Here is a 115,343-nt window from a genome sequence, read left to right on the forward strand (position 1 = left end):
AAGTGATGACAACCGATTTAGGGTGGTTATTGCAGCGGGGCTCACCTCTTCCCATTTCGAACAGAGAAGTTAAGCCCGCTTGCGCAGATGGTACTGCTAACCAGTGGGAGAGTATGACACCGCCCTTCTTTTTTAAGAATCCTCAACAGAAATGTTGGGGATTTTTTTTTGGCTTAAACTTTTTCTGTTTATTTTAATTCCCTTGCTACTTTAGTAATTCAAAAGAGTTCTATACTTGGGCTTTGGTAATTTGTAAACTCAAGTTTAAGATAATTGTTTTACTATTTTATTCTATTTTGTCCATGTGATATTTCTAGAAGTGTAACGGACTTTTTTTAATAGATGTACTATTGGTATTTTTGTTAGTTATACTTTTGATTAACAAAAAAAACCGACATAAGCCGGTTTTAATAAGGATGATCGAGTGTAAGCTGTAAATTATTTAAGCTTATCTATTTGAAGATGTTGTATGCGTACAGAGTTTAGTATTGCTATTATTGATACGCCTACATCGGCAAAAATAGCTTCCCAAAGATTTGCTTGGCCAAAGGCCCCAAGGATCAGTACTATTAATTTTACTCCAATGGCAAGTGTGATATTTTGAATAACGATAGCTCGTGTTTTTCTGGCAATTTTAATGCTTAGTGCTATTTTACTTGGTTGATCGTTTTGAATTACAATATCAGCAGTTTCTATAGCGGCGTCACTTCCTAGACCTCCCATTGCAATGCCAGCATCAGATATGGCAATAACAGGGGCATCGTTTATGCCATCCCCGGTAAAGGCCACTTTCTTTCCTAGCTTTTTTAAATTCTCTACATGCTTTACTTTATCATCAGGTAAAAGGTCTCCATATGCTTTATCTATGCCAAGTTGTTGTGCAACTTTTTGTACAATAGAGGATTTATCACCACTTAACATGATAGTTTGTATACCCATGGCTTTGAGTTTTGCAACAGCTTGTGGAGCGTCTGGCTTTATTTGATCAGCTATGGTTATAAATCCTATATAGTTTTGATCTGCTGCTAGTACAACTGTAGTTTCTACTATTTGCTCCAGTTCTTTAGGATAAGAGATTTGGTATTTACTAAGTAGTTTTAAGTTACCTGCTAGAATTTGTTTGTTGTTTATAATAGCCTTTAAACCATATCCGGGTATTTCTTCAACTTGGTTGGCTTGGGCAATAATTAATTCTGTGTTTTGTTGGGCATATTTGGTTATTGCTGTTGCAATTGGATGCGTAGAGTGCTGCTCAATGCTGGCTGCCAAGGCTAGTAGTTCCTGATTAGTGATGTGCAAGGCTTGGATTTTTTGGACACTAAAAACACCTTTGGTTAATGTTCCTGTCTTATCCATTACCACTGTGTCTACTTCGGTCATCACATCTAGATAGTTACTACCTTTAAAAAGAATACCATTTCTTGAAGCCAAGCCAATTCCGCCAAAATATCCTAGTGGTACGGAAATTACTAAGGCACATGGACAGGAGATAACCAAAAAGATTAATCCACGATATAACCAATCATTGAAGATATAATCAGTTACAAATATTTTAGGGACAAGAACTATACAAACGGCAAGTAGAACTACTATAGGTGTATAAATTTTTGCAAATCGTGTAATGAATAGTTGTGTTTTGGACTTTTTAGCCGTAGCATCTTGAATCATGTATAGGATTTGTGACAGTTTTGTGTTTTCATAACTAGCAGTTACTTGTAACTCACAAACTGTGTTTAAATTTATCATCCCGGCTAATACTTGTTGTCCTTCTTTAATGGTATCGGGTTTACTTTCCCCTGTTAAGGCAGAGGTATTAAATGAAGCACTAGGGGTTAGTAGTATACCATCAAGAGCTACTTTTTCTCCCGGTTTAATGCGTATGATTTCTCCTATTTGAACTTGTTTGGGATCTAGTGTAATGGCTTTGTTATCTCTGATTACAGTGGTTAAATCTGCTCGTACATCAAGTAAGGATTGTATACTTTTTTTGGCTCTATTAGCAGCAGCTTCTTGAAAAAGTTCGCCTACATAGTAAAATAACATTACGGCTACTCCTTCTGAATATTGTTCAATAAAGAAGGCGCCTATGGTAGCTATACTCATTAAGAAGAATTCATTGAATATTTCTCCTTTCAAAATAGAATAAAAAGCATTTTTTAATACTCCATAACCTACTATTAAATAGGCTACAATATACCACGACAAGCTCAAGTAACCTTTAAAGAAGGGTAATTGTAAGTGGGTCATGACTCCGCCAGCTATTACCATTAGTAAACAAACAATGGCAACGGTAAAATCACTCCAAGTTAGTTGGTGTGTTTTCTCTTGTGAGAAGTCTATGGTATCGTGACTATGATCATGGCTATGATTAGAACCATCAGCTGCGTGATTTTTATGAATGTTATTATCTGCTTGGCACATAATGTTTTGAATTTTAATATTATATGACCAAAGTTAGTGAAGTAATTATATATAATAAACTAAGTGAGAATCTTTGCAATACTGTTGCATGTTATCTATCTACGTAATTTTTTTTAAATACATAGATAACTGGAAAGCTTCGAAGACACATCCAAACTGCAAAGGCTAACCAAATTCCATACATTTGTAAACCAAGGTAGTCTGCTATTAGTAAAGTAGGGATGTAACCAAGGAAGGTAGCGAAAAGTAGATTATTTCTTAGAAATTTTGCATCTCCCATACCTTTGTAAACCCCGTCAAAAATATAGGCTAAAGCATTTATAGGTTGCATTATTAGTACAATCCAAAAAACCGATGTGAATATATTATTCACATTGGGATCACTGTTAAAAATCAGGCCAATTTTATTGTACAGCAGTAAGCAGATGGCAATTAAAATAAGTGAAATAATTACAGAGTATAAACTTATTTTTTTAATCATTTGCCACATGAGTTTAAAATTTTTCTCCCCCAGTAGCCGCCCAGAAAGTGCATTGCCCGCACTTGCATACCCGTCTATAAAAAAGGAAAAAAACAACCAAATGTTCATTAATATACTTTGTGCTGCTATAAAGTCTTTACCATAGCCTGTTGCATATTTACTAGCCATATATAAAGTGATATTCAAAGTGGCTGTGCGTATAATAAAGTTAAAGCTCATTATAATTAAAGGCTTTAAAGAAGGGTTGATTTTTTTTCTAATTTTTAAACTAAATGGTGTATACTTAAGATAATAGTACATTGCCATACACAGCATTACCCCTTGTGCAAATACACTAGCATAGGCTGCGCCCATAACTCCCAAGGGTTGGATATAGTCTTGAATTCCAAAGACTAATAGATAGTCTAAAACCACATTTATTATAGCACCGGTTATGCTACATTTCATGGCCCAAATAGTATTTTGTAAGCCTCTAAATACGCCAAATATGGCAAAGGATATTAATGTTAATGGAAATCCCCAAGCTCGTATTAAATAGTATTGTTTTGCGTATTGTAAAATTAGACCGCTTGCTTGATAGGCAACAAATATTTCATGAACAAACCATGTGGTGGTTACAAATAGTATAACACTAAGGGCAAAATTAAATAGAATTGCCTGAGGAATAAGTGTTTTAACCGCAAAGAGTCTACCACTACCTAAATGTTGGGAAACCGTAGCAGATATAGAAGTTTTAGTTTGTGCAACAACCCAAATTATAGCTGATAAAAAAGACCCAACTAAGCCAACAGCTGCCAAGGCTTCCACTGAATTATGCTTTAAATTTCCTACCATGGCAATATCGGTTAAGGAAAGGATAGATTCAGAGATACCTGCAAAAATTGCAGGTATGGCTAATTTATTGATGTCTTTAAAGCTAATTGAACTTGTCATGAATATTTTTTTAACAAGTGCAAAGGTCGTATAAATTGTATATAAAACAAACCAGCTTATAAGCACGGAGCTTTAAGCTGGTTTTGTAAAATATTATATTTTAAATTCTCTTATTTTAAAATCTCATTCCTATACCTAATCCTATTAACATAGGATCTAGTTTTACTTTAGCTGGGATTTCTAATTGACTACCAGCAGGGGCTGATGATGGTAATAGATTTGTGGCATCTACAGTAACATCGGTTTTCAAGAATAGCTTTTTAAAGTCTACGTTGATAAAGAATTTATCGGTTAAATCAATATCGAATCCTAATTGGAAGCCCCAACCAAATTTATCCTGGTATTTTATTTTTTCCGCAACACCGTTTTTTACATCTAAGAACATGGTATAATTTACACCTGCACCAACGTAAGGTTTAAAAACATCTCCGAATTTATGGTGGTATTGTAACATTAAAGTTGGCGGTAACAGTAAACTACTACCTAAGTTTACATTGGCAGAACTAGGTCCTTCAATTGCCGTAAGATCTGAGCCTAGTGTTCGTACAGAGTGTCTTGATACCCCTAGGATTAACTCAGCAGCAAAATTTTCTGTAAAGAAATAGGTGAAATCTAGTTCTGGAATAAAGTTGTTATCAACATCAATTTCTCCTCCTATGGTTGAAACTGTCCCTTTATTGTGTGGAAATACTCCTACTCCACGTAATCTCATCTGCCATTTATAATCTTGTTTATTAGATTTAACAGGCTCTTGGGCAAATACAAAACTTGTAGAAAGTAATGTTAATGCAAAAAAGAAAAGTAGATTTTTTTTCATGATAACTTTGTTTTATGTTTAACATAAAAGTACGTTATATATAGTTGTATTAGCAATAATTAACGAATAATTATTATAATATACCTAAAAGTTATAAGAATTTAGTAGTTTTTGGAATAATATTTTAAAACTAGTATATTTAAGTATTATTATAAAAGAAGAGTTTATGAAAGTTTTAGTTATTGGAGCCTCTTTAAAGCCTGAGCGTTATTCAAATCAAGCCATTTGTTTATTAAAGCAAATGGATTATCAGGTTTACGGCTATGGTTTAAAACCGGGTCAGATTTGTTCTGTTGATATTGACACTGAATTAAAGCAATACAAGAACGTGGATACGGTGAGTTTGTATATAAATGCTAAAAGGCAAGAAGATTTCTATGCGTATATTGTTTCTTTACATCCTAGAAGGGTGATTTTTAATCCGGGAACTGAAAACCCTGAGTTTTATGAAATTTTGCAAGAAAACAAAATACATTATGAAATAGCCTGTACTTTGGTATTACTTCGTACAGGGCAATTCTAGGAATTAAGTGAAGTATTTTTCTTGCTAATAAGTAGTAACAGACAAAGGGTGATAAGTGCATTTACAATTATAAGTTCCACATCAAAGACATAACCATAAAACAGCCAAGTGGAGTTTGAGGCAATCCACCAAGTCAAAATTGGGGTTACCAAGCAAATAAAGGGTACTAGCTTATCTTTTATAGTTCTTTGTTTAAAGCAAATAGCATAAATAAATAATCCTAATAATGGGCCATAAGTATAAGAGGCTATTTTAAATATTGCACTTACAATTGAGGCATTATTTATTTGATCAAAAATGACAATCACCAAAAACATTAATAATGAGAATCCTAGGTGTACAAATTTTCGATGATTTTCTAATTTTTTACTTGCTTGTTTTTTTTCCATTTGCAAAAAATCTATGCAAAAAGAGGTTGTTAAGGCCGTTAGAGCTGAGTCTGTGGTAGCAAAAGTAGCAGCTGTTAAACCCAGTAAGAAGATCAAAGCAGGAATCAATGTAAAATGCTCAAAGGCGATAACAGGAAACAGTAAATCGGTTCTAACTTGCCCTGTTTGTGAATCTAGTGGCAAGGCAATATGGTTTTTACTTGCATAAATATACAATAGTGCACCAACGCTTAAAAATAACAAGTTAACAATTACAAAGATTCCAGTAAAACTGTACATGTTTTTTTGTGCTTCTTTGATATTGGGACAACTTAGATTTTTTTGCATTAAATCTTGGTCTAAACCAACCATAGCAATAGTTACAAATATTCCTCCTAAGAACTGTTTATAGAAATGAAATCTGTTGCCAAAGAAATCCTCCCAGAAGAATATTTTAGAATAACTACTTTGTTTTACACTTTGAAAGGCTTCTATTATATTGTAATCAAGTTCTTTACAAATAAAATAGATAGTAAATATAACGGAAGTCACTAAAAAGAAAGTTTGTAGGGTATCGGTGATAATAATAGTTTTTAATCCTCCTTTGTAGGTATAGGCATAGATTAATAAAAGTGCAATTAGTACAGTTATAAAAAAGGGAACATGAAAGTGATCAAAAACGAATTTCTGTAGTACTATTACCACTAAATATAATCGAAAAGCAGATCCAATAGTCCTACTGATTAGAAAAATCATGGAAGCGCTTTTATAGCTATAAAAACCGAGTTTATCTTGGATAAAGGTGTAGATGGAAATTAAGTTATATTTATAATATAAGGGGAGTAATACTTTGGCTACAATTAAAAATCCAACGGCATTACCCAAAATAAATTGGAAGTATTTGAATTGTTCGCCATTTGCAGAGCCAACTTCTCCAGGTACTGAAATAAAGGTTACTCCTGATAAGGCGGTACCTATCATACCAAAGGCAACTAAGTACCACTTTGAGTCTTTATTGGCTATGAAGAATGCTTGATTACTACTGTTATTTTTACTTACATAAAAAGAAATGAGTATTAAAATTCCAAAGTAAATTACAATCATAGTTAATATGGTGATCGGACTCATAATGACGGGTTAAGATATTGTTTCTCAAATGTAGGGTAATTTTTATTTGTGTGAAAAATACTTGTATATAATTTCTTATTGTCTTTAAGAGTCATTTTTACAAAGGCTCTTTTTTTGTATATTTGCGCCATGGAATTTCCTTCAAAATTATTAGAAAAAGCGGTAGATGAAATGGCTTTGCTTCCTGGTATAGGAAAGCGAACAGCTCTGCGTTTAATGTTACATTTATTAAAACAACCTGAGAGTCAATCTTTGTCCTTAGCCCAGAGTCTAATTAAAATGCGCACGGATCTTGTTTTTTGTAACAGTTGTCATAATATTTCCGATACCCACCTATGTGATATATGTGCCAATCCATCTCGTGACCACGCTACAATTTGTGTGGTTGAAGATGTAAGGGATGTTATGGCATTAGAAAATACCCAGAGTTACAAAGGGATTTATCATGTTTTAGGCGGTAAAATATCCCCTATTGATGGTATTGGTCCTAGTCAATTAAAGATAACTAGTTTAATTGATAAGGTAAGGAACAACCAAGTCAAAGAGATTATTTTTGCTTTAAGCTCCACCATGGAAGGAGATACTACCAATTTTTATATTTATAAACAAATAAAAGACTTCACGATAATAACCAGTACTATTGCAAGAGGAATTTCAGTGGGTGATGAGTTACAGTATGCCGACGAAGTAACCCTTGGACGTAGTTTAATTCATCGTGTACCGTTTGAATCAGCCTTTAAAACTCTTTAAGAGATAATAGATAATAATAGAAAATAAAAAAGACTCATAAAAAAAATTATGAGTCTTTTTTTATGTATCTAATTTACAGGTATTTATTTGTATTAATAATTAGTAAATATTTTACACTAAATTTATTGTTAGACGAGTCTAATTTTGTAATTTTGTATATCTAAACAATAGTGTAATGAATTTATTAGAATTAAAGAAAGATCAGGTTGCTCAGGTAGTGGGTATTGACCAGGATTGCTCACAAGAGTCCTTTCAAAGATTCTTGGATTTAGGATTTGTTAAGGGAGCAGAAATTACAATTCATAATATTTCTCCTTTAGGTGATCCAATAGCTTATCGTATATACAACACTATTATTTCTATACGAAATCAGGATGCAAAGAAAATATACATTCAAATAAGCTAATTAAGTTTTACTAATTAAAAAAGAAAAAAGTATGGCTAAATCAGCCTGTGACATATGTGATTTAAATACTAGTTCAAGTTTACAAAAGCTAGGAGTTAGTAATTTAAAACAAGACTTTGTTATTGCCTTAGCAGGGAATCCTAATACGGGGAAAAGTACGGTGTTTAATGCCTTAACCGGTTTAAAGCAACATACGGGAAATTGGCCTGGAAAGACTGTTACAAGTCAAAGTGGAAGTTTTAAATACTCTGAGGATTTATATACTATTGTAGACTTGCCTGGAACTTATTCACTGTTATCAACCTCTGAAGATGAACAGGTTGCTCGTGATTTTATTTTATTTGACCAGCCTGATGTAACAGTAGTAGTGGTGGATGCTGGTAGATTAGAAAGACACTTATCTTTAGCGGTACAAATAATGGATATTACCTCTAGAGTTGTTATATGTGTTAATTTAATGGACGAGGCACAACGACATGGTATTACCATAGATTTGCGTGGTTTAAGTAAAGATTTAGGTGTTCCGGTTGTGGCAACCTCGGCAAGAAGTAAAAAGGGAATTCCTGAATTGTTAATGGCCATCTCTAAGGTAGCTCATCAACAAGATAATAGCCCCAAGAGTACTGCAGTGAAAAATTTAACAGCGAGCTCTAGGTTATTAATTCAAGGAATATCTAAATCTTTACTCAGTATTGATCCACAATTACCCAATGCAAGCTGGATAGCGATGCGTTTGGTACAAAAAGATAGTAGTATAGAAAATGCGCTTTTAACCGGTAAGTTATCCCCTAATATTAAGCAAGAGAATTTAGAACCTATTTTACTTAATGCAGAGCAGGTAAGTCTGGAGTTAGGTAAAAATTATGCTAGAGATCTCGCGCAAGGAATATTTGATTATGTTTCAAAAATTGTGAAGAATCGTGTGGATAGTAAGAACAATCCACGTGCTTTTAAAATAGATCGTGCTATAGATAATATTGTCACAAGTAAAACATTTGGGTTTCCAATAATGTTATTACTTTTAGGAGCAATTCTTTGGCTTACTATCATTGGATCGAATTACCCCTCTAGTGCGCTTTCCTATTTATTGTTAGATCAGGTTTATCCCTTATTGAAACAAGGAGCACTTTATATACATATGCCTTGGTGGTTAAGTGGATTTTTAATCGATGGTGTTTACTTGGCTACTGCTTGGGTGATTGCCGTTATGCTGCCTCCGATGGCTATATTTTTTCCATTGTTTACTCTATTAGAGGACTTTGGTTATTTGCCAAGGGTAGCCTTTAATTTGGATCGGGTCTTTAAAGCGGCAGGAGCCCATGGTAAACAGGCCCTAACAATGAGCATGGGGTTTGGGTGTAATGCGGCAGGTGTTGTTTCCACTAGAATTATTAATTCTCCAAGAGAAAAGCTAATAGCGATTATAACAAATAACTTTTCATTGTGTAATGGTAGGTGGCCAACTCAAATATTAATAGCAACGATTTTCGTTGGTGCATTAGTACCAACTTACATGGCTGGTTTTATATCTACTTTAGCAGTAGTTTTCATTGTAGTTTTAGGTATAGGATTTACTTTCTTTAGTTCGTGGTTACTTTCAAAAACACTTTTAAAGGGAGAGTCTTCTTTTTTTACTTTAGAATTACCACCTTATCGTCCACCTCAATTCTTTCAAACGTTATACACCTCGTTAATTGATCGTACTTTAATTGTACTGGGTAGAGCAGTGGTTTTTGCGGCTCCTGCAGGTGCGTTAATTTGGTTGGTTTCCAATATAAGTGTTTCGCAAGAGAACCTGGCTTTATTAATAATTGATGGTTTAAATCCTGTAGCGGTATTAATTGGTTTAAATGGCGTTATTCTATTGGCTTATATTATTGCTATTCCAGCCAATGAAATTGTTATTCCAACTATTTTAATGTTAACAGCCATGGTACTTAAAGACCCAACTATTGGACAAGGAGCCGGGGTGCTTTTTGAGTTGGGAGATTCACAAATTGCCGATATTCTTTTACAAGCCGGTTGGACAACTCTAACGGGTATAAACCTGATGCTTTTTAGTTTACTCCACAATCCGTGTAGTACCACCATATATACTATTTATAAAGAAACAAATAGTTTTAAATGGACTTTTGTAGCAACGGTATTGCCTATTGTTTTTGGAATACTGGTTTGTTTGTTAACCACGCAGATATATAATTTTTTTGTAGGTTAAACTTATTTTACAAACAAGGATTTAAATTGTTTTCTTAACCAAAGTAAATTTTTATAAAAGGCTTTTAAAAGGGAGAATTTATTAAAGCATTAAAAAATTAGCTTAACTGTATTATAAATATAATTAAGCTAATTTTCTAAAACTTATTGGTCTAAGGTATAGCCACGGGATTACCTAAATGTTTGGGTTTTTTATTAAATAGTTGATCTATTATCACTTTTACTCGAGCTAATTTTTCCCGTAACATTGTTTTGTAACCAAATCTACTATTAACATCTTTGGCGTTATATCCTATGGCATTAATACCTAGGTAGTTTGCAATATAGATGGCTCTTTGATTATGAAATTCCTGGGATATAATGGTAATGGAACTTTGTCCAAAAATTGCCTTGGCGCGATAAACAGAATCTAAAGTTCTTAATCCTGCATAATCCAAATAAATATGCTGGGCAGCAACTCCATTATCCATTAAAGCTTGTTTCATATCCAATGGCTCATTATAGTTTTTAAATCGGTTATCTCCACTTACAATTATATAGGTGATTTTTGCGCTGTGATACAGCTCACTTGCAGCCTGGATTCGTTTTGTAAAATATGGGTTATCCATTCCGTTTTGTAAAGTTTTCGAGGTACCCAAAACAAGTCCTGTTTTATTATAAGGGATTTTTTCCAAATCACTATATATAAAGTCAAATGAATTGGAAACTACGCGAAAATTAGCTAACCATATTATTAAAAATATCAATGCTCCAAAAGAAATGGTAAAACGCAAAGTTTGAAATATTCTTTTTTTGGTATGTTTAGTTAAAGACATGTTTTATTACGGTATTAATTTTATAACTATTAAAATCTTTTGTAGACTTGATTACGGATTTAATACCAACGTTTTTTATTTTTTTTTGCATTAGCTGACTTTCTAGATTTACCAGAGGTTTCAGATTGTTTTTTATCTATTGTTTTAGAAGTAGTCTTTTTTTGCGATTTATTTTTATCTTCTTGCCAAGGGTAAGGATGATTTAAAATTTGTTTGGGTTGGCTACGGGTAAACTTAACAATCTCCTGCCAATATTTTTTCTCTGTCTTGTCACAAAAAGATATTGCTAATCCTTGTTGATTGGCTCTACCTGTACGGCCAATTCTATGTACAAATGTTTCTGGAACATTGGGAAGATCATAATTAATTACAACGGGAAGAGAATCAATATCAATACCTCTTGCGGCAACATCAGTGGCAATTAATACTTTTGTCTTTTTACTTTTAAATTCATCTAAGGCTTGTTGTCTTAGATTTTGAGATTTATCTCCATGAAAACAAACCGCCTCTATGGATTGTTTGTTCAAGTATAGGGTTAGTTGATCTGCTGTGGCTTTAGTTCTTGTAAAAACAAGGACATCTGAGAGATCTTGACTTTTTATTATATGAACAAGGAGTTTTTTCTTATCGCTTTTTTCCACAAAATAAACTTGTTGTTTAACCGTTTTTGCGGTAGAAGAAATTGGGTCTACAGCGATATACTGAGGGTCTTTTAAAAAATTATGAGCCAACTCTCTAACTGAAATAGGCATTGTGGCGGAGAATAGTAAAGTTTGTTTGTTATCAGGAGTAAAGGAGATTATTTTTTTGATATCTTCCAAAAATCCCATATCCAGCATTAAATCCGCTTCATCTAGAACTAAAAAATGAAGATGATCTAAGTCTAAATGCTTTTGTTTATGTAGATCAAGTATCCGTCCTGGAGTTCCAATAATTACATCAGCTCCTTTATTTAATTGTTGAATTTGAGGCTCCAAAGAAACTCCCCCATATATGGTTAAGTGAGTAATATTGGTATATTTTGCATAATCCTGGAAGTTATCTGCTATTTGTTGGGATAGTTCTCTTGTTGGAGTTACAATTAAAACTTTAGCTTTCTTCGTTCTTTTAGTATTACCTAAACGATGTAGGTAATGGATAATAGGCATGGTAAAGGCAGCTGTTTTTCCTGTACCGGTTTGCGCACAAGCTATTATATCTTTTTCCTGTAAGATTACAGGTATAGCCTTTTGTTGTATAGCAGTTGGTTGACTATAGCCTAGATCGTGAATTGCTTTTAAAATACTCTGGTTTAATTGTAAGTCTTCAAATCCCATAATGATATGCATTTTATACAAAGGTATGGCTTTTCATAGAATTACTTGAAGCTGATTTATAATCTTTAGGTAATAAACAAAAACAGACATGCCCAAAAAAGATCTGTTTTTTGGGCATGCTTATAAATTAATATTTATTTATCCAGTAATATTTCTAACATCAAACTTGCAGCTTCGCTAATTTTGGTTCCTGGTCCAAAAACCGCCAATGCTCCAGCGTCAAATAAGAATTGATAATCTTGGGCTGGAATAACTCCACCAACAATTACCATGATGTCTTCTCTTCCGTATTTTTTTAATTCTTCAATAACTTGAGGCACCAGAGTCTTATGACCAGCTGCTAGGGAAGAAACTCCTAGGGCATGCACATCATTCTCGACGGCTTGTTTAGCTGCTTCGGCCGGGGTTTGAAACAACGGACCTATGTCAACATCAAAGCCAACATCTGCATAACCAGTGGCTACAACCTTAGCACCACGATCATGCCCGTCTTGTCCCATTTTTGCAATCATTATACGAGGTCTTCTACCTTCTTTTTCAGCAAATTCATTTGCAAGAGCTCGCGCTTTCTCAAAGCTCGGGTCATTTTTGATTTCCTTACTATACACTCCACTAATAGATTGAATTTGTGCTTTAAATCTACCAAAAACGCTTTCTAAAGCATCACTGATTTCACCTAAAGTTGCTCTGTTTTTGGCAGCTTGTACCGCTAGTTCTAGTAAATTACCTTTTCCGGTTTTTGCACAATTGGTTAATGCTTGTAGATCAAGAGCTACTTGTTTATTATCTCGATTGGCTTTAATGTTTTGTAGGGAGTCGATTTGTTGTTTTCTAACGGTTTGATTATCTACCTCTAGAATATGAAGAGGATCTTCTTTTTCTAATCGATATTTATTAACCCCTACAATTATATCTTGTCCACTATCAATACGGGCTTGCTTTCTAGCGGCGGCTTCCTCGATGCGTAACTTTGGTATACCAGTTTCAATTGCTTTGGTCATTCCTCCAAGAGATTCCACTTCTTGAATTAACTTCCATGCTTTATCTGCGATATCTTGGGTTAAGGATTCCACATAATAGCTTCCTGCCCATGGATCTACAGTTTTACAAATTTTAGTTTCTTCTTGTAAGAAAATTTGTGTATTTCTAGCAATACGTGCCGAGAAATCAGTTGGTAAAGCAATAGCTTCATCTAAGGCATTGGTGTGTAAGGACTGTGTCCCACCAAAGGCAGCAGCAGCAGCTTCAATAGCTGTTCTAGCTACGTTATTAAAAGGATCTTGCTCGGTAAGACTCCAACCCGATGTTTGACAATGGGTACGTAAAGCAAGAGATTTTTCACTTTTTGGATTAAACTCTTTAATTAGTTTGGCCCAGAGCATTCTGGCTGCTCTCATTTTTGCTATTTCCATAAAGTGATTCATTCCAATGGCCCAGAAAAAGGATAATCTTGGAGCAAAGTCATCAATTTGCATTCCTGCATTTAGTCCGGTTCTAATATATTCTAGACCATCTGCAAGGGTGTAGGCTAATTCGATGTCCGCTGTAGCACCTGCTTCTTGCATATGGTAACCACTAATGGAGATAGAGTTAAATTTGGGCATTTTTTTACTGGTATATTCAAATATATCAGCTATTATTTTCATAGAAGGAGTAGGTGGATAGATATAAGTGTTTCTAACCATAAACTCCTTTAAAATATCATTTTGAATTGTACCCGAGAGGTCTTTTAAGTCTACGCCTTGTTCCATAGCAGCTACAATGTAAAAAGCCATAATAGGTAAAACGGCTCCGTTCATTGTCATAGATACCGACATTTCTCCCAAAGGAATTTGGTTAAATAAAACCTTCATATCCTCTACACTATCAATAGCTACTCCAGCCTTTCCTACATCACCAACTACTCTGGGGTGATCCGAGTCATATCCGCGGTGAGTGGCAAGATCAAAAGCAACCGATAGTCCTTTTTGTCCGGCTGCAAGGTTTCTTCTGTAAAAAGCGTTACTTTCCTGTGCTGTAGAGAAACCTGCGTATTGACGTATTGTCCAAGGACGTCTAACATACATAGTGGAGTAAGGGCCTCTTAAGTTTGGCGCAAATCCTGCCGCAAAACCAATATGCTCAATCGAATCTAAATCTTGTTGAGAATATGTTTTTTTTATATTTATTCCTTCTGCAGTAGTAAAATCGGAATCTTGAGATTTTGAACTAAGAGTGGAAGAATCGATTTTTAATTGTTGTAGGTCTTTTCTTTTCATTTCCTAGTCATTATTTAGTTTTTCCTTTTCTAACCTTTGTTTTTCATATTCCTGAGCTAGTCGTTTTGCTAGAATTGGAATAATTAGAGTTTTTCTAGGATTATGTTTAATAAAAGGATATAATTCCAAGTCATCACTCATATGATCTTGAGCATTAGGATATTTATTGCTACCTAATAAAACCTCTTTTCCTTGATCAAATAAGTCTTGTTCTTTTTGAGCACTTTGCGAGATTTTTCGTTGAATTACACCTTGAATTAATTGGGTAATTAAACCGTCTGCTTTTTCAATAAGTTTGAAAACCTCTAAGGCTTTTTCCGCTAATTGTATAGTTAGGTATTCAATATAATAAGCTCCTTCGGTAGGATTATTAACCGCATTGAAGTAGCTTTCTTGCTTTAGGATTAGAAGTTGATTTCTTGCAATTCGATCTGAAAATTCATTTTCTTTATGATAAATAGCATCATAGGGTAAATTACTTACAAAATCGGCTCCTCCCAAAATAGCACTCATACTCTCGGTTGTGGTTCGCAACATATTTACATTATAATCGTAAAGAGTTTTGTTGCGTTTACTTGGCAAAGAGATTATTTTATAATTAATCTGAGTATTAAAGGCTTGAATAACTAAATCTAATACTAGCCTTAAGGCTCTAAGCTTTGCAATTTCAAAGAAGTAATTCGAACCAGTAGAGTTTTGGATATAAATGGTATTGTTAGAGGATGGAATTCTATTTAAATACTCACTAACCTTTGCAAGTGTATAGGCAATTTGCTGAACCATATTAGCCCCTGCGTTTTGATAAATACCTGTGTCAATGCCAATGTGGATATTTGAATTGTTTTCCAATAAGGTTTTTACCCTAGCAAAATCGGAATCCAAATTAACGAACCAGTTTCCTTGATTTTCTAGTTGATCAATTGGGCAAACCAAAAGGTTAACCTTAAAATCATTGTCTTTAGCCCAGGTAGCTAAATCTTGTAAGTAGCCTTGATCTAAAAAGGTAAATGTAAAGAAATAGGTGATTTGCTTTGGCAATTTAGCTAAAAGTTCTTTGGCGTTTAGCTCTAGATTATCAATTGTAAAATAAATTGATTCTGCTCCTTTTTTTAAAACATCAAGAGTTTTTTCGATGCTTTTTTGCACATCAAAAACATAGATTCTTTGTAGAATACTAAACTCGGTTGTTTTTGTTTTAATAGCAAGTGGGTTGTTATCTATATCACCTTGATAAAAAGGACGAACCTTTATTCCTTCTAGGGATTCCCATAGTAGTGTTTGGTTATAATCAGCTCCTTTTAAATCAAATTGAATTAGATTTTTCCACTCCTTTGAAGATACTTTGGCAAAATCTTCAAAAAGTTGATTATTCATAGTTTTTTGGTTGATGGTTTATTGTTTTAAGGTAACGAATCAAATTCTATTATAAATATATCTTCGTTATCTCTTTTCATATAATATTTTTCTCGAGCGTATTTTTCTGTTGCATCTCCACTCTTTAATCCTTTAATAGCTTTTTTGTCTCTTTCTATTTCTCCTTGAAAATACTCTTTTTGATCTTGTAATTTATCGATTTCTTTATCAATATTACGATGTTCTAGGTAAGAATAAGTATCAAAGAACAAAATCCAGGATAGGAATACTAAAAACGAAACAACCAATAGGAGGTTCCACTTGCTTTTTAAAAAATGTAAATTATTCCAAAAACCTTTACTTTGCATTTGTCTAAGTGAGTTATGTTAACCTATTTTTTCGCTAATTACCGTACGTACAATATCTATTGCTACTGTATTATAGGTATCATTAGGTATGATAATATCTGCATAAGCTTTTGAGGGCTCAATGAATTGGTCGTGCATTGGTTTTAAAGTATTTTGATAGCGGTCTAAAACCTCTGTCATGTCTCTGCCTCTCTCAGCAATATCTCTTTTTAATCTACGGATTAAACGCTCATCTGAGTCGGCGTGTACAAATATTTTTATATCACACATTTCTCTTAATTGAGGATTTGTAAGAATTAAGATTCCCTCGACAATCATTACTTTTCTAGGATGCGTTAAAATGTAATCATCAGTACGATTGTGTTTAACAAACGAATACACAGGTTGATTTACACTGTTTCCTTTTTTTAACTCTTCTAAATGCTGGACTAAAAGATCAAAATCAATAGATCTAGGGTGGTCAAAATTAATAAGTTGTCTTTCCTCTAAAGTTAAGTTGTCTGTAGCTTTATAGTAAGAGTCTTGTGAAATAATTCCAACCTCTGTCTCTGGTAATTCTGTCATTATTTGGTGAACTACGGTTGTCTTTCCACTCCCGGTTCCTCCTGCGATTCCGATAATTAGCATATTGTAATTTATTTTTAGCAAAAATAGAGATTAATCAAGCAGGTATACCTATTTTTTTCTTAAAAAACTCTATAAGCTTGATAAAGGAATTTTTTTTAAACTTATCGCATGGCTTATAACTACAAAGCTTGTGAATCTATTTTAATAAAACAAGTTAATTTGCGTTTTTGGTGGTTATATTTTTAACGATTTTTTAATTCTCTGTAGTTTGATTCTTAATCTTTTGACAAGCAAAAAAGTAAAGTTAGAGCATATTTTTTAGGATTGTTTATAAGGATTAAAAAAAAATCAAATCAAATGCTGGTTTGAAGTAGTAAAGTTGTGCTTTACTAAAGATAGAATTTGGTTAAATTGTTAAATGCTAACTTTTTGTTGTTTATAATAAGTCTAAATAACTATAATTAAGTATATTTGTATTCCTAATTAAATAGTAGGAAATAATATTAATTTAATTTATATGAAGCCAAACGTAAAAAGAAAAGTTTTTACTCTTGTTAAAAGACAATACATAACTCCACATTATATTCGTTTAACCTTGACTCATCCACAAACCAGTGATTACGTTAATACCACTGTAGGGGTAAACAATAAGATTTTTATTGCACCTAAGGGGGTTGATCAAGTACATTTTCCAACTATAGATCCTAAAAGTAATCAACCAATCGAGGTTGAAAAACATCTTACCCCGATAATGAGGACTTATACCCATCGAGGAATTGATTTACAAAATAATCTAATATGGATAGATTTTGTGGCTCATGGTCAAGATTCACCTGCATCGGATTTTGCTATTAACGCACCTATTGGAGCGGAACTAGGTGTTGCTATGGGAGTTTTACCCAAGGAATTATACCCCGATGTAGATTGGTACTTACTTGCTGGGGATGCAACAGCTATTCCTGTGTTAGGGGCTATTTTAGAGTCTTTGGATTCCAGTAAAACTGCCCAGGTTATAATAGAGGTGGAGAGTTATCAGGATGTTCAAGATTTAACATATAGTTGTAAGGCTCAAATTACTTGGCTTATAAATCCTACCCCAGGTAGAAATTCTCAATTAGCAGATAAAGTCAAAGAAATAGTGGACCAACAACCTTGGGGGGAACAAACCAAGTTTGGTTATTTGGCCAGCGAAATGCAAAGCATAAAAGAATTAAGGACTTATTTACGCAAACAAAAGCAATGGAGTGCACAGGATTTGTATGCTTATTCTTATTGGAAATATGGTAATGCCGAAACGGATTCTTTAGCGGATCGTAGACAAGAAAAAGACAGTGCTGATTAGTTTTTTAGCCTATTTGATACAAACTGGATGCATACAAGGAAACTAACTTGAATTTGCATCCTGTTTTTTTTTGATTATTTTTCAATTTTGTATACAGTCGGGCGAAGGTTTTGTTTCCAAGACTCGCTAAAGTAATGATAAACATAGGTTTGTTTATCGGCTACACTTACTTTGGTTTTATAATCAATTGGACTAAAGTAGTTTTTTGGGTAAATAGTTACTTTATTGGGTAGGTTTTGATATTGGTTGTTTAATAACAGACCTTGTTTTTTTAAAATATTTGTGATGATAATTGTATTTGGAGTAATCGAATATTTTTTAAAAAGATGCTTTCTAAAAAAAGATTTGTTGTTGTAGTAATCTAAAAATAAATCCAAAGTAGGATGGTTTTTACAACTTGCTATAATTGCCGTGGAAAGTAAGTTATCGGACTCAAAGCCCATAAAAAAATCATTTTCTAAGAATATATCTAAATTCTGTACTATCTCGGTGTCTGTATCCAGATAAATCCCCCCATGATGTTTTAAAACATGTAACCTACATACATCTGATACAAAAGCATATTTAGCCACACTGTATGCTTGTTTAGCAAAAGGATATGACTCTATATTAAAGTTATCTTCATTCCAAATGGTAATTTGATAATCGGGTGCAAATTTCTGTAAAGAATCTAAACAGTTTTGCATAATTTTAGGGTATGGATTTTTACCAAACCAGCACAAGTGAATATGCTTATTGATCATATTTGTTTTTTTGTGAAAAATCAGAAATAAAAATTACATATCATGTAGCTTAAAGTTATGTTTGTGTTAAGTAAATGTTATTATTACGCACTTGTATTGTATAATTGTTATTTCAAAAGTGATTTTTATTAACTAATATAATACCCTACAAAGAACTTATTTAAGGTTAGACCGATTGCGAAATAAAAAAAAACAAAGGCTACTTTTTTACATGAATTGAGAGTAAAAAAAATAATTTTTTCAATAAAAATACTTGATTATAAAAATAAGTATCTATATTTGTGGCTGATAACAAAATAAAAACATCATGTTTATATCTATTATAAAGAAGGGGAAAAAGGTAAACTTACGTCAAAGGTCGTGAGCAGTTTCTCTATAGATATAAGCAAAGTAATATAGTAAGGGACTTGTCACAGTGACAAGTCCCTTTTTTTATGGACTATCAAAAAAGGAAAATACGTTAGAAAATCAATTAACAACAAAAATAGATTTATGAAAGTTTTAAAATTTGGAGGAACCTCAGTGGGAAGTCCCCAGCGAATGCAACAATTATTAAGTATTATTAACTCACAACCAAGTGATTCTCATCTTGTGGTTTTATCAGCTGTATCGGGTACCACGAATGATTTAGTTAAAATTTCCGATCTTTATATAAATGCACAGGCAAAACAAGCCCAAGAACATATAAAGGTTTTATACTCCAAATACCAAGATTTCATAAAAGAGTTATTTTCCAGTCCAACAGCATTAAAGCAAGCCCAGGATTTAATCGAGCGTCATTTTAATCTTTTATATGAATTAGGAAATGATTTATTTACTAAAGTAGAAGAGAGGATAGCCCTGGCTCAAGGTGAACTTTTATCCACAACCCTATTTCATTATTACCTTCAAGAGCAAAAAATTGATTCGGTTTTACTTCCAGCTTTAGACTTTATGAAGATGGATAAAGAGAACGAACCAGATATTGATTTTATCCAAACCCAGGTAAAAGCATCGTTAGAAAAACATCCGCAGGCAAAACTATTTATCACCCAAGGGTATATTTGTAGAAATGCTTTTGGTGAGATTGATAATCTGCGAAGAGGAGGTTCAGACTATACAGCCTCACTAATAGGAGCGGTATTAAAAGCAGAGGAAATTCAAATCTGGACAGATATTGATGGATTCCATAACAATGATCCTAGATTTGTGCAAAATACCAAACCTATTTCTAATTTAAGTTTCGATGAAGCTGCAGAGCTGGCTTATTTTGGTGCTAAGATTTTACATCCTCAAAGTGTGTTTCCTGCTAAAAGATTTAATGTTCCAGTACGTTTGTTAGATACCATGGAGCTTAGTGCTGCGGGAACTTTGATTTCTGCCCATACTCAAAGTGATGATCAGATTGTTGCCATCGCTGCTAAAGACGGGATTACTGCTATTCGCATTAACTCATCAAGAATGCTACTTGCTTATGGATTTTTGCGTCGCGTATTTGAGGTGTTTGAGCGCTATAAAACTCCAATAGATATGATTACTACCTCCGAGGTTGCCGTTTCTTTAACCATTGATGATACTACTAATTTAGACAAGATTGTTAAAGAATTGGAACACTTTGGTAATGTTGAATTAGATCACAATCAAGCTATTGTTTGTATAGTGGGAGATTTTAAAAGAAATACCCATGGACATGCCACTATTGTTTCCGAGGCTGTCAAACACATTCCAGTACGCATGATATCTTATGGTGGAAGCGAGCATAATATTTCTATGTTAGTTCCAGCCAATTATAAAGTAGAGGCATTAAGATCCCTACATAATCGTTTATTTTAAATGTCCAATATGCAGAATATAGTAGAAAATTTACAAAAAGAGTCTACCCCATTATATTATTATGATTTACCTTTATTAAGGCAAACGGTTTTAAGTGCTAAACAAAAAGCTAGCCAATATGGCTATCATATTCATTATGCAATTAAGGCCAATAATAATCCCGTATTATTAAAAGAAATAAGTAAATTAGGATTAGGTGCTGATTGTGTAAGTGGAAAGGAAATTGAACTTGCAATAGCCAATGGTTTTGCTGCCGATCAGATTGTATTTGCAGGAGTTGGTAAAACCGACAAAGAGATTACCACGGCATTAAAGGCTGGTATATTGGCCTTTAATGTGGAGAGTGTTCAAGAATTACAAGTCATTGGTCAGATTGCACAACAATTAAATACTTGCGCTAATATAGCCTTGCGTATTAACCCCAATGTAGATGCAAAAACACATCATTATATTACCACTGGTCTTGAAGAAAATAAGTTTGGAATAATGGTTCATCAATTGGATAATTGCTTGTCTATTTTTGCCAATAATCCCCAACATTTAAACCTTATAGGACTTCATTTTCATGTAGGGTCTCAAATTACTGATTTGGAAGTATTTAAAAACCTATGTGTTAAGGTAAATCAGTGGAATGAGTTTTTTATTGATAAAGGAATTACCGTTCCAATTTTAAATCTTGGTGGAGGTTTAGGAATTAATTACACCGATCCCGATAAGCAGCCCATGGTTGACTTTGGTGATTTCTTTGATTTATTTAATGAGTTTTTAGAACCAGCAAAAAACCAACAAGTGCATTTTGAGTTAGGACGATCTATTGTTGGAAACTGTGGAAGTTTAATTTCAAGGGTCTTGTATATTAAAAATGGTATAAATAAGAACTTTGCTATTTTGGATGCTGGAATGACCGAATTACTTCGACCAGCATTGTACCAAGCTGTGCATAAACTGCAGAAATTAAATACAAATGGGGAATTACCACAGCTTCGTTATGATGTGGTTGGACCAATTTGTGAGAGTAGTGATTGTTTTGGCAAAGATGTAATATTGGAGGAATTACACCGAGGAGATTTAATAGCAATTCGTTCGGCTGGAGCTTATGGAGAGGTAATGTCATCGCGATATAATCTGCGAGAGGAATTAAATTTCTATTATAAGCAATAAATAACCTAGAGTTAAGTTTGTATTTAAAATAGTTTATTATTTTTACCCTAGCTAATTAAAATAAAATTAGAGTAAGTAACAAAAAAGTATATACAATGAAATTAGGAGACATCGACGTAGCTGGTGAGATTATTGATTTAAATTTCCAGTTATTAAGAACACAAATTCTTTTGGAGGAAGTTTTAAAACACAATGCAGAGACTTTAAAATTACCTTCACAAGAGGCAATGGCTGAGATTAATGAATTTGCATTGAAGTCTATTCAAAAGAAATTTCCAAATATGAATATAGCCCGTAAAGAAGACGAGATTACTTCTTCACAATCCGAGCAAGATTCAGTTGATAATTAAAAAAAAATGCTAGAGTTTCGCTCTAGCATTTTTTTTATAAAATGATTCCATTTAAATACAAAGTTCGGCTCCCCATTCTTGTTGGCCTCTGTTTTCACGGCACTGATAACTTTCTTTAATCTTAGTGACTTTAAAGTTCTCGCCATCTTTTGTTAAATCCATGATAACTTTCTTGGCTTTGATAGCCGGGTTATTAATTTGATCTTCTAATAAAGAAATCGTGATATTAACTGGATCTGGGCCTATTTTTTTTCTTAAAACATACAAGTAATTATCCTTTGGAGATCTATCCTCTGGTGAATATTCTTGCATGATGTCTGCCTCGTTACGCAAACTTTTTTCTTTAATAGCTTTATTTAAGGTGGCAATTCGATTAGAACTTATAATTCTAAATTCTTTATCTTCGGCCGTTTGGTCTGTGTCTAAAATAACATGATAATCTAATTTATTATCGTTTTTTGTTCCACAAGAGTTCAAAAGACTAGCGAAGGCTATAAATAGCACCACTAATATATTTCTCATAATAAACCGTTTTCTAATTCCACTTGCAAAGATACCAAAGCAAATCTTTCTATTTTTAGATAATTAGTGAAAGTATTATTAAATCATAGTTAATTGGCTTTGTAAAATCTAAAAAAGTAAATTTTCTATGACTTTTTTAAATACCAATTTCAACTTGCATTCGGAAATACCAATTGTTTTTAGTTGGACCAACAAGGTAATTTAACCTATCATAAGTAACTTCAGCTTGAACTTTAAAGGCGTGTTCCCATAAATACTTAGTAGCTGCTAAAGAATATTGGGTTGTATTGTTAACATTAAATGCTTCTCGTAGATCATGTTGCATATTTTGTGTAGAAATACGACCAGCTATTTCATAGTTGCTTTCAAACAAGTAACTTAACTGATAGTCTAAACCATGACCTGCGAAAACGTAATTACTCTTTAAAGGATCCATTGTTCCGGGTTCATATAATTCAGTAATTGGATCACTTAGATTTCTATTCATATAAGCAACCATACCTGCCCATCCGTTGTATTTAACAACTGCATCTAAGAATACTGCTCTAAAGGAACGAGGCTCATAGAGTAACTCTCCTTTTTGTCCATAGCTACGTACTCCTTTATTGTTTAAACTATAGCTGGCTCCTAAGTATAATTTTGGTGTGATTTCTCTGGCTAAATCTCCTTCAAAATAGGCACCTCCTTTAGCAAAGCTACCTAAAGGTAATAATTCTACTCTACCGGTTAAAGCATAACTATCAATATCTGATTTACCCCAGTTTCTACCCTTACCGGTACTTAGAGCTGTTTTTATGTTATAACCAAATTTATCTTTTTTCTCGTGTAGATAATAGGCTTGAATTCCAAAATCACGATCGGTTGTAAAACTAGAGTTGTTTATCGATCGATCTGTAAACTGTAAAGCACCTGAGGAGTTGGTTCTTTGTCTGTTTCCTGGTAGTTTAGTAAGACCAAAGATAAAGTTCCAATGTTTGTTGGGTGCGTAAGTAATAGCTGCGTCACGTATAATATTAGGATCTTGATCATCTCGGTGTTCTCCCATGTCTTTTGGAGAGAAGGAAAGTTGTACTACATATAAAAATTTAGGATCCCCTACATATCCATCAAAGCGCAAACGAAGCCTTCTGATTTCCCCATCGTAGGTAGCTTGTTTATCTTGCATACTATTTATAGTTAGTCTGTTTTGCATTCTAAATCGAATGTTTAACTTGAAAATACTGTCATTGGAAGTAATTCCAAGACCTTTACCATAACTATAATAGGGAAGTTGAGATAATTTTAAATCGTTACTGTCGTCTGATTTTTTTTGAACCTGTGCTATTGCGCTAACAAACAATAGAGTGAACAAAATAGTATATAACCTTTTCATATAAAATAAAATGTGTTGCTTTTGCAAAAATAGCATTAGTTTTGCAAATAGCTAGGTAAGATTATTTTTTTATGTATGTTTTTAACTAGCCAGAGCATTAAATAATGATAAAAATAATTAGAAATGAAATATATAGGTTATCACTTTAACATTGAACCAAGGGAATTAGGTACGGAGATTTTGCTTGCAGAATTAGCTCAAAAAGCATTTGAGAGCTTTGAGGAAACCCCACAGGGATTAAGTGCTTATGTGCAAGAAGATTTATGGAGTGAAGACATTTTACAGGATATATTTATATTAGAGAATCCGGAGTTTACTATAACTTATGAAAAACAGGATATCCAGCAGGTTAATTGGAATCAAGAATGGGAAAAAAATTTTGAGCCAATTAATGTAGATGATATCTGTTATGTTCGTGCTCCTTTTCACCAGCCAATTGCTAGTAAATATGATGTGGTAATTGAGCCTAAGATGAGTTTTGGTACAGGTCACCATGAAACTACCTACATGATGATTAAACAAATTTTAAATAACAATTTTGTTGATAAGACTGTTTTGGATATGGGTTGTGGAACATCAATTTTGGGGATTTTAGCCAGTATGTGTGGTGCAAGAGCCGTTACCGCTATTGATATAGACTCTTGGTGTTGTGAGAATTCACTAGAAAATGCTACTCGAAATAATTGTGATAACATTCAAGTTAAACATGGTGACGCGGCTTTAATTGAATCCCAGCCAACTTATGATATTATTTTAGCCAACATTAATCGCAATATTCTTTTAAATGATATGCATCTTTATGTAAAGGCATTAAAAGACCAAGGAGAAATTTACTTTAGTGGTTTTTACACCCAAGATATCCAAAGTATTGATCAGGCTGCTAAACTCTTAGGATTGGTTTTTCAGGCTCAGTTAGAAAAAAATAATTGGGTATCTTTGAAATATAAAAAAGCTTAATAGCAAAAATTTGAATTTAAAAACAAATATTTATGAGCACACAAGAAAAGGTACAAGAGGATATTGCAGTTGAGCAATTACTAAGTGGTAATAGTGAGATCGTATTATATAATGATGATGTAAATACCTTTGATCATGTAATTGACACTTTAATTCGGGTTTGTCAGCATACTCCAGAACAAGCTGAACAGTGCGCTATCTTAGTACATTATAAGGGTAAATGTACTGTTAAAACAGGAGAGTTTGCCCAATTAAAACAACAGTGTTTACAACTATTGGATGCTGGGTTAAGCGCCGAGTTGATATAATACAGATTGTAAAACAGTAGGTGTTAAAAAAATAAAACTACACAAGAAAGGGTAGTTAGAAGACTTGTTGTTAGAGTTCAATGGCAACAAGTTTTTTATTTTGTCTAAATTTAAATTTTTTAAAAGTAGTTTTAAGTATTGAATACTTAGTATATTAGAGAAAAAGATATTATGAAAAAATTAAGTTTATGGTGGATACTTTGTGTTGTACTTGTACTGCAAAGTTGTGTTTTAAAAGAAGACATACATGTATCAACAAATGGAAAGATTGATTATAAGATGGAGATTGACTATGGACAATTAGTAAGTAACTTAGGTCAAGATGAGGTGGAGCGAATGTTAAGTGAATCCGGCGGATTTATTAATCAAAAACCTGTTACTGTTCTAGAGTTTTTTAAAAATAACAGTAATGCTAATGTTCAAAATCAAAAAGAGTTAGATAGTTTAATGCAGGCTAACCCTGAGCTGGAAAAAATCTTTAAAACCGTAGAGATTGGTTCCGTATTAAAGGGATCGCAAGCCAATACTTTTTTTGAATTTAAAAGCAAGAATATAAAAGAATTCAATCAAACACTTAAGGGATTATCTACTTTATCTGAAATCGGAAGCACGCAAAGTAATAAGCTTGACGATCCAACGGCTTGGCTTAACAATACTAGTAGCTACAGTTTTGATAAAAATACTTTCCAAAGAAAAGTTGATCTACAAAAGCAAACTGATTATTCTAAAAGTAAAGCAAGTGGTACCAATATGATGCAGTATCAAATAACTGTAAGTTTTGATAAACGCATTAAAAAGGTGTCTTATCCAGATGCATTGTTAAGTCAAGATGGAAAGAGTTTTACCAAAACTTTTGAATTAAGTGATATACTAAATAATCCAAGTATTTTAGAGTACAGTGTAGAGTTACACTAAATTATTTTGAAATAAAAAAAACCGATTAAAAATTTTTTTAATCGGTTTTTTTAACTGTTATAATTTAGGCATGTTAGTAGCTAATGCTTCTATAAATTTACCTATTGGACCTTTTACCATCATGGCCATCATTGGATTAAAACTACCTTGGAAGTCTAGTTGAATCTCGCAGCTATTAGCGTCTAATTCAACAATGTTTCCTGTAAGGGTAAAGGGAAGTTTATCACTTGCAGCTCCCAAAACAATTTGTGTGAAAGGAGTCTGTGATTTCTTTTTTAATTTAATTTCTGGCATTCCCTTTAATGCAAAGATAAACTCGTCTTGTTGGGTTACCTCAAACTTGGCTATGGAATCTGGCATTAAAGCTTGAAAATTCTTCACATCACTTAAAGCGTTAAAGATATATTCAGCAGATTTCTCAACCTTTACTTTAGGACTTTGTAAATTCATAGTAATCTATTTTTGGGATTAATATTTATTATTTGTTCCACTCAGAGGGATCTTTTCTCCACTGAATCAGCGTATCTAAATCAGAATCACTTATGTATTTTTGATTAACAGCCGCTTGAAGTAAGTTACTGTAATTACTAAGGGTAGTTAATTCAATGTCAGCTTGCTGAAAATTTTGTTTAGCTATCTCAAACTCATAAGTGAAAATAGCAGCCATTCCTAATATATCTGCTTGGTTTTCTTTTAAAGCCTCTACAGCTTGTAAACTACTTTTACCTGTACTAATTAAATCTTCAATAACCACCACTTTCTTCCCTGGTTCAAGGTGACCTTCGATTTGATTCTTTCTTCCATGTTTTTTAGGTTCTGGACGTACATAAACAAAAGGTAAATCTAAAGCTTGTGCAACAAGTAGTCCAATACCAATGGCCCCTGTTGCTACACCAGCTATAACTTGAACATCGGGATATTTTTGTGAGATATTATTAGCGAATTCTTCTTGTAAGAATTTTCTAATCTCTGGAAAGGATAACGTGATACGGTTATCACAGTAAATTGGCGAATTCCATCCTGAAGCCCAAATAAAAGGATTTTTAGGATTTAATTTAATTGCGTTAATTTGCAAAAGCGATTCGGCCGTTTTTTGTGCTGTTTCTTTATTAAAAATCATAATACAAATGTATAAAGTTTTTGTAAACGACAAACCATTATTCTTAACCGATAAGATCGAGAAAGAAACCGATTTTCAATTGTTTTTATTGAACGATGTCGATATTGACAAAATTATCATTAAATATTTTCAAAATAAAATAGATAAGGCTTTTTTATATCATCCAGATGAAAAAGAGATTTTAAAGAAATTAAAAGAGAAGATTTCCGTACAAAAAGCAGGTGGAGGAGTAGTGTTTAACCAAAAGGGAGAGGTTTTGTTTATTTTACGCGGTGGAAAATGGGACTTACCCAAAGGTGGAATCGAAAAACACGAGACTATGGAACAAACTGCCATGCGTGAGGTTCAGGAGGAAACGGGAGTTGGTGAATTGCAAATTCTTGAAAAGTTATCTAAGACCTATCATATTTTTAAACGAAATGGAAAATATCGTTTAAAAATTACTTCGTGGTATAAAATGCAAACCACCTATTTGCAGGAATTAAAGCCACAAATAGAAGAGGGAATCGAACAAGTGGTTTGGATGGATAAACAACAAATAGCAAAAGCCATGGATAATTCTTATGAGAATATCCGTCTGTTAATAGATGAACTAGGAATACTTAATCCTTAGTTTTAATAAAAAAGTAATTTATCAAAGAAATAAAATATACATTTTTTAAAAAATAACCTATGAAAATACCCCAAAAAGTGTCTAACTTTTTGGGGTATTTTCATTAATATACTAAGGCTATTGTGTAAAACCAATAGCTATATTCTAAGGAAGTGTTTTTTAGTAGCCTAAAATTTTACCGAACTAGGAACTAATTTTGTATAATCTCCTTTGTTTCGAATCACGTCTCGAACAATACTTGAGGAGATAAAAGAGGTACTTGCAGCTGTTAATAAAAACACGGTTTCCATTTTTGTTAAAAAACGGTTGGTATGTGCGATGGCTTTTTCAAATTCAAAATCTGCAGGATTTCTAAGACCTCTTAAAATGAATTGCGCATCAATGCTTGCACAAAAATCCGTGGTTAACCCTTTATAGGTGGCTACCTGAACTTTAGGTTCATCTTTAAAGGCATCTTCTATAAACTTCTTTCTTTCCTGTAATGAAAACATGTATTTTTTATCGGAGTTAACTCCAATGGCAACTACAATTTGGTCAAATAAAGGCAAGGCTCTTTTTATTATATCGACATGTCCGTTTGTAATTGGATCAAACGAGCCAGGGAATACAGCTTTTCTAATCATACTATTGTTGTTTTTTATGCAAAGCTAGTTCAATAGCATTTGTAAATAAATCTTTTAACTCAATATTTGCTTGTCTAGCTTGTTGAGGTAGGATACTCTCGTTGGTTAATCCTGGAACTGTATTCATTTCTAAAAGAAACGGAATATCGTCCACTAAAATAAATTCACTTCTTGAGAAACCATCCATATTCAATATTTTGTAGATTCTCTTGGCAACGTTTTGTACCTCAGTGGTTAATTCTTGGGATATTCTAGCAGGAGTTATCTCTTGACTTTTACCCTCGTATTTAGCTTGGTAATCAAAAAAATCATTTTCCGAGACAATTTCGGTAATTGGCAAGGCGAGAATTTGATTTTGATAATTAATTACTCCCACAGAAACCTCGATGCCTTGTAAAAAGCTTTCAATTAGAATTTCACTATCTTCTTGATAAGCTATTTCTATAGCTTTTAATAACTCCTTGGTGTCTTTTACTTTAGAGATTCCAAAACTAGATCCAGATCGGTTAGGTTTTACAAAACAAGGTAAACCTACTTTTTGAATAATTTGCTCTGGATCAATTACGTCTCCTTGATTTAAGTAATAGGAGATAGCGGTTTTTATTCCATATGGTTTTAGAACCGATAACATATCTCTTTTATTCATTGTAAGGGCTGCTTGGTAGTAATCACAAGAGGTATGAGGCATATTTATTAATTCAAAATAAGCCTGGAGTAGACCATCTTCCCCCGGGGTACCATGAATGGCATTAAATACAACATCAAAACAAATTTTATTACCCTTATAATTTACTGAGAAATCGTTCTTATCAATTGGGAATTCTTGCTTGTTTTGATCTACATACACCCATTTATCCTTAAATATATGAACAGCATAGGGGGTATATAAATTACGATCTAAGGTGTCAAACACTACTTTTCCACTTGCTAAAGAGATCTTGTATTCGCTTGAATACCCTCCCATTATTATTGCTACGTGCTTCATATAGAAATACTTTATAGTTAAAAATAGACTAATTGAGTATGGTAAATAGTCTAAACAAATTTATAACAAAACCAACAAACAAAAAATCTTTTCGATTTTTATATCTTTGCTAAAAATCAACAACTATGAAAATATTTAAATTTTTCGTGAGTAAGGCTTTTTGGAGCTCGATAATTATAGCTTTAGTATTAGTACTTGTAGGAGGATTTGTATTATTACAATGGCTTAAAGTTACCACTAATCACGATCAGCGAATCAGCGTACCGGATTTAATAAATTTAAATACCCAACAAGCTCTTTCGGTTTTACAACAAAATGATTTGCAGATGGTTGTTTTAGATACCTTAGACTTTGATAAAACCATTGAGCCTTTGGCTATTTTAGAACAAGATCCAAAGGGAGATTCCCATGTGAAACAGAATCGAAAAATATATGTTAAGATTAATGCTGCTGGATACGGTAATGTGATGATGCCTGATTTAGAGCATTTAACCCACCGTCAGGCTTTAGCAACAATTAATTCCCTTGGCTTAAAACCAGGTAAGGTTACCTATAAGACTTTTATTGGTAAAGATGTTGTTTTAGGTGTAGTACAAAACGGGCAGGTTTTAAAACAAGGAGATAAGGTTGTGAAAAACTCAACAATAGATTTTATTTTAGGAGATGGCCGCGCTCCATTATCGGCCCAAGAATTGGACAGAGCTCCAGAGATTGATTAATTAGTTCTGATATAAATTTTACATGCAAGATAATGATTTTGATATGTTCGAAGAATTCGAACAACCTCTAGAACCGCAAGAACTTTATGAACATTTTAGATTCGAAGCAGGTAAAGGACAAGCTCCTTTACGTGTGGATAAGTTTTTGATGAATTTAGTGGAGAATGCGACTCGTAATAAGATTCAACAAGCAGCAAGTAGTGGTAATATTTTCGTGAACGATTTGCCCGTTAAATCGAATTACAAAGTAAAGGCAAATGATGTGGTTAGGGTTTTGATGCCCCAACCGGTTTTTGAAAACCATATTATTGCTCAGAATATCCCATTGGATATTGTTTATGAAGATGACACGCTACTTGTGATAAACAAACCAGCAGGTCTTGTTGTACATCCTGGGCATGGTAATTACACCGGTACATTGGTAAATGCTTTGGCATACCATTTTGATAATTTGCCCTTAAACTCAAGTCAACGACCAGGTTTGGTACATCGTATTGATAAAGATACTAGTGGACTTTTAGTTATAGCTAAAACCGAATGGGCTATGACTGAATTACAAAAGCAGTTTGCAAATAAAACAACTGAAAGAGAATATATTGCATTGGTTTGGGGAAATGTCGAACAAGACAGTGGTACGGTAGAGAGTTATATAGGAAGACATGTAAAAGATCGTATGCAAATGGCTGCTTTTGAAGATCCTGAAAAAGGAAAATGGGCCGTTACCCATTATAAGGTATTAGAGCGACTAGGATATGTAACGTTAGTTTCATGTCGTTTGGAAACTGGACGTACCCATCAAATACGTGTGCATATGAAGCATATTGGTCATACTTTATTTAATGATCAAAGATATGGTGGTCACCTTATATTAAAAGGAACAACTTTTACCAAATACAAGCAATTTGTAGATAATTGCTTTAGTCTTTTACCAAGACAAGCCTTACATGCAAGAACCCTTGGATTTGAGCATCCGGTAACAAAACAGTTTATGAGTTTTGAATCCGATGTTCCTTGTGAAATGACCCAGGTGATAGATAAATGGAGAAATTACGCTTCTAATTCTACTTTAGAGTTAGAATAAATACTATAACAAAAAAAAGGGGCTGTCTTAAAGTTAAAAGAGACAGCCCTTTGTTTTTGTTAACAATTACCCTAGAAGTATTTTTCAATTATGAATCAAGTATCCCAATAGTTGTATAAATAGTTACAATAAAAGTATAAATAAGCTTGTTACTTATTTTTTTTTGTTAAAACTCTTGTCTATATCCAAGTGTAAAGCTTATTTTTACGCTTTACCTATGTTGTAGAATCGGCTTAATTAAAGCTCCTATTTTAATGCTTTCATGATACAGAAATTTAAAGAACATTTAATTTCAGAATTCCCCGTACTTTTTCAGAGTAAACTACTTTTAGCAGTTAGTGGAGGGGTAGATAGTGTAGCTTTATGTCACCTTTGTAAAGCCGTTGGATTGGATTTCGCAATTGCACATTGTAATTTTCATTTACGTGATCAAGATAGTATAGATGATCAAGCTTTTGTTGAACAATTAGCAAAAGAACTTCAAGTACAGGTGTATGTAGCAGAATTTCAAACTCAAAGTTATGCCAAGGCAAATAATAAATCTATTCAAATAGCAGCTAGAGAATTGCGTTATACCTATTTTGAACAAATAAGGCAGCAATATGCTATGGATTATGTTCTAACGGCTCATCATTTGGATGATTCAATAGAAACTTTTTTTATTAATTTAACCAGAGGTACAGGTATAGATGGCCTTTTAGGTATACCAAGTACAAATGGATATATTGTGCGTCCTTTACTTTGTTTTACCAGAGTTCAAATCATGGATTATGTTGTAAAATCTGGCTTTTCCTGGAAGGAGGATTACACCAATGCTCAAAATAAATATTTACGAAATAACATTCGAAATCAAATTATTCCTTTGTTTAAGCAAGTGGCAGAGAATTTCTCAGAATCTTTTTATTTAACTATTGGAAATCTCCAGCAAAGTGCACAATTAAGTAAGGATGCAGCCTTAATGGCTTGGGAGAAAGTTACTACGATTCGTGAAAATCAGGTTTATTTTTCCATTGCTGAGATAAAAAAATTATCTTCGCCAAAGGCTTATTTATATCAGTGGTTGGAGCCTTATGGCTTTCAAGCTTGGTTTGATATTGAGCAATTAGTAGAGGCCACAAGTGGTAAAGTGATTTACAGCAAAGACTATATTTTATTAAAAGACCGTGATTATCTTATATTACAAGATCGCTCAAGTTTTGAAAACAGTAACAGTGATAAGGTATATTGGATCGATCAAGAACAAGAAATAATCTCTCCTTTGCCTTTGAGTTTGCAAAAGAGTCAAAAAATATCAACCCAATCAGGGCCTAATGTAATTTACCTGGATGCTGACTTGCTTAGTTTTCCTTTGCAAATTAGAAAGCCTGAATCTGGTGATAAATTTATTCCTTTGGGAATGAAGGGTTCAAAAAAAGTAAGTAAGTTTTTTAAAGATGAAAAAATTAATATTTTTGAAAAAAAACGTACTTGGATACTAACATCTAACAATCAAATCGTATGGATTATCGGAAATCGTATGGATGATCGATTTAAGGTAAGAAGTACAACAACAAACATTATTAAAATAGAACTTAAAGTATGAGAAAATTAATTTTCCTTCTGTTTTTTTTGATAAGCACTTTGAGCGTTTCGGCTCAAATGTTTGAAAATCCTGCAAAATGGGAGACATCAATAAAAAAACAGAGTGATACCGAGTATGTTATTACTTGGAAGGGTAGCGTAAAGCAAGGGTGGCATTTATACTCCCAACATACTCCAGATGGAGGACCATTACCATTGGAGTTTATTTATAATAACCAGAGTGGAAACTATACCTTGGATGGACCAGCAAGTGAGAGTGAGACAACAACGAGTTATAACGATATTTTTGGAGTAGATGAAACTTATTTTGTTGGGCCAATTACATTGGTTCAAAAAATAACGTTAGACAATTTGGATACGCCTAATATTCAAGTTGAATTAGCCTACCAAGTATGTGAGGAGATGTGTATAAGTCAAAGTAATTTATTTGTCTATGACTTAAAAACTTTATCCACTCAAGAGGTTCAAAATTTTCAGGCTTTTGAATCCCTTGAGAATACCAATCAAAAGACAAATTCGTCTTTGCAAGAGGATACTTCAGTTATGTCCAAAAACACAAAAGAAGAGCAAAAAGGTCTTTTTACGATTTTCTTTTTGTCCTTTTTATCGGGCTTCGCAGCCTTGTTAACACCATGTGTGTTTCCAATGATTCCAATGACTGTAAGCTTTTTTACCAAACAAAGTAAAACAAGAGCAAAGGGAATCAAAAATGCTATTTTCTATGGACTTTCCATTATCTTGATATATGTGATCTTAGGTACTATAGTAACGGCTATTTTCGGTGCAGATTCATTAAATGCATTATCCACAAGTGTAACTTTTAATATTATATTCTTTATTATATTAGTTGTTTTTGCGAGTTCATTTTTAGGAGCATTTGAAATTATGCTACCAAATTCATGGGCAAATAAAGTGGATTCACAAGCCGATCGTGGTGGTATTGTAGGAATTTTATTTATGGCTCTAGCCCTGGCAATTGTTTCTTTTTCTTGTACTGGACCAATTGTAGGAACTCTTTTAGTGGAGGCTGCCTCTAAAGGGGGAATAGCTCCTATTGTAGGGATGCTTGGATTCTCTTTGGCCTTGGCCTTACCATTTATGTTATTTGCTATGTTCCCAGGTTGGTTAAATTCTATGCCTAGATCTGGAGGATGGTTAAATACAGTAAAGGTTTCCTTAGGGTTTTTAGAATTAGCCTTAGCCTTTAAATTCCTTTCTAATGCCGATCTTGTTTTACAAACACATTATTTAGAAAGAGAAGTTTTCTTAGCTATTTGGATTGCGATATTTGGTACTTGGGTACTCTATTTATTAGGTAAAGTTCGTTTACCTAATGATAGCCCGACCGATAGTATTTCTGTGGGAAGGTTATTTATGGCTTTATTTGTAAGTGTGTTTGTAATTTACATGATTCCTGGATTATGGGGGGCACCATTGAAAATCATCTCTGGATTCCCACCTCCGATGACCTATAGTGAGAGTCCTTACGGGGTAGGAGCTAAAGGTGGCTCTAGTGTAAGTTCCGATACTGGGGTGTTACCTAAAGGAGCTTCGCTTGCAGCTCATGATATTATGGCTTTTACCGATTATGAGTTAGGAATGGCTTACGCCAAGAGTGTAAATAAACCTGTTTTACTTGACTTTACTGGTTATGCTTGTGTTAACTGTAGAAAGATGGAGGATTATGTGTGGTCAGAGGCTCAGATTCAAAGCATATTAAAAAATGAAGTTGTTTTAATTTCTCTATATGTAGATAGTAAGCAAGAGCTTCCACAAAATGAGCAATATATATCCAAAACAAGTGGAAAAAAGGTGAAAACCGTTGGTAATAAATGGAGTGATTTTCAAATGGAACACTACCAGGCTAATGCCCAACCTTATTATATTATTTTAGACACACAAGCCAACGCCTTAAGCGAGCCTGTGGGATATACTCCTGATACAGAGCAATATCAAAAATGGTTAGAGAAGGCCATTGCAAAGTTTAAATAAAAAAAAAGAAAATATTTTTTTTAAAAAGTAGCCCCTAAAAGGCTACTTTTTTTATTATATACCTTTTAAGGGCTAAAACTGTGTTAACACCCTGGTAATATAGATTATCTTGGCATGCTTTTTTCGTATATTTGAGTTGAGTATAAAATAAGATATTTCCTTTTTTAAGATCAAAAAAATAAGAAGTTATGAAACTATCCAATAAAATTTTTGCAAATATACTTCTAGCTGGTATATTGTTTTTTTCCACAGCAAGTTTCTCACAAGTGCTAACTCCTCAAACTAGTCCTAGATCTCAAATAGAGCAAGTAGTAGGTCTTACAAAGGTAGAATTAGACTATTCTAGACCTAATGTAAAAGGAAGATTAATCTTTGGTGATTTGGTCCCTTATGGTAGGGTTTGGCGTATGGGTGCCAATGAAAATACGGTAATTAGTTTTGCAGATGATGTACAAATCCAGGGTAAAACCTTAAAAAAAGGTTCTTACGCTCTTTATAGTATTCCCAAAGTGGAACAATGGGAAATTATATTTTACAAAGATATTGATAATTGGGGCGTGCCAGAGATTTGGGATCAAAGCAAAGTGGCTTTGTCAGCTACTGTGAAAGTAGAGTCAATAGATCAAAGAAAAGAAACTTTTACCATTGGGATTAACGATTTAAATATACAAGGGGCTACTTTAGATATCATGTGGGAGAATACCTTGGTTAGTTTACCCTTTAGTGTACCTACCAATGAATTGGCTATGCAGAGCATTGAAAAAACCATGGATGGTCCTAGTATAGTTGATTATTATAGTGCGGCAGAATATTACTACGCATCCAATCAAGATGCCAATAAGGCATTACAATGGATAGACCAAGCTATTTTAAAATCTGGAGATAATGTACCGTATTATTTTGTGCGATTAAAATCACAAATTTTAGCTCGGTTAGATTTAAAACAACAAGCAATTCAAGTTGCTCAACAAGCTTTAGAATTAGCCAAACAAGCCAATAATTTGGATTATATAAAATTAAATCAAGAGTCAATTAAACTTTGGTCTTCCCAAATTTAATTACAGGCAACCTTTGCGTTGCCTTTTTTTTAGTCAGAGCAAAGGAATTTTTTTAAAAAGAGTATCTTTGTTTTTTAACAACACAATCTAAATTATGCTTACAGAATTAAATGCAATCTCACCCATTGATGGGAGATATCGTGGTAAAACACAACAGCTATCGAGTTATTTTTCCGAGGAAGCCTTAATAAAATACAGAGTATTGGTTGAGGTAGAGTATTTTATAGCTCTATGTGAATTAGGATTACCTGAGTTAAAGGGAGTTCCAAGTGAAGTCTTTAAAGAGTTACGTAAGTTATATGAAAACTTCTCTAGTGAAAACGCAATTTGGATTAAAGAAAAAGAAAGTATTACCAATCATGATGTAAAGGCGGTAGAATATTTTGTTAAACAAGCCTTTGATAAACTTCAATTACAAGAATATAAAGAGTTTATTCACTTTGGTTTGACCTCTCAAGATATTAATAATACGGCTATTCCTTTGATGGTAAAAGAAGCGTATTATAATGTTTATATGCCGGTTTTAAACCAGCTTATTTTAAAGTTAGATCAACTTTCGCAACAATGGAAAAATGTTCCAATGCTTGCCCGTACCCATGGACAACCAGCATCTCCTACACGTTTGGGTAAGGAAATCTATGTATTTGTAGTGCGTTTACAAGAGCAGATAAAGCTTTTACAACAAATTCCTTTTGCAGCCAAATTCGGTGGAGCAACTGGGAATTTCAATGCGCATTGTGTTGCTTATCCTTCTTATAACTGGAAACAATTTGGAACTGATTTTGTAGAATTAACCTTAGGGTTAAAGCATTCTTTCCCTACTACCCAAATCGAACATTATGATCACCTAGCTGCATTTTTTGATTCATTAAAACGTATTAACACAATCTTAGTGGATTTAGATAGAGATATGTGGACTTATATCTCAATGGATTACTTTAAGCAAAAAATCAAACAAGGAGAGATAGGTTCCTCGGCAATGCCACATAAGGTTAATCCAATAGATTTTGAAAATTCAGAGGGGAATTTAGGACTTGCAAATGCGCTGTTTGCTTATTTGTCAGAGAAATTACCAGTATCTCGTTTACAACGTGATTTAACCGATAGTACAGTTTTAAGAAACATTGGTGTACCATTTGGGCATACTTTAATCGCTTTTGAATCTACCATTAAAGGATTGAGTAAACTTTTATTAAACCAAGAGAAATTCGAGAAAGATTTAGAAAATAACTGGGCTGTTGTAGCCGAGGCCATACAAACCATTTTACGTCGTGAGGCATATGAGAATCCATATGAGACCTTAAAGGATCTAACTCGTACCAACGCGGTTATTAATAAAGAATCAATTGCTAGTTTTATTCACACTTTAAAGGTTAGTGAAAAAGTAAAACAAGAGTTATTACAAATAACACCAAGTAATTATCTAGGAGTAGAATTGGAAACAAGATAGATAAAGGATTAAATAATCAACAAAAGCCTTAAGAGAAAAATTACTCTTAAGGCTTTTTTGTAACCTCGTTTTTTAAATCCTGATTTTCTTTAATTGTCTATTACTTTTAATTCCAAAACTTCCAGAGCATATAAAAAATAAAGAAGTAATGGTATTTAAAAGATCTAGTTGGTTTTTAAATAAAAAAGAATCTAGATTTTTAATTAGTAAAATCACCCCAACGACCAGAATTAAAAATGATACCATTTTTAATAAACTAACGTAAGACCGACCCATGTTATAAGTTGTTTTATATTAATAAGTTATAAATGTAATTAAATAAAAAAGCCTATCAAAATTTTGATAGGCTAATTTGTATTAATTGTACTATTTACATCCTTTCTTTATAGGTGTATAACCTCTCCGTATGCATCCGCTACAGCTTCCATTACCGCTTCACTCATTGTTGGGTGAGGGTGAACTGCTTTAAGGATTTCATAACCGGTTGTTTCAAGTTTTCTAGCCACAACAGCCTCTGCAATCATGTCTGTTACTCCTTGTCCAATCATATGACAACCTAACCACTCGCCATATTTTGCATCAAAAATAACTTTCACAAATCCATCAGGAGCTCCAGAAGCCTGTGCTTTACCTGAGGCAGAGAATGGGAACTTACCAACTTTAATTTCATAACCTGCATCAATTGCTTTTTGCTCAGTTAATCCAACAGAGGCAATCTCCGGTAGGGCATACGTACATCCAGGTATGTTTCCATAATCTAGAGGCTCTACATGATGACCAGCTATTTTCTCCACACAAAGAATTCCTTCTGCCGAAGCAACGTGCGCTAAGGCTTGTCCAGGAACAACATCTCCAATGGCATAATAACCTGGAATATTAGTTTGGTAGAACTCATCCACTAAAATCTTATCTCTATCTGTTGCAATACCAACTTGTTCTAAGCCTATATTGTCAATATTTGTTTTAATACCAACAGCCGATAAAATGATATCTGCCTCTAGAACTTGTTCGCCATTAGCTGTTTTTACAAAAGCCTTAACTCCTTGACCAGTGGTGTCAATACGCTCTACAGAGGCGTTTGTTAAGATGTTGATTCCAGCTTTTTTCAACGAACGCTCCATTTGTTTTGAGATATCTACATCTTCTACCGGAACGATGTTTGGCATATATTCTACAATGGTAACCTCTGTGCCCATTGAGTTGTAAAAGTAAGCAAACTCTACTCCAATTGCTCCTGATCCAACCACAATCATTTTCTTTGGTTGTTGCTTTAAGGTTAGTGCTTGACGATACCCTATTACTTTTTCTCCATCTTGAGGGATATTTGGTAATTCTCTTGAGCGTGCTCCAGTAGCAATGATAATATGATCTGCGGTAAGTTCGGTTACTTTACCATCTTTATCGGTAACTTCTACTTTTTTACCAGCTTTTACTTTTCCGTATCCATTGATAACTTCGATTTTGTTCTTTTTCATTAAGAACTGAACCCCTTTACTCATGCCTTGCGCTACATTGCGAGAACGAGCAATCACAGCCTCAAAATCCTTATCAACATCTCCTTGAATTTTTAATCCATAATCAGATGCATGTTTAAGGTATTCGAATACTTGTGCAGACTTTAATAATGCTTTTGTTGGGATACATCCCCAGTTTAAGCAGATACCACCTAAGTTTTCTTTCTCAACAATAGCTACTTTATAACCTAATTGAGATGCTCTAATGGCAGTTACGTAGCCTCCAGGACCACTTCCTAAAACAATAATATCGAATTTCATATATATATATTCTATATTTTTACCGTACGAAAATAATCAAATATTTCCGTTGAAAAAACTTTCAACTATAAAACTTATCTTTTAAGGCTTTATGTATTTGTAAAAAACAACTCAGATTTGGTTTTTAATATTGCTTTTATCTCAAATTTGGGTGTGTATTTTTAAGAAATCTACATTAATAATCAGTAACTAAGCACTGTTTTTGCATAGTTTTTCAAAGTAAAAACAATACAAAAAAAGACGTGGTATAAAAGTGATAGTTGAAAATAGTTTCAACAAGTTTGTAAATAAAAAAATACCCCAGGCTGTTGTTGGCATGCTCTGGGGTAAAGTATATTTTATATTTAGGTGTTTGGTTTGTTTTTAAATTGGGAGTCATACAATTTTTTGTAATATCCTTGGTTAATGGAAAGTAATTCTTGATGAGTACCTTGCTCAACTATATGGCCTTTTTCCATAACAACTATTCTATCTGCCTGTACAATGGTTGCTAGTCGGTGAGCGATAATTATGGAGGTTCTGTCTTTGGTAAGCCAGTTGGTTGCTTTTTGTAGTAATTCTTCACTATGGGTATCTATAGAGGAGGTAGCCTCATCTAAAATTAATATACTAGGATTACTTACATATGCTCTTAAAAAAGCAATTAATTGACGTTGTCCCGAGGATAGCATAGCACCTCTTTCTTTTACATTATAATCATACCCACCTGGTAGGGATTCTATAAAATCATGTATTCCGATTTGTTTTGCAGCTTGCGTTACTTGTTCTAAGGAAATAGTAGGGTTACTTAAACGAATATTATTTAAAATAGTGTCACTAAATAAAAACACATCTTGCAATACAACCGCGATTTGTTTTCTAAGGGAGTTAAGGGTGAAATCTTTAATATCTGTTTGGTCAATAGTTATTGAACCTTTATCAATATCATAGAATCGATTTAGTAAATTAATAATTGTACTTTTTCCTGCCCCCGAAGAACCTACAATGGCTATAGTAGAACCTTGTTTAATATCTAAAGTAATTCCTTTTAAAACCTCAATATTTGGGATGTAACTAAAATGAACGTCTTTAAGAAGAATATCGCCTTTAAAATCTTTAGCTATTATCTTGCCATGATCTGGCATTTTATCCTGGGTTTCTAAGATTTCAAAAACGCGGTCTGCCGCCACAATCCCCATTTGCATAACATTGAATTTATCTGCAATTTGACGAAGTGGATTAAATAACATGGATATTAGCATGGTATAGGCAAATAAATCACCAAAACTAGTAAGGTTATCCCCATTGACAATTGACATACCTCCATACCAGATTACAAAACCAAGAGTTAGGGAAGAAACAATATCTGCTATAGGGAAGAAAATGGAGTTATAAAGAATATTTTTAAGCCAAGCTTTATTGTGTTTTTGATTAATTTGCTCAAAGTTTTTGTATTCAATATCTTCTCTTGTAAATAATTGAACAATTTTCATTCCAGTTAATCGCTCTTGTACAAAAGTATTCAAGTTAGATATTTGTGCACGAACTTCTTGAAAAGCAGTTTTCATTTTTAATTGAAAAACTCGTGTGGCATAAAAAATAACAGGCATAGCCAAAAGCACTATCAAACTCAATTGCCAATTCATATAAAGCATAATACCAAAGACAACAACCATCTTTAAAATATCACTAACAATCATAAACAGACCTTGAGAGAATATACTTGCTATGGATTCAATATCAGAAACGGACCTTGTAACTAGTTTACCAACTGGCTCTTTGTCAAAGTAACTCATTTTAAAATTCAAGATTTTTTTAAATAAATCTTCACGAATATCCTTGACAATATCCTGTCCTAGCCAAGAGGCCCAATAGGTGAAAAAGTATTGAGATAGTACCTCTAATATTAAAACGATTCCCATTAATCCAACGTAAATCAGTAAACCGGGTTTATCATTGGTTTGCACGTAATTATCCACTGTTTGCTTAAGCATATATGGTCTGGCTGCTGCAAAAATAGATAAGGAAATAGCAAAAACAATCACCCAGTTAAAACGGGATTGATATTTTTTTGCATACTGCATTACCTTTTTTAAAGATACCGATGTGTTGGCTTTCATAGATAGGGATATGTTACTTTAGTTAGAAAAAGACCTTTGCCTGGAACCGAAAAACCGGCTTGACTTCTGTCTTTACTTTGAATAATTTTATGCAAATCTTCCAAGGAATTCTTATGGGTACCAATTTTTAATAAAGTTCCAACAATTGCACGTACCATATTGCGCAAAAAACGATTTGCCTCAATGGTAAAAATTAGTTTATTATCAGGTGTTTTTTGCCAATATGCTTTATAAATTATACAGTTGTATGTATGAACATCTGTATTGGATTTAGAGAAACATTCAAAATCATGATACTCAAACAATATTTTGGCTGCTTGATTCATTATCTGTATATCTAAATCCTTATAATAATAGTAACTCATAGGGTAACAAAAAGCATCTTTATACGTATGTATATGATATTCATACGTTCTTTTTGTTGCGTCAAATCTAGCATGCGCCTGGTTGTCTACCCTGTGAATTTGATATACTACAATATCTAAAGGTAAAAAAGAGTTTAGTTTACTAACAAGTAAAGTAGTATCTAATTCAAAATCTATATCAAAATGGGCAAACATTTGTTTTGCATGTACCCCTGCATCGGTTCTACCTGCACCTACAAGCTCTACTTTTTGCTTTAATAAAGTAGACATAGCTTTGGTTAAAACCTCTTGCACTGTAATGGCTTGTGGTTGGCACTGCCAACCATGATAGTTTGTACCGTTATAGGCAAATTCTAAAAAATATCTCAAAATGAAATCTGTTTGCTTTTAAATAGCAAATATACTTTAAAATAACCACCTTAGGTGTTTAGGTTATTATAAAATTAAGTGAATTGGACTTAGTAGATTTTAAATTTAGGTAATTATTTATCAACCAGCAAGTCTATAAAAGTGTTTAGACTCGGTGATAAAGAGTAAAAAAAGACAAGATTTTCACTTTATTAAATCAGATAATGGTTTACTTTTACTCTCTAACTAACCTAAATGTTAAATTAAAAGCCTATTTATGAAAAAAATATTGAGCTCCTTGGCTCTTTTAGCTGGATTTATTGTTCAAGGACAAAACTTCTCAGATCATTTTGAGAACAAGACATTGCGATTAGATTATATTTTCGCAGGAGATGCTCTTAAACAAGAAGTGTATTTAGATGAAATCTCTAGCCTACCAACTTGGGCGGGGAGAAAACATAATTTATCACAAAATGCGCTACAGGGTAACGGACAAGTTCGTGTTTATGATGCCAAGAGTAAAGAGTTAATTTATACCAATAGTTTTAGTACTCTTTTCCAAGAATGGTTATCGGTGGATGAAGCAAAACAAAGAGCAAAAAGTTATGAGAATACCGTTTTAGTACCTTTTCCTTTGCATCAAGTTGAGGTGGAATTAGTTTTATTTGATGCTAACTCTCAAGTGTCTTCGTCCAATAAAATTTTGGTAGATCCACAGGATATCTTAATTCATGCCAAAGGATTAAAAGATGTTGTGGAACACCAGTATGTGACAAAGGCAAAAGATCCCAATAAGGCTATTAATGTTGTATTTGTGGCCGAGGGCTATCAAAAAGAACAAATGCCTGAATTTATGCAAAAAGTAAATGAATCTATTCAAGCGCTAAAGGAACATAAACCTTTTGATAAATATTTTGATCGCTTTAATTTCATTGCCGTAAAAAGTGAATCAGTTGACCCAGGAGTTAGTGTACCAAGAGAGGACCAATGGAAAAACACTGCGGTAGAATCCAATTTTGATACGTTTTATTCCGAGCGCTATTTAACAACTAATCGCATAAAAAAATTACATGATTTATTAGCTGGTATTGATTACGAACATATTATTATTTTAGCCAATACACCGGTTTATGGAGGTGGAGGAATTTATAACGGATATACCTTAACTACAACCGGACACAAAGATTTCAAGCCAGTTGTGGTTCATGAATTTGGTCATAGTTTTGCAGGTTTAGCAGATGAGTACTCTTATGTAGATGATGCTTTGAGTGAATTTATTTCCGTAGAAAGTGAACCTTGGGAAAAAAACATCACTACTTTAGTTGATTTTGATCAAAAATGGGCTGATCAATTAAAACCAGGAACACCAGTTCCAACTGATCCAAGCTTAATTAAAACCTATCCAATGGGGGTTTACGTGGGACCTAATGAGAGAAAAGTATATAAGTCCTCTTTTAATTGCCGTATGAAAACCAACGTAGATGTAGAATTTTGTCAGGTTTGCCAAAATGCAATAGAAAACTTAATTTTGTTTTACACAGAATAGTTAACAAAATAAACTAAGATAAGCTCCTTTTTTAAAGGAGCTTATTTATTAATAATAAGATACCAGATGCAAAAGATTTTACTTTTATCCGATACCCATAGCACCATAGATGAAACTATTTTAAAGTATGTGCATTGGGCAGATCAAGTTTGGCACGCCGGGGATATTGGCAATCAGCAAGTAGTTGAAAAAATACAAGCTCTAAAACCCTTAGTGGCGGTTTATGGAAATATTGATTCCCAGGAGATTCGTGATGAGTTTCCCAAGGAAATTTTTTGGAAATGCCAACAAATGGGGATTTATATGACACATATTGGTGGGTATCCAGGAAAGTATAACTCACAAGTTAAATTGGCTTTAGAAAAATATAAACCCCAAATATATATTTGTGGACATTCTCATATTTTGAAAATTCAATACGATCAATCCAATCAGGTATTACATTTAAACCCTGGCGCAGCTGGAATAAGCGGCTTTCATCAAGTTAGAACGATGCTCAAATTTATATTAGAAAAAGGACAAATTAAGGATTTAGAAGTTATCCAATGGCCTAAAAACAAAAAAACCGAACAATAGATGTTCGGTTTTTTTAACGCACTAATAACTAAGATGTTAGGTTTATCTTAATCGATCCACAGATTTTACAAGATCTTCATCCTTTTTGATGGCTCTGTTTGCTAAAACTAGAAACAGGATAGAAACAATAGGGAGGAACATCCCAATACCTTTCTCAGACACTTGTGTAAAAGCGTCTCCAGATACCGTTAGTGTACGATATATTAATAATCCTAATAGTATTACGTTTGATATCATATTCAATCTGTTAATAACAAATTGTTTTTGCCTGTTTTTAAAATTCAAAAATGCTACTGCGCTTAATGCTGCCGATAATCCAAATAACACCGGAACAAAGTTAAGCATCATAAAATAAATATCTTTGTTTTCTGCATTTTTCCACAAAGGAAATACAAAAGGTAAAATTCCCATGACTACAAAAGCCAAAAACAAATATACGGATTGAATTCTTTGTAACATAATTTTGTAATGATTGAAGTACAAAAATAATATTTCTTTTTGGTTAAAACCTATTGTTTTTTAAAATTTATTCGTAATATTGCACTAGTTCTGTCGTAAGTTGTTCATAATACGGCAATTCTACACGCAAATTCCATTCTTATTTGAACAATTTCAACTCAATATTTTATAATCTATAAACATTTATATGTTTGATATTTCCGAATTAAAAAAAATGAAGGTCTCCGATCTTCAGGATATTGCTAAAAAATCTAAGATAGCAGGAACTTCAGGCTTAAAAAAAGAATTACTTATATCAAAGATTGTAGCTTTTCAAGAATCTAAAGACGCAGCAGTTGAAAAAACAGCTAGAAAGTCTAGTGATGATTTACCTGATACAACTAAAGCAACGCAAGAAGCTAAAGAAAAAGTAACTCCTTTAAAGCCCACTAAACTAAGTGTAAAAAAAGATACACCAGTTACTGCTATGCAAGGTGAGAATCTAACAGATCGTTCTGATAAAAAGCAGAATAATCCGCAAGAGATATCAAAAAAAGCAAGCGTGGAGAATAAGGATAAATCTTCTTTAGGAAATGAGCTTACCCAAAAATCTAATTTAGAGTCTGGAAAACAAACAGAGCCTTTAAATAATCAGAACGCTCCTCGTCAGCAAAGAAAGCGTGTTTCTGGGAAGCAAGAAGCAATTGAGCAAGAAGCAAAAGTTGAGCAATTGCCAGAGAACAACGACTCTACTAACCCAATGGGTAAGAGTAATGAATCCGATAAAAACTCGACCAAGGCCCCTCAAGATAATAAGGGCTTTACAAGAGATAATAATAAACGAGAGTTTAATAAAAAGAAAAATGAGAATCGCCGCGATACTCAAAAAAGAGATCAAAGAACTCCTTTTAGTAAACAATCCGACAATAAACAATCCGAGCCAGGTAATCCTGCAAGTACTTCCAATAAACCAAGCACAACAGATCATTCAAAACCAGAGGGTAGTGAGACTGTAGTAGGTGAGACAGAAACAAAGAAAAACCATAATAAACAATCAGGTAATCCTACCAATCAAGGTGGTAATACCCAAAGTAACAAAAAGAATAATTTTAGAGAACCCGATTATGAGTTTGATGGAATTATTGAAAGTGAAGGGGTCTTGGAGATGATGGCAGATGGCTATGGATTCTTACGTTCGGCTGATTATAATTACTTATCCTCCCCAGATGATATTTATTTGTCCCAAAGTCAAATAAGATTATTTGGATTAAAGACCGGTGATACGGTAAAAGGAGTGGTACGTCCTCCTAAAGAGGGAGAGAAATTCTTCCCGTTAGTAAAAGTTTTAAAAATCAATGGTCATGATCCACAGGCCATACGCGATAGAGTTGCTTTTGAGCATTTGACGCCACTTTTTCCAGAGGAAAAGTTTAATTTAGATGCCAAAAGAAGTACTGTTTCTACACGAATTATGGATATGTTTTCTCCTATTGGAAAAGGTCAGCGTGGAATGATTGTTGCCCCGCCAAAGACAGGGAAAACAGTTTTACTTAAAGAAGTAGCTAATGCTATTTCTGCAAATCATCCAGAGGCTTATTTAATTGTACTTTTAATTGATGAAAGACCAGAGGAGGTTACCGATATGCAAAGAAGCGTAAACGCAGAGGTAATTGCTTCTACTTTTGATGAACCAGCAGAAAGACATGTAAAGGTTGCTAATATTGTTTTAGAAAAGGCAAAAAGATTAGTTGAATGCGGACATGATGTGGTTATTCTTTTGGATTCTATCACGCGTTTAGCAAGAGCTTATAACACGGTTCAGCCTGCATCTGGTAAGGTTTTAAGTGGTGGAGTAGATGCCAACGCTTTACAAAAACCTAAGCGATTCTTTGGAGCAGCTCGTAATATTGAAAATGGTGGGTCATTAAGTATTATTGCTACTGCTTTGGTGGAAACTGGATCTAAGATGGATGAGGTTATTTTTGAGGAGTTTAAAGGTACTGGAAACATGGAGCTTCAGTTAGACCGTAAACTGGCAAACAAACGCATCTATCCAGCTATTGACATTACTTCTTCTTCTACTCGTAGAGATGATTTGTTACTCTCTGCATCGGCTCTACAGCGTTTATGGGTTGTAAGAAAGTATGTCGATGATATGAATTCGGTGGAAGCTATGACCTCTATTATTGACAATATTAAAAAAACAGATAATAATGACGACTTTTTAAAGACACTAACTAATTAAAAAAGTCATCAATAAATAGATAAAGCAGTTATGTTTATTTAGCATAACTGCTTTTTTGTTTATTGAATTTTATCCACATGCGAGCACTTATTTTTTTATGGATCTATGCTGTAAAGCTAAGAGCTGTGCACTTTTTTGTTTTCTTTAGAGTTTGTGGTGTTAGATAAAATAATTTTTTTATTTTTTTTTATTGTTCAAATTACTCTTAATAAGTAGTTTAGCTTATCGACTAAAAAAAACTTTAAAAATATTAGTCCTGAAGGTTTGTATTTAAATAATATCGTTCTATATTTGCACTCGCAATGAGCAATTGGCCACGTGGCGCAACTGAATAGCGCATCTGATTACGGCTCAGAAGGTTGCAGGTTTGAATCCTGCCGTGGTCACAAAGTCTTGTTTTACTAGACTCTCTCATTGCAAAAAAAATAAAAAGGCCACGTGGCGCAACTGAATAGCGCATCTGATTACGGCTCAGAAGGTTGCAGGTTTGAATCCTGCCGTGGTCACAAAAAAGGTATACACAAACTGTATACCTTTTTTTATTTTATACACTTTTTGTTATTTTTAAATTATTTTAAAAATGGGTAGGTTTAATAGTTATTTAAAATTTCTTTACAAATCAAGCAACCAACACGGTGTGCATTCACCATTTGTATATAGCTTATTGACAAAGGGGCTTTATAAAAAAAGTCCACAGTATAGGAAAAGAAAAAAATCAAAGGCTTTTGTAGAACGCGTTTTTCGTTACTTTAAAGTGAAAAATGTAGCTGTGATAAACCATAATAAAGAAAAAGTGGTACTTCCCAATATAACCGATCTTTGCTTTAAGAGCTTTAAAGCCGATCAAGGTCAATATGATGCAATTTGGATACAAAAAACCAAGCAAAACAGTGGTAAGAAAGATATTTGTTTAGATAGTTTAATTCTAGCAATGAGTAATGATAGTTTTATTATCTTGGATAAGGCAAAAGGGGGAAGTAATATTCAAAGTCTATGGTATGCTATTCAAAAGGATGATCGCTTTACTGTAACTATTGATTTTTATTATTACGGACTGGCTTTTATAAGACAAGAACAACTCAAGCAACATTTTATATTAAGAATGTAAGTATAAAAGGTTGTAACTTTAAGTGGAATAAATTATTTTGGTGTAACAAAAGTCTATTATTATCTACTTATAGAGTATAAAACCAACTCAAAATTTACTATGAAAGAATTAATCATCGATGTAAAGGACATCAGACGCAATTTTAAACTAGGTTCGGAAACTGTTAAGGTATTAAAAGGAGTGAACCTAGAGATTGAAAAAGGGGATTATGTTGCTTTGATGGGGCCTTCGGGTTCTGGAAAAAGTACATTGATGAATATTTTGGGCTGTTTAGATACCCCAACAAGTGGTGTGTATCATTTAAATGGAATCGATGTTAGTTCTTTAAATGATGATAGTTTAGCTGAAATTAGAAATAAACAAATCGGTTTTGTTTTTCAGACCTTTAATCTAATGCCAAGAACTACTGCTTTGGACAATGTAGCCTTGCCTATGATCTACGCAGGTAAGAACGCCGAGCAACGTAAAAAAAGGGCTACCGAGGTGTTAACTCAAGTAGGGTTAGAAGATCGTATGGATCACCAACCCAATCAACTCTCGGGAGGACAAAGGCAGCGTGTGGCTGTGGCTAGAGCTCTTGTTAATAATCCAGCTATTATTTTGGCCGATGAGCCAACTGGAAACCTAGATACGAAAACCTCCATTGAGATTATGGCTCTTTTTGATGATATTCACGCCCGAGGTAATACGGTGATTTTAGTTACTCACGAGGAGGATATTGCAGAGCATGCACACCGAATAATACGATTAAGAGACGGGGTGATTGAGAGTGATCTTAGAATAAAGTAATTTTTGGTTTTCTAATTGACCTTTTTAATTGTATTTTGCTGATGATTTTATAACTAAATTAAATTTCATGAAGGTATATACTAAAACAGGAGATAAAGGAACCACGGCTTTATTTGGTGGTACACGAGTTGCAAAAAATCATATCCGTATAGAGAGTTATGGCACTTTGGATGAGTTAAATTCTTACATAGGACTTATTCGTGACCAAGATATCGATTCACAATATAAACAAGTATTAATCCATATTCAGGATCATTTATTTATTGCTGGAGCCATTTTAGCTACCCCGGTGGATAAGGAGATTCTAAAAAATGGAAACAAACGATTAAATATTGCAAGAATTACCTCAGAGGATATTGAGTTTTTAGAAAAGCAGATAGATCAAATGGATCAAAGTCTTCCTATGATGACTCATTTTGTGTTACCAGGAGGCCATACCACGGTGTCATATTGTCATATAGCTAGATGTGTTTGTCGTAGAGCCGAGAGGTTGGCAGTTGAATTAAGTGAAACCGAAGAAATAGATCCACGTGTTATTCAATATTTAAACCGACTTTCTGACTATTTATTTGTATTGGCACGAAAGTTGTCTTTTGACCTAAAGGCAGAGGAAATAAAATGGATTCCAAGAAAACCAGAATAATTTTATCACTTGAAAAAAGTTGTTTTTTGCTTTTCTTAGTCTAAAATATACTTCATGCTAATAAATTCAGTGAAATAAATTAAAAAATGCTTGGTAGTTTCATAATAAAAATTATTTTTGCATTAATATTAAAAAAAAGAAAGAGATGTATTGGACATTAGAATTAGCATCTTATTTAAGTGATGCTCCTTGGCCTGCAACAAAAGATGAGCTTATTGATTATGCCATTAGAACAGGTGCTCCACTTGAGGTAGTTGAAAACCTTCAATCCATCGAAGATGAGGGAGAAATCTATGAATCAATGGAGGAGATTTGGCCAGACTATCCTACCGACGAAGATTATCTTTGGAACGAGGACGAGTACTAAAAATAAGAAATAAAAAAAAAGCCTCAGTTAAGGCTTTTTTTTTGTTTAAATTTGAAAAATAATAAACAAAAATACGTAAATACATAATTTATGAATCTTATAAATAGTATATTAAAGGTATTTGTGGGGGATAAATCGGAAAGAGATATCAAGTCTATAAAACCTTTAATTGAAAAAATTAAAACATATGATAGTTCTCTACAGGCTTTAAGCAATGATGAACTACGTGCAAAAACAATTTATTTCAAAGAAATAATACAACAATCTAGAGCAGATCAAGATCAAAAGATTGCAGATTATCGCGCTGAAATTGAAAACACAAGTGATATTGATGCAAGAGAGAATATTTATGCAAATATTGATTCTTTAGAAAAACTAGCTTATGATAATACCGAGAAGGTTTTACTAGATATCTTACCCGAGGCTTTTGCCGTTGTAAAGGAAACTGCTAGACGTTTTAAAGAGAATCAAGTTGTTGAGGTTACTGCCACAGATCGCGATAGAGAGTTTGCACAAACCAAACCATATGTTACCATTGAAGGAGATAAGGCTCTATGGGCTAATACCTGGTCTGCTGCTGGTAAGCAAGTAACATGGGATATGATTCATTATGATGTGCAATTAATCGGTGGTATTGTTTTACATCAAGGAAAAATTGCAGAGATGCACACAGGGGAAGGTAAAACTTTAGTTGCAACATCTCCTCTTTATTTAAATGCTTTAACAGGAAAAGGGGTTCACCTTGTAACGGTGAATGATTATCTTGCAAAAAGGGATAGTCAGTGGAAAGCTCCTTTATTTGAATTCCATGGTATGTTGGTGGACTGTATTGATAATCATCAACCTAACTCTCCGGGAAGACGTGCCGCTTATGCTGCGGATATTACCTATGGAACTAATAATGAATTTGGTTTTGACTACTTAAGAGACAACATGGCTCATACACCAGAGGAGTTAGTACAAAGAGAGCACAATTACGCAATTGTTGATGAGGTGGATTCGGTTTTAATCGATGATGCTAGAACTCCTTTGATTATCTCTGGACCTGTACCACAAGGAGAAAGACATGAATTTATGGAATTAAAGCCAAAGGTTGCAAACCTTGTGGAGATTCAACGAAAATTAGCAAATGGCTTTTTAGCTGATGCAAAAAAATTAATACGTGAAGGTAATGTAAAAGACGGTGGGTTTTTATTATTAAGAGCATATCGTAGTTTACCTCGAAATAAAGCATTAATTAAGTTCTTAAGTGAAGAGGGAGTAAAGCAAATTCTTCAAAAAACAGAGAACCAATACATGCAAGATAATAACAGAGAGATGCACAAGGTGGATGAGGCTTTGTACTTTGTTATTGAGGAGAAAAACAATCAGGTTCAATTAACCGATAATGGTATTAAGTTTTTATCGCAAGATACCACAGATGACAACTTCTTTGTATTACCGGATATTGGTACAGAGATTTCAAAAATTGAGGCTAAAAAACTATCCTCGGATCAAGAAGCAGAAGCCAAAGAGAAATTATTTCAAGATTTCGGGGTAAAGAGTGAACGTATTCATACATTAACTCAGTTATTAAAGGCCTACACTGTTTTTGAAAAAGATACCGAGTATGTGGTGATGGACAATAAGATCATGATTGTAGATGAGCAAACAGGTCGTATTATGGACGGTCGTCGTTATTCCGATGGACTTCACCAAGCCTTAGAAGCAAAAGAAAATGTAAAAATTGAGGCTGCAACTCAAACCTTTGCAACTATTACACTACAGAATTATTTCCGTATGTATAATAAGTTAGGAGGAATGACCGGTACGGCTATTACCGAGGCTGGAGAGTTTCTACAAATTTATGATTTAGATGTAGTGGAGATTCCTACAAACCGTGGAATTGCAAGGGATGATAGAGAAGATAAGATTTATCGTTCGGTTCGTGAGAAGTTTAAAGCAGTAATTGAAGATGTGGTTGAATTATCTGAATCTGGACGTCCAGTTTTAATTGGTACCACTTCGGTTGAGATTTCCGAACTTCTTAGTAGATCTTTAAAAATGCGCGGTATAAAGCACAATGTTTTAAACGCGAAATTACACAAGCAAGAGGCTCAAATTGTTGAAGAGGCCGGTAAGCCAGGTGTGGTAACTATTGCTACAAACATGGCTGGTCGTGGTACGGATATTAAGCTTTCACAAGAGGTTAAAGATCGCGGAGGTTTAGCAATTATTGGTACAGAAAGACACGATTCAAGACGTGTTGACCGTCAGTTAAGAGGTCGTGCTGGAAGACAAGGTGACCCGGGAAGTTCACAATTTTACGTATCGTTAGAGGATAACTTAATGCGTTTGTTTGGTTCAGACCGCGTGGCTAAGATCATGGATAGAATGGGATTAGAGGACGGAGAGGTTATTCAACATTCAATGATGACTAAATCCATTGAACGTGCTCAAAAGAAAGTAGAAGAAAACAACTTTGGTATTCGTAAGCGTTTATTGGAATATGATGATGTGATGAATGCCCAACGTGAGGTTATTTACAAACGTAGAAAACATGCCTTGTTCGGAGAACGCTTAAAGGTTGATATTGCAAATATGATGTTTGATCTTTGCGAGCGTATTGTGGAAGATCATAAATTACACCAAGATTACCCTGGGTTAAAAATGACTATTATTCGCCATTTTGGTACCGATACGGTTGTTTCAGAGGATGATTTTATGAAATTAGATGCAACAACTTTGGCCAACAAACAATATGATATTGTTTTTACTGCCTACCAAGAGAAGTGTCGTCGTAGTGCTGAGGAAGCCTTTAAAGTAATTCAAAAAGTATACGAGGAAAATGCAGCGCAATTTGAGCGAATCGTAGTTCCTTTTACAGACGGAATCAAAACTATAAATATTGTTACAAATCTAGAAAAGGCTTACAATAGTCAAGGTGCAACTTTAATTGAAGATTTCGAGAAAAATATTACTTTGACCATCTTAGATGAGGCTTGGAAAAAACACCTTAGAAAAATGGATGAGCTTAAGCAATCTGTTCAATTAGCTGTTCACGAACAAAAAGATCCTTTGTTGATTTATAAGTTTGAAGCATTTGAATTATTTAAAACTTCTTTAGCGGAAATAGATGTGGAGGTTACAGCCTTTTTAACAAAAGGAGATATCCCAAGCCCGGCACAACAACAAGCCTAAAGAAAGCTTTATTTAAGTTTATATTATATCCTAAAAGGATTGTCTTACCCAAAAAGGTATGGCAATCCTTTTTTTAATTGCCAAGGATCAATAATTCACAGGTTTTGGATGCCTTTATACTTTGTAAAAACCACAAGGTAACACCAACTGTTTTTTACTTTGGAATTACCCTATAATTACTACAAGTAGCAATTACTTATTGTATTACAAAGGGCCCTTAAAAGATTGGGTTTTGTGTGGTGTGTTTAATGTTAATTGCTTTTTACAAGGAAAAACAGATTAAAATCGTTTAAGTTTTTTGCAAGATTCTACTAGTGGATTTAAAGGTATGATTTGATTATAAATAGTAGTAAAAAAAAAAGCGATGATTATTTAAATCATCGCTTTGTATATAAAGATAAATCAAGATTAGTCTAATTCAACTATTTCCAATTCAAACACTAAATCGGTGTTTGGTGGAATTGGACCTACTCCCGCCTCTCCATAAGCTAAATGAGAAGGAATAAAGATTGTGGCTTTATCACCAATTTTCATTTGTTCGATTCCTTCAATAAATCCAGGGATTAAACCTGTTTTCATACCAAATTTAAAAGGAATTGGTCCATATTGATTGTAATCAGCTCTTCTTTGATCAAACATGTCATAGCTTTTTGCTACCTCTGGGATATTGGAGTCAAATAAAAGGCCGTTTTCAAAATAACCTGCGTAGTTTACTCCAATCTCTTGACTTATTTGTGGACTTTGATTCTCCGCAGAGCTTTGAGTAATCACGTAAGATAATCCCGATTGGGTAGTTGTTGCTTGTTTTTTTAGTTTGGCAAACTCCGTTGCTTGCTTTTCTTTTACTTGGGATAGAGCTTTTTGATGCTCTTCTTTTTCTTTGTTGGCCTCTTGCATTGCATTTTTAAATACTTTAGCAGCATTGAATTTTTTAGCATCTTTACCAACACGGATAATTTTTATTTCTTTAATAATATCCTCTGATTGCCCGATTTTATTAACCACATCCATACCTTTTACAACATATCCAAAAACACTGTGCATATCATCTAAATGAGGTGTTTCTCTATGGGTAATGAAAAATTGACTTCCGTTTGTATAAGGACCGCTATTTGCCATGGATAAAGTACCGGCTTTATTGTGTCTTAATTCGGGAGTAAACTCATCCATAAAAACATATCCAGGACCTCCGGCACCTGTGCCTGTTGGATCTCCGGTTTGAATCACAAAGTTTGGTACCACACGGTGGAACTTAAGTCCATTGTAGTATTTTTTTCCTTTGTATTGTTTGTCTACCAATGGATTGTCACCTTCGGCTAAACTAACAAAACTTGCAACTGTAACGGGTGCCTTTTTATATTCTAATTCAGCAACGATTGTACCTTGAGATGTAATTATCTCGGCATATAAGCCATCTGGTAAATCTGTTTTAACAGCAGATGTGCAGGCTGTGAATAAGGCAACAAAACTTAAAAGTAAAGCTGTCATTTTTTTCATTTTTAAAATTATTTTTGGATTGATTTTAGTTCGATTGTAAAGATTAGGGGTTGATTTTTGGAAATTTTATTGGTATCTCCTAAATACGAATAAGCCAATTCAGAGGGAGCTAGTATTTTTATGACCTCATTTTGTTTTAAAATTTTTAATCCCTGTCTTATTATTGGCAATAAATCTTGTTTGTCTATTTGAGCTGTTTGTGTTGCTATTTGCTCAAAGGAATAGATTGTTTGGTCTTGTAGATCACTTATTTGATAGCTATAAGTTACTATATCTCCAGGCTCAGCAGTGATTGAATCTCGAAGCTCTCGGTGTAGGTAGGTATAGTAAAAACCTTTTTGATTATGGTTGTACTTTTCTTTAGGTCTATCTTGAATATATTGCAAAAATAGATCTTGTTGCTCTTGTGTAAGCTCTGCGTTTCGATGTATGGAACTACCTAAAACACTGTTGGAGTTTTGAGTAATGGCAGATCTAGCTGGCTGTTTTTCTTGACAGCTAGAAAGACTAATTATTCCAATTAAAACCAATAGTGTAGATAGGGACTTAGCCATAGAATTCATTTTTATGTTTAGCAACCACATCTTTAAAATAGTCAATTGTTTCTTGTAAGCTTAGGTGTGATTTACCACCTGCTGCATTAATATGTCCTCCACCTTGAAAATAGGCTCTGGCAAATTGGTTACAATCAAAATTACCTTGGGAACGCAATGAAATTTTGATAATCCCTTCTTCTTTTCTCTCTATAAAAAAAGCTGTTAGGTCAATTCCTACTATGGATAAACCATAATTAACAAATCCATCTGTATCTCCTTTTTGATGAGAAAACTCTGCTAATTCTTGATCGCTTAGGTAAATATAAGAAGTATTATATTGTGGTAAAAGACACATATTTTGTAAGGCTCTACCCATTAATTGTAAACGATTATAGGAGCTGTTATCAAAAAGGGCATTGTGTATGGTTGGATTTTGTATTTCATATTGGATTAAATCCGCAACAACTCGGTGGGTATTAGAAGTGGTTTTCGGAAAACGAAACGACCCAGAATCTGTAACAATACCCGTGTATATACAAGTTGCAGCTTGTTTGTCCATATATTGTAATAAATCCAGCTTTTCTAAAATGGTATATAGTAATTCACATGTAGATCCAAATTCCGGATTAGAAAAAGTAACTTGGGCGTAATCACCTGGCATTTGATGGTGATCAATCATTACAAAAGGTTTGTCTAAAGGACTTAGAAATGCTTCCATTTGATCCCCTGTACGTAAGAGTACATTAAAATCTAAAGTAAAAATAAAATCACACTTATGCATTAAAGACATGGTATGCTTTTTATTTTGTTCGAAGATCAAAATATCATTGGCACCAGGCATCCATGCTAAAAAATTTGGAAAGTCATTTGGAGATATTACATAAGGGGTGTGTCCCATGTTTTTAAGTACATGGTAAAATCCTAATGTAGACCCAATTGCATCCCCGTCAGGATTACGATGGGGAATAAGAGCTATTTTTTTAGGCTCACTTAATATGGTTTTTAAAGCCTGTAAACTATTTTCATTTATCATAATGCGAAAATAAGATATTTTATGATTTAAAATAAAATCTTTGCGCAATTATGTCTAAAAAACAGTGCTATGTAAAACCAAGATATTAAATAGCTAATGATTTTAGATAATCTTTATCAAGTAGAGTAATTTTCTTTCCAGAGATTGCTATAACTTTTTCTTTTTTAAATTCCGATAGCAATCGGATACAGCTCTCTGTGGCAGTACCTACCATACTGGCTAAATCCTCCCTGGATAATTGTAGGGATAAGTTACCGGCTTGTTCAACTCCGCCGATTTCCTCTAATTTTAATAAAACAATCGCAAGTCTTTCTTTAACTGTTTTGTGGGTATGATCTGCAATATCCTTATCGGCATCTTTTAAATGGTTACAGATGTCCCTTGTGATAAGTAAAGAAAACTTGTTGTTATCTGTAAAGTACTCCAAAATTTCTTTTTTAGGAATAAAGCAAACATTCATATCCTCTAAAGCCGTAGCTGTGAGGTTTGAATTCTCTTCATTAATTAAAGAGCGCTGGCCAAGAAGCTCACCTCTTTTAACTAATTTAATTACTGTATCCTTTCCATTGGAGTTTAACTTGGTAAGTTTGCAATAACCATCTTTAATGCAAAACACACCATTTAGGTTATCTCCTTCACTAAAAAGTATATCTCCCTTTTTTACGATAAAGTGCGTTTTTGTATCGGTTATTGTAGAAAGCTCCTCACGGCTTAAAGCCTTAAGGGAACTAAATTCTCTAATAACACATTGCTCACATCTGGTCATAGACTATTTGTAATAAGTTAAAATAACTCTTCAAAGATAAGATAATTTTTATGATAATTATCATATATTACAATGTATTAAACAAGGAAATTTGTTTCCTAGATAAAAAAATGGAATATGAATGAAAAGGGATGTTATCATTGTGGTAATCAGATAACAGCTTTTAATAGAATTAGCTTTGATTCTAAAGAGTTTTGTTGTAATGGATGTAAAACAGTATATGAAATTTTTTCGGACAATGATCTACAAAGTTACTATACTTTGCAGAGTCAGCCGGGTGCTAAAGTACAGCAGATAAACGGGAAATATGAGTTTTTAGATAACCCGGAAATAGTTAATAAGTTATTGGATTTTCAAGAATCTGATATTGCAATAGTTACTCTTTATATTCCGCACATTCATTGTAGTTCTTGTATCTGGATTTTAGAGAATTTAAATAAATTAGAACAAGGAGTTAGTAGAGTTGTGGTTAACTTTCCTAAAAAACAAGCCACCATAACGTATAATCCAAGTAAAATTTCTTTAAAAAACTTGGTCGTTTTACTACACAATATAGGATATCAACCTTATATTTCCTTAGAAAACTTTGATCAAAAACCACAAAAAGTGGATCGAAGTCTTATATACCGCATAGGTGTAGCTTTTTTTGCCTTTGGGAACGTTATGATGCTGTCTTTTCCGGAGTATTTTAATATCAATGATATATGGATGCAAGAGTACAAAGGGTTCTTTAGATGGTTGATTTTACTGATTTCTTTACCCGTTTTTTTTTATTGTGCTTATCCCTACCACAGCGCTGCATATAAAGGTATTAGAACCGGTAATTATACCATAGATATTCCGATGTCTTTAGGGATTATTGTGATGTTTATTCGTAGTACAGTGGATATTGTTTTTGACCTTGGGCCTGGTTTTTTTGATAGCATGACTATGTTGGTGTTTTTTATGCTATTAGGAAAACTTTTTCAACAAAGAAGTTATAATTTCTTATCCTTTGAAAGAGATTACAAAAGCTATTTTCCTATTGCTATTACAAAAATCAAAGACAACCAGCAAGAAGAACCTATTCAGGTCTATCAAATAAAAAAAGGCGATAGATTGTTGATTCGAAATCAAGAATTAATTCCCGTTGATGCCATTTTAATGAGTCCTAGTGCTTTTATAGATTACAGTTTTGTTACAGGGGAGGCCGTGGCGGTTGAAAAGCTTAGTGGAGATAAAGTTTTTGCTGGAGGTAAACAAGTAGGAGAGCCCATAGAGATTCAAGCTATAAATACGGTCTCCCAAAGTTACCTTACACAACTCTGGAGTAATGATGTTTTTCAAAAACAGGTTGATATTAAATACAAGACCATAACAGATACGATAAGTCATTATTTTACCCCCGTACTTTTATTGATCTCTATCTTGGCTTTAATTGGTTGGAGTTTTGTAAGTTGGAGTATAGCCTTTAATGTGGTAACTGCTATATTAATTGTCGCTTGTCCTTGTGCACTGGCTTTAAGTGCGCCTTTTACATTAGGAAACGCCATTCGAATTTTAGGAAAGAACAAATTTTATTTAAAAAATGCCACTGTAGTGGAACAAATGTCGAAAGTAGATACGGTTGTTTTTGATAAAACCGGAACTATTACAACAGGAAGTAATGCCATTATAGAATACCAAGGTGAGCCGCTTTGTTGGCAAGATCAAGTTCATATTAAAAGTATTGTCAGGGGATCAAATCACCCTTTATCAAGAAAATTATATAATTTTTTACAAGCCGATACCTTAACTAAGCCACAAGAGTTTGAAGAAATTGAAGGAAAAGGACTTATAGGTGTAATAAACGGACATCAATATGTAATTGGTTCTGCGTCTTTATTGTTGGATAAAAGTAAGCAAGAAACTAACAAAACTTGTGTTCATATTCAAATTGATCAACAGTACAAAGGGTGCTTTATATTTGAAAATCACTATCGAAAAGGGCTAGAGGATTTGTTTGGATTTTTAGATAAAAACCACTATTCTTTAATTGTTTTATCAGGAGATAATGATGGTGAATATCAGCAACTTAAAAAGATGTTGCCAAACTCTGTAAAACTGGTGTTTAACCAAAAACCAGAGCAGAAATTACAATATGTTAAAAAATTGCAAGATAAAAAACACAACGTGATGATGGTTGGAGATGGGTTAAATGATGCAGGAGCGCTGGCACAGAGTAATGTAGGTGTTTCTATTTCGGAAGATGTGAATGTTTTTACCCCCGCTAGCGATGCAATTTTAGATTCTACAAAATTTGAATTGATAGGTAAATATTTAATTTATTCAAAAATTTCTGTTAAAATTATAAAATTTAGTTATATATTAGCTTTAAGCTATAATGTGATAGGTATAACAGTTTCAATCTGTAATAAAATGTCTCCTTTGGTGGCTGCTATTTTAATGCCGATAAGTACCGTGAGTATTATAAGTTGTGTTAGTATATTGACCAATTATTTTGCAAAAAAAATTATTAGCACAAAGTAGATATAAATATTCGAAACTGACGATTATCATGTTTTAGGCCATTTTACTATCTTAATTTTGGACCATAAACTTTTAGACATGAGTGTTATATATTTCTTAATTTGTATCAGTGTGGTTGTAGCTGGAATTTTCTTATTCCTATTTATACGCTCTGTCAAAAGCGGACAATTTGACGATGCGTACACCCCATCTGTCAGAATGTTATTCGATGATGAATTACGTGATGAAAAGTCATCAAAATCGAAAAATAAGGACATTAGTAAAATAGTAAATAAAAAAGAAAATCAAATATAAACAACTATGGAAGTGCAACAATTTTATTATGACAACAAAATTGTAAAGAAATTTATCTACGCTTCGATCTTTTTCGGGGCAGTAGGTATGCTAGTGGGATTATTATTAGCAGTAATGTTTATAGCACCGAATTTAACCGATGGAATTCCTTGGTTAAGTTTTGGTAGACTTAGACCTTTACACACCAACGCGGTAATATTTGCCTTTGTTGGTAATGCTATTTTCGCTGGTATTTATTACTCTCTACAAAGGTTATGTAAGGCTAGAATGTACAGTGATTTTTTAACCAATCTTCACTTTTACGGATGGCAATTAATTTTAATCGGGGCTGTAATTACTCTGCCTTTAGGAATCACAACAAGTAAAGAATACGCCGAGTTAGAATGGCCAATAGATATTGCCATTGCTATTATTTGGGTCACATTTGGGGTGAATATGATCATGACTATTATAAAACGTCGTGAACGTCATATTTACGTAGCTATTTGGTTCTATTTAGCCACATTTGTAACCGTTGCGGTTCTTCATATTTTTAATTCCTTGGAGCTTCCTGTAAGTGCATTTAAGAGTTACTCGGTATACGCAGGTGTACAAGATGCTTTAGTTCAGTGGTGGTATGGGCACAATGCGGTAGCGTTTTTCTTAACTACACCATTTTTAGGATTAATGTATTACTTTTTACCCAAAGCGGCCAATAGACCAATTTATTCTTACCGCTTATCTATTATTCACTTTTGGTCGTTAATCTTTTTATATATCTGGGCTGGACCTCACCATTTATTATATACTGCTTTACCTGAATGGGCTCAGAACCTTGGAGTTGTGTTCTCTGTAATGTTAATTGCTCCTTCTTGGGGAGGTATGATAAACGGTCTTTTAACCCTGCGTGGAGCTTGGGATAAGGTACGAGTTGATCCAGTTTTAAAGTTCTTTGTTGTAGCCATTACAGGTTATGGTATGGCAACTTTTGAAGGACCAATGCTTTCTTTAAAGAACGTAAACGCTATTGCCCACTACACCGACTGGATTATTGCTCACGTTCACGTAGGAGCTTTAGCTTGGAATGGATTTTTAATCTTCGGTATGGTTTATTGGTTAATACCTAGAATGGCAAAAACCCAATTATATTCTACCGTTTTAGCCAACTTCCACTTTTGGATTGGAACTTTAGGGATTGTACTTTACTGTATTCCTCTTTATGTAGCGGGATTCTCACAACACTTAATGTGGAAAGAATTTAATCCAGATGGAACGTTAACTTACGGGAACTTTCTTGAGACTGTAACGGCTATTATGCCAATGTATGCTATGCGTGCAATTGGAGGAACTTTATACTTAATTGGGGTATTTACTTTAATATACAATATTTATAAAACAGTTAGAATTGGTCAACCAATTCAAGATGAACTTGCTGAGGCACCAGCCTTACAGAGTATTTCTGCTGGTAGATTAAAAGGAGAGCCTTGGCACTCTTGGTTAGAAAGAAGACCAGTACAGTTTACTGTTTTAACGACTTTAGCCATTTTAATTGGAGGTGCTATCGAGATTTTACCTACGATTTTTGTTAAGAGTAATATCTCGACCATTCAAAGTGTAAAACCTTACACTCCATTAGAGTTGGAGGGTAGAGATCTTTATATTAGAGAAGGTTGTGTTGGATGTCACTCGCAGATGATTCGTCCATTTAGATCCGAGGTTGAACGATATGGAGAATATTCAAAGAGTGGGGAGTTTGTTTATGATCATCCATTTTTATGGGGGTCTAAACGTACCGGACCTGATTTACAAAGGGTAGGTGGAAAATATTCAGACAACTGGCATTATAACCATATGTATGATCCACAAAGTACTTCACCGAATTCAATAATGCCGGGTTATAAGTGGTTGTTTGCTAACAAAGCCGCGAATTATTCCAATATTGAAACAAAAATGGAAGTATTAAGAACCCTTGGGGTACCTTATACAGATCAAGAGATTAGTCAGGCAAAAGAGTCGATAAAGGCTCAAAGTGAGCAAATTGCTCTAAACCTAGAGAAAGATCCAGATTATGTAAGTAGTATTCAAGAGAGCAAACAACGTGCCCAGGCTCGTGGAGAGGAATTTGTACCAATGAGTGAAAGAGAAATTGTAGCAATGATTGCCTACTTGCAACGACTTGGAACAGATATTAAAGAAAGAGTAGAAGAGTAATTTAATAAATGAATCGATATGTTAAAGTTTATTAAACACAATATGGAGACCATAGAAGGAGTGGAAATATTTCCGATCATTTCCTTAATTATTTTCTTCACCTTTTTTGTAGGGCTTTTCATATGGGTGGCAACCTATAAGAAAGAAACCATTGAAGAATTAAGCAATATGCCTTTTATGGATGATAACCAAAGCGATGTTGATTCTAATTCAAAAAAATCATGAAAAAGTTTTTTCCAGTATACGTAAGAGTACCTGTTATATTTGCGATATTTTTTATAGGCATTAACTTAATTATAGAGCCTGTTGATGGGAGGCCTGCTTTTATGGCTTATCCTTCGGTTCTAGTGTTAATTATCCTATTTGCTTTTGGACAAATAGCAGTAGAGGTAGTAAATAGCGCAACTAATAAGGTGTTAGATCGTTTGATGACTCCACAGGAGTTAGCCGAGCGTGAAAGAAAGCAAAATATACCATTCTCCGAGTTACCTTGGGTTAAGAAATTAATGCAAAAGTTAACAGGGGATCCAACTAAGAGTCAAGAACAAGGCCTTTTGTTAGATCACGATTACGATGGTATTAAAGAGTTGGATAATAATTTACCACCTTGGTGGGTGGGGCTTTTTTACGCCACTATTATCTTCTCTGTAATATACATACTTCGCTTTACCGTGTTTGGTGGTGATAATCAAATTGTAGAATTTGATAAAGAAATGGCTCAGGCAAAAGCGCAAGTGGAAGCCTACAATGCCACAGCGGGAGATCGTTTAACTGCAGAAATGGCAGTTTATTTAAACGATGAGTCTAATTTGGCTCAAGGAAAAATCTTATTCGATCAAAATTGTGTTGCTTGTCATAAAGTTGATGGTGGTGGATCCATAGGTCCAAACCTAACTGATGACCATTGGATATTGGGAGGTGGAGTTAAAAACATATTCCATACCATTTCAGAAGGGGGTAGACCAAATATGGGGATGATTCCTTGGAAGACAATGTTAAAACCAAAACAAATCGAACAATTAACCTCTTATGTGATTAGTTTAAATGGAACCAATCCAGTGGGAGCTAAAGAACCAGAGGGTGATATTGTTTGGTCTAAGGCAGATCTTGAGATTGAGCAGCAAGCGGGAGATCTACCAGAACAAGTGGATCATCAGGATATCGAACAAGCCATTGAACTGGCTAGTGAGACCGATGAGAACCAGGTAGATTAAGACTTTACAAAAGTTAGTTATAATAGGTTTAGGTTAGTTAAAATAGGAAGCTAGGTTTAAAGAAAAAATAAACTTAGCTCCTATTTACATAACACAAGGCTAACAAAATAGGTAAAGTCAATATTGTTATTAAGTACATTTTTAGTCCTAGACTGGCAAATAATATTTTAGTATAACAACTAAGTGGTTTAAAACTATTTAGTGACTTAAAAATTGTGAATATGAGCTTACAACAAGATGAGAGTTTTAGAGACTCGATTAATACCATCACCGAAGATGGAAAAAGGGCTTGGATATTTCCTAAAAAGCCTTCGGGAGCTTATTACAACAAACGTAAAATTGTAAGTTATGTTTTAATACTTGCACTTTTCGTTTTTCCATTTATAAAAGTAAATGGGAATCAGTTTTTTCTTTTTAATGTTATTGAACGAAAATTTAATATTTTAGGATTTCCTTTTTGGCCTCAGGATTTTTATCTAGTGGTTATTTCTCTGATAATAGGTGTTGTTTTTGTAACGTTATTTACAGTGTCTTTTGGACGTTTATTCTGTGGTTGGGTTTGTCCACAAACTATTTTCATGGAAATGGTTTTTAGACGAATCGAATACTGGATTGACGGGGATAGGGGTGCTCAAATGCGTTTAGCACGACAACCCTGGAATGCGGAGAAAGTTAAAAAAAGAGCTCTAAAATGGTTTATATTTTTCCTAATATCCTTTTTTATTGCAAATATTTTCCTGTCTTACATTATAAGTAGTGACGCTGTTATTCAAATGGTGCAAGAAGGACCTTTTAACCACCTTGGACGCTTTATTGGTCTTTTGATTTTTACGCTAGTATTCTTTATGGTCTTCACCTGGTTTAGAGAGCAAGTATGTGTAATTGCCTGTCCTTATGGAAGGTTGCAGGGTGTTTTATTGGATAATAAAAGTACGGTTGTAGCTTATGATTATGTTAGGGGAGAAGGTGAGAATGGTAGAGCTAAATTTAAAAAATCTCAAGATCGAACTGCTAGTGGCTTTGGGGATTGTGTGGATTGCCACCAGTGTGTTAATGTCTGCCCAACTGGTATAGATATTCGTAATGGAACCCAGTTGGAATGTGTGAATTGTACAGCTTGTATTGATGAATGTGACCATATGATGCGTGCGGTGAATTTACCAACGGGTTTGATTCGCTATGCTTCGGAGGATGAAATAGCCAAAGGGAAGAAATTTAAAATTACCGCTAGGCAAAAAGGATATATTGCTGTTTTAACTGTTTTAATTGGAGTTTTAGTAGGTTTACTATTCTTAAGAAGTGATTTAGAGGCTACTGTGCTTCGTGTAGCAGGGCAAGGATTCATCCATCAAAACGATAGTATAGGTAATATGTATAGTTATAAAGTGGTTAATAAAACAAGTCGTGATTTTAAAGACTTACATTTTGTTTTAGAGAAACCAAATCAAGGTAAAATTGAAGTAATAGGTAGTTCAATAATACATGTGGATAAGGATCAATATAGTCAAGGTGTGATGTTAATTAAAATACCTCAATATGTTTTAGAAAGCCACAAAACAAAGATACATTTAAGCCTTTATCAAAACGATACGTTAATACAACGTACCACTACCAACTTTTTAGGTCCAAGAGTTTTGGATTAACCAAATAAATAAAACAAGTATGAAATTTAATTTTGGAACAGGATTAGTTATAGCCATGGGTATTTTTATGATATTCATTTTGCAATATGTGTTACGAGTTCAGTTCGATAGTAAATATGACAATGAATTAGTAACTAAGGATTACTATCAGCAAGAACTGCAAATTGATGCCAAAGCGCAAAGGGAAACCAAAGCATTAAAATTAGAACATCCTTTGGTTATTAATCAATCTAGTGAAGGTATAGAGCTTGATTTTCCCCAAGAAATGGAAGCAAGTAAGCTAAAAGGTAAGATTTATTTCTATAGACCCTCGAATGAAAAACTTGATTTTGAGAAGGATATCTTAGTTTCATCCAATGCCAAAATGCAAATAGGTCAGCAAGAGTTAGTACAAGGTAGATGGGATGTTGTTGTAGAGTGGAGTTACAACGGACAAGAATATCGAAATAGTGAGAAGATTAATTGGAAACCATTTTAATATTTAAAATTTGCTTTTATCAGGTTTTGTTTTAGGATTAATTAGTTCTTTACACTGTATAGGTATGTGCGGGCCAATTGCAATGGTTTTACCTGTAAGTAGGACTAATCAGGCCAAACGAATCTTGCAAATCCTTACCTATCATGCCGGTAGGTTATTGACCTATAGTTTGATGGGTATTGTATTTGGACTTTTAGGGAAAGGTTTTTTTTTAGCAGGATTACAACAGCAAGTTTCCATTGTGGTGGGAATTATGATGATTCTCTATGTGTGTATTCCAACTAATAAGTTAGGGGCTTTAGGATTTTTAAAACCTGTTTTTTTATTTGTTAATCGCATAAAAAAAGCCCTTGGTCAACAGTTTAAAAACAAAAGTTATTCTGGTTTGTTTTTAATAGGATTTTTCAATGGATTTTTACCATGTGCTATGGTCTATGTTGCTTTATTTGCAGCATTAGCCACACAAGGAGTCTTTAAAGGAGCATTGTATATGTTTTTTTATGGACTGGGAACAATTCCTTTGTTAAGCGGCGTTGTTCTTTTAAGAAATATGTTTAGTGTTTCTTTTCGAAATGCTATCTTAAAATACTATCCAATTATCATCGTAATCTTTGGAATGTTATTTATTATAAGGGGGTTAGGCTTGGATATTTGGATGTTATCACCAAAAACGATAGATCTTTTTGTTAGAGAGAATCCCGTTTGTTAAACAGGTCAATTATTTTTATTTTTTTCTATATGTTTTTAAACCTTTTTTAGTTTTTTATTTTGAGGGGGTCAAAAAAAGAAATTTTTTAATTAGGTTTAAAGTTATCTTTAAAAAGTCAGCTGTAGTCTAGAAATTATAGTTGACTTTTTTAATATATAATAAATCAAGAAACACATGTGACTTTTGAGTTCTTTTTTGTCTAAAGGAAGATATTATGCTAAAGTTATGTTTGAGGAGTCTAGTATAGCTCTGGTTTTTTTACTGTTATGTTTGTTTGTTAGGCAGTAAAAATATTATAATATCATAAAAAAAAGGTGAACTATATAGTTCACCTTTTTGTTTTTATAATATTACTTTATAATTAGTTTTTGATTTTTTAAATAATCCACGGCTTGTCTGGATTCATTAAAAAGTAAATCTAAAATGCTTAGATTATTAATAAAGCCATGTTTTTGGTCAAAGACTTGGGTGTAAGGCTCAAATTCATTGGGATCCTTTTTTCCATCTGCTAGATAACGTAAGTCTAAAAGCTCTGGATTTGGTTGCTTTTGGAATTCTAAGGTTTTTTCATAATCTAAATTAATTCCCAGAGAATCACAAACAATTTGATGGGTATCTAAATTTAGATCTAGCATATATTTATAATGTTTTTCAAAAACGGCTCTAATATCATCTTCAAAATACTCAAAGAATGGCGAGGTTCTATAGGCAGCCTCTAAACTCTTAAAATGCTGTTTTTGCCAACCAAAGGCTTGTTCAATGACTGCATCTTTAAATAATCTACTTTGCCCGGTATGCTTAATTGGTATGGTAAGCATTTGTGTGGCGTTAGCGCTGTAAATATACATTCTATTTCGATTGGTTTGTTTTTGAAAATTGTCATTGGTCTCGAAATAGATTTTATCGCTCTGCATCATGGCTACGTAGGTGCTAATTGAGCCAAAGTAACATGGTTGAACAAGTATACTATCCATTGTATTTTTAAACTAGTTTTTAGAATTTTTTTTGTTTTTTCTGTTTCTATAGGTGGTATAACCAAAATAACCAACAAGTAGGATAATAAAGTAAGGGAAATAAGAGGTTTGTGGCCCGTTACCGTTTACAGTAGTAAATAAACGATCCCATCTAATTTTATCCAAGGCTTTTGACCAAGGGATGTTATGATCTAAACTCATCCAAATAAAAACAGGTTTACCCACAATATGATCTTCCGGTACAAATCCCCATATTCTACTATCTTCGGAGTTATCTCTATTATCTCCCATCATAAAGTAGTAATCTTGAAGGAAAGTATACGAATTAGCAGGTTTTTCATTAATGTAAATCACATTGTCTTTAACCTGTAGTTTGTTGTTCTCGTATACGGAAATAATTCTTTTATATACTGGTAGGTTTTCTAAATTTAGTTGAATTGTTTCTCCCTTTTTAGGAATATGCAAAGGACCCATGTTATTAGTGGTCCAGGTAGCTGAGTTGTGTGGGAACACATAGTTTGGATAAACCTGGTCAGGGAATCTCTCTACGTTTTTAACGGCGCTGAAACTTTTAATATAATCAACATCTTCTTGCGTTAAGGCCGTAAAACCTATCTTAGTACCATCTTGAGATAAGTATCCAAAAGGATCCGTTATATTTCTTTTTTTAACTAGGGATTGTAAGTCAAATCCACTACCATCTGTTGTAATTATATAGCTAAATTGAATTTTAGCTCTATCGTTTAAATCTAGTTTGTCTCCATTGATATAAACTAAACCCTCTTTAATTTGAATATCTTCTCCAGGAAGACCAACTGCTCTTTTAACGTAGTTTGTTTTCTTATCTATTGGTTTTATAACCCCAGGTCTAGGATCATTACTTTGTAGGCGGTAAACCGTATCGGTTGGCCAGTTAAAGACAACAATATCGTTTTTCTGAACTTTTTGAAAACCAGGTAATCTAAAATAAGGTAAACTTGGATTTTTAAAGTAAGAAGGTTTATTTGTAAAAGGAATTGTATCGTGAACCATTGGTAGAGCCACAGTTGTCATTGGTGTTCTTGGACCATAGTGAAATTTACTAACAAAAAGAAAGTCTCCAACTAATAGTGTTTTCTCTAAAGACGAAGAAGGAATAGTGTAGGGTTGAATCACATAACTATGGATAAGGGTAGCCACTATGATTGCAAACAATACAGAACTCACCGTTTCTCCGGTACTTGTTTTTGGTTTTAGATCGCGGTTATTTACATAACTTACATCTGTAAGGTAGTTAACATAGTAGATATAAAAACCAAAAGTACAAACCCCAAGGATGGTGTCTAAAGTAGAGTTTTTTCCAAAACTTCTTAAGGTTTCTACCCATATAACAGGAAACATAATAAGATTTACAATAGGTATAAAAAGAAGAATTACCCACCACCAAGGGCGGTTAATAATTTTCATTAATATTACCGCATTGTAAACGGGAATTATAGCTTGCCAAGGCTTAAAGCCGGCTTTTTGATACAGTTTCCATACTCCTAAAAAGTGGATGACTTGTATGGCTATAAATAGTAAAAACCACTGCATTATTGTCATAATAAGAATTTTTAGGGATTACTTTTTAATATTTAGTACGTCATTCATGGAGAAAATTCCTTTTTTACCCAGGATCCATTCAGCAGCTACAATAGCACCAAGAGCAAAACCTTCTCGGTTGTTGGCCGTATGTTTGATTTGGATTTGGTCTATTACAGAGTCGTAATTCACCACATGGGTTCCTGGAACATCAGCTTGTCTTATAGCATCAATTTGAATTTGATTTGACTCTGGTGTATCTAATGTCCATTCATTATATTGATTGGAGTTATTAATTATTCCTTGAGCTAATGTTATGGCCGTTCCACTTGGAGCATCTAATTTCTGAGTGTGGTGAATCTCCTGCATCGATACTTTATAGTCTGGCAAGTCTTTGATCATTTTTGCTAAATATGCATTGAGTTCAAAAAATATATTAACACCAATACTAAAATTTGAAGCATATAAAAAAGCACTATCTTTTTGCTTGGTATAATCTACAATTTGATCATAGTGCTCTAACCAGCCTGTTGTACCACTAATAACAGGGATATTTAAATCTAAAGCTGATTTGATATTTTCAACTGCTACTTTTGGCAGACTAAAATCTATGGCAACATCCGCGTTTTGTAAACCGTCAAACGAGGATTTACTGTCTTTTGTTAATACAATTTCATGCCCTCTTTCAAGAGCTATTTTTTGGATAATTTGGCCCATTTTACCATAGCCAAGTAAAGCAATTTTCATATGTTATTTTAGTTTTCAGATTGGTTGTTTTTTAAAAAGAGTATTGCACATTGATTGCATACTGCATTTGATTGGTAGGATTAAAGTTATTATTAAACTCAAATACGGGTTTAATAGTTAAATTTTCATTTACATTGAATTGCGATAAATGAGCATCCACATTGGCATCTACAATACTGAGAATATAAAATCCAATAGTTACCACAACCGATAAGTCACGGTTTTGTCTATAGAACTTTTGAGCATCTAATAACCGTTCATTATCTAATCCTCCAAAAGTTGGGTGATCTTTATCTACAATACCTTGGAGTCTTCTTTTATACTCATTTCTATAAGAGTTATATTGTCTTTGATTATCAGCCCATAAATATGCTGGGATACCAATACCTGCATAAACCAGAGGTACTTTCCAATAACTCTTATTATAAATTTGTCCTAAACCAGGTACAACACTAGTTAAAAATGCAGCGCGAGCTGGTGCTAAAGCATCGATTTGTTGGTTGTCCAAATCCTGCTTGGCTTCTTTTTTAGCTTTTTCTTTTTTCTCTTGAGCAAAGTTTTTTTGACTCCACAGACCAAAGAATAAGATAAGTATTAATAATTTACTTTTCACTAATTCTCTAAAAGTTTAATGATACGATTTAAATCCTCTTGTGAGGCGAAAGGTATAGAAATTTTTCCTTTTCCATCATTGGAAACCTTGATATCTACTTTAGTACCGAAAAAATTACCAAAAGATTTAGAAATGTGGCTTGGTACGCTAAAAGTATTAGCACTTTTTTTAGATTCTTTTTGCTCTTTTATCTCTTGGTTATCTGCCATGGCTTTAACCAAAGCTTCTGTATCTCTAACCGAGAGATTTTCTTTGATTATTTTATGGTAGATTTGGATTTGCGTATCTAAGTCTTCTACGTTAATAATTGCTCTTCCATGTCCCATGGAGATAAAACCATCACGCATACCGGTTTGAATTATTGGGTCTAAGCGCAAAAGACGTAAGTAATTGGCAATGGTAGATCTTTTCTTACCCACCTTTTTACTTACCTGTTCCTGGGTAAGATTAATCTCAGACATTAAACGCTGGTAGGACAATGCAATTTCAATTGGATCTAAATCATGACGTTGGATATTTTCCACCAATGCCATGGTAAGGGAATCATTGTCATTGGCTAACCTAATGTAAGCGGGTATTTTAGTTAAACCAATTAATTTAGAAGCCCTTAATCTTCTTTCTCCAGAAATTAATTGATACTTATTAAAATCTATTTTTCGAACTGTAATAGGCTGTATAAGACCCAATTCTTGAATACTGCTAGCTAATTCTTGTAGGGTTTCATCATTAAAATTAGTTCTAGGTTGAAAAGGATTTATTTCAATACTTTGAATATCTAGCTCGATAATATTACCTACTACCTTATCGGCATTTAAATCACTACTGGATTTAATGTCGTTATTTGGATCTTTTAATAGAGCCGATAAACCTCTTCCTAAAGCTTGTTTTTTTAATGCCTTTGCCATAATTACTTTATTAAGTCGACTTACTGTTATTACTGATTGTTGCTAATCACCTCGTGAGCTAAGTTAATGTAATTTGTTGCACCCTTACTAGTTGCATCATAATTAATAATACTTTCTCCAAAACTTGGAGCCTCACTTAGTTTTACATTACGTTGAATAATGGTTTGAAAAACCATCTGATTGAAGTGTTTTTGAACCTCTTCCACCACTTGGTTAGACAACCTTAATCTAGAATCGTACATGGTTAATAATAAACCTTCAATATCTAAATTTGGATTGTGTATTTTTTGCACGCTCTTTATGGTATTTAAAAGTTTACCTAAGCCTTCAAGGGCAAAATATTCACATTGGATAGGTATAATAACCGAGTCAGCCGCAGTAAGGGCATTTAAGGTTAATAATCCAAGTGAGGGTGCACAATCTATAATGATAAAATCATATTTATCTTTTATGGAACTAAGAGCTGTTTTTAACATATACTCTCTATTGGACATATCCACTAGTTCTATTTCAATGGCTACCAGATCAATATGAGCTGGAATTAAATCCACGTTTGGTGCTGTACATTGCACCACAGCTTGCTCGGGTGTGAAACTATGATCTAATACCCCATAGGTTCCTATTTCCACCGCATCTACATCAACTCCTAATCCTGAGGTTGCATTTGCTTGGGGGTCGGCATCTATTAATAAAACCTTTTTCTCCAATGCTCCTAACGAAGCTGCAAGATTAACCGATGTTGTTGTCTTACCTACTCCACCTTTTTGATTTGCAACGGCAATGATTTTCCCCATTTTATTTAAATGAATTTAATAAGTCGTAAAAATACGATTATTTATGAGTTTATAAAATCTTATTTATTAACACTTTGCACAATAACTTAGTAGTGAGTAGGTTAGTGAAGTAAAAATGACATTTAAAAGAAAATGTCATTTTTAATAATAGTTTTTTTTTATTTTCTACCCATTGCCTGTTGTAGAGCATCCCACATAGAATCAGGTATTTGGTCTAGCATATTAAACTCTCCAGCTCCTTGTAGCCATTCTCCACCGTCTATTGTTACCACCTCCCCGTTGAGATAACTTGAGAAATCAGATACCAAATACGCAGCTAAATTTGCTAATTCTTGGTGTTCACCTACTCTTCTAAGGGGGATTTTTTTTGTCAAATCGAATTTATCTTTTAAATCACCTGGCAAGAGTCTATCCCATGCGCCTTTTGTAGGGAACGGCCCAGGAGCTATGGCGTTGGATCGTATACCATATTTGGCCCATTCCACAGCTAAACTTCTTGTTAATGCCAATACGCCTGCTTTTGCTGTTGCCGAGGGAACCACGTAACCCGATCCAGTCCAGGCGTAGGTTGTGGTGATATTTAAAATCACATTGTTTTTTTGTTTTGTTTCAATCCAGTGTTTACCAAAGGCTAGGGTACAGTTTTTTGTACCTTTTAAAACAATATCAATAATGGTATCAAAAGCGTTGGAGGATAGTCTTTCGGTGGGTGAAATAAAGTTACCTGCCGCGTTGTTTAATAAAACGTTGACTTGACCGTATTTTTGTAACACTTTTTCTAACATGGCCTCAACTTGATCATAATGTCTTACATCACATGCCACAGCAAAGCAATCTCCATTGGTTTGTTGCATTAATTGATCTGCAGTGTTTTGTAATTTATCTAAGTCTCTAGAGGTGATTGCTACCTTTGCACCTAATTCTAGAAAATATTTTGTCATGGATTTACCAAGTCCACTTCCTCCACCGGTAACTACTATAACTTTATCGGCCAATGCGCCATCTCTAAGCATTTTTTGGGTAAAACTCATAATCTATAAATTTTTGGATATTAGACTAATATATAAAAAAAAAGATATATGCCAGCATATATCTTTTTTGAATTTATAGAACAATAATATCGAATTTTTGATCCAGAGGCTTTAATTTATTAAATAAAGCTTTTATTAATTCTGGTCCGTATTGGATGTAAAAACTTGAAAAATTTTTACTTCTCTCTTGTAACGAGCCACCAGGAAATAATTCATTTTGCAGTAAGATAAGTCTTTGTAGTTTATCGGCATTGTTTTTTTTCTCTGCTTTTAAGAGTCTTTTCTCTAGGTTTTCCAAACCTTTTATTTGTTTAGCTTTTTGTGCTTGTACAGCACCTATAAAAGACTTGTCTGTTTGACTGGCAATTTGTTCTAAATCTTGGAAGGATTCACTTAACAATCTTTTTTGGGTTGTAAAGTCATAATTGACTTTAGCGTATTGCTTGGTTTTCTCTAGAATCAATTGATCTTGTTTTTTAAAGATATCTTGGTAGCTTAATGCTAGAGCATCAAGTTTTTTTGCTTGTTTTTTATCCACTAGCAATACCGAATTTCTAAGTAATAATATTGGGAAGGTTATTTGATGGAGTTCAAAGACTGCTTTTAACTCCAGCCAGTAGGCTAATTCTCCACCACCACCGATATAGCATAAATTCGGAAGAATTGTCTCTTGGTATAAGGGTCTAAGTATCACATTAGGACTAAAGTTTTCAGGATGTGTTTTTAAAAGTTGTAGAATTTCTTTTTCATTAAACACAAGATCGGTGTTGTTTATATAATACAAATCATCTTTGAAAACAATTCGTTCTCTAAGTCCATCTAATATATAAAATAGATTTATTTCTCTTGGATTTACTTGAATATTGTATTGCTTTAAAATAGAAAAAGACTTCTGTACCTGGGTGATGGCTTGTCTTTTTAAAAGTTCGCTAGCCATTGTTGGGGCAAATAATTCTTTTAAATTAGTATCATCTCCATCTATAATTACAAGTCCATATTCAGCAAATAACTCATTTGCTAAAAACCTTGTTGCCTGACCAAGGTTTGTGTGATTTAGGTAGGTCTGGGTAAAAAGCTGTTTTATTTGTTGAGCATTATCTCCCAAGGGTAGATGTTGTTTGAATACCTCTAATACTTGATCAAGACTTTGGGTAGATAATCTTCCCACTGGTCCACTGGCATTTTCATTAGGCCAGCAAATTTTCTTGTCCTGGAAATAAAAGTGATTAATTTCTAAAAAGTCATGATCCTCGGTGGCCATCCAATAAACAGGGACAAAATTATTTTGGGGATATTTTTGTTTTAATTCTATGGTAAGATTAATCACCGAAATAATTTTATATAAAAAATATAAAGGCCCGGTGAAAAGATTTAATTGATGACCGGTTGTTATGGTAAAAGTATTGGACTGATTTAGTAAATCTATGTTTTTTTGAGTCTGTATACTAGTGCTGGTATTTGCATATTGCAATTGTAATGCTTTTGATAGTACTTGTCTGTTATGACTTGGGAAATTTTGAGATTTCTCTTGTATTTGCGGCTCAAAATTCTCTATAGTTGCAAAGCGATTATATAGCGGTTTTAATGTAGGAGATTGGTTTAAATAATCCACCATTAGTTTTGAGAAGTATCCCGAATTTTGAAATGTAATATTATCTGTAGGCATAAAGATATTTTTTTTGCTAAATTAAAGAATATACTTTGGTTGGCTTAGTGCATTAACGAGGTATTAATATTTTTTATTCTCTGTTACAATATACTACCTTTGCATTTAAATTCGAAATTAAAGTGCAGACAACCATTACTCTTATCACCCCACCTTTTACCCAATTAAACACCCCATATCCCGCCACGGCTTATATCAAGGGTTTTTTAAACACCTTGGGTATATCTAGTTATCAGTCTGATTTGGGAATAGAGGTGATTTTAAGTATTTTTTCTAAATCTGGATTACAAGATTTATTTGACTACATTCATCAAAATGTAGATCATGTATCTGCTAATGTACATCGTATTTTAGCTTTTGAAACGGATTATATTGAATCTATTGATTCGGTAATGCATTTTCTTCAGGGCAAAAATCCCACACTAGCCCACGCGATTATTCAGGGAGATTTTTTACCCCAGGCCTCTAGGTTTGATCAAATAGAGGATTTAAATTGGGCTTTTGGTTCAATGGGAATAATAGATCAGGCTAAACATTTAGCTACCTTGTATTTAGAGGATTTGTCGGATTTGATCCAAGAAGTTGTAGATCCTAATTTTGGATTTAGTCGCTATGCGGAAAGACTCGGACGATCAGCCCATAGTTTTGATCCTTTATATGAATCCTTAAAACAACCTATGAGTTATGTTGATAGGGTTTCTGTTGCTTTATTGGATAAAATTATTGAAAAAACCCAGCCAACTATTGTTGGATTTTCCGTGCCTTTTCCCGGTAATTTATACAGTAGTTTTCGTTTAGCTCAACATATAAAGGCAAATTATCCAGGGATTAAAATTACCATGGGTGGAGGTTTTGCAAACACAGAGTTACGCGATTTAAAGGATCCACGAGTTTTTGAATTTTTTGATTTTATAACTTTAGATGACGGGGAGGCTCCCTTGGAGAATTTAATTTTATATATACAAGGTAGTATTAGTCAAGATCAACTCAAACGCACTTTTTTATCTTTAGACAACAAGGTGATTTACATAAATAATCCCCTGAAAAAAGATTATAAGCAAAATCAAATTGGTACCCCGGATTACAGTGACTTATTTTTAAAAGATTATATATCTGTCATTGAGATTGTAAACCCGATGCATCGTATGTGGAGCGATGGGAGATGGAATAAATTAACCATGGCCCATGGGTGTTACTGGGGTAAGTGTACTTTTTGTGATATTAGTTTAGATTATATAAAGATTTACGAACCTGTGGCAGCAAAACTTATTGTTGATCGGATGGTTAGTTTGATTGAGCAAACCGGTGAAACTGGTTTTCATTTTGTGGATGAAGCTGCTCCACCGGCGTTAATGAAAGAAGTGGCTTTAGAGATTCTTAATAGAAAAGTAAAGGTTAGTTGGTGGACTAATATTCGGTTTGAGAAAAGTTTTACAAAAGACTTATGTCTTTTATTAAAAGCCTCTGGATGTATTGCTGTTTCTGGGGGCTTGGAAGTGGCCTCGGATCGCTTGTTAAAACTAATTGATAAAGGAGTTACTGTAGAACAAGTTGCCAGGGTGAATAAAAACTTCACACAAGCGGGGATTCTTGTCCATGCATATTTAATGTATGGCTTTCCAACCCAAACAGCCCAAGAGACCATTGACTCTTTGGAAATGGTAAGGCAATTATTTAGTCAAGGGGTTATGCAAAGTGGTTTTTGGCATCAGTTTGCTATGACTGCCCATTCACCTGTTGGAATGGATCCAAAGAGCTTTAAGGTAGAGTCTTTACTAGAACAACCAGGAACCTTTGCCAATAACGATGTCCCTCATAAGGAGTTAAGCGGAGCGATTCACGATAAGTTTTCCTTTGGATTGAAAAAGTCTTTATTTAATTACATGCACCACATAGGCTTGGATTTTCCATTGTCCGAGTGGTTTGATTTTAAAGTGCCCAGAACTTTAGTAAATCCTGATTTTATTCAAAATGCTTTACAAAGCGATGAGCTACCTAATTATAAGGCTAATCAAAAAGTTTGTTGGCTTGGCGGCTATCCTTATCTACAGGAATTTGAGAAAAAGAAAAAAGGGAAAGTTTTTCAAATGGCCAATGTGGTTTTGCATACAAAAAAGCAATCTTTTGCTTTAGATATGGACCTACAACAAGCCAAATGGTTTGAGAATTTTATAGATGATTTACAACAAAGTCCCAATAAAACAAAGACTTATGCACAAATGAAGGAAAGTTTCCAGGAGTTTACCCAACAAGATTTTGAACCTTTTTGGTATAGTAAATCCATGGGAATTATAAAACAGGCTGGCTTGTTAGTGGTATAATTAAAAACAAGTAATTTCTAGGGATAAGGAATCTTAAGAGTTTGAAATTATTGTTTTTTTAAGCCCTAGAAGCCAAAGTGGTCTATTGCAAGATTATTATACTCTTTAAATTAGGAAATTGACCATAGGTCTAACATAGTAAAACTTAGTTGATATAAAACGTTAAAATATATTCTTTGCTGCATAAAGGGTGGTTATAAAACGGGTAATACTATCTAAGGTGATTATTAAAAAGAATACGCCAATCATATAACTTATCTTTTTTGTGTTAACGGCTAAAGCAAAACCTTTAAAAATATAATAGAAAAATAATATAATTAGAAGTAGTAATCCAAAGCACACCAATGAGTATAGGATTAAATTTTGACTTTGTTGACTAAAAAAATTTGGGTTGTTGATGTTTTCAACTAAGGCAAAGGTATAGTTAGAGAACCATCCACCTATATCAATTAGAAAAGAAAAGATAAACACAATTCTAGCTATAAGTACTGTATTTAGTATATCGACAAACCTAGTAGGCCTATAAATAAGCTTCCCATAGAAAAAAAGGCCCACTGTTAAAACTAAAGTGGAGATTATATAATCCAAAAAAACTACAGATATATTGGGTTGACTTTTTAAAGGAATGATTTTTAAAATCGAAATCATTCTAAAGTGGGTAAACAATTGAATTATACAGCTTAAAATACCAAAGAGTATTCCAAAAATAAGTAACTTATTTGTTTGTACATGTTTAAATGGATTAAGTAATAACTTTATCATATTTAATTATTTATAGTTTTTTGTTGTGATTTATTTTAAAGAATTAATTTGATTAATTAAATCATCTAGTTTATTTCTAACCGTTGGATAGCTAATGTTCATTTGTTTGGCCATTTGTTTTAGACTTCCACTGTGTAAGAAAAAGTCCATTAAAAAATTTTGATCCTCTTCAGGGAGTTTTAAAAAAAGAGGTAAGGCATATTTCCCTTTTACTTGCGTATGGCAGTTCTGGCAACTAAGTTCGGTTACCTGTAAACTATTTTTACAGCTAGGGCAAAGTATGGGGAGTTTATGATTTGTTGACATGTTTTTTAATCTTGTTGTATCTAAAGTAAATAAAATTAAGATAAAATTCAAGTAATTATATTTTTAGCTTGTCAGTAAGTAAAATTTACATAGATGTTATTTCTTGATTAAGACTCTAAAAAGGTTAAATAATCTGGATTTATCTCCACCAGTGAATGCTAGGTTTGTTTACCTTTGCGTTGTTTTTTTCGAACTTTATGGAATTTGATATTTTGATGTACTTGTGCATCGTTGCGTTTTGCGCAGGTTTAGTTGATGCTATAGCAGGTGGGGGAGGTCTTATACAAACTCCTTTATCTTTAGCAATTTTACCTTCTTACCCAGTGGCTACTATTATTGGAACTTTAAAAATACCAGCCTTTAGTGGTACGGCTATGGCTGTTGGTCAGTATTTAAAGACTACTAAAATTAATTGGTTATATTTTGGGGTGTTGGCTATTATATCTTTTAGTAGCGCTTTTTTAGGATCGTATGTTTTAACGCAAGTTAATAATGATTTTATTAAACCTTTATTGTTAATCATTTTGCTTTTATTATGGGGGTTTACCTATATGCGCAAAGATTTTGCTCGAAAAACCTTAATTAGTTTATCCCAACAAAGACAATGGTTCTATGGAATTATTATAAGTGTAATTGTTGGATTTTACGATGGATTTATAGGACCAGCAACAGGTACGTTTTTTATTATGGGGTTTGTGTTTTTAGTAGGGTTTGATTTTTTTAAAGCCTCAGCTTATGCTAAGATGATTAATCTGTCTACTAATTTTGGAAGTATTTGTCTTTTTTTATTACAAGGAAAAATAATTTGGTCAATTGCCTTACCAATGGCTATATGTAATGGAGTAGGAGGCTATTTTGGGGCTAAATTGGCTATATTAAAAGGTCAGGCTTGGGTAAGATATGTATTTTTATTTATCATGTTTTTAGCCATCTGCAGGTTTGGCTATGAGGTTGTGTCCTTTGATTTCTTAACCAACTAGTAAAACAGGTTAATAAAATAGTTAAGGGTTTATATACAAAATAAATTAAAAAACCCCAATAAGGAGCTACTTGTTCTTATTGGGGTTTTTTCATTATGTATTTAACTGCGCTTTTATAACCTATAGACTTGTTGCAGTTGCTGTAGCAGCGCTGGCAAAGTCAGCGGCTTGCTCAAGCTCATGGTCTATGTTAAGTACCGAATCTTGATAATAGTCTTGATTTAAGTCATTACTTGGATAAAGGTCCTTTGGTGAGTATAAGCGAGCAAGTAATGGATTTAGTTGATTGTTATCTTTTTTAATTTTCACTTGCATATCCATAACCACTTGTTGATCTTCTTGGTTTACTACTTGTAGTTTTAGCGTACTTTTATTTTTATTTAAAATATAATATACATCTTGGTCTTGCTCTGACTCATAATAACTATAGGTATCTAATTTAGAGATATCCACAACCCATACTTGTCCTTGCTCAAGTTGTCCGTTTTTAAATTTAGCAGCTTGTTTTACTTTTCCATTCTCATAGTACTTATAATCGCCATTTAAATAATCGTCTTTTACACTATATTGAAAAATCAATTTGTTGTCTTGATCAAAAATTTCTTTATGGTAAATGTTCTGCGAATCGTATCGTTGTATAGACACAAGTTGGTTATTATCCGAATTGTAGAACTCTTTTTCTTGTATTACGCCATTACTATATTTAGCAATAGTATAAACCGAATAAAAATCATTGTGTAAATATCCACTGTATGGCTTACCATTTATGTATTCTAACTCACTTGTTTTATTACCAGAGTAGTCAAACTGAACAAATAAACCGTGTTTTACACCATCTTTATAATTAGTTTCTTGGGTTAGGACAGAGTCTGAATAAACTTGATCTTTAATAATTAAGTCATTTTGATACAATACCACAGAGAATGGGTTTTGTAGGTCAAAAGAGTAATAAGTAGATTGTTGTCCATGTTTTTGTCCATTTTGGTATGGAGTATAGGTCGTAGAATAACTATCGGCCACTATTTCTGTACCTTGGAACGGCATTTGATCTTTGTAGATAACCTCTGAAATTACTTGATTATCTTTATCATAGTAAATGGCTTTTTTACTGTAGTCAATCTCGCTAGATAGGTAATAATCATCTTGTGATTCCTCTTGATCAAAGTATGCTTGTGAACTTCTAGCATAGGTTTTTTTGTGTGTAATTTCACCTTGTGTGTAATTAGATTCAGAGATAATAATATTGTTACTATTAAACTCTAAAAGTGTACCGTGATTGGCAAGATGATCAAATTTCGCAATAACTTGGTTTTTCTTATCTTTATTATAATAAATGGATAAACCAGGTTCTGGATAATAAGAACCTTCCTTATAGCTAATCTCTTCTCTTTTATTGCCATTATCATAATAATAAATCTCTTTAGACATACCTTGAGAATATGGGTTAAAGAAGGTTTCTTTACTTATTTGGGGTTCTTGGTTTGGGTCTGTGTTATAAAGAAAGTTTGCCGAGTAAACAACCTCACCTTTATCATACTTATGTAAATCATAGAAAGCGTTGTCATATCTTGTGAAAATTTCTCCTTGGTAAGGTACTAATTCTCCATAATAACCAACATGATATTGCATTTGGCCAATAGGTTTATTTTTGAAGTTGTAAAAAGTACTTTTGTTGTCTCTCATTTTTTCAAAAACAATGGAGGTTCCTGGGTAATAGGTAGTTCTTTGTGTAACTATTCCATCTTTATAAACACTAGTTTGATCTATATCATAGGCTGTACCATTATAAGGTATGCCATCTTGATAGATAACAGTGGATATTTTTTTTCCATTGGTATCAAAGTAGTCATTATATGAAATATTAGGATAATTCTCGGGATTGTAAACTACTGTTTCACGGATGGTGTTCTGATGTTCCGGTGTGGTGTAAAATACACTATAGGAGGTAATCTCACCATTTTTGTAGTTGTAGATTGTCGAGACATAATCACTTTGTTCTTCATTACCAAAATAAACTAAGGTACCATCGCTGTACATATCATCTTTAGTGATGATACTACCAATAATGTCTCCTTTATTATTCCAATAAGTGGTTGTAATTAAATCTTTTTCTATTACGGCCTTTGATTGTAATTTTCCATTTTTGAAAAAGGTTTGGGACTCAATAAGTTCTCCTTGTTTGTAATGAGAAACACTGAAAACATCTAGACTCTGATGGAATAAACTAAACTCTTGTCCATCAAATGGGCTGTACTCCGAATAGATACAATTGTAGATTTGTTTTCCGTTATTATCAAAATACAAGGACTGTTCAACCAGGTCATTGTTATAGATATAATCAGCTCTGTTTTTTTTGTTCTCTTTATTGATATAACTCAACGATTTAGTTTGAAAGTCCTGAATTTGCATTAGGCTTAAAACACCATCGGCTTCTTGTAATACTTGGCCATCTTTGATTTGTCCGTCTTGGTAATTAGCAGTGTATTTATCACCAGTTTGCGTGTCAAAAGACTCTACTTTAATAATAGTACCTGTTGAATCAAAATCATAGATTAAAATGATTTGATTTTGTTTGTTATACAATTCAACAAGACCATTCCATGTAATATCTTTTTGAGAATCAACAATTCCTTTACCTTTTAAAATAAGTTGATTGTCATTAATATCAAAATTCTCAATATTAGTTAATTGATTTTTTTGTCCATTATACACAAAATAAGAACTAGCATTTTCTTTAGATGTTGCCACTTGATATTCATTGACATATATGGTGTCTTTAACCACCTGGGCATAGGATCCAGCTCCAAGTAATAATAAGGGGAATAATATTTTTCGCATTTGATAATTTATTAGTACAGCGAAAGTATTATAAAACATTGTTATAAAATTAAAAATTAGTATTTTATTAAGTGCAAATCCCCGATAACAGGGAGATAGAGATGGGTAATTGACTTGATTGAGCTAAAAAAGAATAAAAAAAGCTCCCAAAAAAAGGAGCTTTAATATTAGAAAAATAAAGTAATATGTCGAATTGAAAATTTATAAAAAAAAAATGATATTATTTTACATAAGTTGTTTTTTTTGGCCTTTAAAAATTAAACTACTGTTCATTAGAAAAATTGCAGCTAAAATTAGGAATATTCCCAGCCATTGTAAAAAAATTACATTCTCATGTAAAACAAAAAAAGCTACTGTTACCGATACAGGAAGCTCCAAAGAGGAAATTATACTACCTAGTCCCACTCCAGTGTGAGGAAAGCCCATGTTTAAGAAAATAGGGGGTAGGATAGTTCCAAATAAAGCAAGTAGTAATCCCCAAGAATAAAAAATATTCCAATTAAAGTTATGAATCCCTGTGGTGTTACTAGAAAATTCTAAATATAAGTTCTTGAAAAACACGAAGTTATTTGGTCCTAATTGTGTGAAAAAGGCAAAAATAGATACAATAATTGTAGCTCCACATAACATAAAAAAGCTTCGTTTAATGGCTGGTAATTCATTGGCAATTAGATTAGAGCTTAGCATGGTAGTTGCAAAAGAAAAAGCTGCCATAAAACCAAATAAAACTCCTTTAAAATCCAAAGAGATCTCGCTTTTTAAAACGTTCGTTGCTAAAAGAGTTCCAAATAAAATCATTATAACCGCTATTATCTTAGTTAGACTTGGAAACCTCTTGGTTAAAATACTTTCCATAACCACTCCAATCCATACACTTTGCATCAGTAATACCACGGCAATCGATGCGTCAATATAACTAACAGATAAGTAATATAAAACAGAGGTAAAGCCCATGGAGGTACCCGCTAGAATTAAATTGCGTATATTTTTTTTAGTAGGTTTTATCTGATTGTTATTTTTTTTAGATAGCAAGGATAAAATAAAAACTCCTAATAAACCAAGAAGAACCTGACTTAGAGTTACCTCGGCAGTGGTATATCCACTTTTATAGGCTAGTTTAACAAACGAGCCTAGCATTCCAAAGCTTGAGGCACCAAGGGCTACTAAGAATACTCCTTTTAATGTACTTTGTTGATTCATATATGTCTGAAATATTTGGTTGCAAAATTACGTTTGAAAAAGTCTTTAAAGAAGGACAAATGTCTGATACCTTATGATTTTATAGTTGGATTGTCTTTGTGAAAGGTACAAGTTTTTGCAGCATAAAAAAAGGCCTACAATTTAAAATTGCAGGCCATTAAAGATAAAAAAATAAGAAAGTTTATTTTAAATTATTAAAATTCCTTTTAACAAAAGCAGTTAGTTCTTCTCCTTTTAGCAAACCTTGTGCAAGTTTGGCCAAGTCTATGGCTTGACGTACTTGTGCCTCTTTGCTTTGCTCATCTGTATTATTGATAATAGCAGCTGCTAAATCTGAATTTGTATTTACAGTAATGTTGTACATCTCCGGGAAATTACCCATTCCAAACATACCACCACCACCACTTTGGCTCATTTCTTTCATACGACGCATGAACTCTGGCTGTGTGATAATAATAGGCTCATCTTGGCTATCTAGGGATTCTAATTTAACAGTATATTGTTGTTTAGGAACCACCGTTTCAATGATTGTTTGTAATGTTTTTTGCTCTTCCTCAGATAGTTTTGAAATCTCAGAATCTTCTTTTTTAATTAAGTTACTAATATGATCTGAGTCCACACGAGTGAAAGTTAATTTTTCATTATCGCTTTCTAACTTTTGAATCAAGTGAGAAACAATAGGAGAATCTAACAGTAACACTTGGTACCCCTTGTCTTGGGCTGCGGCGATGTAACTATGTTGCGCATCTTTATTGGATGCGTAAAGAATCACAAGATTGCCATCTTTGTCTGTTTGGTTTTCCTTTGTAGCTTCCTTTAACTCATCTAATGTATAGAATTTACCATCTACAGTAGGGTAAAGCATAAAAGCTTTAGCCTTGTCATAGAACTTGTCTTCCGATAAAGCACCATATTCTAAAACTACTTTAATATCGTTCCATTTCTCTTGGAAATCTTCTCTGTTTTCGTTGAAAAGTGATTTTAATTTATCGGCAACTTTACGAGTGATGTAACTCGATATTTTTTTCACATTTCCATCGGCCTGTAAATAAGATCTAGATACGTTTAAAGGAATATCTGGTGAGTCAATCACCCCTTTTAACATAGTTAAGAAATCCGGTACAATTCCCTCTACATTATCCGTTACAAATACTTGGTTTTGGTATAATTGAATCTTATCCTTTTGCATTTGCATATCGGCCGTTAACTTAGGGAAGTATAATATTCCAGTTAAGTTAAATGGATAATCCACATTTAGATGAATATGGAATAAAGGGTCTTCAAATTGAGTTGGATATAACTCTCTATAAAAATCTTTATAGTCTTGTTCGCTTAACTCTGATGGTTGTTTAGTCCATGCAGGGCTAGGGTTATTAATGATGTTATCTACCTGTATCTCTGTATCGTCTTGTTTCTCGGTACGGGTACCAAATTTAATTGGCACAGGCATAAATTTGTTGTATTTTACAAGCAACTCTTGTATTTTAGATTCTTCTAAAAATTCAAGAGAATCTGGTGCAATATGCAGAACAATCTCCGTTCCACGGTCTTGCTTGTCGCATTCCACTAGCGTGTACTCAGGACTACCATCACAAGTCCAATGAGCAGCCGGCTCATCTTTATAAGACTTTGTGAAGATTTCTACTTTATCAGCTACCATAAAAGCGGAGTAAAATCCAAGTCCAAAGTGACCAATAATACCTGTATCTTTTGCGCTATCTTTATATTTTTCTAAGAATTCTTCAGCTCCAGAGAAGGCTACTTGATTGATATATTTTTCAACCTCTTCTTTAGTCATTCCAAGGCCTTGATCTTGAATGGTTAAAGTTTTGTTTTCTTTATCGATCTTAACCTCAATCATCGGATCACCATACTCTGTATTGGCCTCTCCAATGCTTGTTAAGTGTTTTAATTTCAAAGTCGCATCCGTAGCATTAGAAATTAACTCTCTTAGAAAGATTTCATGATCACTATATAAGAACTTTTTAATAAGTGGAAATATATTTTCCACTGTAACGTTAATTTTTCCAGATGTCATAAGAATGATTTTATTTATTTGACGATTAATTTTGTATTTTTACAACCACAGAAAGTCAAAAAAAGTGCCGAATCTTAAAAAGCTGACATTTTGACACATATAGGTACTTTGTACAGACTAGAATCGGAAAAAATTACATAAAAAAAATAATGATATGAAAAAGTTTGTTTATTTAAGTGCAATTGCATTGTTTATTGTTTCGTGTAAGCCTACTATGGATACTAAGAGTCAAGTTGGACTTAAAGGTAGCTGGACCTTAACTAAAGTTAGCCATATTGGAGGCGAATTTGTAAAGGTAAACTCCTTTAATATTGCAGATGCTTCTTGTTTTGAAGGAAGTCAGTGGCAATTTGTTTCCAATAACAATACCGGATCGATGGCTTTAACAAAAGGAGGATCTTGTCCTAGTTTTGAGAGTAATTTTAAATGGACAATTGATCCAAATGGCTTATTTGAGTTTAAGTTTGTAGATCAAGGTGAGAAAGCAAAAAGAGTCACTGTAGGTTACTCTTTACAGGTTGAGAATCAAAATGCTAATAGTTTTGATTTGGTAGATAAATTCTACGCCTCGGGACAGAGTTATGATGTAGTTTATCACTTTGTAAGAAACTAATAAAGAGAATTAAAAATTGAATAACATGAAAAAGTTAGGAACCATATTTGTAACTGCAAGTCTTTTAGCGGCTTCAGTTAGTTTTACGAGTTGTGAATCTATTAAAAATACTAATAAAACGCAAAGAGGTGCTGCCATAGGGGTTGCGGGAGGTGCTGTGATTGGTGGAATTTTAGGCAATAACCTTGGAAAAGGTGGTAATGGTGCCTTGGGAGCTGTTTTAGGTGGAGTAATTGGAGGTGCTGCCGGGGGTGTAATAGGTAATAAAATGGATAAACAAGCCAGAGCTATTGAGCAAACTTTACCAGGAGCTCAAGTAGAAAGAGTTGGCGAGGGAATTAAATTAGTTTTAGGAGAGAACTCAGTGAATTTTGACTTAAATAAAGCTACTTTAACCGATAAAGCAAAGGCAAACTTAGATAAGTTGGTAACTGTTTTTAAACAAGAACCAGATACTTATATTAGTATTTTTGGCTATACGGATAATACAGGAAGAGAAGAATATAATCTTAGTTTATCAAAACAAAGAGCAGCCTCGGTAAAGCAATACCTTGTACAAAAGGGAATTGCCGCTAACCGAATCTCAACAGATGGTTTAGGAATCGCAGACCCAATTGCTTCAAACGATACCGAGGCAGGAAGAGCAAAAAACAGACGTGTTGAATTTGCAATTAGAGCAAACGAGCAAATGATAAGAGATGCTCAAAATGAAGCGGGTTCACATTAAAAAAGTTTGATTAAAATACCCTCTATTATATAGCACCCTTTAGGGGATGCCTTATTTAAAGAGGCAAAAAACATAACGCTTATTAAGAAAGTAAAAGTTTCTTGGTAAGCGTTTTTTTTTTTGACTATATTATTTCGAGTTAAACAACCCTAAGATTTTGTTTGTTTTTTATGTTTAAAACATGCTGTTTGCTTTTTGTTATAATGTGAATGTAATAGTCAAAAACAAAAAATGGACTAATAACTAAAGTCCGTTTTTTTTTTTTTTAAATAGTAAAGGACGCTACACAGGGTTTGCTAAGTACTGTTTTTAGCAGTGTAGTTATCTTTTTTTATACGGACATATTGGTTTTTACTTTGTGTAGTGGAGCCTTTTTAGAGTTGGAAAAACGTTGATTTCTTACTCCATAAGTACAATAAAAAAACAGGTAAACTATAAAGTATTACTGTTATAGATTACCTGTTTGACTTGGGTATTTATTTTAAAAAAATGTATTTTTTAAATAGCCTGTAAAGTTGTTTTCAAGATTTATTTTATCGTAAGAATTAGTTACAATCCAAACAAATTAATTCTCTTTGGCTATTTATGCTATATTTTTTACCTATTTGAAGATTTATGTCATTTAATAACTCTTGTAGAGGTTTTGTCATTAAAATACTTTTTGCCTGTGGTAGGTAAATCGTATAGGTTAATTGATGGGTTTTATCATCGAATTCTTTGGTAAGTTTTTCAGAAAAATCCCCCGGGATGATAATTTGGTTATCCAATACCATTAAATCCAGTAAATCTGTATCTACGTTTGTGTTTACCGAGTTGTCTTTTTTGTTTATTAGCTTAGCCTGAACATATATCTCATTGGAAAAAGTTGGAGATATTTGAAATTGCATGTTTTGTGGTTGACTTTCAAAAATAAATTTTTTATCAGGATTACCCAGTGTGGTGTTTTTTTGTTCAAAATATTCGGGTAATACCACCGTAAGCTCAACAGCTTCACTGGTTGATAATGACTTATTTACTGTATTGTTTTTTGGGTATGTAAACAACGGTTTACTATACGAGCTATTGTGATTTACCTGTATAATGTGGCGTTGATTTATTATAAAATCCCAGTGTTTATCCGATAATTTTTCTAAATCTAAAACTATGGCAGTAAAGTAGAAAATACTAGCCACCCAGATTACAAATAAAATTACTAAGCTAAGTAAAATGTATTTTAAATTGGTATAAACCATACGAAGTCCAATAATAAACAGACCAACAAATGGAAGGGTTACTAGTAAAAGAGCATTAAAAAATATTTTGTTATAGTATAGGGGGAAATCATTTAAAAACGAAATATCAACCGGAGCGAAGAAGTTTGTAATTACCCCTTTATTTATCCAAAGGATAAAAAACGAAACGACATTAAAAAGGATAACTATCGAGCTAATTACAAGAAAAATAATCCCCAAAATGCGGCTAATTAATTTTCCGGATTCTCGACCTGCTACTTGTGCTTTATTTTTGTACTTGTTATAGTCTACTTGTTGAAATTTATCTTGAATTACATCAATGTTTTGCTTTACTTTTTTTTGAATAGTTTCAACCGTTATGGGCTCTCCTTGCATTTGTAGAATCTGGGAAGTTGTTTTAGCTGCAGGAATTACAATCCATAGTATAAGATATAGCAGTACACCAGTTCCAAAGAACAATACTAAAACAGCAAAAATAATACGTAGCCACACCGGATCGATTTTAAAATAATGTCCCAGACCTGCTAAAACTCCACCAAGTATTCCGTTTTGTGTATCTCTAAACAATTTTTTTGATTTAGGATAGTAGGTAAAGGATTCACTAGTTGAATCTTGTTCAATTATATAGTCCTCTGGAGCTCCTAAAATGGAAATAACCTGATCGACATCTTGTAGATTTATGTTTTGTTTGCTCGGGGTTAATTTTTCTAAAAATAATTCAGAAACTCGGATTTCTATATCGTGTATAATCTCATCTTGTTCCTCTATTGAGAAAGACTTTTTAATGGTCTTTAAATAATGGTCTAATTTAACAAAAGCGTTTTCGTCTATATGAAAAACACTTCCGGCAATGTTTACAGTTAGCGTCTTATTCATGGGTTTGATTTTTATTTGTTATAGCCTGTACAGCATTAGATAATTCATGCCAAGTTTTTGCTAGTTCTTGTAAAAACAGTTCTCCCTTTGGCGTTAATTTATAGTATTTTCTTGGGGGTCCAGAGACGGACTCCTCCCATCTATAGGATAGGTAATCATCGTTTTTAAGTCTTGTTAATAAAGGGTATACGGTTCCTTCAACAACAACTAATTTTACGCTTTTTAACTCATCAAGTATTTCAGAGGTATAGCAATCTCTAGTTTGTAAAATAGATAGAATGCAAAACTCTAAAATGCCTTTTCTCATTTGGGCTTTTGTGTTTTCTATATTCATAAGTTCTGCTTTGTAAAATGTTATACAAATATATGTCTAAAGGAAGGTACTTTGTATCGCATAGTACTGATATTTAAGAAATATTTAACTTTTCAAAGAGTCTTTAAATACAAAAATATTTTTTGTATATTTAAAAAAAATACGCCGTATTATGAATTTTACAGTATCCAATGTTAATAAGTTTTTATTCTTTAAACTTCCTGCTGCGTATTGGAGCGGGGTTCGTCTAACACAAATCTCTAAGGAGATTGCAGTAACTAGTGTTAAGCATTCTTGGGCTAATCAAAATCCATTTAAATCGATGTATTTTGCGGTTCAGGCTATGGCTGGGGAACTGTCCACTGGTGTGTTGATGATGCAGAAAATTCAGGAAAGTGGACATAAAATATCTATGTTAGTAGCTTCCAATAATAGTAGTTTTACAAAAAAAGCAACAGGGAGGATTTTTTTTCAGTGTAATGATGGAATTAAAGTCGACCAGGCCATTTCGCAGGCCATTGAAACCAAACAAGGAGTTACCCTTTGGATGCAAAGCATAGGGCGTAATCAAATGGGGGAGCAGGTAAGTGTGATGAATTTTGAGTGGACCATAAAGCTAAAAAGTAAGTAAATATGAAAATACTTGTAACTGGAGCCACAGGTAGTATTGGCAAACAGGTGGTTCAATCATTATTGGATCAAGATTATTCGGTTAATTACCTAACGACCAATAAAAATAAAACCAGTGGTGTTTTTCTACAGGCTAAAGGGTTTTATTGGAATCCAGAAAAAGCCCAGATTGATTACAAAGCTTTTGATAAGGTAGATGTTATTATTCATTTAGCCGGAAGTAGTATTGCTGGTTCTTGGTCTAAGGCCGGCAAACAAGAGATATTAAATTCTAGAATACTTTCCAGTTGTTTTTTGCAAGACAAGTTAGTGCAGTATCCCAACCAGGTGCAACATGTGATTTGCGCCTCGGCAGTTGGCATTTATAGTGACTCAACAAATTGGCAAGATGAACAAGATTATCAAGTAGGGAACGATTTTTTGGCTGATGTGGTGCAGAAGTGGGAAAAGCAAAACAAAAATTTTGAATTAATAGGTAAGAAACTGTCTTTGGTGCGAATTGGCATGGTTTTACAAAGGGATACAGGAGCTTTAAAGCAGATGATCATTCCAATAAAGGCTTATTTAGGTACACCATTGGGAAGTGGAAAGCAATACTATTCATGGATCCATATACAAGATTTAGTAGGTGTTTTTAATTATATTTTACAAAACAGTTACACCGGGATATTTAATGCCGTATCTCCACATCCTATGACAAATAAGGAATTTACAATTACTCTTGGTAAGGTTCTAGCAAGACCTATTTGGCCTTTTAGTATACCGGGGTGGGTTATTAAATTAGCAATAGGGCAAAAAGCCGTTTTAGTTTTAAATGGACAAAGAGTAAGTTGCCAGAAAATTCAAAATAAAGGATATAAATTCAAGTTTTCAGATCTAAAAGGAGCATTAGAGCAGCTCTACCACTGAAGCTTTTTTTAATATAAAAAAAATATGACACTTTTATTAAAGGTGTCTTTTTTTTGTGTCATTATGACAGCTAGATTAGCTTGGCAAAGGATTTGCTATTAGAAAATGAAATAAAAAATGTAAAATAATTTTTCTAAAGATATGAGTACGAAAAAAGATATAAATAAGCAGGAACAAGCAGTAGAAACTAATGGGCAAGAGAATCTTGAACAACAAGATCAAGTAACTAATGAGCAAGAACAAGTAACTAATGAGCAAGAACAAGATAGTGAAGTTACTCTTGAGCAAGAACTTAATGCTAAATTGGCAGAGGAGAAAGATAGATATTTGCGTTTGTTTGCAGAGTTCGAAAACTTTAAAAGAAGAACTTCAAAAGAGCGTATCGAGTTATTTAAAACTGCTGGACAGGATGTTCTTCAAAGCTTACTTCCTGTGTTAGATGATTTTGACCGTGCAATTGTTGAATTAGAAAAAGCAGGTGAGAGTGAGCATTTAACAGGGGTGAAATTAATTTCAAATAAATTAAAAGACACACTAGAGTCCAAAGGATTAGAACAAGTAGAGATTAAATCAGGGGATGCTTTTGATGTAGATCTTGCCGAGGCAGTTACTCAAATTCCAGCAGGAGACGAGTTAAAAGGAAAGGTAGTAGATGTGATTGAAAAAGGATACAAATTAGGTGATAAGATTATTCGTTTCCCTAAAGTAGTAATTGGACAATAATTTTTAAGAAATACAACACGTAAAGATGAAAAAAGATTATTACGAAATACTAGGGGTAGATAAAAGTGCAGATGCGGGAGCTATAAAAAAAGCATATCGTAAAAAAGCAATAGAATTTCACCCAGATAAAAACCCAGGAGATAAAGTTGCGGAAGATAAATTTAAAGAAGCAGCTGAGGCTTATGAGGTTTTAAGCGACCCAGATAAAAAGGCAAAATACGACCAATATGGACACGCTGCTTTTGATGGTAGTGGTGGATTTGGAGGCGGTGGATTCGGTGGATTCGGCGGCCAAGGAATGAACATGGAAGATATCTTTAGTCAATTTGGAGATATTTTTGGTGGAGGTGGTTTTGGCGGATTCGGTGGATTTGGTTCAGGCCGTTCACAAGGGGCTAGACGCGTGAAAGGAACTAGTCTTCGAATCAAAGTAAAATTAAGCCTAGAGGATATTGCAACAGGAGTTGAAAAGAAAATTAAAGTAAAACGTAAAGTTCAAGCAAAAGGAGTTACCTATAAAACTTGTCCAACATGTAATGGTACAGGACAGGTTGTAAAGGTAATGGATACAATGCTTGGAAGAATGCAAACCTCGGTGGCTTGTTCCACATGTGGTGGAAGTGGTCAAGTAATAGATCACAAACCAGCAGGTTCGGATAAAGAAGGTATGGTTACACAAGAGGAAACCGTATCAATCAAAATTCCAGCAGGAGTAGCCGATGGCATGCAATTAAAAGTAAGTGGTAAAGGAAATGAAGCTCCTGGTAAGGATAGCGTTGCTGGAGATTTACTTGTAGTTATTGAAGAATTAGACCACAATACTTTAAAACGTGAAGGAGATAATATTCACTTAGATCTTTATATTAGTTTTGCCGAAGCGGCTCTTGGAGGATCAAAAGAGATAGAAACTGTAACAGGAAAAGTACGCATTAAACTAGAGGAAGGAATTCAATCCGGTAAGATTTTACGACTAAAAGGTAAGGGAATACCGAGTTTAAATGGATATGGAACAGGAGATTTATTAGTACACGTTAATGTATGGACACCTAAGAAGTTAAGTAAAGAACAAAAAGAATTTTTCGAAAAGAATTTAGAAGATTCTAACTTCAAACCTGCTCCGACAAAAAGTGACAAATCTTTTTTTGAAAAAGTAAAAGAAATGTTTTCTTAATTGGAAAAATAGTCATACTTTTGACCAACACTTATTAAACAGTGGATTTTCTTTTTCATAGCAATTTTTCCCAACCTTATTTTTAATAAGGTTGGGTTTTTTTATGCCTATTGCTAAAGGCAAAAAAATATCCTACTTTTGGAATTATTAAACAATTTCATACTTGAAATCTATATTTTATAACTTATGCAACCTATATTAGAAGTAAAAGATGTTGTCAAGAAGTATTCCGATAAAACAGCTTTGAACCATGTTTCTTTGACTGTACCCAAAGGGAGTATTTATGGGCTACTTGGACCAAATGGAGCAGGGAAGACTTCTTTAATACGAATTATAAATCAAATTACTTACCCCGATAGTGGTCAAATACTACTAGACTCAAAACCTTTAAGTGCGCATCATATTGTGGATATTGGTTATATGCCTGAGGAAAGAGGTTTGTACAAAAGCATGAAAGTTGGTGAACAGGCCATGTATTTAGCTCAGTTAAAAGGGATGAGTAAAGCAAGAGCCAAAGAGCAGTTGACTTATTGGTTTGATCGTTTGGAGATTGGTCATTGGTGGGATAAAAAAATTTCAGAGTTATCCAAAGGGATGGCTCAGAAAATTCAATTTGTGGTAACGGTATTACACGATCCGAAACTTTTAATTTTAGATGAGCCTTTTTCAGGTTTTGATCCAGTGAACGCTAATATTATTAAAGATGAAATCATTGAATTAAAGAAAAAAGGTACCACTATTATATTCTCTACACACCGTATGGAAAGTGTAGAGGAGATGTGTGATGATATTGCCTTGATAAACAATAGTCATAAGCTTATTGAGGGAAAGTTATTGGATGTGAAAAAGCAATTTCGTACCAATTTGTATCAAGTAGGTGTTATAACCGACGATGTCCAGAAATTAATGTTAGCAATTAGTCAAGTATATAAGTTAACCACAACAAGCTTTAAGTCTTTAAATCAAGAGTTGCAGTTAGAAATAGATTTAGGTGATAAATTGCCTAATGAATTATTACAGTTATTAATTTTGTTTGGGCAAGTAACTCACTTTCAAGAGAAGTTACCAACGGTTAATGATATTTTTATCCAAAGTGTAAGTAAATAATATGAGTGTTTTATCTTTAATAATCAAAAGAGAATTTGTGGCCAAGGTGCGCAATAAATCTTTTATAGTGATGACTTTTTTGGGTCCTGTTTTTTTTATTTTACTAACTGGATTAATTGCTTATTTAAGCACAATGAAAGCAGATGTAAAGCAAATAGCAGTTTATGATCCTAGTGGAATTTTCATACAGGAATTTGAAAATAATTCCGAATATAATTATAGTGATGTCTCTAGTGTTGATTTAGCTATCTTAAAGGACAATGTGCAACAAGAGCTTTATTATGGATTGCTTTATTTTCCCAATAATCAGACGCCACAGGAGTATGAAAATAGTATCACTTATATCTCCAATGAAAGTCCTAGCCTTAGCTTTATAAGCAAAGTAGAACTTTTAGTGAACAATAAGTTAACTCATATAAACTTGGAGAATACAGGCATGGATATAGCTATAATTGATGCTGCCCAGGCCAATGTAAACTTAAAGCTAGAGAAAACCTCTGGAGAACAAACCATAAAGGGTTTAAATGAAATAAAAGTTGTTTTAGGAGGGTTATTTGGCTATTTTATAATGATGTTTATAATCATTTATGGCAATATGGTAATGAGATCTGTTATTGAGGAGAAGACCAATCGAATAATTGAAATTATAATATCCTCTGTAAAGCCGTTTCAACTTATGATGGGCAAGATTATCGGAACCTCATTAGCAGGTGTTTTACAGTTTTTAATATGGGGTGTGTTAGGTGTTGTTTTTATGGTTATTGCAAGTATGGTCTTTGGTGTGGAATTAAGCCCAAATGTACCAATGCCTGATTTGCAAGAATTAAACAGTGGATTAGATGTTTCACAAACAGCCGAATTGCAAGGTTATATTAGTGAGATATTGTCTTTACCACTTTTCTCATTAACTTTTTATTTTATTCTATATTTCATTGGCGGGTATTTCCTTTATAGTTCTTTATACGCCGCTATTGGAGCTGCGGTGGATAACGAAACTGATTCACAACAGTTTTTATTGCCAATCTTGTTACCTTTGATGCTTGGGGTTTATATTGGTTTTTTTACCGTAATGAACGACCCTCATGGTAGTGTGGCAACTATTTTTTCTATGATACCATTTACCTCTCCTATAGTGATGTTAATGCGTATTCCTTTTGGTGTTCCAGTTTGGCAGGTAATTGTCTCTTTGGTACTATTGTTTGGAACGTTTTTACTTGTGGTTTGGTTAAGTGCAAAGATTTACCGTATTGGTATTTTAATGTATGGAAAGAAACCATCTTGGAAAGAGCTTTATAAATGGTTAGGTTATTAATTAATAAGAGATAACATTACTTTGTAATAAAAACTTGATATATAAAAAAGCGCATAATACGCAGAAAAGCCTCAAAAAGTAAGACACTTTTTGAGGCTTTTTTTGTTATGTGAAAAATATAAAAAAATTCTTTTTATCAAAGTTTATGCCTTGTTGGCTTATTATTTTTAGAGCCTGTTTGGTTATTTATTGATTTGTCTAGTTTATATAAAATTATAAGTAGTTTGTATTTATCACCAAAGTTTGACTTTTTATTAAAATCTGTGCTTGTATTTAGTAAAGCAAAGCACTAGATGGATTTAGTTAAAACAAAGAGTGTTTAGATCGGAATCTTATAAGACTGATTTGTAAAAAAAAGAAAAAAAGAAAAACAAGTGAGAAATTACCATGCTGAATTTCCCTTTATTTATCCTGCTTATTGTTATTAAATAAAAAAGCATTTTGTCTTTTAAAATGGTACTACTGCTGACTTTTTGGGATTGAAATAAATGAATTTTATCATTAAATAACGTTTATAAAAACTCATTAAAACAAATGAAATATAGTTTATTTTATAATAATATTAAGATAATTACTTAATATGTTTAATTTTTACTTAAATTAGTAATTGATTTATTAATTTAACTTAAATGAATTATAATATGAAAAAAGTAGAACCTATTCGTGGAACCCATGGAGCAACGGTTATTGGACCGCGTAATTTAGAAGCAGAAAAGTTAAATCCCGACCTTTTATTACCACCAGAAACGGACCATGGGGATATTCCTAATTTAAAATTTCCATTTGCTATGGCACATAACCGTTTAGAAGATGGTGGTTGGGCTCGACAAATAACAAAACGGGAAATGGAATGTATGGAAGAGATGGCTATTGTAAATATGCGTCTTTCTCCAGGAGTTATACGAGAATTGCATTGGCACAAAGAAGGAGAATGGTCTTACGTACTTAAGGGAAAAGTTAGATTTTACTTGGTAGATGATCAAAGAAATGTATTGATTGAAGATTTAGAAGAAGGTGATCTTTGGTATGCACCCCCTGGTTTCCCTCATGCTATTCAAGGATTAGATGACCAAGGAACTGAGTTTGTATTAGTATTTAATGATGGAAATTTTTCGGAAAATCAGACCTTATTAGTAACCGAGCTGTTTGCCCATACACCAAAGGAAGTTTTGGCGAAAAACTTCGGAGTGCCCGAGTCTGCTTTTGATGGGATTCCACCTAGTGAAAAGTACATTTTCCGTTTACCTGTTCCTGGGCCTCTTGAGCAAGTACGTAAAGAGCTTGGTGCGGTGAATTTTACCAACAAATATGTTTTTAGAGCATCTAAAGAAGCAAAAAAAGAGTTTGAAGGTGGAGCTACACAATTAATAGATAATGAAACATTTGAAGCTACTGATCTAGCTACTCTTATAATTGATCTAAAACCAGGAGGTATGAGAGAGATTCATTGGCATCCCGACGCAGATGAGCTTCAATATTATATTAGTGGAAAAGCACGAATGACAGTATTTGATGCTTCTAATAATGCAAGAACTTTTGATTACGATGCTGGAGATGTTGGTTATGTACCAAGGACTTTATCCCATTATATTGAAAATATTGGAGATGAACCGGTAAGAGTCTTAAATGTATTTCACAAACCTAAGTATAAAGATGTATCCTTAAACAATTGGTTAGCATTGACTCCGAAATCTATTGTATCTGGTCACTTAAACATCAATGAACCTTTTATAGACTCTTTACGACAAGAGTATAAGACAATTGTAAAAGGGTAGTAATATTCCATTTTTATTAAAATACAGACATTGTCCTTGCAGTAAGATGTTTTAGTTACTGAAAGTTGATTTCTCTATCATTATTAAATAAAATATACATATATGGAAGAATTTATGAATAAGATGCTTTTTTAACGATCTTTTACCCATTTTGGCTGTCATGGCAATTGGATATCTTAGCGGTAAAAAGAATGTCTTTCAAAAAGGCCAATCTCAAGTTTTTAATAAGTTGGTTTTGGATTACGCCTTACCAGCAGCTTTGTTTATTTCGATAGTTAAAGCTGATAGAAAAATGTTATTTGACAACGCTACCCTGAGTATAATTACTCTTGTGGGGCTTGTTGGATTATTTATGACCTCTTATTTTACCTTACAATGGTTTTTTAAACGCTCGAAAGCTCAAGCTGCTGTTTGTGCTTTAGTTGCAGGATCTCCAACGATAGGCTTCTTGGGTTATGCGATTTTAGATCCTCTTTACGGTACAGGTATCGAAACTGGATTAGTGATTGCCATTATTGCAATTGTTGTTAATGCGGTAACTCTTCCTCTAGGATTATATTTATTAAACGCTGGAGCAGATAGTGCTAATAAGGACAAGAATAGTGGTAGAGATGCTTTAATTGCATCCTTAAAGCAACCTGTGGTTTGGTCTCCCATCCTTGCAGTTGTGCTGGTTCTTATAGGAATTAAAATTCCTACACAAGTTGCTCCTACATTTAATTTATTAGCCCAAGCAAACTCAAGTGTGGCTGTTTTTGCAGCTGGACTTACCCTTGCTGCATATCAATTTGAATTTAATAAAGAGATTGCCTACAATGTTTTTTTTAAGTTGTTTTTCATGCCAGGGATATTTTTAATACTAGGCTTGATTTTTAATTTAAATAATACCATACTTACCATGTTAGTTTTGGGTTGTGCCCTACCACCTGCGTTTTCTGGAGTAATTATTTCTGGAAAATATAATGTGTATACCCAGCAAGCCACCTCGAGTCTAGCGGTGAGTGTTATTGGATTTATTGTGGCAGCACCTATGTGGGTTTATGTAGTGAAACTTTTAGGAAATTAGTTACTTTAAAAACAGATGAGCTAATAAAAAAGGTAGATCAATGATTTAAAAAAGTTTAATCTATAAACAAGAGGGTTCAGTATACTGAACCCTTATTTTTTATTGTAATCCCAACTCGTTAGATAATAAACATATCCGTAGGTGTTTTACTGTAAAATTAGTGCTTTACTGGTTTTCTTGTAATAGGTTATTGTTGATTAATCTAGCCAGGTAACCATCTAACTAGAGGTAGATAAGTCCGTAATGTGAAAATATTACTATATTTTATTTTTAAAGCCAATTGTTGATGGGATCGCTACATTTTTACACAAAAATGTAAATGATGTGATACCTACTCCTAGTTAATATAGTGTTACTTTTTTTTACAGGAGAATCAAATTATGGTTTTTAAGTAAAACCAGAGATAGTTAGGTATTAGATTTATGTGTTTGCATATGGCTAAAGGTTCAAAGTAGTGATCAAAAATGTTAGTAAACCACAGATATAATATGTTTTAAGAGTTTTTTACTGTTGAATCTTGTTAATAAAAAAGTAAGTAATTTATTTTTATAGTTAGATTGTTTTTACAAAACCTACTTATTTCAGGACAATAAGCCAGACTGTTCTTTTTCAAAGCCAATATACTAGACTGGATTATGGCTAGGGTGGTTTCAGATCAAGGAAATCTACTTAATGCTTGATTTTTGCAAAGGAAAAATACAGAATCACAATAAGTTAATTATTAATATGTTGCAATTCAGTGTTGTCTATTTTTAAATTTTACCCAGTAATAGTGATAAAATAACAATATATTTGTGGGTGTCTTAGGATCTTTAAGGAAATTAAAATTAAAGCTATGAAATTAAAAAAAATAAATTCTACTCTAATGGCTAATTTAGAATCTCAAGGATTCACAGAGCCAACAGAATTGCAAAAACGCACTTTTGGACCAATTAAAAGTGGACAAGATTTTATGATTTTTGCACCAAGCCAGCAAGGTAAGACCACTGCTATGGTGATTGCAGCTTTACAGCGTGTAGAAAAAGCGGCCCAAGATATGATTTCCACTCGTGTTTTAATTGTGGTTAAAGATAAAAATGAAGTAGAACGTTTGTTAGAAGAATTTGAACGTTTTGGTTACAGAATGGGAGTCAATGTATATGGGGTTCACAACCATACAGATTTAGACCAAGATAAAAATCTGATGTCATTGGGTAATGATATTTTAATAGGTACTGCTGAACGTTTAAATGAGATGTTTTCTTTGGCTGGTTTCGATGTAAATCAATTAAAGATGTACATTATAGATGATTTAGATATTCAATTAAAAAATCGTTTAGAGACCAAGCTATTTCGCTTGTCTGAAAGCATAGGTAAGACGCAAAGGGTTTACTTTACTACAAACGATCAAGAGAGTTTGGATAGTTTTGTAGACAAGACTATGTCCGAGGATGTGGAGTACTTAGATTTTTATCCAGATTCAGAACATTAGTAGTAATATAAAATTTGCTTTTTTTTAAAAAATAGACAGTTTGCAAGATTTTGTAAACTGTTTTTTAATTTAATAGGGTTAATCCAGTAACAATAATATACATTATTGCAATACTTATTAAACTAGCTGTTCTTTTCTTTAAAGCGACTTTAAAGGGAATTTTTAGTTGAAAAATATCTCGTAGTAGTCGTATAATAACAATTAAAAAAGCTGCCAAGAAGCAATATTGTACAATTCGCTCTAATTGGGCAATATTTCCTAGGGTTAAAAAAGGGAAAAGCAACAGGTTATTAAATACAAGCATTGTTATCTATTTTATTTAAATTCCAAAAGGACTTTACTATTTACTAAAGTTATTAAAATAATTTGGTCTAAGGTTTATCTTAATGGCTAAATCTATTTGTAATTATAAATTTAACTATTTATCTGTTTTTCTGCAGTCCTATAAGACAAAGATTTACTGGGTGTCTAGGCTAAAAAAAATTAATTTTTGAAATTCATTTTACATGGCGGCCTATTTTAATTGCGATGACCAATAGTATTTTAAAGAGAAATATTTGAAAAACAAGATAAGCTTTTATTTTTAGATATTATGTAGGGTTTTCGAAGCGATAAAGGGAAATAAGCTTATGTTAAAACAGGACTAACTACTTTGATGCTTGCCTAAATAAAATAGGTGTTTGAGTTAAAGAGGTAGGTAAGATTCGCTGTCAAATTAATAGAAAATCATTTCTTTTTACTTAAAGCAAGCAGCTATAAAAAAAGGACATAGTTGCTTAACTATGCCCTTATCAAGTAGCGAAGACGGGAGTTGAACCCGTGACCTCAGGGTTATGAATCCTGCGCTCTAACCAACTGAGCTACCTCGCCAAGATTTATGTATTGTTTTTCAATACAAAGGTTTTTTAATATGTAAATAAAAAGTACAGCCCATTGAAAAGGTGTTCTTTTTTGTAGCGAAGACGGGAGTTGAACCCGTGACCTCAGGGTTATGAATCCTGCGCTCTAACCAACTGAGCTACCTCGCCATGGTGCATAGAAACAGACTTTGTTTGCTAATTGCGAGTGCAAATATAGTTTAAATTGTAATGTATACAAATCTTTTAAGGCATAATTTTTCTTTAATAAATTTAATTTCATTTAAGTTATTTATTGTGAGTTATTTAGTGTAGCTGATTTTTAATAACTTAATTAATTCTTGTTTATAACTATGTTTTTATTATTAGTTAGCCTTGGATATAAGATGATTTTAGACTGCTTATTAGCTTTTATTTTTTAAAAAAGTAAAAGTTAGATAAGACGCAAAGAAAAGTATTAGATTATGTTAACAATACTGAACTAGTATAGTTTAAAATGTTAAATATGGAATGGAATTAATAAGTGTTGTAAAAAAATTAGTATCTTATGGTTCAATAAATTAGTAATTCTAAAAACAGTTTTTATATGGCAGGTAATTTCAAATTTCCAGAATTTAAGAAAAGATATGGTAACTATATCGGTGGAGAATTTATAGACCCGGTAAAGGGTAAATTCTTTGAGTCAATCACTCCAATTACAGGTAAGGCCTTTGCTGAGGTAGCACACTCTAGTGCAGAAGATATTGCTTTGGCAGTAGATGCTGCTGAAAAAGCCTTTGAATCTTGGAGTAAAACTTCAGCTGCCCAGCGTAGTGCGGTGTTAAATAAAATTGCCGATCGCATGGAGGAAAACTTAGAATTAATAGCCACAGTGGAAACGGTTGATAATGGGAAACCAATTAGAGAAACGCTAAATGCAGATATACCTTTAGCCATTGATCACTTTAGGTATTTTGCCAGTGTGATTCGCGCAGAAGAAGGATCTTTAGCAGAATTAGATTCCGATACGGTTTCTTTAATTGTTCATGAGCCAATTGGAGTTGTGGCACAGATTATTCCATGGAACTTTCCAATATTAATGGCAGTTTGGAAGTTAGCTCCGGCTTTGGCTGCAGGAAACGCAGTTGTTTTAAAACCAGCAGAGAGTACCCCTGTGTCTATTATGGTATTAATGGAGTTAATAGGTGATTTAATTCCAAAGGGTGTTGTAAACGTAGTAAACGGTTTTGGAAGCGAGTTAGGGGAAGTTCTAGTTACAAATCCAAAAATTAGAAAGGCAGCTTTTACCGGAAGTACTCCAACGGGACGATTGGTAATGCAGTACGCTACTGAAAATATTATACCAGTTACTTTAGAGTTAGGTGGAAAGTCTCCTAATATATTCTTTGAATCTGTGATGGATCACGACGATGAGTTCTTAGATAAGGCCATTGAAGGGGCAGTTCTTTTTGCTTTTAATCAAGGTGAGATTTGTACTTGTCCTTCAAGATTATTAATTCAAGAGAGTATTTATGATAAGTTTATTGAAAGAGTAATTCAAAGGGTTCAGGCCATTAAATTTGGTAATCCATTGGATCCAACTACCATGATGGGGGCTCAGGCATCGAAAATGCAATTTGATAAAATCACCTCTTATTTAAAATTAGGTAAGCAAGAAGGTGCTGAGGTTCTAACAGGTGGAGATATTAATCATCTACCAGGTGAGTTGGAAGGAGGGTATTATATCCAACCAACTTTAATGAAAGGACACAATAAGATGCGTATTTTTCAAGAAGAAATCTTTGGTCCAGTTCTTGCTGTAACTACTTTTAAAGACCAAGCAGAGGCCATTGAAATTGCCAATGATACACTTTATGGATTAGGTGCTGGAGTATGGACAAGGGATGCCCATGAGTTGTATCAAGTACCAAGAGCAATTCAAGCAGGACGTGTATGGGTAAATAATTACCATAATTATCCAGCTGGAGCACCATTTGGGGGATATAAAGAGTCTGGAATCGGTAGAGAAAATCACAAGATGATGTTAGATTATTATAGACAGACTAAAAACATGCTTATTTCTTATAGTAAGAATAAATTAGGATTCTTTTAAAAAACAAACTATCATGGGGAAAATAAGTAGAATTGATGTTACAGACAAAGCCAAGTCTTTAATAAAGGAGTTGGCTCAAGAGCATGGTGAGCTTATGTTTTATCAGGCAGGAGGTTGTTGTGAGGGTACACAGCCAAATTGTTTTAAAAAAGGAAGTTTTCGTTTAAAGAGAAAGGATGTTTGTATAGGTAAAGTATGTGGTTTTGAATTTTGGGTTGATCATGGATTATATGAATATTGGAAGCATACTCATTTTACATTAGATGTCTTAGATGGTTTTGGAACGGGTGGATTTTCATTGGAAGTTCCAAAAGGAAAAACTTTTAAAATACATTATCGCTTATTTACGCCCCAGGAGTTAGAGAATTTACAAGAATTAATTACAAGAGAATAAAGGCAGATATAACCAAGGTCATACCTTTGTTTTATCACCTGTTTTTTATATTGGTTAAGGGTTGAAGGCTGAGACGCTAAAAAGCGCTCAGCCTTTATTTTTTTATTTGCCTTTAGTTGTAAATCTGGGGGTATTTATGTTTTAAACAAATAGTTCTTGTTTTAGAGCAATGCCAAGAGTTGCTAATAATTTTGCAAAGGGCTTTGTTAAAAGACTTATCTTTGTGGAAAATAATACTTCGGTATCAAATAAAAAATATTTATGTCTTTTGAATCATTAGGAATAGCAAAGAATTTGTCTTTGTCTTTAATTAATCAGGGTATCTCTACGCCTTTTCCAATTCAAAATAGTGCTATACCAGTTATTTTACAAGGGAAGCATGTTTTGGGGATAGCTCCTACAGGCTCGGGAAAAACCGCTGGTTTTATCTTACCTTTATTACAAAAACGTCAAGATATAACCTACACGAACTCGCGTAATATTCCTGTATTGGTTTTAGTACCTACCAGAGAGCTTGCTATACAGATACATGATTTTGTGAAATCTTGTGAAACGGGACTCAAAAGACCTATACAATCCATGGCAATCTACGGAGGTGTTTCGGTAAATCCACAGATGAAGAATTTAATGGGTACAGAAATTTTAATTGCTACCCCTGGAAGACTACTTGATTTACTAGAACAAAATGCACTTTCTTTAGCTCACATTCAGACATTGGTTATTGACGAGGCGGATAAAATGTTTAGCCTTGGTTTTGAACAAGAATTACAGTCTATTTTAAAAGTTATTCCAAAAAAAGCACAGTATGTATTGTTTTCAGCCACATTAAATGATAAAGTACAAGAGATAAAGCAGATTTTAGATGTGGACTTTCATACTATTGAAGTAGAGAAAACTTTACAAACAGAAGTAGATTTAATACATCAAGATGCCTATTTGGTGGACCCCGAGCGTAAAGGTCCATTTTTAAGATATTTGTTTAAAAATGAAGATTTAGGTCAAACTTTAATATTTGTATCCTCCACTAGGTCCGCCGATAATTTAGTTGCCAAATTGCAAAAAAATGGTATAAAAGCCACTGCATTGCATAGTAAAAAAAGTCAGGGAGCCAGAAATATTGCACTAAAAGATTTTAAAGATTCGGTAGTTCAGGTACTTGTGGCAACCGATATTTTATCACGCGGTATTCATATTGATCTTCTACCTTGTGTTATTAACTACGAATTGCCACGCTCCCCGTTAGATTATGTTCACCGTATAGGTAGAACAGGTAGGGCAAATGAGAAGGGAAGAGCCATTAGTTTGTTAACCAAAGAAGATTTACATCACTTTAAAGTTATTCAAAAGAAAATGAAACATCGTGTAGATTTACAATATACCGATCAAATTGATTTAAGAGATTATTAAATTATAGATTAAAAACCATGACATGTAAATGTTGTGGTTTTTTTATTTTTCTACAAGCAGTAAAGTGAAAAAAATATATACAGAATATATTAAATAAAAAAGGACATAGTTTATTTGCTATGTCCTTGTGTAGTAGCGAAGACGGGAGTTGAACCCGTGACCTCAGGGTTATGAATCCTGCGCTCTAACCAACTGAGCTACCTCGCCAAATGTTGGTGGCTATTACTTTTGTAATGCGGGTGCAAATATATAAATAAAATAGTATAAAACAAGGTTGAATTGAATTTAAAAACATTTTTTTATCTAGAAAAAATGTCTATATTCGAAAAAATAAAACTAATAAAGAGACTATGAAAGAAAAATACGAACTCGAGTTTTCAATTAATGCGTCACCACAATTACTATATCAATATGTTTCTGATCCATCTGGCTTAAGCGAGTGGTTTGCTGATAATGTTAATTCTAGGGGAGAGATATATTCTTTTGTATGGGGCGACTCCCAAGAGAAGGCTAAAATCGTTACCCGTAAGGCTGATGAAAGAGTAAAGTATCGCTGGTTGGATGAAAATGATCAAGAAACCGATTATTATTTTGAAATCCGTATCACCAAGGATGAACTTACTAAAGATGTTACATTAACGGTAACAGATTTTGCCGAAGCAGACGAAATTAAGGAGTCAGCACAATTGTGGGAGAATCAAATTAGTGATTTAAAACAAGTATTAGGTTCGGCCTAATTTTATACAAATAAAACTTATATTTGCCGTTAATAGTAATCAGAGAAAAATAATATGATTAATGTTAACGGCAATGTTGTTTCTACAACAGATCTTGCATTAGAACAAAACAGAGGTTTTTTATATGGTGATGCTGTATTTGAAACCCTTCGAGTATTAGACAATAAAGTTCTTTTTTTAGAAGACCACTACTTCCGATTGATGTCTTCTATGCGTATTTTGCGTATGCAAATACCAATGGATTTTACCATGGAGTATTTTCAAGAGCAAATTGTGAAATTAACCAAAGAATTAGATTCACAAGCTAAGGGGTTTAGAGTGCGTTTTACAGTGTATCGTCAAAGTGGTGGGACCTATCTACCTACAACAAGGAATATTGATTTTATAATAACAGCAAAGCCTTTACAAGAGGCACTTTATGTGTTGAATCAGGAACCTTATGAGGTCGAACTTTATAAAGACTTTTATGTCAATGCAAGTTTGCTTTCTACTTTAAAGACCACTAATCGCTTAATAAATGTGACTGGTAGTATTTTTGCAAGTGAGAATGATTATCAAAACTGCTTACTTTTAAATAATCAGAAGAATGTAGTGGAGGCTTTAAATGCTAATTTGTTTGTTGTCAAAGATAAAGTAGTTAAGACCCCTTTACTTCAAGACGGTTGTATTAAAGGAGTTATGCGCAAACAAATCATTGAGCTTTTAGAAAAGCATCCTGATTATACTATTGTTCAAGAGTCTGTCTCTGCCTTTGAGTTACAAAAAGCCGATGAGTTATTTTTGACCAATGCTATTGTAGGTATCCAGCCAATTACAAAATATCGTAAAAAGCAGTACACCAATGAATTATCTAAGGATTTATTAAATCGATTAAACGCAAAAATACGTTTAATTTAAGTTAGGGTTCTCTGGTGCATTAAGCCATATTTTAAAGGATGGGCCTAGGCTTTGTAAGCCTAATTTCCAAAAATCCTTACTCGAATCAATAAATATTTGAGAAAGTCTAGGGTATTGGGATTTAACCCAGTAATTGTCTTCTAATTCATTTTTAAGTTGCTCACAATCCCATCCTGTATAACCTAAGAAAAAACGAATATCTTGTTTGGTTAAAAGACCTTGATCAAGTAACGAGAAGATTTGATCGTAATCTCCACCCCAGTATAATTCATTGGAGATTCGTTGACTATGAAAAATCAAATCTGGTTTATTGTGAACACAGAATATTTTGTCCTGTTCCACCGGGCCGCCTTGATAAATGGTGAAGTTTACCGAGGTGGTAGGAATTAATTGATTCAAGGTAATATCCATGGGTTTATTTAAAATAAAACCAATGGAACCTTCCGCATTTTGATCCGCAATTAGAATAGCTGTCCTTGAAAAAGGAGCGTCTAAGGGATTAGATGAAGGTAGAGATAAAATAATATCTCCTTTGTTTAAGGATAGGGATTCCGACATATAATACAATCAATTAATTTTACAAGTATATTAAATATAACAAAAAAGCCTCATTAAAAAAATAATGAGGCTTTTAATATTTTAGTTGACTGCTATACTAGCATATTCACTCTTGTAATAATATTATTTATTAACTGCAGTTTCTAATTCTGATCCTGCTTTGAATTTCACAACTTTTTTAGCAGCGATTTTGATAGTTTTTCCTGTTTGAGGATTTCTACCTTCTCTTTCTGCTCTTTCTGAAATAGCCCAAGATCCAAATCCAACTAGTGAAATTTTGTCTCCTTTAGCTAATGTAGTTTCTACGTTTTTTAAAAAAGATTCTAAAGCTTTTTTTGCTGCTACTTTGCTTATTTCTGCATCCTTAGCGATTGCATCAATTAATTCTGTTTTGTTCATAATAATTTTTTTAAAAGGTTGATTTTTAAAGGTCCTTATTACAAATTTAGGGTAATTCTTCAATAAAGCAAGCTTTTGATTAAAAAAAAACGTTAAAGTTAATTTTGTATTAATGTTGTAAAATTTTATATAAAACCAAAATATTTACAAACTACTGTAAATCAGTAAATTACATAGCTTTTGCTTGTGAGCTAAAAGACATGCCATTTAGTAACTCCTTGGTAATCATTGGTTTTTTGCCTGGAAATTGTAAACGTAAGACTTCAATAAAACCATCACGCACAGCTATTTTTAGTTCTTTTTTGCTAGCGATGATACTTCCAATGTCTTGGTTGTGAGTTTCCGGGTGAAAAATAGATTGATAAATCTTAACATTCCAACTTTGATCTTGATCTTTAAATTCACACCATGCAGCAGGGTATGGGCTAAGGCCTCTTATGTGATTATAGATTTGCATGCCACTTAAAGAAAAGTCAATTTTACAGTTGTCTTTATTTAGTTTATAAGCTGTTTTTGTATCCTTGGCTGGTTGTAGAGTTAACTCTACTTTATCTTGTTTTATTAATTCAAGGGTTTGTAAGACACTTTTTGCTCCTAAGTCCATTAATCTATCATGTAACTCACCAGCAGATTCATTTGGTAGGATATCCGTTGTGTTTTTTAAGATAATTGCTCCTGTATCGATTTTTTGATCAATAAAAAAAGTGGTCACCCCGCTTTGGGTTTCCCCGTTTATAATAGCCCAGTTAATTGGCGCAGCTCCACGATAATCTGGCAATAGGGAAGCGTGTAGATTAAAGGTGCCATACTTTGGTCTGTCCCATACCACCTGGGGTAACATTCTAAAGGCTACCACAACTTGTAGATTAGCATCATAGGTATCTAATTGTTCTAAAAAAGCTGGATCTTTTAAATTAACGGGCTGTAAAAGTGGTAGGTTTTTATCTAAAGCATACTGTTTTACAGCGGAATACTTTATTTTTTGTCCTCTTCCAGCTGGTTTATCAGCTGCGGTGATTACAGCTACAATATTATATTTGTTTTGATACATCGCATCTAGGATACCAACCGCAAATTCAGGTGTTCCCATAAAAATGATACGTAAATCTCTCATAAAAAATATACTTATTTAAAGTAATTAAGACTCCATGGTTTAAGGGAGGCTTGTTACTGGTTATTATTATTGTTTTTATTTATACAACTACTGCAGTTTTGACAATCCGCTAGAATTTGTTGGTCGAAGTATTCTAAAAGTATTTTGTTTTTACAAATATCTTGATTTTCTACGTATTTCACCACTGCTTTGAATTGATTTACCTTCAATTGGTTGTAAAGGGTTAAAAAACTAAAAGTGCGATAAAGGGTACGTTCCTGTTCATAAGGCTCATTGAAGATCACAGAGATATCATTATTTTTAGGAATAAAAGTACAAAGCTCTAAATTGTGCCATGTTTGTAAAAATTCCATAATAGTATCAACAGTTAATTCAAATTCATTACAGATTTGTAAAAGATCAATCTCGGTGGGTTGTTCAAAAACAGCTATGTAGTTTCTTATAATATGTAAAAGAACTTGTTCTTGTAAAGGATCGTTTTCTAGGTGATCTAGTAAAGCTGAGCTGCTACTGGTTAGTTGAAGCTTTGGATTTTGAGCAAGATCTTGAACAAATTTTAAAATTCCTTGTCTGTCTAAAAATTGAAGTGCATTGTAAGCTTTGGTTAATGGAAAATTATTTTTTTTACAAAACACATTAAAGTTAAAGCTGTAATTTACATTAAAACCCTCACCGTATGCAATATTCAAATGGTTGTTTAACTTGCGATATATTAATTTTAAAAACTCTTTGTCAAATAAAGTATCTTCAAAACCTCGTATGGTGTTTTGTATTTCTTGGGGATTAAGTAAAATACTTGCAAATGCCTTTTGATTATTTCTACCTGCTCTACCTGCTTCTTGATAATAATTCTCGAGATTATCTGGGAGTTGTAAGTGTACAACATTCTTAACATTCTCTTTGTCAATTCCCATTCCAAAGGCATTGGTTGCAACCATAATCAAGGTTTTTTGTTCCAGCCAGTTGTTTAGTCTTTTCTTTTTAACCCCACTGGATAATCCTCCGTGAAAAAAGCTAGCGGTAAATCCTAGGTTCTCAAGGGCTTGTGCGTAAATTTGAGTTTGTTTTCTTGTTTTAGCATAAACAATAGTAGGGGCAAGATTTTTGTTTAAAATCTTTGTTAGTATTTCAATTTTATCATTGACTTGATACACGCCGTAAAATAAATTTTCGCGTAAGAAGCTTTTTCTAAATATATTGGGTTGATCTAATTTTAAAATAGTACAAATATCATCAATAACTCTTTGGTTAGCTGAGGCCGTTAGGGCGATAATGGGCACTTTATCAAAAAGATCTCGTAGCTTACCTAATTCTAAATACGCGGGACGGAAATCGTGCCCCCATTGCGAAATACAATGTGCCTCATCAATGGCTATTAATTGAATATCTAACTTTTGTAATCGTTCTAAAATCCAATCTTGTTGTAGTTTCTCGGGAGATATGTAGATGAATTTATATTGACCAAAATGACAGTTATCAAATACGGCATCAATCTCATGAATTGGCATTGCTCCCACAATAGCAGTTGCTTTAATTCCTTTTTTGGTAAGATTCAATACCTGATCTTGAATCAGGGCAATTAAAGGGCTAACCACCAATGTGATTCCTTTTTTCACCAAAGTTGGTACTTGAAAACAAATACTTTTACCTGCACCAGTTGGTAATAAAGCAAAGGTGTCCTTACCTTGTAACACCGAATCTATAATCTGGGCTTGAGGTTCTCTAAAGCTTTGGTGTTTCCAATATTTTTGAAGTACTTGTAAAGGAGTAGTGATCATAGAGTGCTAATGGTCTATTTTAAATATTCCACTAGCTAAATTAGTGAAATTTTACAAGCTTAAAAAGGCTTGCAGTATATTACTACAAGCCTTTTTGTAAAACTTAGGTATTTTTTTATTATATTCGGTCTAGTATAAACTTCATTCTATTTTGTACTGTATCTCTAGGGACTTCAATTAAGTCGTAGCCATACTGCTTATAGGTTGAAACTAAATGTTGGTGTATTTCTTTTGCTTGTTCAAAGTTTTCATATCTTTGTTCATCGCTCTGGTAAATACCCTCCCATGGTGGAAGTAAAAAGATTTGGTGATAGGTATGTTTTTTACAAGCTATATCGAAACTATCAGGGTAGGAATCACCTTTGTAGTGCATGTAGGCTAAAACATCCGGAATTCCACGATCAATAAATACTACTTCGGCCTGTTGTTCTGTAGCATCTTGATGTTGTTTAATTCTTCCCTCTAGTAGTAATCTGCTAAATAGCAAAGGCTCGGTTAGAAATAAGTTATCAATACCTTGCTCTTGTGCTTGTTTGGTAACTGCCCGAGATATTTCTGGAAAGCAAATATAGCCATGTTGGGTAAGCTCGTCGATTAACGTAGTTTTCCCCGAACCTGGACCTCCTATTATTAAGATGATTTTTTTATTCATTTTTGCTGTAAATATCAAAGGTGCAAAAGTACAAAATATACTTACTTAGAAAAGAGTTTTAACGACATCTTTTGAAAATACTAATATTAAAATTGATTATATTTGCGTAATAAATACAATATGGACGAAAAAACAAAAGAGTTCTATAAGCGTTTAAAAGAACAGCTTGAGAAAGAAATGACTTGGCCAGGACCTTATTTATTTAAATTCATCGTTCCTGGTGATAATCCAGAAAACTTAGAACACATCCGAAAGGTTTTTGCTGGGACCAATGCTGAGATACAAACACGTAATTCAAGCAATGGGAAATTTATAAGTGTATCCATTCGTGTAACAATGGATAACGCGCAACAAATTATTGATAAATATGTTGCTGTATCTACCATAGAGGGTATTATTTCTTTATAGTAAAAGACTTACCTATATTTAGTGTTTAAGTATAGGTAAGTGTTTTATTTTACCTTGGTTAATTATCGTACATTCGAAACTCCACTATCCATGAAATTAAAGTCAACACAGGCTATTGAGCAATTACAATACAATACATTACGCGAGCAACTTGTCATACCAGAGTATGGTAGACATATTCAAAGTTTGATTAATCAAATTTGTGAAATTCCAGATCGCCAACAAAGAAATAAAGCAGCCCAATATGCTATTGATGTAATGGGGAGTATGAATCCGCATTTACGTGATGTACCTGACTTTCAACATAAGTTATGGGATCAATTGTTTATAATTTCAAAGTTTAAATTAGATGTAGATAGTCCGTTTCCAATTGCTACTAAAGAAACCACTACAAATAAGCCAGAGCCTTTGCCATATCCACAAAATCACCCTAAATATCGTTTTTATGGTAATAATATTACCTATATGATAAAAGAGGCTTTAAAGTTTGAGGAAGGGGAGATGAAGGATGCTTTGATTATGGTTATTGCCAATCATATGAAAAAGAGTTTTCTTAGCTGGAATAAAGATACGGTAACCGATGAGGTTATTTTTGAGCATTTATTTGAACTTTCAAAAGGAAAAATCAACCTTTCCAAGAAAGAGGAGGAGCTCTCAAGTACTAATAACTTAATGCAGGTGAATAAAAAGCAGTCCAACAAGACTAGCTTTAATTCAAATAACCAAAGAAATAATAGCAATAATAACAATAATAGTAACAAAAAGAATTATAAAAGCAATAATCATTCGTTTAAAGGAAAGAAGTAATGAGTACATTTAAGATTGAGGGAGGATTCCAATTAAAGGGTGAAATTCATGCTCAAGGGGCTAAAAATGAAGCGCTTCAAATACTATGCGCCGTTTTATTAACACCAGAGAAAGTTGTTGTTTCTAATATTCCAGATATTATTGATGTAAATAAATTAATTGGTATTTTAGAAAAATTAGGGGTTAAAATTCAAAAGTTAGCTCCAAATAAAATGTCTTTTCAGGCAGATAAATTAGATTTAGATTTTCTAACATCTCAAGAGTTTAAGGAAGCTGGACGAAGTATTCGCGGATCTATAATGATGGTGGGACCACTTTTGGCTCGATTTGGTAAAGGTTATATACCAAAACCTGGAGGAGATAAAATTGGTAGAAGACGACTAGATACTCATTTTGAAGGTTTTATTAAACTTGGGGCAACCTTTGTTTACAATAAAGAAGAGTATTTCTATGGGGTAGAGGCAGATCAATTAGTTGGTTGTGACATGTTATTGGACGAGGCCTCTGTAACTGGTACGGCCAATATTTTAATGGCCAGTGTGCTTGCCAAAGGAACCACTACCATATACAATGCAGCATGTGAACCTTACATTCAACAGCTTTGTCGCATGTTAATTAGTATGGGAGCTAACATCCAAGGTGTAGGATCAAACCTATTGCGCGTACAAGGCGTGGATAGTTTAAAAGGTTGTGAGCACAAGATGTTACCTGATATGATTGAGATTGGTTCATGGATTGGCTTGGCGGCTATGACAAAGAGCCAGATAACTATAAAAAATGTAGGCTGGGAACACCTAGGTGTTATACCAAGTGTGTTTGCACGTTTAGGTATTACATTACAAAGACAAGGAGATGATATCTTTATACCAGCCCATGAAAACGGCTATGAAATTCAAAGTTTTATAGATGGTTCTATATTAACAATTTCCGATGCACCTTGGCCAGGGTTAACACCTGATTTATTGAGTGTTATTTTAGTGGTAGCTACCCAGGCTCGCGGAGAGGTTTTAATCCATCAAAAAATGTTTGAGAGTAGACTATTTTTTGTAGATAAGCTTATTGATATGGGGGCTAAGATTATTTTATGTGACCCTCACAGAGCCGTTGTAATTGGTCATGATTTTAAGAGTCAATTAAAAGCCACCAATATGAGCTCACCTGATATAAGAGCAGGGGTATCTTTATTAATTGCAGCCTTGTCAGCAAAAGGGACAAGTATTATTCAAAACATTGATCAAATTGATCGAGGTTATGAAAACATAGATCAGCGCCTTCGAGCTATAGGAGCTAAAATTCAAAGAATTTAATCTACTTTTAATATAAAACATATAAAAAACAGATCCAAAGTGGTCTGTTTTTTTATTTTTGAATCATATCTAATACTTTAATTCCAAGTATAATTCCCCATTTTTTTGGAGAATCAGGTGATATAGAGGTGAAATAATCTAATCGAAAAGGACGAAATTTTTTAAAACCAATATTGTTTAAACCAACTGAGAACTCTTGATAAACATCTTTTTCGGGAACCTCAAGCATATGGAAGCCCACCACAAAGGAATATCCTGTTTTGTTTAATAAAGGTATTTTATTAATTAAATACCCCCTAAAGTCATGTTCTATATGAAGTTCTATAAAATCTCTATTGGTGCTATAACTATAATACGGTAACAAGTTGAATTGTTTGTTGTAAACTGGGGTACTTCCCACAAAGGTTTGGTTTCCATTAAAGTGCTTGTAGTCGGTAAAGGCGATTGGATTTTTTTCTAAAAACCAACCTGCGCTCAGACCTACAAATAGATCACCATATATGCCAATATTGTTATTAAAGGTTGTGCTTAAACTTACAAAAGTGTAATTGTAATTTGAGGTTGTTGAGTTCAAGGCTTTTTCCAACAATAGGGAAACAACGGGATAACGTGAAACCGGTAAATATTGTTTTTGCTGAGGATAACTAATAATCTTTTGATCAAAAACTAAATCGAGTTTCATGTTTAATTTAAACGACTTGTTGTTTATAAAAGCATCGTTTTGGTAGTCTTTCGGATCTAATGGATTATTGGATGAGAAACGCAAATTTGGTGCAAATGGTGGAGTCTCAATATGATTTTTTAAATTTCTTCTACTGGCATATTCCAAAAAACCTTGAAATTTGAATCTAGTAAAAACATATTGTTGGTATTCTAAACGTATAAAATCATTTTGATAAAACTTGGCGTAGTTTTTTCCAAACCAGGCGCTGGCAAACGAGTTAATAGGTGTTTTAATAGGTGCATCTTGATTGAATTGTAAAATGGCAGCTCCTCCCGAGAGGGTTATTTTATTGTAATTGATACGATTAAATAAATGCGATGCATAACCTGAAAACCTGGTTTTATTCTCTGATACTCCAAAGTTTAAGATTGCACCAAGGTCTGTTTGTCGTTGGTCTTGGTAAACTTTGCTGAAATCCAATCCAGTGGTTACATTAAATCCTTGTACGGCATTAAAGGCAAAGGTAGAGAGTAAACCGCGATAGGTATAGCTGGTTTGCTTGCTAGAGTTAATGTATTTGTAGCCTTTTATGAATTTAAACAAAGTAACATTGTTAACTCTTTTATCTATGGAATCTAAAACTTTTACAGTTTTGGCATTATCCACAGAAAGAATATCATTTAATTTAATGCTTTCGTTATCTCTTAATGTCACTGGTCTTATACTATCCCAATAACTTGGATTGTAATTATTAAAATTAGGCTTGTAGCTAATTAATTCATTGGAAAAATCACTCTTATTTAGAGTTTTATCTCTTTGATGTTCACTGTAAAATGAGTTGTATTGACCCGTGAAATCAAAAACAATAAATTTTCCCTTGATATATAGGTTTTGTTGCTTTTTAATATAGCGATCTAAAGTGGGACTGTAGGCAAAGTTCTGTACCACTACAAGTTGATTCACTGCTGGTAAACCCACATTGTTGCCTTTCATAGAAGCATAGAGATAGTTAAGTTGCCATAGGTCGCTACTAATGGTCATTTCACCGGTTAAAACAGGTTCTCTTTCTCTTTTTGGAAAAAAGCTTATATGGTATATATCATGTCCTAGAGTATCTTTTTGTATGGCGGTAATTTTAAAATTATAATAGTTCTGGGCATAATTGGCCAGGGGGGAAATAATTTTAAGTTGATTGGATACCCTTTTTTGATAAAAATCTAAATGAGAGTCAATACCAGTTTGAAAAAATAAGTCTTTATTTTGGCCAAATTCACGTTGAGCTTCAACTTGTTCTTTTACATAGTTACTATTTAAAACCGTTATTTTTGAAGATAATTCTCCCAAGTAGACATAAGGGCTGTTTAAGGCTAAATCTAAACTAGAGTCTAAATCTTTACGAGCCTGTCCAAGGAAGGTTTTTCTTTGCGAGGCGAGTTGAATATTTCCTTTGGAATAATAATCTAGCGTGTATCTTTTTGCATAACCATTTTTACGTACCAAATCTAATATAAATAAGGCGTAATCATCTTGTGGGTTTTTAAAACTAAAAAGACCTTTTTTGTAAGGAGATATGACAAATGATAAATCAATTTGTATTTGTTCTTTGGCATTATACTCACTTCTTTTGGTTAAATAATCAGGGCTTTGAACGGTAATGGTTCCCTTTAAAGGAGCTTGATTAAAGAAATAATAACCTAAGGAATCCGTTTGGGTTTGTAGGTTTGTATTTTTAATAAAAACTCTGGCTTTTACCACAGGTAAATTATCCTGGTTAGAAATATAACCAGAGACTTTAACTTGTTGTGCAAAACCATTACTTTGGAGTAACAATACAGCTAAAAGACAAAGAAAATAATTAAAATATTTACCCACGATTAATTATGGCAAAAAGGAGGAAATAGCCAAATCATAGCTTTTAAACCCAAATCCTACTATAACCCCAGTACAAACTGACGACAAATAAGAATGATGTCGAAAGGACTCTCTTGCAAAGGTATTGGAAATATGAACCTCAATCACCGGAGTGGTAATTGCACTAATTGCATCTGCCAATGCTATTGATGTGTGGGTGTATGCCCCGGCATTTAAAACTATAGCATCGTAACTAAATCCTACCTGATGAATTTTATCAATCATCTCTCCTTCAATATTACTTTGGTAATATTCCAGTTCTATTTCTGGATAATTGGCTTGTAATTGTTCGAAATAGGTTTCAAAATTAAGGGAGCCATAAATTTCTGGTTCTCTTTTACCCAATAAATTTAAATTAGGACCGTTGATAATGATAATTTTCATAATAAAATAGGTAGTTCTATAAAGCAAATATAAATATTATAAGTACAATCACAGGTTAAATATATTTTAATTGTTGCTAAAAAGCTGTGTTTTATTTGTCTTGTCAATCATCTGGGCCTTGTTATTGTATTTTTCACAACATCGTAGTTTTCGTATCTTTGAGAAAAAAACATGTCTAGTGGTTATTGGAAAACACATCTTAGTAGTTTTGCAACTTATTTGAAATTAGAAAGAGGATTGTCAAATAATTCAATCCAGAGTTATTTGTTAGATGTTCAAAAGTTTATTACCTATTTAAAAGGGTACCAACAAAGCTATGGCATCGAACAGATTAATGATCAAATGGTGCAGGAATTTATTTATCAAATAAGTAATTATGTTTCGGGTCCCACACAAAGTCGTATTATTTCGGGCTTGAAAAACTTTTTTAATTTCTTTGTATTAGAGGGCTATATACAACGTTCACCAGTTGAGCATATTACAAGTCCTAAACAAACAAGAAAGTTACCCGAGGTACTTTCCATGCAACAGATAGATTCTTTGATTTT

The 115,343-nt window shown here is 33.4% G+C and carries 104 protein-coding genes, 5 tRNA genes and 1 rRNA gene (1 of these 110 running past the window's edge); 59 read left to right on the plus strand and 51 right to left on the minus strand.

What is annotated here, in order from left to right; genetic code table 11:
• Positions 1–18: 18 nt before the first annotated feature.
• Positions 19–128: ribosomal RNA gene (rrf, locus tag ACYSNV_RS02940) — 5S ribosomal RNA — on the plus strand.
• Positions 129–438: 310 nt separating this feature from the next.
• Here rrf and ACYSNV_RS02945 read toward each other — a convergent pair.
• From ACYSNV_RS02945 to ACYSNV_RS02955, 3 genes are all read right to left on the minus strand, one after another.
• Entirely contained in the window at positions 439–2,421 is a 1,983-nt protein-coding gene (locus ACYSNV_RS02945) for a heavy metal translocating P-type ATPase (protein ID WP_461761073.1), read from the minus strand.
• A gap of 91 nt (positions 2,422–2,512) precedes the next feature.
• Positions 2,513–3,835 (minus strand): MATE family efflux transporter, encoded by a 1,323-nt coding sequence (locus ACYSNV_RS02950; protein ID WP_461761074.1) that lies wholly within the window; start codon positions 3,833–3,835, stop codon positions 2,513–2,515.
• 115 nt (positions 3,836–3,950) lie between these two features.
• Positions 3,951–4,652, minus strand: coding sequence for an OmpW/AlkL family protein (locus ACYSNV_RS02955; RefSeq protein WP_461761075.1), 702 nt, complete (start codon positions 4,650–4,652; stop codon positions 3,951–3,953).
• A gap of 166 nt (positions 4,653–4,818) precedes the next feature.
• Here ACYSNV_RS02955 and ACYSNV_RS02960 point away from each other — a divergent pair, with 166 nt between their 5' ends.
• Complete coding sequence (locus ACYSNV_RS02960; protein ID WP_461761076.1) at positions 4,819–5,175, plus strand: CoA-binding protein; 357 nt, start codon at positions 4,819–4,821, stop codon at positions 5,173–5,175.
• On the opposite strand, the gene ACYSNV_RS02965 is transcribed toward ACYSNV_RS02960, so the two are convergent.
• Positions 5,172–6,671, minus strand: a complete 1,500-nt coding sequence (locus ACYSNV_RS02965) for a sodium:solute symporter (protein ID WP_461761077.1) — start codon at positions 6,669–6,671, stop codon at positions 5,172–5,174. The two genes, ACYSNV_RS02960 and ACYSNV_RS02965, sit on opposite strands and share 4 nt — an antisense overlap.
• A gap of 129 nt (positions 6,672–6,800) precedes the next feature.
• On the opposite strand from ACYSNV_RS02965, the gene recR reads away from it, so the two are divergent.
• The 3 genes from recR to feoB all read left to right on the plus strand — a co-directional run bounded on the left by recR (position 6,801) and on the right by feoB (position 10,042).
• Positions 6,801–7,421 carry a recombination mediator RecR gene (gene recR, locus ACYSNV_RS02970; protein ID WP_461761078.1) on the plus strand — a complete coding sequence of 207 codons (621 nt, stop codon included), beginning with the start codon at positions 6,801–6,803 and terminating at the stop codon, positions 7,419–7,421.
• Between the two features lie 175 nt (positions 7,422–7,596).
• On the plus strand, positions 7,597–7,827 hold the full coding sequence (locus ACYSNV_RS02975; protein ID WP_461761079.1) for a FeoA family protein: 231 nt from the start codon (positions 7,597–7,599) through the stop codon (positions 7,825–7,827).
• A 31-nt stretch (positions 7,828–7,858) separates the two neighbouring features.
• Positions 7,859–10,042, plus strand: a complete 2,184-nt coding sequence (gene feoB / locus ACYSNV_RS02980) for a ferrous iron transport protein B (protein ID WP_461761080.1) — start codon at positions 7,859–7,861, stop codon at positions 10,040–10,042.
• A gap of 151 nt (positions 10,043–10,193) precedes the next feature.
• On the opposite strand, the gene ACYSNV_RS02985 is transcribed toward feoB, so the two are convergent.
• The 6 genes from ACYSNV_RS02985 to udk form a co-directional block, all read right to left on the minus strand.
• Positions 10,194–10,856, minus strand: coding sequence for a SanA/YdcF family protein (locus ACYSNV_RS02985; protein WP_461761081.1), 663 nt, complete (start codon positions 10,854–10,856; stop codon positions 10,194–10,196).
• A gap of 59 nt (positions 10,857–10,915) precedes the next feature.
• The gene (locus tag ACYSNV_RS02990; protein WP_461761082.1) at positions 10,916–12,172 is read right to left on the minus strand and encodes a DEAD/DEAH box helicase; all 1,257 of its coding nucleotides are present in this window, start codon (positions 12,170–12,172) and stop codon (positions 10,916–10,918) included.
• A gap of 134 nt (positions 12,173–12,306) precedes the next feature.
• Positions 12,307–14,430, minus strand: a complete 2,124-nt coding sequence (gene scpA, locus ACYSNV_RS02995; RefSeq protein WP_461761083.1) for a methylmalonyl-CoA mutase — start codon at positions 14,428–14,430, stop codon at positions 12,307–12,309.
• A gap of 3 nt (positions 14,431–14,433) precedes the next feature.
• The gene (locus ACYSNV_RS03000) at positions 14,434–15,804 is read right to left on the minus strand and encodes a methylmalonyl-CoA mutase subunit beta (RefSeq protein ID WP_461761084.1); all 1,371 of its coding nucleotides are present in this window, start codon (positions 15,802–15,804) and stop codon (positions 14,434–14,436) included.
• A gap of 26 nt (positions 15,805–15,830) precedes the next feature.
• Entirely contained in the window at positions 15,831–16,151 is a 321-nt protein-coding gene (locus tag ACYSNV_RS03005; protein ID WP_461761085.1) for an FtsB family cell division protein, read from the minus strand.
• An 18-nt stretch (positions 16,152–16,169) separates the two neighbouring features.
• The gene (gene udk, locus ACYSNV_RS03010) at positions 16,170–16,778 is read right to left on the minus strand and encodes a uridine kinase (protein ID WP_461761086.1); all 609 of its coding nucleotides are present in this window, start codon (positions 16,776–16,778) and stop codon (positions 16,170–16,172) included.
• Positions 16,779–17,235: 457 nt separating this feature from the next.
• Here udk and ACYSNV_RS03015 point away from each other — a divergent pair, with 457 nt between their 5' ends.
• Positions 17,236–18,060 (plus strand): siderophore-interacting protein, encoded by an 825-nt coding sequence (locus ACYSNV_RS03015; RefSeq protein ID WP_461761087.1) that lies wholly within the window; start codon positions 17,236–17,238, stop codon positions 18,058–18,060.
• A gap of 74 nt (positions 18,061–18,134) precedes the next feature.
• Here ACYSNV_RS03015 and ACYSNV_RS03020 read toward each other — a convergent pair whose 3' ends face one another.
• Positions 18,135–18,803: a glycosyltransferase family 32 protein gene (locus tag ACYSNV_RS03020; RefSeq protein WP_461761088.1), complete on the minus strand. Its 669-nt coding sequence runs from the start codon at positions 18,801–18,803 to the stop codon at positions 18,135–18,137.
• Between the two features lie 492 nt (positions 18,804–19,295).
• Between ACYSNV_RS03020 and ACYSNV_RS03025 the strand changes: the two genes are divergently transcribed.
• The 3 genes from ACYSNV_RS03025 to ACYSNV_RS03035 all read left to right on the plus strand — a co-directional run bounded on the left by ACYSNV_RS03025 (position 19,296) and on the right by ACYSNV_RS03035 (position 22,126).
• Positions 19,296–20,615 carry an aspartate kinase gene (locus tag ACYSNV_RS03025; RefSeq protein ID WP_461761089.1) on the plus strand — a complete coding sequence of 440 codons (1,320 nt, stop codon included), beginning with the start codon at positions 19,296–19,298 and terminating at the stop codon, positions 20,613–20,615.
• Positions 20,616–20,624: 9 nt separating this feature from the next.
• Positions 20,625–21,776, plus strand: coding sequence for a diaminopimelate decarboxylase (lysA, locus tag ACYSNV_RS03030; RefSeq protein WP_461761090.1), 1,152 nt, complete (start codon positions 20,625–20,627; stop codon positions 21,774–21,776).
• Positions 21,777–21,871: 95 nt separating this feature from the next.
• Positions 21,872–22,126 carry a hypothetical protein gene (locus ACYSNV_RS03035; RefSeq protein ID WP_461761091.1) on the plus strand — a complete coding sequence of 85 codons (255 nt, stop codon included), beginning with the start codon at positions 21,872–21,874 and terminating at the stop codon, positions 22,124–22,126.
• 51 nt (positions 22,127–22,177) lie between these two features.
• On the opposite strand, the gene ACYSNV_RS03040 is transcribed toward ACYSNV_RS03035, so the two are convergent.
• Together ACYSNV_RS03040 and ACYSNV_RS03045 are read right to left on the minus strand one after the other, a co-directional pair.
• Entirely contained in the window at positions 22,178–22,648 is a 471-nt protein-coding gene (locus ACYSNV_RS03040; RefSeq protein ID WP_461761092.1) for a hypothetical protein, read from the minus strand.
• Positions 22,649–22,784: 136 nt separating this feature from the next.
• Positions 22,785–24,020, minus strand: coding sequence for a porin (locus ACYSNV_RS03045; RefSeq protein ID WP_461761093.1), 1,236 nt, complete (start codon positions 24,018–24,020; stop codon positions 22,785–22,787).
• A 123-nt stretch (positions 24,021–24,143) separates the two neighbouring features.
• Here ACYSNV_RS03045 and prmA point away from each other — a divergent pair, with 123 nt between their 5' ends.
• From prmA to ACYSNV_RS03060, 3 genes are all read left to right on the plus strand, one after another.
• The gene (gene prmA, locus ACYSNV_RS03050; RefSeq protein ID WP_461761094.1) at positions 24,144–24,977 is read left to right on the plus strand and encodes a 50S ribosomal protein L11 methyltransferase; all 834 of its coding nucleotides are present in this window, start codon (positions 24,144–24,146) and stop codon (positions 24,975–24,977) included.
• 32 nt (positions 24,978–25,009) lie between these two features.
• On the plus strand, positions 25,010–25,285 hold the full coding sequence (locus tag ACYSNV_RS03055) for an ATP-dependent Clp protease adaptor ClpS (protein WP_461761095.1): 276 nt from the start codon (positions 25,010–25,012) through the stop codon (positions 25,283–25,285).
• 171 nt (positions 25,286–25,456) lie between these two features.
• On the plus strand, positions 25,457–26,200 hold the full coding sequence (locus ACYSNV_RS03060) for a hypothetical protein (RefSeq protein ID WP_461761096.1): 744 nt from the start codon (positions 25,457–25,459) through the stop codon (positions 26,198–26,200).
• 57 nt (positions 26,201–26,257) lie between these two features.
• Here the strand turns inward: ACYSNV_RS03060 and ACYSNV_RS03065 are convergent, their stop codons facing one another.
• Both ACYSNV_RS03065 and pyrE read right to left on the minus strand, forming a co-directional pair.
• Positions 26,258–26,650: an SRPBCC family protein gene (locus tag ACYSNV_RS03065; RefSeq protein ID WP_461761097.1), complete on the minus strand. Its 393-nt coding sequence runs from the start codon at positions 26,648–26,650 to the stop codon at positions 26,258–26,260.
• Positions 26,651–26,678: 28 nt separating this feature from the next.
• Positions 26,679–27,320, minus strand: a complete 642-nt coding sequence (pyrE, locus tag ACYSNV_RS03070) for an orotate phosphoribosyltransferase (RefSeq protein ID WP_461761098.1) — start codon at positions 27,318–27,320, stop codon at positions 26,679–26,681.
• Between the two features lie 7 nt (positions 27,321–27,327).
• Between pyrE and ACYSNV_RS03075 the strand changes: the two genes are divergently transcribed.
• Positions 27,328–27,933, plus strand: a complete 606-nt coding sequence (locus tag ACYSNV_RS03075) for an NUDIX hydrolase (protein WP_461761099.1) — start codon at positions 27,328–27,330, stop codon at positions 27,931–27,933.
• 167 nt (positions 27,934–28,100) lie between these two features.
• Here the strand turns inward: ACYSNV_RS03075 and coaD are convergent, their stop codons facing one another.
• Both coaD and ACYSNV_RS03085 read right to left on the minus strand, forming a co-directional pair.
• A complete protein-coding gene (coaD, locus tag ACYSNV_RS03080) occupies positions 28,101–28,553 on the minus strand; it encodes a pantetheine-phosphate adenylyltransferase (protein ID WP_461761461.1) in 453 nt (150 codons plus the stop codon).
• 4 nt (positions 28,554–28,557) lie between these two features.
• Positions 28,558–29,541: a D-alanine--D-alanine ligase gene (locus ACYSNV_RS03085; protein ID WP_461761100.1), complete on the minus strand. Its 984-nt coding sequence runs from the start codon at positions 29,539–29,541 to the stop codon at positions 28,558–28,560.
• A gap of 125 nt (positions 29,542–29,666) precedes the next feature.
• Here ACYSNV_RS03085 and ACYSNV_RS03090 point away from each other — a divergent pair, with 125 nt between their 5' ends.
• From ACYSNV_RS03090 to purB, 6 genes are all read left to right on the plus strand, one after another.
• Positions 29,667–30,260, plus strand: a complete 594-nt coding sequence (locus ACYSNV_RS03090) for a PASTA domain-containing protein (RefSeq protein WP_461761101.1) — start codon at positions 29,667–29,669, stop codon at positions 30,258–30,260.
• Between the two features lie 22 nt (positions 30,261–30,282).
• Positions 30,283–31,341 carry an RluA family pseudouridine synthase gene (locus tag ACYSNV_RS03095; RefSeq protein WP_461761102.1) on the plus strand — a complete coding sequence of 353 codons (1,059 nt, stop codon included), beginning with the start codon at positions 30,283–30,285 and terminating at the stop codon, positions 31,339–31,341.
• Positions 31,342–31,603: 262 nt separating this feature from the next.
• The gene (gene tilS / locus ACYSNV_RS03100; RefSeq protein WP_461761103.1) at positions 31,604–32,923 is read left to right on the plus strand and encodes a tRNA lysidine(34) synthetase TilS; all 1,320 of its coding nucleotides are present in this window, start codon (positions 31,604–31,606) and stop codon (positions 32,921–32,923) included.
• Positions 32,920–34,914, plus strand: coding sequence for a protein-disulfide reductase DsbD family protein (locus ACYSNV_RS03105; protein WP_461761104.1), 1,995 nt, complete (start codon positions 32,920–32,922; stop codon positions 34,912–34,914). Before tilS ends, ACYSNV_RS03105 begins: the two co-directional genes overlap by 4 nt.
• A gap of 188 nt (positions 34,915–35,102) precedes the next feature.
• A complete protein-coding gene (locus tag ACYSNV_RS03110; protein ID WP_461761105.1) occupies positions 35,103–35,972 on the plus strand; it encodes a DUF2911 domain-containing protein in 870 nt (289 codons plus the stop codon).
• Between the two features lie 94 nt (positions 35,973–36,066).
• Positions 36,067–37,422 (plus strand): adenylosuccinate lyase, encoded by a 1,356-nt coding sequence (gene purB / locus ACYSNV_RS03115; RefSeq protein ID WP_461761106.1) that lies wholly within the window; start codon positions 36,067–36,069, stop codon positions 37,420–37,422.
• Between the two features lie 383 nt (positions 37,423–37,805).
• Here purB and lpdA read toward each other — a convergent pair whose 3' ends face one another.
• The 3 genes from lpdA to truA all read right to left on the minus strand — a co-directional run bounded on the left by lpdA (position 37,806) and on the right by truA (position 42,030).
• Entirely contained in the window at positions 37,806–39,197 is a 1,392-nt protein-coding gene (gene lpdA / locus ACYSNV_RS03120; protein ID WP_461761107.1) for a dihydrolipoyl dehydrogenase, read from the minus strand.
• Between the two features lie 344 nt (positions 39,198–39,541).
• Positions 39,542–41,296 carry an ABC transporter ATP-binding protein gene (locus ACYSNV_RS03125; RefSeq protein ID WP_461761108.1) on the minus strand — a complete coding sequence of 585 codons (1,755 nt, stop codon included), beginning with the start codon at positions 41,294–41,296 and terminating at the stop codon, positions 39,542–39,544.
• Entirely contained in the window at positions 41,293–42,030 is a 738-nt protein-coding gene (gene truA / locus ACYSNV_RS03130; RefSeq protein WP_461761109.1) for a tRNA pseudouridine(38-40) synthase TruA, read from the minus strand. The genes ACYSNV_RS03125 and truA overlap by 4 nt, the downstream gene beginning before the upstream one ends.
• 256 nt (positions 42,031–42,286) lie before the next feature.
• On the opposite strand from truA, the gene ACYSNV_RS03135 reads away from it, so the two are divergent.
• Positions 42,287–43,555, plus strand: coding sequence for a M64 family metallopeptidase (locus tag ACYSNV_RS03135; RefSeq protein WP_461761110.1), 1,269 nt, complete (start codon positions 42,287–42,289; stop codon positions 43,553–43,555).
• Positions 43,556–43,621: 66 nt separating this feature from the next.
• Positions 43,622–44,131, plus strand: a complete 510-nt coding sequence (locus ACYSNV_RS03140) for a metallophosphoesterase family protein (protein WP_461761111.1) — start codon at positions 43,622–43,624, stop codon at positions 44,129–44,131.
• Between the two features lie 42 nt (positions 44,132–44,173).
• Here ACYSNV_RS03140 and ACYSNV_RS03145 read toward each other — a convergent pair whose 3' ends face one another.
• Positions 44,174–44,590, minus strand: coding sequence for a DUF4293 domain-containing protein (locus ACYSNV_RS03145; RefSeq protein WP_461761112.1), 417 nt, complete (start codon positions 44,588–44,590; stop codon positions 44,174–44,176).
• Between the two features lie 187 nt (positions 44,591–44,777).
• Between ACYSNV_RS03145 and rho the strand changes: the two genes are divergently transcribed.
• From rho to secA, 8 genes are all read left to right on the plus strand, one after another.
• Positions 44,778–46,814, plus strand: a complete 2,037-nt coding sequence (gene rho / locus ACYSNV_RS03150; RefSeq protein ID WP_461761113.1) for a transcription termination factor Rho — start codon at positions 44,778–44,780, stop codon at positions 46,812–46,814.
• Between the two features lie 312 nt (positions 46,815–47,126).
• Positions 47,127–47,200, plus strand: a tRNA-Arg gene (locus tag ACYSNV_RS03155).
• Positions 47,201–47,246: 46 nt separating this feature from the next.
• Positions 47,247–47,320, plus strand: a tRNA-Arg gene (locus tag ACYSNV_RS03160).
• A gap of 74 nt (positions 47,321–47,394) precedes the next feature.
• Positions 47,395–47,922: a hypothetical protein gene (locus ACYSNV_RS03165; protein ID WP_461761114.1), complete on the plus strand. Its 528-nt coding sequence runs from the start codon at positions 47,395–47,397 to the stop codon at positions 47,920–47,922.
• Positions 47,923–48,021: 99 nt separating this feature from the next.
• Positions 48,022–48,711: an ABC transporter ATP-binding protein gene (locus tag ACYSNV_RS03170; protein WP_461761115.1), complete on the plus strand. Its 690-nt coding sequence runs from the start codon at positions 48,022–48,024 to the stop codon at positions 48,709–48,711.
• 67 nt (positions 48,712–48,778) lie between these two features.
• Positions 48,779–49,354, plus strand: coding sequence for a cob(I)yrinic acid a,c-diamide adenosyltransferase (locus tag ACYSNV_RS03175; RefSeq protein ID WP_461761116.1), 576 nt, complete (start codon positions 48,779–48,781; stop codon positions 49,352–49,354).
• Between the two features lie 145 nt (positions 49,355–49,499).
• Positions 49,500–49,721 carry a DUF2795 domain-containing protein gene (locus tag ACYSNV_RS03180; RefSeq protein WP_002986941.1) on the plus strand — a complete coding sequence of 74 codons (222 nt, stop codon included), beginning with the start codon at positions 49,500–49,502 and terminating at the stop codon, positions 49,719–49,721.
• 90 nt (positions 49,722–49,811) lie between these two features.
• Positions 49,812–52,901, plus strand: coding sequence for a preprotein translocase subunit SecA (gene secA, locus ACYSNV_RS03185; RefSeq protein ID WP_461761117.1), 3,090 nt, complete (start codon positions 49,812–49,814; stop codon positions 52,899–52,901).
• A 408-nt stretch (positions 52,902–53,309) separates the two neighbouring features.
• Here secA and ACYSNV_RS03190 read toward each other — a convergent pair whose 3' ends face one another.
• The 4 genes from ACYSNV_RS03190 to ACYSNV_RS03205 form a co-directional block, all read right to left on the minus strand.
• Positions 53,310–54,398 carry a peptidylprolyl isomerase gene (locus ACYSNV_RS03190; protein WP_461761118.1) on the minus strand — a complete coding sequence of 363 codons (1,089 nt, stop codon included), beginning with the start codon at positions 54,396–54,398 and terminating at the stop codon, positions 53,310–53,312.
• An 8-nt stretch (positions 54,399–54,406) separates the two neighbouring features.
• Positions 54,407–54,952 (minus strand): FKBP-type peptidyl-prolyl cis-trans isomerase, encoded by a 546-nt coding sequence (locus tag ACYSNV_RS03195; protein ID WP_461761119.1) that lies wholly within the window; start codon positions 54,950–54,952, stop codon positions 54,407–54,409.
• A complete protein-coding gene (locus tag ACYSNV_RS03200) occupies positions 54,945–55,967 on the minus strand; it encodes a DHH family phosphoesterase (protein ID WP_461761120.1) in 1,023 nt (340 codons plus the stop codon). The genes ACYSNV_RS03195 and ACYSNV_RS03200 overlap by 8 nt, the downstream gene beginning before the upstream one ends.
• An 85-nt stretch (positions 55,968–56,052) precedes the next feature.
• Positions 56,053–56,733 (minus strand): Crp/Fnr family transcriptional regulator, encoded by a 681-nt coding sequence (locus tag ACYSNV_RS03205; RefSeq protein ID WP_461761121.1) that lies wholly within the window; start codon positions 56,731–56,733, stop codon positions 56,053–56,055.
• A 117-nt stretch (positions 56,734–56,850) separates the two neighbouring features.
• Here ACYSNV_RS03205 and ACYSNV_RS03210 point away from each other — a divergent pair, with 117 nt between their 5' ends.
• The 8 genes from ACYSNV_RS03210 to ACYSNV_RS03245 all read left to right on the plus strand — a co-directional run bounded on the left by ACYSNV_RS03210 (position 56,851) and on the right by ACYSNV_RS03245 (position 65,769).
• Positions 56,851–59,241, plus strand: a complete 2,391-nt coding sequence (locus tag ACYSNV_RS03210; protein WP_461761122.1) for a heavy metal translocating P-type ATPase — start codon at positions 56,851–56,853, stop codon at positions 59,239–59,241.
• Between the two features lie 78 nt (positions 59,242–59,319).
• Positions 59,320–59,535 (plus strand): cbb3-type cytochrome oxidase assembly protein CcoS, encoded by a 216-nt coding sequence (ccoS, locus tag ACYSNV_RS03215; RefSeq protein WP_461761123.1) that lies wholly within the window; start codon positions 59,320–59,322, stop codon positions 59,533–59,535.
• Positions 59,536–59,541: 6 nt separating this feature from the next.
• Complete coding sequence (gene ccoN, locus ACYSNV_RS03220; protein WP_461761124.1) at positions 59,542–61,725, plus strand: cytochrome-c oxidase, cbb3-type subunit I; 2,184 nt, start codon at positions 59,542–59,544, stop codon at positions 61,723–61,725.
• Between the two features lie 18 nt (positions 61,726–61,743).
• Positions 61,744–61,950, plus strand: coding sequence for a CcoQ/FixQ family Cbb3-type cytochrome c oxidase assembly chaperone (locus tag ACYSNV_RS03225; RefSeq protein WP_461761125.1), 207 nt, complete (start codon positions 61,744–61,746; stop codon positions 61,948–61,950).
• The gene (locus tag ACYSNV_RS03230) at positions 61,947–62,939 is read left to right on the plus strand and encodes a cbb3-type cytochrome c oxidase N-terminal domain-containing protein (protein ID WP_461761126.1); all 993 of its coding nucleotides are present in this window, start codon (positions 61,947–61,949) and stop codon (positions 62,937–62,939) included. The genes ACYSNV_RS03225 and ACYSNV_RS03230 overlap by 4 nt, the downstream gene beginning before the upstream one ends.
• Before the next feature lie 221 nt (positions 62,940–63,160).
• The gene (gene ccoG / locus ACYSNV_RS03235) at positions 63,161–64,582 is read left to right on the plus strand and encodes a cytochrome c oxidase accessory protein CcoG (RefSeq protein ID WP_461761127.1); all 1,422 of its coding nucleotides are present in this window, start codon (positions 63,161–63,163) and stop codon (positions 64,580–64,582) included.
• Between the two features lie 19 nt (positions 64,583–64,601).
• Positions 64,602–65,060 (plus strand): FixH family protein, encoded by a 459-nt coding sequence (locus tag ACYSNV_RS03240; RefSeq protein ID WP_461761128.1) that lies wholly within the window; start codon positions 64,602–64,604, stop codon positions 65,058–65,060.
• Positions 65,061–65,070: 10 nt separating this feature from the next.
• A complete protein-coding gene (locus ACYSNV_RS03245; RefSeq protein ID WP_461761129.1) occupies positions 65,071–65,769 on the plus strand; it encodes a sulfite exporter TauE/SafE family protein in 699 nt (232 codons plus the stop codon).
• 350 nt (positions 65,770–66,119) lie between these two features.
• On the opposite strand, the gene ACYSNV_RS03250 is transcribed toward ACYSNV_RS03245, so the two are convergent.
• The 8 genes from ACYSNV_RS03250 to bshC all read right to left on the minus strand — a co-directional run bounded on the left by ACYSNV_RS03250 (position 66,120) and on the right by bshC (position 74,059).
• A complete protein-coding gene (locus tag ACYSNV_RS03250; RefSeq protein ID WP_461761130.1) occupies positions 66,120–66,743 on the minus strand; it encodes a WbqC family protein in 624 nt (207 codons plus the stop codon).
• Positions 66,744–66,755: 12 nt separating this feature from the next.
• Complete coding sequence (lepB, locus tag ACYSNV_RS03255) at positions 66,756–68,324, minus strand: signal peptidase I (RefSeq protein WP_461761131.1); 1,569 nt, start codon at positions 68,322–68,324, stop codon at positions 66,756–66,758.
• An 18-nt stretch (positions 68,325–68,342) separates the two neighbouring features.
• Positions 68,343–69,050 (minus strand): 4-hydroxy-tetrahydrodipicolinate reductase, encoded by a 708-nt coding sequence (gene dapB, locus ACYSNV_RS03260; RefSeq protein WP_461761132.1) that lies wholly within the window; start codon positions 69,048–69,050, stop codon positions 68,343–68,345.
• 31 nt (positions 69,051–69,081) lie between these two features.
• Positions 69,082–69,663, minus strand: a complete 582-nt coding sequence (locus tag ACYSNV_RS03265) for a DUF5683 domain-containing protein (RefSeq protein ID WP_461761133.1) — start codon at positions 69,661–69,663, stop codon at positions 69,082–69,084.
• Positions 69,663–70,568 carry a ParB/RepB/Spo0J family partition protein gene (locus ACYSNV_RS03270; RefSeq protein ID WP_461761134.1) on the minus strand — a complete coding sequence of 302 codons (906 nt, stop codon included), beginning with the start codon at positions 70,566–70,568 and terminating at the stop codon, positions 69,663–69,665. The genes ACYSNV_RS03265 and ACYSNV_RS03270 overlap by 1 nt, the downstream gene beginning before the upstream one ends.
• A 29-nt stretch (positions 70,569–70,597) precedes the next feature.
• Positions 70,598–71,362 (minus strand): ParA family protein, encoded by a 765-nt coding sequence (locus ACYSNV_RS03275; RefSeq protein ID WP_461761135.1) that lies wholly within the window; start codon positions 71,360–71,362, stop codon positions 70,598–70,600.
• A gap of 158 nt (positions 71,363–71,520) precedes the next feature.
• Positions 71,521–72,393 (minus strand): SDR family oxidoreductase, encoded by an 873-nt coding sequence (locus tag ACYSNV_RS03280; RefSeq protein WP_461761136.1) that lies wholly within the window; start codon positions 72,391–72,393, stop codon positions 71,521–71,523.
• Between the two features lie 73 nt (positions 72,394–72,466).
• Complete coding sequence (gene bshC, locus ACYSNV_RS03285) at positions 72,467–74,059, minus strand: bacillithiol biosynthesis cysteine-adding enzyme BshC (RefSeq protein WP_461761137.1); 1,593 nt, start codon at positions 74,057–74,059, stop codon at positions 72,467–72,469.
• 122 nt (positions 74,060–74,181) lie between these two features.
• Here bshC and ACYSNV_RS03290 point away from each other — a divergent pair, with 122 nt between their 5' ends.
• Positions 74,182–76,380 (plus strand): B12-binding domain-containing radical SAM protein, encoded by a 2,199-nt coding sequence (locus ACYSNV_RS03290; RefSeq protein WP_461761138.1) that lies wholly within the window; start codon positions 74,182–74,184, stop codon positions 76,378–76,380.
• 162 nt (positions 76,381–76,542) lie between these two features.
• Here the strand turns inward: ACYSNV_RS03290 and ACYSNV_RS03295 are convergent, their stop codons facing one another.
• Both ACYSNV_RS03295 and ACYSNV_RS03300 read right to left on the minus strand, forming a co-directional pair.
• On the minus strand, positions 76,543–77,142 hold the full coding sequence (locus tag ACYSNV_RS03295; RefSeq protein ID WP_461761139.1) for a hypothetical protein: 600 nt from the start codon (positions 77,140–77,142) through the stop codon (positions 76,543–76,545).
• Between the two features lie 30 nt (positions 77,143–77,172).
• Positions 77,173–77,448, minus strand: coding sequence for a DUF2089 family protein (locus ACYSNV_RS03300; protein ID WP_461761140.1), 276 nt, complete (start codon positions 77,446–77,448; stop codon positions 77,173–77,175).
• Positions 77,449–77,645: 197 nt separating this feature from the next.
• On the opposite strand from ACYSNV_RS03300, the gene ACYSNV_RS03305 reads away from it, so the two are divergent.
• Complete coding sequence (locus tag ACYSNV_RS03305) at positions 77,646–78,428, plus strand: sulfite exporter TauE/SafE family protein (protein WP_461761141.1); 783 nt, start codon at positions 77,646–77,648, stop codon at positions 78,426–78,428.
• A gap of 120 nt (positions 78,429–78,548) precedes the next feature.
• Here the strand turns inward: ACYSNV_RS03305 and ACYSNV_RS03310 are convergent, their stop codons facing one another.
• The 3 genes from ACYSNV_RS03310 to htpG all read right to left on the minus strand — a co-directional run bounded on the left by ACYSNV_RS03310 (position 78,549) and on the right by htpG (position 84,504).
• Entirely contained in the window at positions 78,549–81,266 is a 2,718-nt protein-coding gene (locus tag ACYSNV_RS03310; RefSeq protein ID WP_461761142.1) for a toxin-antitoxin system YwqK family antitoxin, read from the minus strand.
• Positions 81,267–81,491: 225 nt separating this feature from the next.
• Complete coding sequence (locus ACYSNV_RS03315) at positions 81,492–82,466, minus strand: EamA family transporter (protein ID WP_461761143.1); 975 nt, start codon at positions 82,464–82,466, stop codon at positions 81,492–81,494.
• A gap of 181 nt (positions 82,467–82,647) precedes the next feature.
• On the minus strand, positions 82,648–84,504 hold the full coding sequence (gene htpG / locus ACYSNV_RS03320) for a molecular chaperone HtpG (protein ID WP_461761144.1): 1,857 nt from the start codon (positions 84,502–84,504) through the stop codon (positions 82,648–82,650).
• A gap of 154 nt (positions 84,505–84,658) precedes the next feature.
• Between htpG and ACYSNV_RS03325 the strand changes: the two genes are divergently transcribed.
• Together ACYSNV_RS03325 and ACYSNV_RS03330 are read left to right on the plus strand one after the other, a co-directional pair.
• Positions 84,659–85,117, plus strand: coding sequence for a lipocalin family protein (locus ACYSNV_RS03325; RefSeq protein WP_461761145.1), 459 nt, complete (start codon positions 84,659–84,661; stop codon positions 85,115–85,117).
• 25 nt (positions 85,118–85,142) lie between these two features.
• Positions 85,143–85,844: an OmpA family protein gene (locus tag ACYSNV_RS03330; RefSeq protein WP_461761146.1), complete on the plus strand. Its 702-nt coding sequence runs from the start codon at positions 85,143–85,145 to the stop codon at positions 85,842–85,844.
• Between the two features lie 545 nt (positions 85,845–86,389).
• Here the strand turns inward: ACYSNV_RS03330 and ACYSNV_RS03335 are convergent.
• Positions 86,390–87,952 (minus strand): PspC domain-containing protein, encoded by a 1,563-nt coding sequence (locus tag ACYSNV_RS03335; protein ID WP_461761147.1) that lies wholly within the window; start codon positions 87,950–87,952, stop codon positions 86,390–86,392.
• A complete protein-coding gene (locus ACYSNV_RS03340) occupies positions 87,945–88,286 on the minus strand; it encodes a PadR family transcriptional regulator (protein ID WP_461761148.1) in 342 nt (113 codons plus the stop codon). The genes ACYSNV_RS03335 and ACYSNV_RS03340 overlap by 8 nt, the downstream gene beginning before the upstream one ends.
• 151 nt (positions 88,287–88,437) lie before the next feature.
• Here ACYSNV_RS03340 and ACYSNV_RS03345 point away from each other — a divergent pair, with 151 nt between their 5' ends.
• The 9 genes from ACYSNV_RS03345 (at position 88,438) to ACYSNV_RS03385 (ending at position 98,429) form a co-directional block, all read left to right on the plus strand.
• Positions 88,438–88,896, plus strand: a complete 459-nt coding sequence (locus tag ACYSNV_RS03345; protein ID WP_461761149.1) for a DUF4442 domain-containing protein — start codon at positions 88,438–88,440, stop codon at positions 88,894–88,896.
• A 2-nt stretch (positions 88,897–88,898) separates the two neighbouring features.
• Complete coding sequence (locus ACYSNV_RS03350; RefSeq protein WP_461761150.1) at positions 88,899–89,804, plus strand: TIGR01777 family oxidoreductase; 906 nt, start codon at positions 88,899–88,901, stop codon at positions 89,802–89,804.
• Between the two features lie 141 nt (positions 89,805–89,945).
• The gene (locus ACYSNV_RS03355) at positions 89,946–90,527 is read left to right on the plus strand and encodes a nucleotide exchange factor GrpE (RefSeq protein WP_461761151.1); all 582 of its coding nucleotides are present in this window, start codon (positions 89,946–89,948) and stop codon (positions 90,525–90,527) included.
• Between the two features lie 25 nt (positions 90,528–90,552).
• Positions 90,553–91,698 carry a molecular chaperone DnaJ gene (gene dnaJ, locus ACYSNV_RS03360; protein WP_461761152.1) on the plus strand — a complete coding sequence of 382 codons (1,146 nt, stop codon included), beginning with the start codon at positions 90,553–90,555 and terminating at the stop codon, positions 91,696–91,698.
• A 186-nt stretch (positions 91,699–91,884) separates the two neighbouring features.
• Complete coding sequence (locus tag ACYSNV_RS03365; protein WP_461761153.1) at positions 91,885–92,805, plus strand: ABC transporter ATP-binding protein; 921 nt, start codon at positions 91,885–91,887, stop codon at positions 92,803–92,805.
• A 1-nt stretch (position 92,806) separates the two neighbouring features.
• Positions 92,807–94,117, plus strand: a complete 1,311-nt coding sequence (locus ACYSNV_RS03370) for an ABC transporter permease (RefSeq protein WP_461761154.1) — start codon at positions 92,807–92,809, stop codon at positions 94,115–94,117.
• Positions 94,118–94,758: 641 nt separating this feature from the next.
• Positions 94,759–95,892: a cupin domain-containing protein gene (locus ACYSNV_RS03375; protein WP_461761155.1), complete on the plus strand. Its 1,134-nt coding sequence runs from the start codon at positions 94,759–94,761 to the stop codon at positions 95,890–95,892.
• A gap of 118 nt (positions 95,893–96,010) precedes the next feature.
• Positions 96,011–96,958 carry a transporter YfdV gene (gene yfdV / locus ACYSNV_RS03380; RefSeq protein WP_461761462.1) on the plus strand — a complete coding sequence of 316 codons (948 nt, stop codon included), beginning with the start codon at positions 96,011–96,013 and terminating at the stop codon, positions 96,956–96,958.
• Positions 96,959–97,793: 835 nt separating this feature from the next.
• On the plus strand, positions 97,794–98,429 hold the full coding sequence (locus tag ACYSNV_RS03385; protein WP_461761156.1) for a DEAD/DEAH box helicase: 636 nt from the start codon (positions 97,794–97,796) through the stop codon (positions 98,427–98,429).
• A 64-nt stretch (positions 98,430–98,493) separates the two neighbouring features.
• Here ACYSNV_RS03385 and ACYSNV_RS03390 read toward each other — a convergent pair whose 3' ends face one another.
• The 3 genes from ACYSNV_RS03390 to ACYSNV_RS03400 all read right to left on the minus strand — a co-directional run bounded on the left by ACYSNV_RS03390 (position 98,494) and on the right by ACYSNV_RS03400 (position 99,457).
• Positions 98,494–98,733: a hypothetical protein gene (locus tag ACYSNV_RS03390; RefSeq protein WP_461761157.1), complete on the minus strand. Its 240-nt coding sequence runs from the start codon at positions 98,731–98,733 to the stop codon at positions 98,494–98,496.
• 492 nt (positions 98,734–99,225) lie between these two features.
• Positions 99,226–99,299: transfer RNA gene (locus ACYSNV_RS03395), tRNA-Met, on the minus strand.
• 84 nt (positions 99,300–99,383) lie between these two features.
• A tRNA-Met gene (locus ACYSNV_RS03400) sits at positions 99,384–99,457 on the minus strand.
• A gap of 415 nt (positions 99,458–99,872) precedes the next feature.
• Here ACYSNV_RS03400 and ACYSNV_RS03405 point away from each other — a divergent pair.
• The 3 genes from ACYSNV_RS03405 to ACYSNV_RS03415 all read left to right on the plus strand — a co-directional run bounded on the left by ACYSNV_RS03405 (position 99,873) and on the right by ACYSNV_RS03415 (position 103,179).
• Positions 99,873–101,378, plus strand: coding sequence for an aldehyde dehydrogenase family protein (locus ACYSNV_RS03405; RefSeq protein ID WP_461761158.1), 1,506 nt, complete (start codon positions 99,873–99,875; stop codon positions 101,376–101,378).
• Positions 101,379–101,391: 13 nt separating this feature from the next.
• Complete coding sequence (locus tag ACYSNV_RS03410) at positions 101,392–101,772, plus strand: DUF779 domain-containing protein (RefSeq protein WP_461761159.1); 381 nt, start codon at positions 101,392–101,394, stop codon at positions 101,770–101,772.
• A gap of 261 nt (positions 101,773–102,033) precedes the next feature.
• Positions 102,034–103,179 (plus strand): DEAD/DEAH box helicase, encoded by a 1,146-nt coding sequence (locus ACYSNV_RS03415; protein ID WP_461761160.1) that lies wholly within the window; start codon positions 102,034–102,036, stop codon positions 103,177–103,179.
• Between the two features lie 133 nt (positions 103,180–103,312).
• Here ACYSNV_RS03415 and ACYSNV_RS03420 read toward each other — a convergent pair.
• Positions 103,313–103,386: transfer RNA gene (locus ACYSNV_RS03420), tRNA-Met, on the minus strand.
• A 143-nt stretch (positions 103,387–103,529) separates the two neighbouring features.
• Here ACYSNV_RS03420 and ACYSNV_RS03425 point away from each other — a divergent pair.
• Positions 103,530–103,916 (plus strand): START-like domain-containing protein, encoded by a 387-nt coding sequence (locus ACYSNV_RS03425; protein ID WP_461761161.1) that lies wholly within the window; start codon positions 103,530–103,532, stop codon positions 103,914–103,916.
• Between the two features lie 54 nt (positions 103,917–103,970).
• Positions 103,971–104,813 carry an aminotransferase class IV gene (locus ACYSNV_RS03430; RefSeq protein WP_461761162.1) on the plus strand — a complete coding sequence of 281 codons (843 nt, stop codon included), beginning with the start codon at positions 103,971–103,973 and terminating at the stop codon, positions 104,811–104,813.
• On the opposite strand, the gene ACYSNV_RS03435 is transcribed toward ACYSNV_RS03430, so the two are convergent.
• From ACYSNV_RS03435 to ACYSNV_RS03455, 5 genes are all read right to left on the minus strand, one after another.
• Positions 104,805–105,371 carry a YqgE/AlgH family protein gene (locus ACYSNV_RS03435; RefSeq protein ID WP_461761163.1) on the minus strand — a complete coding sequence of 189 codons (567 nt, stop codon included), beginning with the start codon at positions 105,369–105,371 and terminating at the stop codon, positions 104,805–104,807. The genes ACYSNV_RS03430 and ACYSNV_RS03435 overlap by 9 nt on opposite strands.
• A 123-nt stretch (positions 105,372–105,494) precedes the next feature.
• The gene (locus ACYSNV_RS03440) at positions 105,495–105,770 is read right to left on the minus strand and encodes an HU family DNA-binding protein (RefSeq protein WP_461761164.1); all 276 of its coding nucleotides are present in this window, start codon (positions 105,768–105,770) and stop codon (positions 105,495–105,497) included.
• Positions 105,771–105,939: 169 nt separating this feature from the next.
• Complete coding sequence (fmt, locus tag ACYSNV_RS03445) at positions 105,940–106,884, minus strand: methionyl-tRNA formyltransferase (protein WP_461761165.1); 945 nt, start codon at positions 106,882–106,884, stop codon at positions 105,940–105,942.
• Positions 106,885–106,937: 53 nt separating this feature from the next.
• Positions 106,938–108,662, minus strand: coding sequence for a RecQ family ATP-dependent DNA helicase (locus ACYSNV_RS03450; protein ID WP_461761166.1), 1,725 nt, complete (start codon positions 108,660–108,662; stop codon positions 106,938–106,940).
• Positions 108,663–108,780: 118 nt separating this feature from the next.
• Positions 108,781–109,314 carry an AAA family ATPase gene (locus ACYSNV_RS03455; RefSeq protein ID WP_461761167.1) on the minus strand — a complete coding sequence of 178 codons (534 nt, stop codon included), beginning with the start codon at positions 109,312–109,314 and terminating at the stop codon, positions 108,781–108,783.
• Between the two features lie 120 nt (positions 109,315–109,434).
• Here ACYSNV_RS03455 and ACYSNV_RS03460 point away from each other — a divergent pair, with 120 nt between their 5' ends.
• The 3 genes from ACYSNV_RS03460 to murA all read left to right on the plus strand — a co-directional run bounded on the left by ACYSNV_RS03460 (position 109,435) and on the right by murA (position 111,836).
• Positions 109,435–109,722, plus strand: a complete 288-nt coding sequence (locus ACYSNV_RS03460) for a DUF493 family protein (RefSeq protein ID WP_461761168.1) — start codon at positions 109,435–109,437, stop codon at positions 109,720–109,722.
• A gap of 90 nt (positions 109,723–109,812) precedes the next feature.
• Positions 109,813–110,529, plus strand: a complete 717-nt coding sequence (locus ACYSNV_RS03465; RefSeq protein ID WP_461761169.1) for a DUF4290 domain-containing protein — start codon at positions 109,813–109,815, stop codon at positions 110,527–110,529.
• Positions 110,529–111,836: a UDP-N-acetylglucosamine 1-carboxyvinyltransferase gene (gene murA, locus ACYSNV_RS03470; protein WP_461761170.1), complete on the plus strand. Its 1,308-nt coding sequence runs from the start codon at positions 110,529–110,531 to the stop codon at positions 111,834–111,836. Before ACYSNV_RS03465 ends, murA begins: the two co-directional genes overlap by 1 nt.
• A gap of 52 nt (positions 111,837–111,888) precedes the next feature.
• Here murA and ACYSNV_RS03475 read toward each other — a convergent pair whose 3' ends face one another.
• Positions 111,889–114,372, minus strand: a complete 2,484-nt coding sequence (locus tag ACYSNV_RS03475; protein WP_461761171.1) for a DUF5686 family protein — start codon at positions 114,370–114,372, stop codon at positions 111,889–111,891.
• Positions 114,373–114,378: 6 nt separating this feature from the next.
• The gene (gene aroQ, locus ACYSNV_RS03480) at positions 114,379–114,795 is read right to left on the minus strand and encodes a type II 3-dehydroquinate dehydratase (protein WP_461761172.1); all 417 of its coding nucleotides are present in this window, start codon (positions 114,793–114,795) and stop codon (positions 114,379–114,381) included.
• Positions 114,796–114,966: 171 nt separating this feature from the next.
• Between aroQ and xerD the strand changes: the two genes are divergently transcribed.
• On the plus strand, positions 114,967–115,343 hold the 5' end (the start) of the coding sequence (gene xerD / locus ACYSNV_RS03485; protein WP_461761173.1) for a site-specific tyrosine recombinase XerD. Its footprint extends 559 nt past the window's final position; 377 of the gene's 936 nt are visible here — the first part of the coding sequence; its start codon is at positions 114,967–114,969; its stop codon lies beyond the right edge, outside the window.

The sequence above is a fragment of the Myroides sp. LJL119 genome (assembly GCF_054871605.1).

Bases quoted from the DNA above. Each gene is read 5' to 3' on its own strand.
- ACYSNV_RS02945 (WP_461761073.1), bottom strand. From the start codon at position 2,421: ATGTGCCAAGCAGATAATAACATTCATAAAAATCACGCAGCTGATGGT.
- ACYSNV_RS02950 (WP_461761074.1), bottom strand. From the start codon at position 3,835: ATGACAAGTTCAATTAGCTTTAAAGACATCAATAAATTAGCCATACCT.
- ACYSNV_RS02955 (WP_461761075.1), bottom strand. From the start codon at position 4,652: ATGAAAAAAAATCTACTTTTCTTTTTTGCATTAACATTACTTTCTACA.
- ACYSNV_RS02960 (WP_461761076.1), top strand. From the start codon at position 4,819: ATGAAAGTTTTAGTTATTGGAGCCTCTTTAAAGCCTGAGCGTTATTCA.
- ACYSNV_RS02965 (WP_461761077.1), bottom strand. From the start codon at position 6,671: ATGAGTCCGATCACCATATTAACTATGATTGTAATTTACTTTGGAATT.
- recR (WP_461761078.1), top strand. From the start codon at position 6,801: ATGGAATTTCCTTCAAAATTATTAGAAAAAGCGGTAGATGAAATGGCT.
- ACYSNV_RS02975 (WP_461761079.1), top strand. From the start codon at position 7,597: ATGAATTTATTAGAATTAAAGAAAGATCAGGTTGCTCAGGTAGTGGGT.
- feoB (WP_461761080.1), top strand. From the start codon at position 7,859: ATGGCTAAATCAGCCTGTGACATATGTGATTTAAATACTAGTTCAAGT.
- ACYSNV_RS02985 (WP_461761081.1), bottom strand. From the start codon at position 10,856: ATGTCTTTAACTAAACATACCAAAAAAAGAATATTTCAAACTTTGCGT.
- ACYSNV_RS02990 (WP_461761082.1), bottom strand. From the start codon at position 12,172: ATGGGATTTGAAGACTTACAATTAAACCAGAGTATTTTAAAAGCAATT.
- scpA (WP_461761083.1), bottom strand. From the start codon at position 14,430: ATGAAAAGAAAAGACCTACAACAATTAAAAATCGATTCTTCCACTCTT.
- ACYSNV_RS03000 (WP_461761084.1), bottom strand. From the start codon at position 15,804: ATGAATAATCAACTTTTTGAAGATTTTGCCAAAGTATCTTCAAAGGAG.
- ACYSNV_RS03005 (WP_461761085.1), bottom strand. From the start codon at position 16,151: ATGCAAAGTAAAGGTTTTTGGAATAATTTACATTTTTTAAAAAGCAAG.
- udk (WP_461761086.1), bottom strand. From the start codon at position 16,778: ATGCTAATTATCGGAATCGCAGGAGGAACCGGGAGTGGAAAGACAACC.
- ACYSNV_RS03015 (WP_461761087.1), top strand. From the start codon at position 17,236: ATGAAGCCAAACGTAAAAAGAAAAGTTTTTACTCTTGTTAAAAGACAA.
- ACYSNV_RS03020 (WP_461761088.1), bottom strand. From the start codon at position 18,803: ATGATCAATAAGCATATTCACTTGTGCTGGTTTGGTAAAAATCCATAC.
- ACYSNV_RS03025 (WP_461761089.1), top strand. From the start codon at position 19,296: ATGAAAGTTTTAAAATTTGGAGGAACCTCAGTGGGAAGTCCCCAGCGA.
- lysA (WP_461761090.1), top strand. From the start codon at position 20,625: ATGCAGAATATAGTAGAAAATTTACAAAAAGAGTCTACCCCATTATAT.
- ACYSNV_RS03035 (WP_461761091.1), top strand. From the start codon at position 21,872: ATGAAATTAGGAGACATCGACGTAGCTGGTGAGATTATTGATTTAAAT.
- ACYSNV_RS03040 (WP_461761092.1), bottom strand. From the start codon at position 22,648: ATGAGAAATATATTAGTGGTGCTATTTATAGCCTTCGCTAGTCTTTTG.
- ACYSNV_RS03045 (WP_461761093.1), bottom strand. From the start codon at position 24,020: ATGAAAAGGTTATATACTATTTTGTTCACTCTATTGTTTGTTAGCGCA.
- prmA (WP_461761094.1), top strand. From the start codon at position 24,144: ATGAAATATATAGGTTATCACTTTAACATTGAACCAAGGGAATTAGGT.
- ACYSNV_RS03055 (WP_461761095.1), top strand. From the start codon at position 25,010: ATGAGCACACAAGAAAAGGTACAAGAGGATATTGCAGTTGAGCAATTA.
- ACYSNV_RS03060 (WP_461761096.1), top strand. From the start codon at position 25,457: ATGAAAAAATTAAGTTTATGGTGGATACTTTGTGTTGTACTTGTACTG.
- ACYSNV_RS03065 (WP_461761097.1), bottom strand. From the start codon at position 26,650: ATGAATTTACAAAGTCCTAAAGTAAAGGTTGAGAAATCTGCTGAATAT.
- pyrE (WP_461761098.1), bottom strand. From the start codon at position 27,320: ATGATTTTTAATAAAGAAACAGCACAAAAAACGGCCGAATCGCTTTTG.
- ACYSNV_RS03075 (WP_461761099.1), top strand. From the start codon at position 27,328: ATGTATAAAGTTTTTGTAAACGACAAACCATTATTCTTAACCGATAAG.
- ACYSNV_RS03085 (WP_461761100.1), bottom strand. From the start codon at position 29,541: ATGAAGCACGTAGCAATAATAATGGGAGGGTATTCAAGCGAATACAAG.
- ACYSNV_RS03090 (WP_461761101.1), top strand. From the start codon at position 29,667: ATGAAAATATTTAAATTTTTCGTGAGTAAGGCTTTTTGGAGCTCGATA.
- ACYSNV_RS03095 (WP_461761102.1), top strand. From the start codon at position 30,283: ATGCAAGATAATGATTTTGATATGTTCGAAGAATTCGAACAACCTCTA.
- tilS (WP_461761103.1), top strand. From the start codon at position 31,604: ATGATACAGAAATTTAAAGAACATTTAATTTCAGAATTCCCCGTACTT.
- ACYSNV_RS03105 (WP_461761104.1), top strand. From the start codon at position 32,920: ATGAGAAAATTAATTTTCCTTCTGTTTTTTTTGATAAGCACTTTGAGC.
- ACYSNV_RS03110 (WP_461761105.1), top strand. From the start codon at position 35,103: ATGAAACTATCCAATAAAATTTTTGCAAATATACTTCTAGCTGGTATA.
- purB (WP_461761106.1), top strand. From the start codon at position 36,067: ATGCTTACAGAATTAAATGCAATCTCACCCATTGATGGGAGATATCGT.
- lpdA (WP_461761107.1), bottom strand. From the start codon at position 39,197: ATGAAATTCGATATTATTGTTTTAGGAAGTGGTCCTGGAGGCTACGTA.
- ACYSNV_RS03125 (WP_461761108.1), bottom strand. From the start codon at position 41,296: ATGAAAGCCAACACATCGGTATCTTTAAAAAAGGTAATGCAGTATGCA.
- ACYSNV_RS03135 (WP_461761110.1), top strand. From the start codon at position 42,287: ATGAAAAAAATATTGAGCTCCTTGGCTCTTTTAGCTGGATTTATTGTT.
- ACYSNV_RS03140 (WP_461761111.1), top strand. From the start codon at position 43,622: ATGCAAAAGATTTTACTTTTATCCGATACCCATAGCACCATAGATGAA.
- ACYSNV_RS03145 (WP_461761112.1), bottom strand. From the start codon at position 44,590: ATGTTACAAAGAATTCAATCCGTATATTTGTTTTTGGCTTTTGTAGTC.
- rho (WP_461761113.1), top strand. From the start codon at position 44,778: ATGTTTGATATTTCCGAATTAAAAAAAATGAAGGTCTCCGATCTTCAG.
- ACYSNV_RS03165 (WP_461761114.1), top strand. From the start codon at position 47,395: ATGGGTAGGTTTAATAGTTATTTAAAATTTCTTTACAAATCAAGCAAC.
- ACYSNV_RS03170 (WP_461761115.1), top strand. From the start codon at position 48,022: ATGAAAGAATTAATCATCGATGTAAAGGACATCAGACGCAATTTTAAA.
- ACYSNV_RS03175 (WP_461761116.1), top strand. From the start codon at position 48,779: ATGAAGGTATATACTAAAACAGGAGATAAAGGAACCACGGCTTTATTT.
- ACYSNV_RS03180 (WP_002986941.1), top strand. From the start codon at position 49,500: ATGTATTGGACATTAGAATTAGCATCTTATTTAAGTGATGCTCCTTGG.
- secA (WP_461761117.1), top strand. From the start codon at position 49,812: ATGAATCTTATAAATAGTATATTAAAGGTATTTGTGGGGGATAAATCG.
- ACYSNV_RS03190 (WP_461761118.1), bottom strand. From the start codon at position 54,398: ATGAAAAAAATGACAGCTTTACTTTTAAGTTTTGTTGCCTTATTCACA.
- ACYSNV_RS03195 (WP_461761119.1), bottom strand. From the start codon at position 54,952: ATGGCTAAGTCCCTATCTACACTATTGGTTTTAATTGGAATAATTAGT.
- ACYSNV_RS03200 (WP_461761120.1), bottom strand. From the start codon at position 55,967: ATGATAAATGAAAATAGTTTACAGGCTTTAAAAACCATATTAAGTGAG.
- ACYSNV_RS03205 (WP_461761121.1), bottom strand. From the start codon at position 56,733: ATGACCAGATGTGAGCAATGTGTTATTAGAGAATTTAGTTCCCTTAAG.
- ACYSNV_RS03210 (WP_461761122.1), top strand. From the start codon at position 56,851: ATGAATGAAAAGGGATGTTATCATTGTGGTAATCAGATAACAGCTTTT.
- ccoS (WP_461761123.1), top strand. From the start codon at position 59,320: ATGAGTGTTATATATTTCTTAATTTGTATCAGTGTGGTTGTAGCTGGA.
- ccoN (WP_461761124.1), top strand. From the start codon at position 59,542: ATGGAAGTGCAACAATTTTATTATGACAACAAAATTGTAAAGAAATTT.
- ACYSNV_RS03225 (WP_461761125.1), top strand. From the start codon at position 61,744: ATGTTAAAGTTTATTAAACACAATATGGAGACCATAGAAGGAGTGGAA.
- ACYSNV_RS03230 (WP_461761126.1), top strand. From the start codon at position 61,947: ATGAAAAAGTTTTTTCCAGTATACGTAAGAGTACCTGTTATATTTGCG.
- ccoG (WP_461761127.1), top strand. From the start codon at position 63,161: ATGAGCTTACAACAAGATGAGAGTTTTAGAGACTCGATTAATACCATC.
- ACYSNV_RS03240 (WP_461761128.1), top strand. From the start codon at position 64,602: ATGAAATTTAATTTTGGAACAGGATTAGTTATAGCCATGGGTATTTTT.
- ACYSNV_RS03250 (WP_461761130.1), bottom strand. From the start codon at position 66,743: ATGGATAGTATACTTGTTCAACCATGTTACTTTGGCTCAATTAGCACC.
- lepB (WP_461761131.1), bottom strand. From the start codon at position 68,324: ATGACAATAATGCAGTGGTTTTTACTATTTATAGCCATACAAGTCATC.
- dapB (WP_461761132.1), bottom strand. From the start codon at position 69,050: ATGAAAATTGCTTTACTTGGCTATGGTAAAATGGGCCAAATTATCCAA.
- ACYSNV_RS03270 (WP_461761134.1), bottom strand. From the start codon at position 70,568: ATGGCAAAGGCATTAAAAAAACAAGCTTTAGGAAGAGGTTTATCGGCT.
- ACYSNV_RS03275 (WP_461761135.1), bottom strand. From the start codon at position 71,362: ATGGGGAAAATCATTGCCGTTGCAAATCAAAAAGGTGGAGTAGGTAAG.
- ACYSNV_RS03280 (WP_461761136.1), bottom strand. From the start codon at position 72,393: ATGAGTTTTACCCAAAAAATGCTTAGAGATGGCGCATTGGCCGATAAA.
- bshC (WP_461761137.1), bottom strand. From the start codon at position 74,059: ATGCCTACAGATAATATTACATTTCAAAATTCGGGATACTTCTCAAAA.
- ACYSNV_RS03295 (WP_461761139.1), bottom strand. From the start codon at position 77,142: ATGATAAAGTTATTACTTAATCCATTTAAACATGTACAAACAAATAAG.
- ACYSNV_RS03300 (WP_461761140.1), bottom strand. From the start codon at position 77,448: ATGTCAACAAATCATAAACTCCCCATACTTTGCCCTAGCTGTAAAAAT.
- ACYSNV_RS03305 (WP_461761141.1), top strand. From the start codon at position 77,646: ATGGAATTTGATATTTTGATGTACTTGTGCATCGTTGCGTTTTGCGCA.
- ACYSNV_RS03310 (WP_461761142.1), bottom strand. From the start codon at position 81,266: ATGCGAAAAATATTATTCCCCTTATTATTACTTGGAGCTGGATCCTAT.
- ACYSNV_RS03315 (WP_461761143.1), bottom strand. From the start codon at position 82,466: ATGAATCAACAAAGTACATTAAAAGGAGTATTCTTAGTAGCCCTTGGT.
- htpG (WP_461761144.1), bottom strand. From the start codon at position 84,504: ATGACATCTGGAAAAATTAACGTTACAGTGGAAAATATATTTCCACTT.
- ACYSNV_RS03325 (WP_461761145.1), top strand. From the start codon at position 84,659: ATGAAAAAGTTTGTTTATTTAAGTGCAATTGCATTGTTTATTGTTTCG.
- ACYSNV_RS03330 (WP_461761146.1), top strand. From the start codon at position 85,143: ATGAAAAAGTTAGGAACCATATTTGTAACTGCAAGTCTTTTAGCGGCT.
- ACYSNV_RS03335 (WP_461761147.1), bottom strand. From the start codon at position 87,952: ATGAATAAGACGCTAACTGTAAACATTGCCGGAAGTGTTTTTCATATA.
- ACYSNV_RS03340 (WP_461761148.1), bottom strand. From the start codon at position 88,286: ATGAATATAGAAAACACAAAAGCCCAAATGAGAAAAGGCATTTTAGAG.
- ACYSNV_RS03345 (WP_461761149.1), top strand. From the start codon at position 88,438: ATGAATTTTACAGTATCCAATGTTAATAAGTTTTTATTCTTTAAACTT.
- ACYSNV_RS03350 (WP_461761150.1), top strand. From the start codon at position 88,899: ATGAAAATACTTGTAACTGGAGCCACAGGTAGTATTGGCAAACAGGTG.
- ACYSNV_RS03355 (WP_461761151.1), top strand. From the start codon at position 89,946: ATGAGTACGAAAAAAGATATAAATAAGCAGGAACAAGCAGTAGAAACT.
- dnaJ (WP_461761152.1), top strand. From the start codon at position 90,553: ATGAAAAAAGATTATTACGAAATACTAGGGGTAGATAAAAGTGCAGAT.
- ACYSNV_RS03365 (WP_461761153.1), top strand. From the start codon at position 91,885: ATGCAACCTATATTAGAAGTAAAAGATGTTGTCAAGAAGTATTCCGAT.
- ACYSNV_RS03370 (WP_461761154.1), top strand. From the start codon at position 92,807: ATGAGTGTTTTATCTTTAATAATCAAAAGAGAATTTGTGGCCAAGGTG.
- ACYSNV_RS03375 (WP_461761155.1), top strand. From the start codon at position 94,759: ATGAAAAAAGTAGAACCTATTCGTGGAACCCATGGAGCAACGGTTATT.
- ACYSNV_RS03385 (WP_461761156.1), top strand. From the start codon at position 97,794: ATGAAATTAAAAAAAATAAATTCTACTCTAATGGCTAATTTAGAATCT.
- ACYSNV_RS03390 (WP_461761157.1), bottom strand. From the start codon at position 98,733: ATGCTTGTATTTAATAACCTGTTGCTTTTCCCTTTTTTAACCCTAGGA.
- ACYSNV_RS03405 (WP_461761158.1), top strand. From the start codon at position 99,873: ATGGCAGGTAATTTCAAATTTCCAGAATTTAAGAAAAGATATGGTAAC.
- ACYSNV_RS03410 (WP_461761159.1), top strand. From the start codon at position 101,392: ATGGGGAAAATAAGTAGAATTGATGTTACAGACAAAGCCAAGTCTTTA.
- ACYSNV_RS03415 (WP_461761160.1), top strand. From the start codon at position 102,034: ATGTCTTTTGAATCATTAGGAATAGCAAAGAATTTGTCTTTGTCTTTA.
- ACYSNV_RS03425 (WP_461761161.1), top strand. From the start codon at position 103,530: ATGAAAGAAAAATACGAACTCGAGTTTTCAATTAATGCGTCACCACAA.
- ACYSNV_RS03430 (WP_461761162.1), top strand. From the start codon at position 103,971: ATGATTAATGTTAACGGCAATGTTGTTTCTACAACAGATCTTGCATTA.
- ACYSNV_RS03435 (WP_461761163.1), bottom strand. From the start codon at position 105,371: ATGTCGGAATCCCTATCCTTAAACAAAGGAGATATTATTTTATCTCTA.
- ACYSNV_RS03440 (WP_461761164.1), bottom strand. From the start codon at position 105,770: ATGAACAAAACAGAATTAATTGATGCAATCGCTAAGGATGCAGAAATA.
- fmt (WP_461761165.1), bottom strand. From the start codon at position 106,884: ATGAGAGATTTACGTATCATTTTTATGGGAACACCTGAATTTGCGGTT.
- ACYSNV_RS03450 (WP_461761166.1), bottom strand. From the start codon at position 108,662: ATGATCACTACTCCTTTACAAGTACTTCAAAAATATTGGAAACACCAA.
- ACYSNV_RS03455 (WP_461761167.1), bottom strand. From the start codon at position 109,314: ATGAATAAAAAAATCATCTTAATAATAGGAGGTCCAGGTTCGGGGAAA.
- ACYSNV_RS03460 (WP_461761168.1), top strand. From the start codon at position 109,435: ATGGACGAAAAAACAAAAGAGTTCTATAAGCGTTTAAAAGAACAGCTT.
- ACYSNV_RS03465 (WP_461761169.1), top strand. From the start codon at position 109,813: ATGAAATTAAAGTCAACACAGGCTATTGAGCAATTACAATACAATACA.
- murA (WP_461761170.1), top strand. From the start codon at position 110,529: ATGAGTACATTTAAGATTGAGGGAGGATTCCAATTAAAGGGTGAAATT.
- aroQ (WP_461761172.1), bottom strand. From the start codon at position 114,795: ATGAAAATTATCATTATCAACGGTCCTAATTTAAATTTATTGGGTAAA.